General features: G+C 65.9%; 99 protein-coding genes (2 of these 99 only partly in view). 31 read left to right on the top strand and 68 right to left on the bottom strand.

What is annotated here, in order from left to right; genetic code table 11:
* The 5 genes in view from hydA to AC1DWU_RS15830 are tightly spaced (at most 25 nt apart) and all read left to right on the top strand, a layout consistent with a single transcriptional unit that may run on beyond the window.
* Positions 1–573: the end of a dihydropyrimidinase gene (gene hydA, locus AC1DWU_RS15850; RefSeq protein ID WP_477150968.1), read on the top strand. 882 nt of this gene lie to the left of the window's left edge; the window shows 573 of its 1,455 coding nt (coding positions 883–1,455); its start codon lies beyond the left edge, outside the window; the stop codon is at positions 571–573.
* A gap of 4 nt (positions 574–577) precedes the next feature.
* On the top strand, positions 578–1,378 hold the full coding sequence (locus AC1DWU_RS15845; protein ID WP_477150967.1) for an ABC transporter ATP-binding protein: 801 nt from the start codon (positions 578–580) through the stop codon (positions 1,376–1,378).
* A 3-nt stretch (positions 1,379–1,381) separates the two neighbouring features.
* Positions 1,382–2,266, top strand: coding sequence for an ABC transporter permease (locus AC1DWU_RS15840; RefSeq protein WP_477150966.1), 885 nt, complete (start codon positions 1,382–1,384; stop codon positions 2,264–2,266).
* Entirely contained in the window at positions 2,263–3,378 is a 1,116-nt protein-coding gene (locus AC1DWU_RS15835) for an ABC transporter permease (RefSeq protein ID WP_477150965.1), read from the top strand. Before AC1DWU_RS15840 ends, AC1DWU_RS15835 begins: the two co-directional genes overlap by 4 nt.
* A 25-nt stretch (positions 3,379–3,403) precedes the next feature.
* Complete coding sequence (locus AC1DWU_RS15830) at positions 3,404–4,378, top strand: ABC transporter substrate-binding protein (protein WP_477150964.1); 975 nt, start codon at positions 3,404–3,406, stop codon at positions 4,376–4,378.
* 189 nt (positions 4,379–4,567) lie between these two features.
* Here AC1DWU_RS15830 and AC1DWU_RS15825 read toward each other — a convergent pair whose 3' ends face one another.
* From AC1DWU_RS15825 to fliK, 6 genes are all read right to left on the bottom strand, one after another.
* Positions 4,568–6,547: a PhoX family protein gene (locus tag AC1DWU_RS15825; RefSeq protein ID WP_477150963.1), complete on the bottom strand. Its 1,980-nt coding sequence runs from the start codon at positions 6,545–6,547 to the stop codon at positions 4,568–4,570.
* Between the two features lie 79 nt (positions 6,548–6,626).
* Positions 6,627–8,435, bottom strand: a complete 1,809-nt coding sequence (locus tag AC1DWU_RS15820; RefSeq protein ID WP_477150962.1) for a putative bifunctional diguanylate cyclase/phosphodiesterase — start codon at positions 8,433–8,435, stop codon at positions 6,627–6,629.
* 87 nt (positions 8,436–8,522) lie between these two features.
* A complete protein-coding gene (locus AC1DWU_RS15815; protein WP_477150961.1) occupies positions 8,523–9,005 on the bottom strand; it encodes a GNAT family N-acetyltransferase in 483 nt (160 codons plus the stop codon).
* Positions 9,006–9,041: 36 nt separating this feature from the next.
* Positions 9,042–10,094 carry a D-TA family PLP-dependent enzyme gene (locus tag AC1DWU_RS15810; protein ID WP_477150960.1) on the bottom strand — a complete coding sequence of 351 codons (1,053 nt, stop codon included), beginning with the start codon at positions 10,092–10,094 and terminating at the stop codon, positions 9,042–9,044.
* 58 nt (positions 10,095–10,152) lie between these two features.
* Entirely contained in the window at positions 10,153–10,428 is a 276-nt protein-coding gene (locus AC1DWU_RS15805; protein WP_477150959.1) for an EscU/YscU/HrcU family type III secretion system export apparatus switch protein, read from the bottom strand.
* Positions 10,425–11,615, bottom strand: a complete 1,191-nt coding sequence (fliK, locus tag AC1DWU_RS15800; RefSeq protein WP_477150958.1) for a flagellar hook-length control protein FliK — start codon at positions 11,613–11,615, stop codon at positions 10,425–10,427. The genes AC1DWU_RS15805 and fliK overlap by 4 nt, the downstream gene beginning before the upstream one ends.
* A gap of 367 nt (positions 11,616–11,982) precedes the next feature.
* Between fliK and AC1DWU_RS15795 the strand changes: the two genes are divergently transcribed.
* Positions 11,983–12,471: a hypothetical protein gene (locus tag AC1DWU_RS15795; RefSeq protein WP_477150957.1), complete on the top strand. Its 489-nt coding sequence runs from the start codon at positions 11,983–11,985 to the stop codon at positions 12,469–12,471.
* Between the two features lie 110 nt (positions 12,472–12,581).
* Here the strand turns inward: AC1DWU_RS15795 and melA are convergent, their stop codons facing one another.
* Entirely contained in the window at positions 12,582–14,036 is a 1,455-nt protein-coding gene (gene melA, locus AC1DWU_RS15790; RefSeq protein ID WP_477150956.1) for an alpha-galactosidase, read from the bottom strand.
* Between the two features lie 87 nt (positions 14,037–14,123).
* On the opposite strand from melA, the gene AC1DWU_RS15785 reads away from it, so the two are divergent.
* Both AC1DWU_RS15785 and AC1DWU_RS15780 read left to right on the top strand, forming a co-directional pair.
* On the top strand, positions 14,124–14,990 hold the full coding sequence (locus tag AC1DWU_RS15785) for a helix-turn-helix domain-containing protein (protein ID WP_477150955.1): 867 nt from the start codon (positions 14,124–14,126) through the stop codon (positions 14,988–14,990).
* 117 nt (positions 14,991–15,107) lie between these two features.
* Positions 15,108–16,895, top strand: coding sequence for a putative bifunctional diguanylate cyclase/phosphodiesterase (locus tag AC1DWU_RS15780; protein WP_477150954.1), 1,788 nt, complete (start codon positions 15,108–15,110; stop codon positions 16,893–16,895).
* Here AC1DWU_RS15780 and AC1DWU_RS15775 read toward each other — a convergent pair.
* The 22 genes from AC1DWU_RS15775 to AC1DWU_RS15670 form a co-directional block, all read right to left on the bottom strand.
* The gene (locus AC1DWU_RS15775; protein WP_477150953.1) at positions 16,892–17,713 is read right to left on the bottom strand and encodes an HpcH/HpaI aldolase/citrate lyase family protein; all 822 of its coding nucleotides are present in this window, start codon (positions 17,711–17,713) and stop codon (positions 16,892–16,894) included. The two genes, AC1DWU_RS15780 and AC1DWU_RS15775, sit on opposite strands and share 4 nt — an antisense overlap.
* 2 nt (positions 17,714–17,715) lie before the next feature.
* On the bottom strand, positions 17,716–18,906 hold the full coding sequence (locus AC1DWU_RS15770; protein WP_477150952.1) for a CaiB/BaiF CoA transferase family protein: 1,191 nt from the start codon (positions 18,904–18,906) through the stop codon (positions 17,716–17,718).
* Positions 18,907–19,051: 145 nt separating this feature from the next.
* Positions 19,052–21,148, bottom strand: a complete 2,097-nt coding sequence (locus AC1DWU_RS15765; RefSeq protein ID WP_477150951.1) for an ADP-ribosylglycohydrolase family protein — start codon at positions 21,146–21,148, stop codon at positions 19,052–19,054.
* A gap of 14 nt (positions 21,149–21,162) precedes the next feature.
* Positions 21,163–22,353, bottom strand: a complete 1,191-nt coding sequence (locus AC1DWU_RS15760; RefSeq protein ID WP_477150950.1) for an ADP-ribosylglycohydrolase family protein — start codon at positions 22,351–22,353, stop codon at positions 21,163–21,165.
* A gap of 86 nt (positions 22,354–22,439) precedes the next feature.
* Complete coding sequence (locus AC1DWU_RS15755) at positions 22,440–23,864, bottom strand: extracellular solute-binding protein (RefSeq protein ID WP_477150949.1); 1,425 nt, start codon at positions 23,862–23,864, stop codon at positions 22,440–22,442.
* Between the two features lie 228 nt (positions 23,865–24,092).
* Positions 24,093–25,004 carry a carbohydrate ABC transporter permease gene (locus tag AC1DWU_RS15750; RefSeq protein ID WP_477150948.1) on the bottom strand — a complete coding sequence of 304 codons (912 nt, stop codon included), beginning with the start codon at positions 25,002–25,004 and terminating at the stop codon, positions 24,093–24,095.
* Positions 25,004–25,954 (bottom strand): ABC transporter permease, encoded by a 951-nt coding sequence (locus tag AC1DWU_RS15745; RefSeq protein ID WP_477150947.1) that lies wholly within the window; start codon positions 25,952–25,954, stop codon positions 25,004–25,006. Before AC1DWU_RS15745 ends, AC1DWU_RS15750 begins: the two co-directional genes overlap by 1 nt.
* A 3-nt stretch (positions 25,955–25,957) precedes the next feature.
* Positions 25,958–27,001: a LacI family DNA-binding transcriptional regulator gene (locus AC1DWU_RS15740; RefSeq protein WP_477150946.1), complete on the bottom strand. Its 1,044-nt coding sequence runs from the start codon at positions 26,999–27,001 to the stop codon at positions 25,958–25,960.
* 159 nt (positions 27,002–27,160) lie between these two features.
* Positions 27,161–27,379 (bottom strand): hypothetical protein, encoded by a 219-nt coding sequence (locus tag AC1DWU_RS15735; protein ID WP_477150945.1) that lies wholly within the window; start codon positions 27,377–27,379, stop codon positions 27,161–27,163.
* A 218-nt stretch (positions 27,380–27,597) separates the two neighbouring features.
* Positions 27,598–27,951 carry a hypothetical protein gene (locus tag AC1DWU_RS15730; protein ID WP_477150944.1) on the bottom strand — a complete coding sequence of 118 codons (354 nt, stop codon included), beginning with the start codon at positions 27,949–27,951 and terminating at the stop codon, positions 27,598–27,600.
* A 312-nt stretch (positions 27,952–28,263) separates the two neighbouring features.
* On the bottom strand, positions 28,264–30,141 hold the full coding sequence (locus AC1DWU_RS15725; RefSeq protein ID WP_477150943.1) for a hypothetical protein: 1,878 nt from the start codon (positions 30,139–30,141) through the stop codon (positions 28,264–28,266).
* Complete coding sequence (locus tag AC1DWU_RS15720) at positions 30,138–31,274, bottom strand: protein-glutamate methylesterase/protein-glutamine glutaminase (RefSeq protein WP_477150942.1); 1,137 nt, start codon at positions 31,272–31,274, stop codon at positions 30,138–30,140. Before AC1DWU_RS15720 ends, AC1DWU_RS15725 begins: the two co-directional genes overlap by 4 nt.
* Before the next feature lie 5 nt (positions 31,275–31,279).
* Positions 31,280–32,152: a CheR family methyltransferase gene (locus tag AC1DWU_RS15715; RefSeq protein WP_477150941.1), complete on the bottom strand. Its 873-nt coding sequence runs from the start codon at positions 32,150–32,152 to the stop codon at positions 31,280–31,282.
* Positions 32,153–32,335: 183 nt separating this feature from the next.
* On the bottom strand, positions 32,336–32,788 hold the full coding sequence (locus tag AC1DWU_RS15710) for a chemotaxis protein CheW (protein ID WP_477150940.1): 453 nt from the start codon (positions 32,786–32,788) through the stop codon (positions 32,336–32,338).
* 11 nt (positions 32,789–32,799) lie between these two features.
* Positions 32,800–34,614 (bottom strand): methyl-accepting chemotaxis protein, encoded by a 1,815-nt coding sequence (locus AC1DWU_RS15705; protein ID WP_477150939.1) that lies wholly within the window; start codon positions 34,612–34,614, stop codon positions 32,800–32,802.
* A 127-nt stretch (positions 34,615–34,741) separates the two neighbouring features.
* Positions 34,742–36,850 carry a HAMP domain-containing methyl-accepting chemotaxis protein gene (locus tag AC1DWU_RS15700; protein ID WP_477150938.1) on the bottom strand — a complete coding sequence of 703 codons (2,109 nt, stop codon included), beginning with the start codon at positions 36,848–36,850 and terminating at the stop codon, positions 34,742–34,744.
* Positions 36,847–37,344: a chemotaxis protein CheW gene (locus AC1DWU_RS15695; RefSeq protein ID WP_477150937.1), complete on the bottom strand. Its 498-nt coding sequence runs from the start codon at positions 37,342–37,344 to the stop codon at positions 36,847–36,849. The genes AC1DWU_RS15700 and AC1DWU_RS15695 overlap by 4 nt, the downstream gene beginning before the upstream one ends.
* Positions 37,341–39,377: a chemotaxis protein CheA gene (locus tag AC1DWU_RS15690; protein ID WP_477150936.1), complete on the bottom strand. Its 2,037-nt coding sequence runs from the start codon at positions 39,375–39,377 to the stop codon at positions 37,341–37,343. Before AC1DWU_RS15690 ends, AC1DWU_RS15695 begins: the two co-directional genes overlap by 4 nt.
* Positions 39,374–39,742, bottom strand: a complete 369-nt coding sequence (locus AC1DWU_RS15685; RefSeq protein ID WP_477150935.1) for a response regulator — start codon at positions 39,740–39,742, stop codon at positions 39,374–39,376. The genes AC1DWU_RS15690 and AC1DWU_RS15685 overlap by 4 nt, the downstream gene beginning before the upstream one ends.
* Complete coding sequence (locus AC1DWU_RS15680; RefSeq protein WP_477150934.1) at positions 39,739–40,071, bottom strand: STAS domain-containing protein; 333 nt, start codon at positions 40,069–40,071, stop codon at positions 39,739–39,741. Before AC1DWU_RS15680 ends, AC1DWU_RS15685 begins: the two co-directional genes overlap by 4 nt.
* Positions 40,072–40,550: 479 nt before the next feature.
* Positions 40,551–41,600: an HD domain-containing phosphohydrolase gene (locus tag AC1DWU_RS15675; protein ID WP_477150933.1), complete on the bottom strand. Its 1,050-nt coding sequence runs from the start codon at positions 41,598–41,600 to the stop codon at positions 40,551–40,553.
* A gap of 180 nt (positions 41,601–41,780) precedes the next feature.
* Positions 41,781–42,554, bottom strand: a complete 774-nt coding sequence (locus AC1DWU_RS15670; protein ID WP_477150932.1) for an SDR family NAD(P)-dependent oxidoreductase — start codon at positions 42,552–42,554, stop codon at positions 41,781–41,783.
* A gap of 187 nt (positions 42,555–42,741) precedes the next feature.
* Here AC1DWU_RS15670 and AC1DWU_RS15665 point away from each other — a divergent pair, with 187 nt between their 5' ends.
* The 4 genes from AC1DWU_RS15665 to AC1DWU_RS15650 all read left to right on the top strand — a co-directional run bounded on the left by AC1DWU_RS15665 (position 42,742) and on the right by AC1DWU_RS15650 (position 48,528).
* Positions 42,742–43,980, top strand: coding sequence for an AGE family epimerase/isomerase (locus AC1DWU_RS15665; protein WP_477150931.1), 1,239 nt, complete (start codon positions 42,742–42,744; stop codon positions 43,978–43,980).
* A gap of 175 nt (positions 43,981–44,155) precedes the next feature.
* Positions 44,156–45,121, top strand: a complete 966-nt coding sequence (locus tag AC1DWU_RS15660) for a potassium channel family protein (RefSeq protein ID WP_477151015.1) — start codon at positions 44,156–44,158, stop codon at positions 45,119–45,121.
* A 121-nt stretch (positions 45,122–45,242) separates the two neighbouring features.
* Positions 45,243–46,334, top strand: a complete 1,092-nt coding sequence (locus tag AC1DWU_RS15655; RefSeq protein ID WP_477150930.1) for a glycosyltransferase family 4 protein — start codon at positions 45,243–45,245, stop codon at positions 46,332–46,334.
* Between the two features lie 10 nt (positions 46,335–46,344).
* Positions 46,345–48,528 (top strand): amylo-alpha-1,6-glucosidase, encoded by a 2,184-nt coding sequence (locus AC1DWU_RS15650; protein ID WP_477150929.1) that lies wholly within the window; start codon positions 46,345–46,347, stop codon positions 48,526–48,528.
* Positions 48,529–48,573: 45 nt separating this feature from the next.
* Here the strand turns inward: AC1DWU_RS15650 and AC1DWU_RS15645 are convergent, their stop codons facing one another.
* Genes AC1DWU_RS15645 through AC1DWU_RS15635 form a run of 3 tightly spaced genes read right to left on the bottom strand, consistent with a single transcriptional unit; the run spans position 48,574 to position 50,535 of the window.
* Positions 48,574–49,533, bottom strand: a complete 960-nt coding sequence (locus AC1DWU_RS15645; protein WP_477150928.1) for a DUF3618 domain-containing protein — start codon at positions 49,531–49,533, stop codon at positions 48,574–48,576.
* Positions 49,533–49,949, bottom strand: a complete 417-nt coding sequence (locus AC1DWU_RS15640; RefSeq protein WP_477150927.1) for a phage holin family protein — start codon at positions 49,947–49,949, stop codon at positions 49,533–49,535. The genes AC1DWU_RS15645 and AC1DWU_RS15640 overlap by 1 nt, the downstream gene beginning before the upstream one ends.
* On the bottom strand, positions 49,936–50,535 hold the full coding sequence (locus AC1DWU_RS15635; protein ID WP_477150926.1) for a hypothetical protein: 600 nt from the start codon (positions 50,533–50,535) through the stop codon (positions 49,936–49,938). Before AC1DWU_RS15635 ends, AC1DWU_RS15640 begins: the two co-directional genes overlap by 14 nt.
* 212 nt (positions 50,536–50,747) lie before the next feature.
* Here AC1DWU_RS15635 and AC1DWU_RS15630 point away from each other — a divergent pair, with 212 nt between their 5' ends.
* Positions 50,748–51,062, top strand: a complete 315-nt coding sequence (locus AC1DWU_RS15630; RefSeq protein ID WP_477150925.1) for a hypothetical protein — start codon at positions 50,748–50,750, stop codon at positions 51,060–51,062.
* 66 nt (positions 51,063–51,128) lie between these two features.
* The gene (locus AC1DWU_RS15625; protein WP_477150924.1) at positions 51,129–51,668 is read left to right on the top strand and encodes an ATP-dependent Clp protease proteolytic subunit; all 540 of its coding nucleotides are present in this window, start codon (positions 51,129–51,131) and stop codon (positions 51,666–51,668) included.
* A gap of 64 nt (positions 51,669–51,732) precedes the next feature.
* On the opposite strand, the gene AC1DWU_RS15620 is transcribed toward AC1DWU_RS15625, so the two are convergent.
* The 7 genes from AC1DWU_RS15620 to AC1DWU_RS15590 all read right to left on the bottom strand — a co-directional run bounded on the left by AC1DWU_RS15620 (position 51,733) and on the right by AC1DWU_RS15590 (position 55,380).
* Positions 51,733–51,930, bottom strand: coding sequence for a hypothetical protein (locus AC1DWU_RS15620; protein WP_477150923.1), 198 nt, complete (start codon positions 51,928–51,930; stop codon positions 51,733–51,735).
* A gap of 128 nt (positions 51,931–52,058) precedes the next feature.
* Positions 52,059–52,298, bottom strand: coding sequence for a PilZ domain-containing protein (locus tag AC1DWU_RS15615; RefSeq protein WP_477150922.1), 240 nt, complete (start codon positions 52,296–52,298; stop codon positions 52,059–52,061).
* Between the two features lie 317 nt (positions 52,299–52,615).
* On the bottom strand, positions 52,616–52,798 hold the full coding sequence (locus AC1DWU_RS15610) for a hypothetical protein (protein WP_477150921.1): 183 nt from the start codon (positions 52,796–52,798) through the stop codon (positions 52,616–52,618).
* Positions 52,799–52,978: 180 nt separating this feature from the next.
* The gene (locus AC1DWU_RS15605; protein ID WP_477150920.1) at positions 52,979–53,302 is read right to left on the bottom strand and encodes an SH3 domain-containing protein; all 324 of its coding nucleotides are present in this window, start codon (positions 53,300–53,302) and stop codon (positions 52,979–52,981) included.
* A gap of 673 nt (positions 53,303–53,975) precedes the next feature.
* Positions 53,976–54,467, bottom strand: coding sequence for an SH3 domain-containing protein (locus AC1DWU_RS15600; RefSeq protein ID WP_477150919.1), 492 nt, complete (start codon positions 54,465–54,467; stop codon positions 53,976–53,978).
* 163 nt (positions 54,468–54,630) lie between these two features.
* Positions 54,631–55,116, bottom strand: a complete 486-nt coding sequence (locus AC1DWU_RS15595; protein WP_477150918.1) for a YidB family protein — start codon at positions 55,114–55,116, stop codon at positions 54,631–54,633.
* Positions 55,117–55,125: 9 nt separating this feature from the next.
* On the bottom strand, positions 55,126–55,380 hold the full coding sequence (locus tag AC1DWU_RS15590) for a GlsB/YeaQ/YmgE family stress response membrane protein (RefSeq protein ID WP_477150917.1): 255 nt from the start codon (positions 55,378–55,380) through the stop codon (positions 55,126–55,128).
* 129 nt (positions 55,381–55,509) lie between these two features.
* Between AC1DWU_RS15590 and AC1DWU_RS15585 the strand changes: the two genes are divergently transcribed.
* The 6 genes from AC1DWU_RS15585 (at position 55,510) to katE (ending at position 61,514) form a co-directional block, all read left to right on the top strand.
* Positions 55,510–57,051: a PAS domain S-box protein gene (locus AC1DWU_RS15585; RefSeq protein ID WP_477150916.1), complete on the top strand. Its 1,542-nt coding sequence runs from the start codon at positions 55,510–55,512 to the stop codon at positions 57,049–57,051.
* A 178-nt stretch (positions 57,052–57,229) separates the two neighbouring features.
* On the top strand, positions 57,230–57,478 hold the full coding sequence (locus tag AC1DWU_RS15580; RefSeq protein ID WP_477150915.1) for a DUF6894 family protein: 249 nt from the start codon (positions 57,230–57,232) through the stop codon (positions 57,476–57,478).
* Position 57,479: 1 nt separating this feature from the next.
* Positions 57,480–58,220: a Crp/Fnr family transcriptional regulator gene (locus tag AC1DWU_RS15575; protein WP_477150914.1), complete on the top strand. Its 741-nt coding sequence runs from the start codon at positions 57,480–57,482 to the stop codon at positions 58,218–58,220.
* Between the two features lie 52 nt (positions 58,221–58,272).
* A complete protein-coding gene (locus AC1DWU_RS15570) occupies positions 58,273–58,590 on the top strand; it encodes a hypothetical protein (protein WP_477150913.1) in 318 nt (105 codons plus the stop codon).
* A gap of 127 nt (positions 58,591–58,717) precedes the next feature.
* On the top strand, positions 58,718–59,284 hold the full coding sequence (locus AC1DWU_RS15565; RefSeq protein WP_477150912.1) for a DUF2934 domain-containing protein: 567 nt from the start codon (positions 58,718–58,720) through the stop codon (positions 59,282–59,284).
* A 118-nt stretch (positions 59,285–59,402) separates the two neighbouring features.
* On the top strand, positions 59,403–61,514 hold the full coding sequence (katE, locus tag AC1DWU_RS15560) for a catalase (protein ID WP_477150911.1): 2,112 nt from the start codon (positions 59,403–59,405) through the stop codon (positions 61,512–61,514).
* Between the two features lie 72 nt (positions 61,515–61,586).
* Here katE and AC1DWU_RS15555 read toward each other — a convergent pair whose 3' ends face one another.
* From AC1DWU_RS15555 to AC1DWU_RS15505, 11 genes are all read right to left on the bottom strand, one after another.
* Entirely contained in the window at positions 61,587–62,468 is an 882-nt protein-coding gene (locus AC1DWU_RS15555) for a DUF72 domain-containing protein (RefSeq protein ID WP_477150910.1), read from the bottom strand.
* A 30-nt stretch (positions 62,469–62,498) separates the two neighbouring features.
* Complete coding sequence (locus tag AC1DWU_RS15550) at positions 62,499–63,362, bottom strand: metallophosphoesterase family protein (RefSeq protein ID WP_477150909.1); 864 nt, start codon at positions 63,360–63,362, stop codon at positions 62,499–62,501.
* A gap of 3 nt (positions 63,363–63,365) precedes the next feature.
* Entirely contained in the window at positions 63,366–64,298 is a 933-nt protein-coding gene (locus tag AC1DWU_RS15545) for a diacylglycerol/lipid kinase family protein (protein ID WP_477150908.1), read from the bottom strand.
* Positions 64,299–64,322: 24 nt separating this feature from the next.
* Positions 64,323–64,700, bottom strand: coding sequence for a hypothetical protein (locus AC1DWU_RS15540; RefSeq protein WP_477150907.1), 378 nt, complete (start codon positions 64,698–64,700; stop codon positions 64,323–64,325).
* Positions 64,701–65,202: 502 nt separating this feature from the next.
* Positions 65,203–65,805, bottom strand: a complete 603-nt coding sequence (locus AC1DWU_RS15535; protein WP_477150906.1) for an alkylhydroperoxidase domain protein — start codon at positions 65,803–65,805, stop codon at positions 65,203–65,205.
* A gap of 5 nt (positions 65,806–65,810) precedes the next feature.
* Positions 65,811–66,428, bottom strand: a complete 618-nt coding sequence (locus AC1DWU_RS15530; RefSeq protein ID WP_477150905.1) for a CMD domain protein — start codon at positions 66,426–66,428, stop codon at positions 65,811–65,813.
* 19 nt (positions 66,429–66,447) lie between these two features.
* Complete coding sequence (locus AC1DWU_RS15525; protein WP_477150904.1) at positions 66,448–67,488, bottom strand: putative FMN-dependent luciferase-like monooxygenase; 1,041 nt, start codon at positions 67,486–67,488, stop codon at positions 66,448–66,450.
* Entirely contained in the window at positions 67,481–69,085 is a 1,605-nt protein-coding gene (locus AC1DWU_RS15520) for a dipeptide ABC transporter ATP-binding protein (RefSeq protein WP_477150903.1), read from the bottom strand. Before AC1DWU_RS15520 ends, AC1DWU_RS15525 begins: the two co-directional genes overlap by 8 nt.
* A gap of 1 nt (position 69,086) precedes the next feature.
* Complete coding sequence (locus AC1DWU_RS15515; RefSeq protein ID WP_477150902.1) at positions 69,087–69,956, bottom strand: ABC transporter permease; 870 nt, start codon at positions 69,954–69,956, stop codon at positions 69,087–69,089.
* Positions 69,953–70,897, bottom strand: a complete 945-nt coding sequence (locus AC1DWU_RS15510) for an ABC transporter permease (RefSeq protein ID WP_477150901.1) — start codon at positions 70,895–70,897, stop codon at positions 69,953–69,955. The genes AC1DWU_RS15515 and AC1DWU_RS15510 overlap by 4 nt, the downstream gene beginning before the upstream one ends.
* A 60-nt stretch (positions 70,898–70,957) precedes the next feature.
* Complete coding sequence (locus AC1DWU_RS15505; RefSeq protein ID WP_477151014.1) at positions 70,958–72,559, bottom strand: TIGR04028 family ABC transporter substrate-binding protein; 1,602 nt, start codon at positions 72,557–72,559, stop codon at positions 70,958–70,960.
* Between the two features lie 403 nt (positions 72,560–72,962).
* Between AC1DWU_RS15505 and AC1DWU_RS15500 the strand changes: the two genes are divergently transcribed.
* Positions 72,963–73,712 carry a GGDEF domain-containing protein gene (locus tag AC1DWU_RS15500; protein ID WP_477150900.1) on the top strand — a complete coding sequence of 250 codons (750 nt, stop codon included), beginning with the start codon at positions 72,963–72,965 and terminating at the stop codon, positions 73,710–73,712.
* Positions 73,713–73,826: 114 nt separating this feature from the next.
* Here AC1DWU_RS15500 and AC1DWU_RS15495 read toward each other — a convergent pair whose 3' ends face one another.
* Positions 73,827–75,491, bottom strand: coding sequence for a winged helix-turn-helix domain-containing protein (locus AC1DWU_RS15495; protein ID WP_477150899.1), 1,665 nt, complete (start codon positions 75,489–75,491; stop codon positions 73,827–73,829).
* A 182-nt stretch (positions 75,492–75,673) separates the two neighbouring features.
* Between AC1DWU_RS15495 and AC1DWU_RS15490 the strand changes: the two genes are divergently transcribed.
* Positions 75,674–78,805: an autotransporter domain-containing protein gene (locus tag AC1DWU_RS15490; RefSeq protein ID WP_477150898.1), complete on the top strand. Its 3,132-nt coding sequence runs from the start codon at positions 75,674–75,676 to the stop codon at positions 78,803–78,805.
* A gap of 90 nt (positions 78,806–78,895) precedes the next feature.
* On the opposite strand, the gene mepA is transcribed toward AC1DWU_RS15490, so the two are convergent.
* Positions 78,896–79,735, bottom strand: a complete 840-nt coding sequence (gene mepA, locus AC1DWU_RS15485; RefSeq protein WP_477150897.1) for a penicillin-insensitive murein endopeptidase — start codon at positions 79,733–79,735, stop codon at positions 78,896–78,898.
* Positions 79,736–79,950: 215 nt separating this feature from the next.
* Here mepA and AC1DWU_RS15480 point away from each other — a divergent pair, with 215 nt between their 5' ends.
* Positions 79,951–80,937 (top strand): phosphoribosylaminoimidazolesuccinocarboxamide synthase, encoded by a 987-nt coding sequence (locus AC1DWU_RS15480; protein ID WP_477150896.1) that lies wholly within the window; start codon positions 79,951–79,953, stop codon positions 80,935–80,937.
* Between the two features lie 56 nt (positions 80,938–80,993).
* Here AC1DWU_RS15480 and AC1DWU_RS15475 read toward each other — a convergent pair whose 3' ends face one another.
* On the bottom strand, positions 80,994–82,265 hold the full coding sequence (locus tag AC1DWU_RS15475; RefSeq protein ID WP_477150895.1) for an MFS transporter: 1,272 nt from the start codon (positions 82,263–82,265) through the stop codon (positions 80,994–80,996).
* Between the two features lie 233 nt (positions 82,266–82,498).
* Between AC1DWU_RS15475 and AC1DWU_RS15470 the strand changes: the two genes are divergently transcribed.
* The gene (locus tag AC1DWU_RS15470) at positions 82,499–83,479 is read left to right on the top strand and encodes a tagatose kinase (RefSeq protein ID WP_477150894.1); all 981 of its coding nucleotides are present in this window, start codon (positions 82,499–82,501) and stop codon (positions 83,477–83,479) included.
* A 51-nt stretch (positions 83,480–83,530) separates the two neighbouring features.
* Here the strand turns inward: AC1DWU_RS15470 and pglB are convergent, their stop codons facing one another.
* The 3 genes from pglB to AC1DWU_RS15455 all read right to left on the bottom strand — a co-directional run bounded on the left by pglB (position 83,531) and on the right by AC1DWU_RS15455 (position 87,525).
* The gene (gene pglB, locus AC1DWU_RS15465; RefSeq protein WP_477150893.1) at positions 83,531–84,796 is read right to left on the bottom strand and encodes a polygalacturonase PglB; all 1,266 of its coding nucleotides are present in this window, start codon (positions 84,794–84,796) and stop codon (positions 83,531–83,533) included.
* Between the two features lie 240 nt (positions 84,797–85,036).
* The gene (locus AC1DWU_RS15460) at positions 85,037–86,131 is read right to left on the bottom strand and encodes an ABC transporter ATP-binding protein (protein WP_477150892.1); all 1,095 of its coding nucleotides are present in this window, start codon (positions 86,129–86,131) and stop codon (positions 85,037–85,039) included.
* 191 nt (positions 86,132–86,322) lie between these two features.
* The gene (locus AC1DWU_RS15455; protein ID WP_477150891.1) at positions 86,323–87,525 is read right to left on the bottom strand and encodes an ROK family transcriptional regulator; all 1,203 of its coding nucleotides are present in this window, start codon (positions 87,523–87,525) and stop codon (positions 86,323–86,325) included.
* Positions 87,526–87,815: 290 nt separating this feature from the next.
* Here AC1DWU_RS15455 and AC1DWU_RS15450 point away from each other — a divergent pair, with 290 nt between their 5' ends.
* Genes AC1DWU_RS15450 through AC1DWU_RS15425 form a run of 6 tightly spaced genes read left to right on the top strand, consistent with a single transcriptional unit; the run spans position 87,816 to position 96,860 of the window.
* Complete coding sequence (locus AC1DWU_RS15450) at positions 87,816–88,943, top strand: ROK family protein (RefSeq protein ID WP_477150890.1); 1,128 nt, start codon at positions 87,816–87,818, stop codon at positions 88,941–88,943.
* Positions 88,940–90,751 carry an amylo-alpha-1,6-glucosidase gene (locus AC1DWU_RS15445; protein WP_477150889.1) on the top strand — a complete coding sequence of 604 codons (1,812 nt, stop codon included), beginning with the start codon at positions 88,940–88,942 and terminating at the stop codon, positions 90,749–90,751. Before AC1DWU_RS15450 ends, AC1DWU_RS15445 begins: the two co-directional genes overlap by 4 nt.
* On the top strand, positions 90,748–91,986 hold the full coding sequence (locus tag AC1DWU_RS15440; RefSeq protein WP_477150888.1) for an ABC transporter substrate-binding protein: 1,239 nt from the start codon (positions 90,748–90,750) through the stop codon (positions 91,984–91,986). Before AC1DWU_RS15445 ends, AC1DWU_RS15440 begins: the two co-directional genes overlap by 4 nt.
* Positions 91,987–91,990: 4 nt before the next feature.
* Positions 91,991–92,935 carry a carbohydrate ABC transporter permease gene (locus tag AC1DWU_RS15435; RefSeq protein WP_477150887.1) on the top strand — a complete coding sequence of 315 codons (945 nt, stop codon included), beginning with the start codon at positions 91,991–91,993 and terminating at the stop codon, positions 92,933–92,935.
* On the top strand, positions 92,935–93,753 hold the full coding sequence (locus tag AC1DWU_RS15430; RefSeq protein ID WP_477150886.1) for a carbohydrate ABC transporter permease: 819 nt from the start codon (positions 92,935–92,937) through the stop codon (positions 93,751–93,753). Before AC1DWU_RS15435 ends, AC1DWU_RS15430 begins: the two co-directional genes overlap by 1 nt.
* 11 nt (positions 93,754–93,764) lie before the next feature.
* The gene (locus AC1DWU_RS15425; protein ID WP_477150885.1) at positions 93,765–96,860 is read left to right on the top strand and encodes an alpha-mannosidase; all 3,096 of its coding nucleotides are present in this window, start codon (positions 93,765–93,767) and stop codon (positions 96,858–96,860) included.
* Between the two features lie 27 nt (positions 96,861–96,887).
* Here AC1DWU_RS15425 and AC1DWU_RS15420 read toward each other — a convergent pair whose 3' ends face one another.
* From AC1DWU_RS15420 to AC1DWU_RS15390, 7 genes are all read right to left on the bottom strand, one after another.
* Positions 96,888–98,381, bottom strand: a complete 1,494-nt coding sequence (locus AC1DWU_RS15420) for an HlyD family type I secretion periplasmic adaptor subunit (protein ID WP_477150884.1) — start codon at positions 98,379–98,381, stop codon at positions 96,888–96,890.
* 11 nt (positions 98,382–98,392) lie between these two features.
* Positions 98,393–100,120, bottom strand: coding sequence for a type I secretion system permease/ATPase (locus tag AC1DWU_RS15415; RefSeq protein ID WP_477150883.1), 1,728 nt, complete (start codon positions 100,118–100,120; stop codon positions 98,393–98,395).
* 79 nt (positions 100,121–100,199) lie between these two features.
* Entirely contained in the window at positions 100,200–103,214 is a 3,015-nt protein-coding gene (locus tag AC1DWU_RS15410) for a DUF5801 repeats-in-toxin domain-containing protein (RefSeq protein WP_477150882.1), read from the bottom strand.
* A gap of 471 nt (positions 103,215–103,685) precedes the next feature.
* Positions 103,686–104,513 carry a carbohydrate ABC transporter permease gene (locus AC1DWU_RS15405; protein WP_477150881.1) on the bottom strand — a complete coding sequence of 276 codons (828 nt, stop codon included), beginning with the start codon at positions 104,511–104,513 and terminating at the stop codon, positions 103,686–103,688.
* Positions 104,510–105,412, bottom strand: a complete 903-nt coding sequence (locus AC1DWU_RS15400) for a carbohydrate ABC transporter permease (RefSeq protein ID WP_477150880.1) — start codon at positions 105,410–105,412, stop codon at positions 104,510–104,512. The genes AC1DWU_RS15405 and AC1DWU_RS15400 overlap by 4 nt, the downstream gene beginning before the upstream one ends.
* Positions 105,413–105,492: 80 nt before the next feature.
* Positions 105,493–106,782: an ABC transporter substrate-binding protein gene (locus tag AC1DWU_RS15395; RefSeq protein WP_477150879.1), complete on the bottom strand. Its 1,290-nt coding sequence runs from the start codon at positions 106,780–106,782 to the stop codon at positions 105,493–105,495.
* A gap of 189 nt (positions 106,783–106,971) precedes the next feature.
* Entirely contained in the window at positions 106,972–109,287 is a 2,316-nt protein-coding gene (locus AC1DWU_RS15390; RefSeq protein WP_477150878.1) for a family 78 glycoside hydrolase catalytic domain, read from the bottom strand.
* A 227-nt stretch (positions 109,288–109,514) separates the two neighbouring features.
* Here AC1DWU_RS15390 and AC1DWU_RS15385 point away from each other — a divergent pair, with 227 nt between their 5' ends.
* Positions 109,515–110,543: a LacI family DNA-binding transcriptional regulator gene (locus tag AC1DWU_RS15385; RefSeq protein WP_477150877.1), complete on the top strand. Its 1,029-nt coding sequence runs from the start codon at positions 109,515–109,517 to the stop codon at positions 110,541–110,543.
* Positions 110,544–110,655: 112 nt separating this feature from the next.
* Here the strand turns inward: AC1DWU_RS15385 and AC1DWU_RS15380 are convergent, their stop codons facing one another.
* The 5 genes from AC1DWU_RS15380 to AC1DWU_RS15360 form a co-directional block, all read right to left on the bottom strand.
* Positions 110,656–110,862 carry a LacI family DNA-binding transcriptional regulator gene (locus AC1DWU_RS15380; protein WP_477150876.1) on the bottom strand — a complete coding sequence of 69 codons (207 nt, stop codon included), beginning with the start codon at positions 110,860–110,862 and terminating at the stop codon, positions 110,656–110,658.
* Positions 110,863–110,874: 12 nt separating this feature from the next.
* Entirely contained in the window at positions 110,875–111,897 is a 1,023-nt protein-coding gene (locus AC1DWU_RS15375; protein ID WP_477150875.1) for an ABC transporter permease, read from the bottom strand.
* Positions 111,898–111,924: 27 nt separating this feature from the next.
* Positions 111,925–113,463, bottom strand: a complete 1,539-nt coding sequence (locus tag AC1DWU_RS15370; RefSeq protein WP_477150874.1) for a sugar ABC transporter ATP-binding protein — start codon at positions 113,461–113,463, stop codon at positions 111,925–111,927.
* An 81-nt stretch (positions 113,464–113,544) separates the two neighbouring features.
* Positions 113,545–114,474 (bottom strand): sugar ABC transporter substrate-binding protein, encoded by a 930-nt coding sequence (locus tag AC1DWU_RS15365; RefSeq protein ID WP_477150873.1) that lies wholly within the window; start codon positions 114,472–114,474, stop codon positions 113,545–113,547.
* An 82-nt stretch (positions 114,475–114,556) separates the two neighbouring features.
* A protein-coding gene (locus tag AC1DWU_RS15360) for a TIM barrel protein (RefSeq protein ID WP_477150872.1) crosses the window boundary here: on the bottom strand, positions 114,557–115,343 show its 3' portion. The gene runs 44 nt beyond the window's last position; 787 of the gene's 831 nt are visible here — the last part of the coding sequence; its start codon lies beyond the right edge, outside the window; the stop codon is at positions 114,557–114,559.

The following is a 115,343-nucleotide window of genomic DNA, read 5'->3' as shown; positions in this document are numbered from 1 at the left end:
CAGGACTCGCTGTGGGCCGGGCTGCAGTCAGGTTCGCTGCAGGTGGTGGCGACCGATCACTGCGCCTTCACCACGGCGCAGAAGCGCAACGGGATCGGCAACTTCGCCAAGATCCCGAACGGCACGGGCGGGCTCGAGGACCGGATGCCGGTACTGTGGACCAAGGGCGTCAAGACCGGGCGGCTGACGATGAACGAGTTCGTCGCGGTGACCTCGACCAACATCGCCAAGATCCTCAACATGTACCCCAAAAAGGGCGCCATCCTGGTCGGGGCGGATGCCGACCTCGTGGTGTGGGACCCCAAACGCAAGAAGACGATCACGGCGGCCAAGCAGCAGTCGGCGATTGACTACAACGTGTTCGAGGGCATCGAAGTCGAGGGGCTGCCGCGGTTCACGCTGACGCGTGGGCAGGTCGCGGTGACCGAGGACACGATCAGCGCCGAGCAGGGCCACGGCCAGTTCGTGGCGCGCGAGGCGAAGAACCCGGTGAACCGGGCTCTTTCGACCTGGAAGGACATCACCGCGCCGCGCAAGGTCGAGCGCACCGGCATTCCGGCGACGGGGGTTTGAGGGTTTGACGACGGACGGGGGCAAATCGCAGAGCGTGGTCGAGGCCAAGGGTCTCGGCCTGACTTTCAAGACAGCGGACGGCGACGTGGTGGCGCTGTCGGACGTCAATCTCGACATCAAGCGGGGCGAGTTCGTCTCGTTTATCGGCCCATCGGGCTGCGGCAAGACGACGTTCCTGCGCGTCATCGCCGATCTGGAGCAGCCGACGTCGGGGACGATCACGGTAAATGGTACTTCGCCCGCCGATGCGCGGGTCAACCGCTCCTATGGCTATGTGTTCCAGGCGCCGGCACTGTTTCCGTGGCGGACCATCGAGAAGAACGTGGCGCTCCCGCTCGAAATCATGGGCTATGGCGAGGCCGACCGAAAGGCGCGCATCAGCAAGACCATGGAACTGGTGAACCTCGAGGGTTTCGAGAAGAAGTTTCCGTGGCAGCTCTCCGGCGGCATGCAGCAGCGCGCCTCGATCGCGCGGGCGCTGGCGTTCGATGCCGACCTACTGCTGATGGACGAGCCGTTCGGGGCGCTGGACGAGATCGTCCGCGACCACCTCAACTCGGAGCTCTTGAAACTCTGGGCGGCGACGCAGAAGACTATCGCGTTCGTCACTCACTCGATTCCCGAGGCGGTGTATCTCTCGACCAAGATCGTGGTGATGAGCCCGCGGCCGGGCCGGGTCACCGACATCATCGAGAGCACCCTGCCTGCGGAACGGCCGCTGGAAATCCGCGAAACGCCGGAGTTCCTCGCCATCGCCCACCGCGTCCGTGACGGCCTGAGGGCCGGCCACTCGTACGAGGTCTAGGCGATGAAGACCTCGTGGCGCGACGGCAGCCTGTTCCCGATCCTGATTGTCGTCGCCGCGCTGATCGTCGTCTGGTACATCGCCGCGGTGCTGATGAACTGGCAAGGGATGTCGGATTTCTATCAGCGCACCGATGTGACCAATGTTGGCTTCGGGCAGCAGCTCAATGACGTGCTGAACGCCGAGAAGCCGTTGCTGCCGGCGCCGCATCAGATCGTTGGGGAGTTCTGGAAGACTACGGTCGAGCAGGCCATCACGTCGAAGCGCAGCCTCGTCTACCATGGCTGGATCACGCTCTCGGCGACGCTCCTGGGCTTTGCCATGGGGACGGTGTTCGGCATCGGGCTTGCGGCGTTCATCGTCCACAACCAGGCGATGGACCGCTCGCTGATGCCGTGGATCATCGCCAGCCAGACCATCCCCATCCTCGCGATCGCGCCGATGGTGATCGTCGTGCTGAATGCGGTCGGCATTTCCGGGCTGATCCCCAAGGCGCTGATCTCGACCTATCTCAGTTTCTTCCCGGTGGTGGTGGGGATGGTGAAGGGCTTCCGCAGCCCCGAGCAGATCCAGCTCGACCTGATGCGCACCTACAATGCGTCGCGCTTCCATGTGTTCACCAAGCTGCGCTGGCCGATTGCCCTGCCCTATCTGTTCACCTCGATGAAGGTGGGGGTGGCGGCGAGCCTCGTCGGCGCCATCGTCGGCGAGTTGCCGGCCGGTACCAGCAACGGGATTGGTGCGCGGCTGCTGGCGGGCTCGTACTACGGGCAGACGATCCAGATCTGGTCGGCGCTGCTAGCTGCGGCGTTGCTGGCCGGGGCGCTGATTGCGCTGGTGGGGCTGGCCGAGCGGGTCACCAACAAGCAACTCGGAGCGCGGGCATGACGGCGCTGCAACGGGTTTTGGCCGCCTTTGCGTCTGGTTTCGCGCTGCTGGCGCTGATCTTCGATTTCGCGTCGACTGAAGGGGCGCCGCTGCCGGTGTGGGAGTTTCCCGCGGTCGTGGTGTTCCTGGTGCTCGGCATCTTCAGCCTCATCCGTTTCCGTATTCCGTTGAGCTACTGGGTCGACGGCGTCCTCGCGGCGCTCGGCGCGGTGGGGCTGATGCTGGCGCTCGAAACGCTGCAGCAGGCCGAGCCGGGCTACTGGTTCGCGCTGGTTGCTGCCTGGCTATTTGCCTGGCTGTTTGCGGAGCGATTGTCGCGGGCCATCGTGCGGGGCGAGGCGGCCGAACTGGTTGGGGTGTTGATCCCGGCGATCTTCGGTGTGGCGATCCTCGTCGCGTGGGAAGCGATCACCCGGGGCGGCAATGTGCCCAAGGTGCTGCTGCCGTCGCCATCGGGGATCTGGGAGACGCTGATCGGCAATATCCCGAGGATCGCAGCGGACTTCCAGCAGACCTTCCTCAAGGCGGTGCTGGCCGGTTACGTGCTGGGCTGTAGCGCAGGGTTCCTGGTTGCCATCGCCGTCGACCGCTCGCCGTTCCTGAAGCGCGGGTTATTGCCGCTGGGCAATTTCATCTCGGCGCTGCCGCTGATCGGCATCGCGCCGATCATGGTGATGTGGTTTGGCTTCGACTGGCCGAGCAAGGCCGCCGTCGTCGTTATCATGACGTTCTTCCCGATGCTGGTGAACACCGTGGCCGGGCTGAACGCTGCCGGGCACATGGAGCGCGACCTGATGCGCACCTATGCCTCTGGCTACTGGTCGACGCTGTTCAAGCTCAGGCTGCCGGCAGCGGCGCCCTTCATTTTCAACGCATTGAAGATCAACTCGACTCTGGCGCTGATCGGCGCAATCGTGGCTGAATTCTTCGGAACACCCATCGTCGGCATGGGCTTTCGCATCTCGTCGGAGATCGGCAAGCTCAATGTCGAGATGGTCTGGGCAGAGATCGCCGTGGCGGCGCTAGCGGGCTCTGTCTTCTACTGGTTGGTGGCGCTCATCGAGAGGGCAGTCACCTTCTGGCATCCGTCCGTCCGCGGTGGTCGGGCGTAATCAGGGGAAAAGGGAAACGTCAAAAATGAAAAAGCTTCTCGTTGGTCTGGTAGCGGGCGCGCTGGCGCTCGGTGCTACCGCGAGCTGGGCGGCCGATCCGGTCACCTTGCAGCTCAAGTGGGTTACGCAGGCGCAGTTCGCAGGCTATTTCGTCGCCAAGGACAAGGGCTTCTACACTGACGAAGGCATCGACATCACGATCAAGCCGGGTGGCCCGGATATCGCCCCTGAGCAGGTGATCGCCGGTGGCGGCGCCGACGTCATCGTCGACTGGATGGGCGGCGCACTGGCGGCCCGCGAGCAGGGCGTCGGCCTCGTCAACATCGCGCAGCCGTTCAAGAAATCCGGCCTGTTGATGATCTGCCCGAAGGATGGCCCGGTGCAGACCGAAGCCGACTTCAAGGGTCACACGCTTGGCGTCTGGTTCTTCGGCAACGAGTATCCGTTCTACGCCTGGATGAACAAGCTGGGCATTCCGACCGAAGGCGGCGCCGATGGCGTGAACGTCCTGAAGCAGTCGTTCGACGTGCAGCCGCTGGTGCAGAAGCAGGCGGACTGTATTTCGGTGATGACCTACAACGAACTGGGCCAGGCGATCGACGCCGGTTTCACCAAGGATAAGCTGGTGATCTTCAACTACACCGACCTCGGCAACGACCTGCTCGAGGACGGCCTGTATGCGATGGAAGACAAGCTCGCCGACCCGGCTTTCGCCGACAAGATGGTCCGCTTCGTCCGTGCTTCGCAGAAGGGCTGGGAGTATGCGATCGCCAACCCTGATGAAGCCGCGCAGATCGTGCTCGACAACGACGAGTCCGGTGCCCAGACCCTCGACCATCAGAAGTACATGATGGGCGAAGTGGCCAAGCTCGTCGACGCCAAGGACTTCAAGCTCGACGCGGCCGCCTATGACCGCACCGAGAAGGCCCTGCTCGACCAGAAGATCATCAAGAACAAGCCGTCGGGCGCCTTCACCACGGCGATCACCGACAAGCTCTGAAACTTGGGGTTTCAGGAGTGAATGAGGCGGGGAGTGATCCCCGCCTTTTTTGTTTGAGCTACACATCGGCGTTATTCCGCGCAGGCGGGAACCTAGTGGGATGCTGCAACACTGGGTCCCCGCCTTCGCGGGGGTGACGTTGGTGGGGAGGAGATGGGCTCCGATGAGAAAGCTGCTCTCCCGGACTCCTCAGCTGCCGACTACGCCGCCGTCGTCCTTGGTGATTACCACCAGTGACGGCCGGGGGCCCTGACCTTCGATGAAGTCGGGCCAGTTGGTGCCGGCGTCGGCGATGGAGGTGGAGTCCTCGCCGTCTTCGAGGCGGAGTTCGCCGGGGTGCTGGATGGAGAGGAACATAGTCTTGCCGTCGGGGGTGAAGGCGGGCGAGCAGACTTCGGAGCCGACGGGGGGCGAGTAGAACAATTTCGGCAGTGCCTTGCCCGAGCCTTCGGTGTCGGCGACATAGAGCGCATCGTTGAAGCCGGCATCGGGCGGGCCGTCGGTGGTGACCCAGAGGCGGCCGGCGGGATCGACCGAGAGGTTGTCCGGATCGGTGAACCAGCCGTCGTCCGAGGTCTCGGGGTGGCAGAGGGCGTGCGAGGCCGGATCCTTGGGATCGCCGCAGAGGATGAAGGCATCCCAGGTGTAATCGGTCGCGGCGTGGTCGGGGGCATCGGGAGCGCCTGGCGGGGTGAGCTCGAGGATGTGGCCGTCCGGGTTCGGGGCGCGGGTGTTGGCGACGTTGACCTGTTCGCCCTCGTCTCCTTCGCCGGCCGGCAGGCGATCCTCGTTCTCGGTCATGGCGATGTAAACGCGGCCGGTCTTCGGATGCGGCACGAAGCCTTCGGGCGCGTCCATCGGGGTGGCGCCGAGCAGGTCGGCGGCCATGCGGGTGCGCAGCACCACGTCAGACTGGGTGTGGAAACCGTTCTCGGGGGTGAGCGGCCCCTGCCCCTGTACCAACGGCAGCCAGGTCATCTTGCCATCGGCATCGAAGCGGGCGGTGTAGAGGGTGCCCTCGTCGAGCAGGTCCTTGTTGGCGGCCCGGTCGGTGGGGTTCCAGGGCTTGGAGGTGACGAACTTGTAGAGGTACTCGAAGTCGTCATCGTCACCCATGTAGAGGACGACGCGGCCATCGGGGGCCACAGCAACCTGCGCGCCTTCGTGGGTGAAGCGGCCGAGGGCGGTGCGCTTAACCGGCTTGGCCGTCGGATCGAACGGATCGATCTCGACCACCCAGTCGAACTTCAGCCACTCGTTCGGCTCGTTCTCGAACTTCAGGCGGGCGTCGACACGGCTCAGGGCGTAGCCGTCATTCTCATCCTCGTCCCAGCCCTGGCGCTCGACCAGTTCCTGGTCGGGGAGCGTGTTGTAGTCGCCGGCGAAGACGTCCATGCCGCCTTCCTCGCCCGAGAGCATCGTGCCCCACGGGGTGATGCCGCCCGAGCAGTTGGAGATGGAGCCGAAGACGATGGTGCCGGTGGGGTCGATCTTGGTCTTCAGCCTGTCGTCGCCGGCAGCGGGGCCGGAGAGGCGCATCTCGGTGCCCATGTGGACGCGGCGATTGTACTGGCCGTCAGTGACGACCTGCCACTCAGTGCCGGCCCTCTTGACCTCGACCACGGAGATGCCGGTGGACGCGGCGACCGCACGGATCTGGTCGTCGGTCAGCTTTTGCTTGTAGTCCTCATCGGTCGTACCGGGGAACATCAGGTAGGGTGCGGCGTACTCGTGGTTGACGACGAGCAGGCCGTGATCGTTCGACTGGCTGCCCTGCGGCAGCGGCAGGAAGGCGGTGAAATCGTTGTTGTAGCCGAACTGCTTTTCGGCGGCGGCGCCGTCGAGCGTCGCGAGGTCGAACTCGGGGCTGTCAGCGAACAGCTTATCGCCCCAGCGCAGCAGGATCTGGCGCGAGTAGCCCTCCGGCCAGTGGTCGTTCTTGTCGGTGACGCGGGTCAGTTCGGGGAAGGTGAGGCTGGAGACGGAGTTGGCCTGGGCGAAGGCGGCGCCGACGCCGAAGCTGGCGCCGGATGCGGCCACGGCGGTGCCGGCGAGCAGGCCCTTCAGCACAGAGCGGCGCGAATAACCTTCGGCCATCAGGTCGGAATATTTGGTAGTGAATGACTGGCGGCGCGTCGGGCGCGCGCGCGTCTTCAAACGATCGGTCATTGTGACGCTCCTGAAAGTATTCAGGATGGGTGCACCCGGCAAAAGACGCTGCTGTGACGAAGCGATGACGCTGGAATGACTAGCCGGCAGCCTTCTGCGCCAGGGGCGCTTCGGGCATGGCGTCGGAGGTGCCGAGGACCAGCCGCCGCACCGCTTCGCGCGTCATCGGGTGCGAGATCAGGTAGCCCTGGGCCTCGGTGTAGCCGGCGGCGTGAACGCCGCGCAGCTGCTCGGGAGTCTCGATACCCTCGGCGGTGGTCTCCATCTCGAGGCGCGCGCCGATATCGGCAACCGCGCTGACGATGGTCTTGGCGCCCTCGGTGCTTTCGAGCGCGCGGACGAAGGTGCCGTCGATCTTGATCTTGTCGAAGGGGAAGGCCAGCAGGTAGCCGAGCGCCGAGAAGCCGGTGCCGAAATCGTCGAGCGCGATGCGGACGCCGAGGGCGCGGAGCTGGCGGAGGGTGTCGAGGCTCTGCTCGGAATTCTCGAGGAAAACGGACTCGGTGATCTCGATCTCGACCCGCTCATGGGCGATGCCGGAGGCGGCAAGGGCTTGAACGAGCGTGGTGATCAGGCTGCCGCGCACCAGTTGGACGGACGAGACGTTGACGGCGATCTTGAGGCCGTCGGGCCAGCGCGCCGCCTCGGCCAGGGCCTCGCGGATGACCCAATCGCCGATCGGGACGATCAGGCCCGTGTCTTCGGCGACGGGGATGAAATCGCAAGGCGGGACGAGGCCGCGGTCGGAATGCTGCCAGCGCAGCAGGGCCTCGAAGCCCGAGAATTTGTGCGTCCGGAGGTTGAGAATTGGCTGAAAGTGCAGCTCGAACTCGCCAAATTCCAGTGCCCGCTTGAGGTCCACCTCAAGGCGGCGGCGATCGACGGTGACGCGATTGAGTTCAGGCTCGAAGAAGCGGACGCTGCCCCGGCCGTCGCGCTTGGCGGCGTAAAGCGCCACGTCGGCATTGTGCAGCAACTGATCGGTGTCGATCCCGTCCTCGCCGGCGATGGCGATGCCGATACCGACCGCGATCGTGAGCACCTGACCGTCGAGGTCGTAGGGCGCGAGCGTCGCTTCGCAGAGGCGCTGCGCGAGGTCCTGGGCGCTCTCGGCGGTGCCGCCGCGGTGCAGCACGGCGAACTCGTCGCCGCCCATGCGGGCCGCGGAGTCCATGGGGCCGAGGCAACTGCCCAGGCGGGCGGCGAACTGGCGCAGCAGGGCATCGCCGGCGGCGTGGCCGAGCGTGTCATTGATCGGCTTGAAGCCATCGAGATCGAGGCAGAGCACGGCGAAGCCGGTGCCGGCGAGGTTTTCGAAGGAATTGCCGATGCGGCGGTAGAACAGCGTGCGGTTGGGCAGGCCCGTCAGAGCATCGTGGTAGGCGAGATGGGTGAGCTCGGCCTGCATGTTGTGCAGTTCGGTCACGTCCTTATGGGTCGAGATCCAGCCGCCATCGTCCATTGGCTGGTGGGTCATCGAGATGACCTGGCCGGAGTTCAGCCGGTGGATGCCGCCGAGGGTGCGTTGCTCGTGCACGGCGCTCAGGCGATCGGCGACATAGTCGTCGGCGTCGTCGCCGACATGGGTGTTGCCGGCGACACGGGCTTCGAGGATCTGGCGGAAGCTGGTGCCGCGTTTCCCCAGGGCGGGCGGCAGGCGATAGATGTCGAGGAACTGGCGGTTGCAGAGCACCAGCCGGCCGTGGCGATCGTAGAGGGAGATGCCGTGAGCCAGGTTTTCGAGGATGGCGCGGAGGCGCAGGTCCTGGGCATGGAGCTTGCCACGGGCCAGCGACAACTGGCGCCCGAGCTTCAGCAGCGCGGCTGCATCACCTTGTGGTGGTGCGGCGTCCGGCGGTGGCGCGGGAGTGTTCCCGGTCTTGGACAAGGCGCTGGAGACCCAGAGATTCCAGGGAAATCGAGGCTGTGAGCCTAGCGCGGCCGAGTAAAGACTAGGTTAGTTCGCCTGCTGCATTCAGCTCGACTGAGCCGGACGCAGCATCCCCTTGTAAAGGCCAGGTTTCGAGTCGGGGATCAGCAGCGCGTCGAGCCGCTTCTGGTAGAACTCGACCGGGCCGGGGGCGCCGATGACGGCGTAGGCATAGCCCGCTTCGCGCATGCCGCGCAGGGTGACGATCAGCAGGGCTTCGCCGATCCCCTGCCCACGCGCCGCCTCGTCGACGCCGGTGGGGCCGAAGAAGCCCTTGGCGGTCGCGTCGTGGCAGGCGAAGCCGAGCAACTGGTTGTCGCGGACAGCGAGCCAGCAGGTGACGGGGTGCTGGCTCATCGCCATTTCCACCTCGGACACCCAATAGGGGCTGAAATGCCGGCCCACCCACTCGGTGACCAAGTGCCGCTCAGGGGGAAGCGCCCGGCGCAGGGTAACACCGGCGGCGATCACCTTTGCTTCGGATGCGATTTCCGGCAGGTCATACAGCCGGACCAACAGGTCGCCCATCTATGCTATCGCCCACTGCCTGTGCCGGAAGGATACCTAGTCGACTCGCCCGCGCGCCGCAACGGGCACCACTTCCTTGACCTCGTCGCCGGAGATCAGGGTGACGGTGTCGAACAGGTTGGAGATGACGCAGGCGTGGTTGGGGACGATGCGCAGGCGCTCGCCGACGCGCGGCCAATCGGAGGCGATGGGCAGCTCGATGACGCCGTGCTCCTCGGAGAGGCCTTTCACCGTCAGGTCGGTGCCCATGACGAGGCCGTAGCCCTCCATGTTGAGGAGGTCCGAGGTCAGCGACTTGGAGCCGGCATCGATGACAATGCGGGTGGCGGTGGGGCGGCTGACGACGGTGGCGAGGACGGTGAGCGCGCAGTCGTCGAGGCTGGCGACCTTCTCCCGCACCTGGAAGCGATCGTAATAGATGTAGGTGCCGGGGCGGCACTCGGTGACCGGAGCCGCGGCCGGCGCCCACATGTCGGGGCTGTTGCCGGAAGAGACGCGCGGCACGGCGATGCCGGCCTGCTGGAACAGCGCGACGGCTTCGCTGAGCCAGGCATTGGATTTGTCGACACCATGTAGCGGCGGATAGGTCATCAGGCCGCCGAAGCGCAAGCCGGGAGCGAGGGCGATCTGGCGGGCGAGCGCCAGCGCCTGGGCCGGCGTCTGGACGCCGCAGCGACCGCCGCCGGAGTCGCACTCGATCAGCACGGTGAGCGGCTTGCCGTCGGTGAAGGTCGCGGCATAGCCGGCGAGCGTATCGGGGCTGTCGGCAGTGACCGAGAGGGTGATGCGCTCGTTCAGCGCCTTCAGCCGGGCCAGCTTTTTGGGACCGAGGATATTGTAGGGGAGGAAGATGTCGATAAGGCCGGCATCGGCCATCACCTCGGCCTCGCCGAGCTTCTGCACGGTGATGCCAACAGCGCCGAGCTCGACCTGGCGCTTGGCGAAACGGGGCAGCTTGTGCGTCTTGATGTGGGGACGGAGCGCGTAGCCCTGCTTGTCGGCATGCGCCTGGGCCCGCTGCAGATTGGCCTCGACGCGATCGATATCGATCAGGACGGTGGGCGTATCGAGGTCGGCAATGTTGGGCATGACGCGGGCTCCGGAAAGTTGGCGCGTCACTTCGCCCGGACGGGGGGCGGAATGCAAGCTAGAGGCGCGCGTGGCTGGCGCGGAGGATGAAGCCGATGATTTCGGCCACTGCCTCGTAGAGCTCGATGGGGATCTGCTCGTCGAGCTCGACGCCGGCCAGGGCTTCGGCCAGGGGGCCGTTGGAGTCGATGACGACGCCGTGCTCCTCGGCCGTTTCGACGATGCGCCGGGCGAGTTCGCCGCGGCCCTTGGCGATGACGCGGGGCGCATCGCGGGTGCCGCGTTCGTATTCGAGGGCAACGGCGAGGCTGATGGGCTTTTCGGCTTCGCTCATCGGGCGCTATCCAGCAATTGGCCCGGGGCGCGGGCGGCGGGTTGCGGGACGCCGCGGCGGACGCGGACGGCGCCGACATCGAGGCCGTGACGGGCCAGCGCCGGAGCGAGCTCGGGAAGCATGGCCTCGAGGGCGTCGGCGGTGGCCGGTTCGGCGGCCCAGAGCGCGATGCTGGCAGTACGGCCGAGCAGCGCGAGCTCGGCCCCGACTTCGCCGGTGACGGTGAAGTTGAGGGCGAAGCGCATGCGCCAGCCACGTTCGGCCGGGGTGCGCTTGTGCTTGCCGTCACGCTCGACCAGCAGCTGAAGGATGCCGGTCTCGGCGCCGAGCTGCATGGGGACTTCGACGCGGAACTCGGCGGCGGGGGCCGGCGTGTTGAGGCGGGCGGCGTCGGGCGGGTTGGAGGCGAGCTGCAGGAGCTTCAGGCGGGAGAGCGACGCGTCAGTGTGGCCAAGCAGTTGGCGGGCGGTTTCGAGAGGTTCCTCCGAGGCTGGAACCGCCGGCTGGGGCGACGGCGCTCGGACGGGCTCGCCTTTCAGCGGAGGCGGCGGGCGGCGGGTGACCGGGGCGACGGCTTCGGTCTCGCTGCCGAGAAAGGCGGCCAGCGCCGAACGCAGCTGGAGCAGCGCGGACTTGGCGTCGGTCGGGATGCGGGCACCCGGCTCGGTGATAACGCCGGCGCGGAGGACGGCATCGCGGATGTATCTACCGTCGGGCGGAGCGCGGTTGAGATCGAGGCGACCGGCGAGGATGCGGGCGATGGCCTCGAGGGCCGGGCGCGGCAGCGTAGAGGCGGCGGGAGCGGAGAGAGACGCGAGGCGGGCGAGGAGCGGCAGGACTGTGTCCTGGCGGGCGGCGGCTTGAACCGGATCGGCGAGAATCTGGGTGAGCGAAGGTGAGGTGGCGGGCGGGGTTGGGCGTGGGACCGGTTGGGTTGCGACGGACGGTGCGGGCGACTGCGGCAGGGACTGTGGGGCGGCGGGTGGCACGGGTGCCGGGGCGGTTTGCGCCGCGGGAGCTGGAGCGGGAGCCGATGCCGGCGGAGGGACGGATGGCGGCGCAGCGAGATTGGTCCCGATCGGCTGCGACGGCAGGGCGGCGAGCGTGTGACTGGTGAGAAGTGGTGCGGGTGCTGCGGGGGTGGTCGGCGCGGTCTGGGCGGTCAGGAGGGATGGCGCTGGTTGCACGGTTGCCCCAGGAGTTACCGGCGGAGGCGTTGGGATCGCGGACGTCGCGACTGGAGCAGGCGTGGGGCTTACGCTGCCTGTCGGCGGAGATGGCGCTGGTGCGGCGAGCATTGGGGGCGGTGGCGGTGTCGCTGTGGTGGTGGCCGGGGTCGCTGTGGGAGGTGATGGCAGGGCGAGAGGGGCCGGTTGAGCGGCGACCGGTTGGGCCGATGGAAGCGTGCCGACTTGCGACACTGCCTGCGTGACTTGAGGCGCTGGCGCCGAGGGTAGTGCGACCTGAGACGTCGACGCTTGCGGTGTTGTCGCCTGCGGCGGGGTGGTCGGGGGTGACGGCGGGGTTGCGGCCGGCTGCGGCGGAGGGGTCGCCGTGGGACTGGGTGCAATCGGCGTCTGGCCGGGCACTGGCAGCGGGATGGTCGCTGACGGAGATACGGGACTCGATGTGCTCGGCGGGAGCGGCGTCGGTGCGGTGGGTAGCGACTGGGTTGGCGGTGGCGCGGGTGGCGCCGGTTGGGCGGCGGGTGGCTGGGGCTGGACCGCAACGGTCACAGCGGGCTGGCCGTTCGGGGTGGCGGCGATCCTGAGTGCCACGGCCGTGTTGACCGGCAGCGGCGTCTCGAGCTTCAGCACGAAGGTTTCGGTGCCGGCGGTGAGCTGGGTGAGGCCGCCGGCGAGCTGGGCGGTGACTTTGGCGTCAATCGTCTGGCCGAGGCGGAGGACCAGGGCGTCGATCGTGGCGCGGGCCAGCTTCACCGCCGCCAGCGCCGGATCGGCGGTGGGTTCGGTACGGCCGGTCAGCTGGAGGAGCGCGGTGGCGACATCGGACATGCCGCCACCATGCAGGGAGTCGGGTTAACGGGAGTTAACTTGTGGGACCGCAAAGGCTGGTGGCTGGGGACCCCCACCCCTGTCCCCTCCCCGCAAGGGGGAGGGAGACGTTCACACCGGCTTCAGCGCTGGCAGCCCTCAGTGATGGGCGCCCTTCATTTCGCGCAGTTCTTCGACCGAGCGGACCACCTTGCGGGCGGCGCCGGCCCAGTCCTTGGTCTTCACGGTGCCCTTGGCGAGGCGTTCCTTGGCGGCCGGCACTGCGTCGGCATATTGCGGTAGCCACTGGGCCTGGGCGACTACCATTTCGTCGACCATCTGCCAGACTTCGTCCGGGGTGCAGATGGCGCCGACCAGCGGGTCGTGCAGCACTGCGAGCTTGAGCATGTCGATATTGCCGGTCATCGCTGCCTCAACGCTCATGCGCTGCACGGAGATCGACACCGAGCAGGTGGCGGCGCAGGCGATCGGCAGTTCGATGCCCTCGACCATGTTGATGCCGAAGCGATCGACGAAGCCGGGGCTTTCGATGATGGCGTCAGCCGGCAGGTTCTTGATGATGCCGTTGTTGCGGACGTTGAAGTGACCACGATAGGTGCGGCCGGTCTCGCGCGCCTCGATGATGTAGCTGGCGTGCTCGCTGGTACGCTTGTGCTCCGACAGCGGCTTGGTGGCCTCGGCCTTGAACTTCGGGAAATCGGTTTCGAACCAGTTCCGGCGCTCGGTGGAGTGGCGGAGATAGCCGCCGGTTTCGCCGTGGATCCAGTCGCTCATGTCGATCCAGCGCGAGATTTCCTCGGGCCGCTTGCGGTACCAGGGCAGGTACTCCGAGAGATGGCCGTTGGACTCGGTCGAATAAACGCCGAAACGCTTCAGGACGTCGATGCGGACCTTTTCCTGCTTGGAATAGACCGGGTGCTTTTCGAAGCCGGCGATCAGCTCGTCGGCCTCGATCTTCCGGCCCTTGGCGCGGATGTCGATGTACCAGGTCTGGTGGTTGATGCCCGAGCAGACATAGTCGAGCTCCTCATCCTTGACGCCCAGCACCTGGGCGATCTGGTGGGCGCCGTGCTGCACGCCGTGGCAGAGGCCGACCACGTCGACGCCGCCATAGAGATCGGCGGCCCAGGTGTTCATGGCCATCGGATTGGCATAGTTGAGGAACAGCGCACCGGGCTCGGCGACCTCGCGGATGTCCTTGCAGAAATCGAGGATCACCGGGATGTTGCGCTGGCCGTAGAGGATGCCGCCGGCGCAGATGGTGTCGCCGACGCACTGGTCGACGCCGTATTTCAGCGGGATGTTGACATCGGTGGCGAAGGCCTCGAGCCCGCCGACGCGGACGCAGCTCATGATGTAGCGGGCGCCGGTGATGGCCTCGCGGCGGTTGGTGGTGGCGGTGACCTTGGCCGGCAGGTTGTTGACCGCAACGATCGACGAAATGATCTGGTGGATCATGTCGAGGTTGTGGGCGTTTAGATCGGTCAGCGCGAACTCGACATCGGCGAATTCGGGCACTTTCAACAGGTCAGAAATGAGGGTCTTGGTGAACCCGACCGACCCCGCGCCGATGACCGCGACTTTGAACGACATGCCGTTCCTCCCTTTTCTGTTGGGCTCCATCTAGCGGCAGAGGGGTCGGCAGGTGTAGAGGAAAGTCATGCGCTAGCGGGTAATTTCATGCTGTCCGATCTCATTGCCTACGGGCACAAGGTGCAGGCGATCGCGCCGCCGCGCGGCCCGCTGGGCTTTCATGTGATGGCTACGGGCGCCGGGTTCGAAAAGCGCGCCAACGAGGTCTACAACTGGGAGGGACTGAAGCGCGGGGATGCGCCGTTCGTGATCATCCAGCACACCATCGCGGGGCGCGGCGAGCTTGATTATGCAGGAGCGCGGCACGTACTACTGCCGGGCTCGACGATGGTCCTGAGCTTTCCACATGCCAACCGCTACTGGCTCGATCGGGGGCAGACCTGGGAGTATTTCTGGATCGGCGCCAACGGACGCGAGGCGCTGCGGCTGATGCGGACCATCATCGACCTCAAGGGCCCGGTGGTGACGCCGTCGGCGGCTACGGTGGACCGGATGGCGGATGCGTGCCTGAGGCTGATGGGAGCGCCGGAGCTGCTCAGCGGCGACATTTCGGCCGCCGCCTATGCGGCGATGATGGCGCTGCATGACGGGCTGTTCGGCGCGACGCCCGCGACAACAACGACGGTGGCACCGCCGATCGCGCGGGCACAGAGCTTCATCGCAGCGCATCTGGGCGAGCCACTGGGGGTGGACCGGCTGGCGCGGGTGGCTGGGCTTAGCCGGGCGCATTTCGTGCGGCGCTTTGGCAACGAAGCGGGGAAAAGCCCGGCGGATTTCGTGTTCTCGGCGCGGATGGAGCGGGCGACGCGGCTGCTGATCGCCACCGACCAGCCAGTCGGCGCAATTGCCGCGGCAACCGGATTTGCCAATGGCAACTACTTTGCCAAGGCGTTTCGGCGGCTCAATGGCATCTCGCCCAGCGAGTACCGCGCTGCTGCTGCGGCGGGGCGCTGACGACATTGACAATCAACCAAATCAGCCGTTCCTACTTACTGGTCATTTAGGAGTTGCTTATCCAATGACTGCCTAGCATGGCAGCCGCCCGAACTGCCCCACGTTCCGAGGGCCCCAATGGTCGTGAAGCGGTCTCCCGTCCACCACTTCGCTCGCGCCGAGCCGCCGGAGTCGCTTGCCGCATTGGTGGCGGCCAACGAGCGGCTGCAGGAGTTTGCGGCGGAACTGGCCGGCGAGCAGGCGCGGGCCCGAGTGGAGCGCACGTGGTTGCGCACCATGATCGACCAGGTGCCGGACTATCTCTACATCAAGGACAAGGACTGCCGGTTCGTCATCGCCAACCGCGCGGTAGCGGCTGACCTCGGGCATGGCGACCCGAACATGCTGATCGGCAAATCCGACCTCGAGCTGCATCCGATGCCGCTGGCGCGGCGCTATTACGAGGATGACCTGAGCGTCATACGCGACGGCAGGTCGCTGATCGACCACGAGGAATATGTGGTGCGGCCGGATGGCTCGCAGATCTGGCTCTCCACCTCGAAGCTGCCGCTGCGCGGGCCTGACGGCTCGATCATCGGGCTGGTATGCAGCGCGCGCGACATCACCGAGCGTCGCCGCACCGAGGCGCATATCCATTTCCTCGCCTATCACGACTCGCTCACGGGGCTCGCCAACCGGGCGCAATTCGAGCGCGACCTGGAATCGTTGACCGCTCGCGCGGCGCTGGGCACGCCGGCGACGCTGGTGCTGATCGATATCGACCGCTTCAAGCACATCAACGACACGCTCGGGCATGTGGCCGGCGACGACCTGCTGCGGCAGCTGGCGAACCGGCTGTTCCAGCTGGTGGGGCCGGCGGGCGTGTTGGCCCGGCTCGGCGGCGACGAGTTCGCCATCCTATTGTCCGGTCCGGCGGCGGGGGCGGCGGAATCGATCTGCGCAGCGATCCTGCTGCAGTTCGGCCAGCCCTTCGTGCTGTTCGACGATCCGGCATTCATCACCGCCAGCTTCGGTATCGCGCAGTGGCGGAAAGGGTCGGATGCACTGGGCATGCTGCGCGAGGCCGACATTGCGCTCTATGAGGCCAAGTCGCGTGGGCGAGCCCGCTGGCAAGTGTTTGCCGAGCAGATGGCGGAGAGCGTCGAAGAGAAGCGGCGGATCGAACAGGACCTGCGGCGAGCCCTGACCGAGGGGGGCGAACTGCAGCTCGAGTATCAGCCGATCATGGCTGCCGACAGCCGGACGATCGTCGGTGCCGAGGCGCTGGTGCGCTGGCAGCACCCGGAACGCGGCCGGCTGGGTCCGGATACGTTCATCGGCGTGGCCGAGGAACGCGGGCTGATCGAGAAGCTGGGCGAATGGGTGTTCGAGGAAGCCTGCCGGATGCTGGCTCAGACGCCGATCCCGTGGGTGGCGGTCAATGTGTCGCCGCTGGAGCTCAGAAGCCGGCGCTTTGTCGACCGGGTGATCGAGTCGCTGGCGGCCCGGCGCATCGATCCGCGGCGGCTGCAGCTGGAGATCACCGAAGGGGTGCTGCTGGACAACTCCGAGGCGACCGTGGCGGGGCTGACGCGGCTGCGAGAGGCCGGGATCCGGCTGGCGCTCGATGATTTCGGCACCGGCTATTCGTCGCTGAACTACCTCCGCCGCTATAATGTCGACAAGCTGAAGATCGACCGCTCGTTCGTGGGGCAGCTGGGGAAATCGGGCGATGCCGAGGTGATCGTGCGCACCATCATCGACCTGGCGCGGTCGCTGAACATGAAGGTGACCGCCGAGGGCGTCGCCACCGAGCAGCAGCGCGACTATCTGGTGGCGCGGGGCTGCCATGAGTTGCAGGGCTTCCTGCTGTCGCAGCCGCTGCCGCTCGAGGAGTTCCTCGAGTTTACGGGGATCGCCGCCTAACTCTCCAGGATTTTCCGGGCACGGGCAACGATCGGAGCGTCGACCATCTTGCCGTCGAGCTGGAAGGCGCCGGGTTGCTCGGCCGCGGCGGCAACGACACGGTGGGCCCAGTCGCGCTCGGCCTCGCTGGGGGAGAAGCCGGCGTTCAGCACGGCGACGGCGGAGGGGTGGACGCAGGTGGCGCCATCGAAGCCGTGGGCCTTGGCTTCCGCCGCGGCCACTGCGAGGGCGGCGAGATCGGTGTAGTCGGCACTCGACTGCAGCAGGCCGAAGCTGAGCTTGCCCTCGGCCTTGGCGGCGTAGTGCAGCAGTAGCTTGGGGTGGCGCAGCACATCGGGGGTCGGAGTGGCGCCGAGTTCGGTGGCGAGGTCCTCGCTGCCGAGCAACAGGCCGATGACACGGTGATTGGCGGCGATGGAGCGGGCGTCGAGCAGTGGGGCGGCGCCTTCGATCAGCGCAAGGAACGACATCGCAGTGCGGCTCAGCTTCGCCTCTTCGGCGCGGAGCGTGCCCGCGAGGGCATCGAGCGCGGCGGACGAACCGGCCTTGGCCACCATCACGCCGGCAGCACCGGCGCGGCAGGCGGCGAGGGCGTCCTCGCGCTGGCGGAGGCCGGAGTTGATGCGGACGAAGACGGCGGCGCCGTTGCGTCCGACCGAGGGGACCGTCGTCGCCAGGTTGACGCGTGCGGCCTCCTTATCGACTTCGGGCACCGCGTCCTCGAGATCGAGCACGATGGCGTCGGCGCCGCGTTCATGCGCCTTGGCGATGAAGCGTTCGGAGTGGGCGGGGACGTAGAGCAGAGAGCGGAGGGGCATGGTCAGGCGCCGACGGTGGTTGGATCGATACCAGCTTCGCGGAGGACTTCGGCGGTGTGTTGACCGAGATCAGGTGCGGGACGGCGGAACGTGCCGGGAGTTTCGGAAAGACGCGGCAGAATGTTGTGCATCGGCAGCGAGCCGAAATCCTTGTCTTCGACGTCGATAATGATGCCGCGGTCACGGAAATGGGCGTCGGCGGCGATGTCGGCGATGGAGTAGATCGGGCCGACGGTGGCGCCGGCCTCGCGCATGATGCTGAGGGCTTCGTCGTGGGTGCGGTGGCTGAACCATTCGCCGACGGCGGCGTCGACGAGGTCGCGGTGCTTCACGCGATCGGAATTGGTGGCGAAGCGCGGGTCGGTGTTCATCTCGGGTTTGCCGATGACCTCGAAGATGCGGCGGGCGACCTGGGGGGTGGAGCCGGAGAGCGCGACGTACTGGCCATCGGCGCACTTATAGACGTTGCGCGGCGAGGCGGTGTTGGAGGCGGAGCCGGAGCGCTCCTTGACCTTGCCTGTGACCTGATAGATCGCGGCCTCGGGGCCGAGGACGGAGTACATCGGCTCGAGCAGGCTGAGGTCGATGACCTGGCCCTTGGCACGCCCACGGAATCGAGCGAAGAGCGCGGTGACGGTGGCGTTGGCGCCGTAGACGCCGGCGATCATGTCGGCGAGGGCGAGCGGGGGGAGGATCGGTTCGCGATCGGGGAAGCCGGTGCGGTAAGCGAAGCCGGACATGCCTTCGACGATGGTGCCGAAGCCGGGGAACTGGGCATAGGGGCCGGTCTGACCGAAGCCGGAGATGCGGACGATGATGAGGTTGGGGTTCGCGGCGAGGAGGGTTTCGGGGCTCAGGTCCATCTCCTCGAGCGTGCCGGGGCGGAAGTTCTCGATGAAGACGTCGGCGGTGAGGAGGAGCGCCTTGAGCGCCGCCATATGCGGCGCTTCGCGCAGGTTGAGGGCGACCGAGCGTTTGTTGCGGCCGTAGGTCTTCCAGTAAAGCGAGTGCCCGTCGTCGCGCCACTCGCGGAGCGGGTCCCCCTGCGGCGGCTCGATCTTGATGACGTCGGCGCCGAAGTCGGCGAGTTGCAGGGACAGCATGTTGCCGGCGACGAGGCGCGAGAGATCGATGACGCGGATGCCGTCGAGAGGGCCGGTGGCGGTGGGGTTGAAGGGGATGGGGTCGGTCATGGCTGGGTCCGGTGCGTGGGGCACCCCCACCCTTGATCCCTCCCCACAAGGGGGAGGGAGACGACTGAGGGTGCGGCGGACTCGATGGACCTCCCTCCCCCTTGTGGGGAGGGAATGAGGGTGGGGGGCCACACGCTCTGGGTCATCAGATTTCGACCACTTCGAGCCGGCTGACAGTCATGCGACCAGCCGATGCCATGCGGAGACCGGCCTGGCCGTAGCGGAATGCGCTGTCCTTGGCAGTCACGAGCTCCTTGCCGTCTACGCTGAGGCTGAGGGCATCGCCCTTCACGGTCAGCGCCAGCTTGTGGGCCTCACCCGGCTTCACCGCGAAGGGCGCATGAGCCAGGACGGTGGTGCCGTGGTCCTGCTTCACGATCACGGCCTCGCCGTTCTCGAAGCCGGCCGCATAGAACCGGGACGTGCCCTGGACGCGGGCGGCGACGAGGTGGGACTTACCGGCGAGCGGGGTGAGGTCGGCGGTGACGGTCACGTCGCGGAGGTAGCCGTTGCCGGTCCAGGCGTCGGCGTCCTCGGCGGTGTGGGCGTGGATGGTGCCGTCCTGCAGGCTCCAGTGGCCGCGGTTCCAGGTGAAGCGGGTGATGCCGCCCCATTCCTGCTTTTCGGTCCTGGGGTCGATGGCGAGCTTGCCCTTGCCCGAGACCGAGAACTCCGAGAGGAACAGCCGGCCGAGGAACTTGAGACGGCCGAAATATTCGACCAGTACGCCGATCTCGTCGATGGCTTCGTCGCCCTCGGGGATGGTGAACTCGTAGTCCTGCCAGCCCTCGGAGCTGGGGACGTGCCAGGCGCCGGTTTCGACGATCTCGCCGGAGATGGCGCGGCGAACATAGGGCGCGACGCGCAGGTTGCCGTCGCCGTTCCACGTGTCGAGCTGCAGCTTGAACTTTACCGTCTGGCCGGCGTCGGCAAGGGGCGTAAACATCGGGCGATAGCGCTCGTCGTCGAAATCGGCGCGGCGGTAGAAGGGCTTCCAGAACACACGACCGCCCTGCCCGCGTTCGAGACGGTCGAGTAGCACTTCGAGGCTGCCGCGGGAGTTCGGGCCGGCCTTGGTGGTCGAGGCTTTGACCTCGATCTGGTTGAAGGGCTCGGTGCGGAAGGCGTGGGTGGCGCCGGGGGCGTCGAAATCGAAGCGGACGCCGCGGCGCTCGAAATCCTCGACCCACTGTGCCGGCGGTTCCTTGCCGTCGAGGCGGAGGGCGAGGACGGTGAGTTCGCGGGCGAAGCTCGGGATATCGACGACGTTGAGCGTGCCGATGACGCCCGACGCGATGACGAAGTCGTTGATCGGCTTGCGGTATTTGTCCCAGCTCGGCTGCACGCCCTGGAAGGTGCCGACGATGGCGCAGGCGTTGCCGGCGTTGCAATCGGTGTCCCAGCCGGCCATGGTCGCGATCTCGGCGGTGCGGGTCAGCTCGCCCTCGCCGTAGAGGATGGCCATCACCGTGACGCCGGCGTTGGGGATGATGTGGCAGACGCCGGGGTAGCGGTCATAGCCCCAATCGGCGGTGAGCATGTCGCGGCAGAGGCGCCAATCGGACGGGTTGGCCTTGTGAAAGTCGATCACGGCGCGGGCGACGCGGGCGTAGGTCGAGTTGGCGTCGATGGTCGAGAGGCCGGTTTCAACGATCTCGTCGATGGATTTGGCGACAAAGGCCTGGGCGATGGCGGCGGCGCAGAAGCGGGCGCCGTTGAGGCCATCGCCGTCATGGGCGACCGAGGCGGCCATGGCTGACATTTCGGCGGCGCGTCTGGGATTGCCGGGGTTCACCCAGCCCCAGCTGTCGATGAAGATCTGGCCGCCAATCTGCTCGGCGACAGTGGTGCCGTTGGTGGCGATGGAACCGGACTCCGGTGCTTCCATCCCGGACTTGAGGTTCTTGTAGGCGGTGTGCTCGGTGGAGTTGCCGAAGCCGCCCCACCAGTACATGCCGTGCTCCTCGGCGGCGTAGTTGAGCCAGGTGCGACCGACATCGGCGGCGGTGGCCTTGAGCCCGTAATCGCGCAGGGCGCGGATGAAATAGACCGGGCCGTTGGTGTCGTCGTCGGCGGCAAAATTCTTGAAATCGCGGAGGTACTGGGTGACCTCGCCATAGGTGTTCCGGATGCGCTCATAGCTCCAGATGGTCGGCTCTACCGGCGCGCCGAGGCGGACGCCGATGGCCTTGCCGATGAAGCCGGCATAGATGCGGTCGAAGATTTGGGTGGTCGAGAGCATTGGGATTCCGATGGTCAGATGAAAACGACGTCGCCGGCAGTCACTTCGGCAAACAGGCTATCGCGGCCGCGTTCGGCAGCCTCGCGGGCCCGCCGGTCGGCGAGGAGGATATCGGTGGTGGTGGCGGCGAAGCGATCGGCCGCGGCGGTGAGGTCGAAGCGGTTGGCGCTATCGAGCGTGGCACGGTCGGCGGCGTCGATGATGCTCTCGCCGTGCAACGCGCCGAGGATGGCGCCGGCCATGACGCCGATGGAGTCGGTGTCGCGGCCGGAATTGATGCCGTCCTCGATGCTGGTGCGAAAGGCGCCGTTGTTAACGAGGGCGAAGCCCAGCGCCAGCGGCAGCTCTTCGATGGCGCCGAGGCGGGAGGGCTGGTAGGCAGTGGAGAGACGGCCGACTTTGGCAACGGAATGGTTGACGTCGTCACCCATCGGCGAGAACGGGGCGATCGCAGAATGGAATGCGGCGACGACCTCGGCGTGGTCACTGCCCTTCAGCTTCGTCGCGATGTCGGCGATCTCGGCGATGGCGTTGCGGGTGCCGTCCTTGGCGAGGCCGAGGACGGTTTCGACGATCGTGTCGATATTGGTGCCGGGGACGAATGCGGCGGCAACCGCCGCGGCGAAGACGCCAGCGGCTTCGAGGCCGTAGCTTTCCTGGTGGCCGGCGGCGAAGGCGATGGCCTCGTCATAGGCGGCGCGCGGATCGCAGGCGTTCACCACGCCGATCGGCGCCACGTACATCGCCGCGCCGCAATTGACCATGTTGCCGATGCCGCCCTGGCGGGGGTCACAATTGGCCAACTGGTGGCGCTGGAATATCCACTTCTCGGGGTAGAACAGGCGGTCGATCAGGTTGGCCTCACGTTGCATCTCGGGGATCCAGCGAGGGGTCCAGGCGATCTGGCGCACCATGCCGTCGGCCATGTCCCAGGCGTCGAGGTGGCGCTTTTCTGCGGCGTAGATGTCCATCAGCGCCAGCGTCATCAGCGTGTCGTCGGTGACGATGCCGTTGCCGCGGATGCGGTGGTTCCGCTGCTCGGGCGGCAGGTCCATCTTGTGCCAGCGCGCCTCGAGCGAGGTGACGCGGCCATAGCGGGCGCGGATATCGGCGGCCGACAGCTTTTCGACCGGGGCGCCGAGCGCGTCGCCGAGGGCGATGCCGTGGAGCATGGCGCGGACGCGGCCGCGGAGGGAACTGGGCATGGTGGTCTACTTCCGCTTGTCTACTTGGTTCACCGCTCCGCCCGCGGTCGTGGGAGGACGCCGCGGGCGGTAGCGATGGCCGGGCCTTAGCCGTTCAGCTTGGTCCGGGCATACTCGTTGAGACGGTCGCCGCCGGCGGCCTTCCATTCGGCGACGAAGGCGTCCCACTGGTCCATCGAGGCTTCGCCGGAGATGAACTTGTAGACCCAGGCGCGATAGACGTTCTCGGTCGCATCGAGGTCAGCGGCGTAGTCGGCGGGCCAGACGAAAGCGTTGTCCGGCTTGAACCAGGTCGTGATGTTCTTCAGCGACTCCTGGGCAGCGGCAGACTTCCACTCCACCGGCGGCACGAAGTTGGCGGCCGCGAAGAAGCGGGCGTACCAGGTGCTCATCTTGTCGGTGATCGCGTAGGTGTCGCCGGACTTGGTGTATTCCTCGCCCTCGAAGCCCATCCGGTCCATCATCTGGCCTTCGGTCGACGCCATGAAGTCGAGGAGTTTTGCGACTTCTTCCTTGTGCTGCGACGTGGTGGAGATGGCGAAGCCGCGGCTTTCCTTCGACACATCGGTCGCCGAAAGACCTTGGCCGCCGGGGCCCTTCGGGATCGGCAGCAGTGCCAGTTCGATCGGGGCTTCCGGATGCGCCTGGCGCATCTTGCCGCCGTAGATGTCGATGACTTCCGCCGAGGAGCCGAAGATCACGCCGGCCTTGCCGGTGTAGAACTTGTCTTCCTTCACGTCGAACTTCGAGGTGACGTATTCCTTGTCGTAGAGGCCCTCGGCGCCGAGCTTGGCGTACCAGGTGAGCTTGGCCTTTTCCTGGTCGGTAATGCGGGAGCTCACCCATTCGCCCGCCGCGTCCTTCATCCAGGTGCCGGTAATGCCGAAGGCCTGGTTGAAGATCGAGTCGAGCTCGTTGGTGTTGTCGGCGGTGGTGACACCGTAGGTGTTGCCCGGGGTGCCGTCGCCATCGAGATCGGCGTCGTGGATGGCCTTGAAGAAGACCTCGTACTCATCGACCGTGGTCGGTGCGGCGATGCCGAGCTTTTCCAGCCAGTCCTTGCGGATCACCGGCTGCGGGGCGCGGGGCGGGTAAACGTACAGCAGATACGGGTAATTCTTCAGGCGCTCGACATTGTGCGGCCAGAGCGCGGCCTTGAGGTTGGGCGACTTTTCGATCCAGGGGGTGAGGTCTTCAAGGATGCCCTGGTCGGCCATCTTGGCGTCGCCGCCCTGGAAATAGATCAGATCGGGGATATCGCCCGAGAGCAGCATGACGCCGAGGGCGTCGGCATAGCCGGACGACGGCAGGTCGACGATCTGGATATCGAGATCGGTGCCCTGGGCCTTCAGCGCCGCTTCGATGCGCTCGATATGCGCAACGTCGGGCGGGTTGGTCGAGAGCAGGTCCTTCGACACCAGGCGGATCACTGTCGGGTCGGCTAGGGCCGGCACCGCCAGCGACAGGCTCAGCGCCAGCGCAGTCGTGGTCAAAAGCAGGGTCTTAAGCATGGATTCTCCTCCGTTTATGCTTGTTGTTTGCGTCGGGTGTCGGCCCAACCACCGCCGTTATCCCCGCGAAGGCGGGGATCCATCTCGCGGCCGGCGGGGGGGCAAACTGGGTCCCCGCCTTCGCGGGGATGACATCGAGTGGAACTCTCCAACCGGCGGTCATCCGACCGCGCGAGCCATCTGGCTTGAGAGAGGACGCCCTGCGGCGGATTGGTGCGAACGGGTTCCTCATCCCTTGAGCGCTCCACTCATGGTGCCCTTGGTGAAGAACTTGAGGATAAGCGGGTAGATGGCGAGGATGGGGAGGATCGTGATGATGATCATCCCGGCCTTCAGCGCCTTCAGGTTGATCTGCGCCACGCCGATATTGTTGGCGGCGTTGTCGGCACCGACGATGGCCAGCTTGTCGCCCTCGACCACGAACTGACGCAGCACCACCTGCAGCGGGTACTTGGTCTGGTCGTTCAGGTAGATCATCGCCCGGAAGAACTCGTTCCAGTGGAAGACGAGGTAGAACAGGGCGATGGTCGCCAGCGCGGGCTTGGCCAGCGGCAGCAACACCTGGAAGAAGATCTGGAAGGCGTTGGCGCCGTCGAGCTCGGCGGCCTCAAGCAGCTCTTCGGGGATCTCCTCGAAGAAGCGGACGAGGATGATCAGGTACCAGGCGTTCACCGCCTTGTAGAGGATGACGCTCCAGTAGCTGTCGAGCAGACCCATCCGCTTCATTAGGAAGTAGTCTGGGATGATGCCCGGCTCGAAGACGATGGTGACGAGGACGAGCAGGAAGATGATCCGGCGGCCCGGCAGGTTCGGCCGCGACAGGCCCCAGGCCATGAGCGCGGTGCCGACCACGCCGATGAACGTCGCGGTGCCGGTGATGAAGATCGAGTTGAGGATGCCGCGCTGCACGTTCGGGTGCTGAAGCAGCAGCACCCACACATCGAGCGAGAAGCCCGAGGGCCAGATGTCGAGACCGCTCTTGCCCGCGACCTGGCTCGGATCGGAGAAGGAGACGGCGAGCAGGTTGAGGATCGGCTGCAGCATCAGCACGACCATCGCGAGGAGCGTCGTGACGATGATGGCGTACTCGATGCGCTCGAGCGGCGTGCGGCGGATCGTGGTACCACGGGGCGCTGCCATCACCAGACTCCCTTGCCGGTGAGGCGCTTCGAAACGAAGTGCGCGCTGAGGATCAGGATCATGCCGAACACGGCCTTGAACAGGCCCGCAGCGGTGGCCAGCGAGTACTCCCCGGTGCGGAGGCCGATGCGGTAGACGTAGGTATCGAGGATATCGATCTGGCCGCGGTTCACGTCGTTGAGGAAGTTGATGACCTGGTTGAGGTCGGCGCTGAGGAACATGCCCATGTTGAGGATGAAGAGCGTCGCGATGGTGGGCACTATGCCGGGGATGGTGACGTGCCAGACCTTCTGCCAGCGGTTGGCGCCATCGAGTTCGGCTGCCTCGTAGAGCGACTGGTCGATGCCGATGATGGCGGCGAGGTAGAGCAGGCTGTCCCAGCCGGCCGAGCGCCAGATCTCGGAGAAGACCAGCACCCACCGGCTCGAGTTGCCATCCGTCATGAAGGCCACCGGCTTGGCCCCGAAGAAGCCGGTGATCTGGTTCACGGCGCCGTCCGACGGCGACAGGATGGCGATAAACACGCCGGCGATCACCACCCAGCTCAGGAAGTGCGGCAGATAGATCGCCGACTGCACGAACTTGCGCAGTTTGCCGCTGCGTACCTCGTTGAGCAGCAGCGCGACGACGATCGGCACGGGGAAGACGAAGATGATCTTCAGCGTCGAGATGATCAGCGTGTTGGCCAGCACCTGGTAGAACACCGGCGAGGCGAACAGCGTCTGGAAGTGCTTCAGTCCCACCCAGACATTGGGAGGGATGATACGGACCTGCTCGAACGCCATCTTGGCTTCCCAGATGGGGAAATAGTGCCAGACGAGAAAGAAGATCAGGCCGGGGGCGAGCATGACGTAGTAGGGCCACCAGCGGCGGAAGCCGGTGGCGAAATTTCTGGGAACGTTCCCAATCCTCGGCGCAATGGACGTCGCGTTTTGCTCTACGCTCGACATGGACTAGTTCCTCCCCGCTCCTGCGACGCGCAGGGGCGTGTGGGCCGACAGGTCGGCGAGCGAGCCTCGCTCTATCAGGCGGCACGGCAGATAGGTGCGGCCATCCTGCGGACGGCCGGCGATTTCATCGAACAGGGCCTGGGCGGCGCGGCGACCCATCTCGCGCGCCGGCTTCTCGATGGTGGTGAGGCCGGGCCAGGTGAAGGCGCCGGCGGGCACACCGTCGAAGCCGAGAATGGAGACGTCGCGCGGGCACTCGCGGCCGGCTTCGCGGGCGGCAAGCATGGCGCCGAGTGCGATCAGGTCGTTGGCGCAGAACACCGCGAGATGGCCGATCGGCCGGCGCGCCATCAGGCGCTGCATGGCGGCATAGCCGCCCTCGAAGGTGTAGTCGCTGTCCTCGGTGAGGAGGACAGCCGGATCCACGTCGCGCTCGAGGCAGTGCTCGTGCACGGAACGGAGGAATCGGGCGCGAGCCAGGCGGGACTTTGGGCCAAGGATCAGCGCAGGGGCGCTGTGGCCAAGGGCATTGAGGTGATCGAGACCGAGGCGCACCGCCTGGGCGATGTCGGAGCCGATCGAGGGGGTATCGGGGAAGCGCTCGGCGCTCGAGCCGATCAACACGAAGGGCAGGCCGAACCGGCCAAAATCGTCGACATTGTCGGAGACCGGGTTGACGATGGCGCCTTCGACCCGGGCCTGGCGCAGGGCGCGCAGGTGGTTGGCTTCGCGAGCGTGATCCCAGTCGGAGGAGAACACCAGCAGCGAGGCGCCGTTCTGCTCGACAACATCCTGCGCACCGCGCGCCACTTCGGCCCAGAATGGGTTGGTGATATCGGGGATGACGAGGCCGAAGAGGCCGGAGCGGCCGGAGCGCATGCCGACCGCCAGGTGGTTGCGCTCGTACCCGGCAGCGACAGCGGCCTTGCGGACCTTGTCGCGCGTCGCCTCGTTGACGTCCTGGGAATCGGTGAGGGCGCGGGCGGCGGTGCTTTTGGACACCCCGGCGAGCTTGGCCACATCGATGATGGTGGGCCGTCTGCCCATGCAACCTCCCGTGCCGTTTCCGGCATCTGCTGGGAACGTTACCGGAAGTTAGCGCGCGAGTCTAGGTCAGGAGAGCTGCCGTGAGTTTGGCGGCAGATACGCCCCAGATGACAGCATCCTGAACAGCATTTTCGGTGTGATGCGGCGGGAGCGCGGGAGCTAGTGCTCTTTGGGCAGAAGGCCGCGGCGACGCAGTTCCTCGCGCACGGCGACGAAGCTTGGAACGTTGGTGATCAGTTGCGCATCGCCCAGCGGCACGAGCAGCCGCAACAGGGTGGCGTCGGAGAAGGTGCTGAGACGATGACTGTCGAGCTGCTCGTCGCTGTCGCGCAGCATGGCAAGCAATTCCGCAAGTTCGCGGTCTTCCTGGTCGCTCATCGGATGCCCCGTAGCCTGACCTATAGAGGAAGCGGATTCTGCTCTCGTATATACGCATTAACACCTAACCCGGACGCGCTGCGTCGGCAAGGGACCGGCGACGGTCTCTTGCAAGCGCAAGCTGTTTGGGATCGTGGCTGGCGGGGCTCGGAGCCTGGCGCGAAGCCAGCCCCCGCCCGGCGGAAAGCCGTTTGCCGAAGGCCGGGCTTCGGTGCGCGTCAGTCGCGGGCCGCGCCGGTGCGGTAGGTCAAGGCGTTGTCGGTGGAGGCATCGGCCTGGGCCTCAAGCTGACGCAGCTCGGCGACGATCCGCGCGATGCGCTCGCGCCACTCGGTGTTGCGGCGGATGGTTTCGGCTATGTCGGGACGCCGCGGGTCGAACAGGCCCAGCGTCGCCAACTCGTTGTCGATGAGATCGAGCGAACATTCCGCCTCGGCCAGGGCCCATGGATCGGGCATGCCGTCGGCTTCGGCGGCGGCGACGTGACGCTCCAGACGCTCCACGTCGGACTGCCAGTCAAACAGAGTGATCAATTCCGTGTCCGCGCGGGCGCGGCTGTATTCCTGGTGCATGGGCATCTCCCCGTTGTGTCGTTCGTGTTGCACATCGATCGGATGCCGATGGATTTAGTCGGGCGGAACGACAGTTCAAGAGGATCGGGGGGCAGCGGACGCGAGCTACGTACCACCGTTAAACGGCCCGCTGCCTTAGTCCCGAAACGAAGACAGACTAGCGGGCCGTTGGGGCCGCCGCATTTCAGTTTGACATAGAGGGGCGCGGAAGGGGGACGGGGGTCGCGCCTGGCGTCGCTGGCTCCGCAGCTCACCCTTCATCCCGTCCCCGCGACGGGGAGGGAGACGCAAGAGCTGCCACTTGGGGAGCGGTTAGAAGAAGAGGTCGTCCAGGGCGTCGCCGGTGCCCTCTGCTGGTGCGTCTTCCACCTCGATGCCGGTGAAGGCGTCGTGGAGGCGGCGCTCGGCATCCATGGTGTAGCGCTTGCGGAGGGTGGACAGGAAGGTATCGAGGGTGTGGTCGCCCCCTCCACCATGCTCCGCATGGTTTCCCTCCCCCGCCGCGCGGGGGAGGATCACAGCCGCGATGTTCAGTTCGACGTCGCTTAGGGCTTCGGAGATGGCGCTGTGGTTGGCGAGGCTGTCGACGGCGCCGCCGAGGCGTTCGGCGACGCGGGGACCGTCGGCGTAGAGCTCGACCAGGGCCTTTTTCATCCGCATGCCGACGGTTTCGAGCTGGGTGAGGGCGGCGGTGGCTTCGCGTTCGAGATCGCCGACGCGGCCGGCGCCGGCGCCCGTGGCATTGGTGAAGGCGGCAGAGAACTGAGCCGCTTCGTTGAGGCGCTCGACCGCTTCGTGGGCGGAGACGACGGTTTCGCCGGTGAGCGTCCGGAGCTGCTGTGCGATGACATCGAGGGCACGGCCGCGGGGGCCGAGCTGGGCACATTTGACCGCAGCATTGAGGGAGACGAGCCGCATCTTGTACTCGATGTCCTGCACGGCCTCGACGTGATCGAGCAGCACCTTGACCGTTTCGGAGACGGCGCCGGCGACGCGATCGAGCTTCTCGCGCTCACCTTCGCAATCGCGCAGCACGGTGACGGCGCGGCGGACAGCGCCATGGAGCTCGGAGAGGGCGGAGCGGTTCTCCGCCGAGCCGTAGACCTGGCGGGCGTGCTCGAGCACAGCTTCGACATCGGCGGCGAGCTGGGTGAGGGCGTCGGCGCCGGAGGCCATTTCGACGGTGAGGGTTTCGCGGGCGGCGGCGAGCTGCTGGCGCTGGAGTTCGGTGATAGGGGCGGCGAGGGACGTATCGAGCGTGGGGTCGCCCCCTCCACCAAGCTGCGCTTGGTCCCCCTCCCCCGCCGCGCGGGGGAGGATCAAGGCGGAGAGATCGCGCAAGGCGGCTTCTACGTGTTCGACGCGTTGGCGGGTGGCGTCGCCGACTTGCAGGGCCATGACGGTGGTGGCGACCTTGTCCGCGATGGCGCGGGACATCTGGCCGGTGATGGCGCTGGAGCGGACCGAGGTGAGCCGCTGTTCGGTGACTTCGGCGAGATCGGCCTCAAGTTCGGTCGCGAGGGCCGAAAGGGTGTCGCGATGGCCCTGCTCGAAGGTGGCGCGGGCGGCCGCGGCTTCGCCGACGACGATGGTGAGCGCCTCGTAGGTGCGCGAGAAGCGCTGGATGGTGGTGGCGGCGGACTCGGAGAGCTGCGCGATATCGGTGGTGAAGACGCCGAAGTCTTCGAGCTCGTTGACGACGCTGGCGGCGACGACACGGGCGTTGATGGCGACGATGCCCATCATCTTCACGGTGCGGCGCAACTCGGCGATTGGGTGCGCGGCACCGCGGAGAGCCTCGACCAGCCGGTTGAGGTCGGCCTGTTCGGCGCCGAGCGTGATGGAGATTTCGCCGGCGCGGCGGCCGACGATGCCGAGGCGATCGGTGGCCTGGCTGAGGTCGGGGCCTTCGAGGTCGATGGGGAGCGCCTCGAAGGTCTCGGTGAGGCGGGAGAGGATCTCGGCACACTCGGAGAGGCGGCTGCCGACGGAGAGGAAGGCGCCGTCGATGGCATCGCGCGGGGCGGCGAGGTCTGAAGCGATGGCGAGAATGCGGTGCGGGAGGTCGCCCGTGTCGTGGAGGTTATGTCCGAGGGACTGGTCGCCCCCTCCGCCACCCTCCGGGTGGTCGCCCTCCCCCGCCGCGCGGGAGAGGATCATGGAGAGATCGGTGGCTGAGGACGAGGTCATGCGGTGTCCTTTTGCGGGGCACGGGCGGCGTAGGTGGTGATTTCGGTGGCGACGCGCTTGAGGGCGACGATTTTGCCGGCGGCGCCGAGCGCGATGGCTTCCTTGGGCATGCCGAAGACGACGGAGCTTTCCTCGTCCTGGGCGAGGGTGGCGGCGCCGGCATCCTTCATTTCGAGCAGGCCCCTGGCGCCGTCATCACCCATGCCGGTGAGGAGGATGCCCAGCGCGTTGCGGCCGGCGGCGTAGGCGGCGGAGCGGAACAGCACGTCGACCGAGGGGCGGTGGCGCGACACATGCGGGCCATCGATGATGTTGACGGTGTAGCGCGAGCCGGCCCGATGCAGCGCCATGTGGCGGTTGCCCGGCGCGATCAGCACGCGGCCGGCCTCGACCACATCGCCATCCGCGGCTTCCTTTACTTCCATCTGGCAGAGGCCATCGAGGCGGCGGGCAAAGGCGGCGGTGAAGCGCTCGGGCATGTGCTGGACGATAACGATGCCGGGGGTGCCGGCAGGAAGCGCGACGAGCACGTCGCGCAGCGCTTCGGTGCCGCCGGTGGAGGCGCCGATGCAGATCACCGGATCGGTGGTGGGCATCGAGGCGGCGGCAGAGGCGGCGCGGGCGGCCGAGCGCTGCGGGATCACCACGTCGGCGGTGAGCTTGGCCTCGACCTGGAGTTTCGGCGCCGGGGGGCGGACGCGCCCCTTCAGCCGGGCATGGGCAGCGGATTTCGCGGCCTCGCAGATGCGTGTGCGGGACTCGTGGAGGAACTGCGCGGTATCGATGCGCGGCTTCTGCACCACATCGACGGCGCCGGCTTCAAGCGCCTCGATCAGGGTGTCGCTGCCCTCGCCGGCGTGGGAGGAGCAGATCACCACCGGGATGGGGCGCTGCGACATGAGCTTCCTGAGGAACGTGATGCCATCCATGCGCGGCAGCTCGATATCGAGGAAGATCACGTCGGGCACTTCGGCGCGGATGCGCTCGACGGCGATATAGGGATCGGCGGCGGTGGCCATGACCTCGAGATCGGGGTCGGAGGCGATGATGTCCGAGAGCGTGGTGCGCACGGCGGCGGAATCGTCGACGATGAGCACGCGGATCTTGCGGTCGGGTTCGGCGGACAGCGGCATTTGACTCAGAGCTTCTGGAACACGGCGGGAGCGACCTGGCGGACGGCGAGCGAGGTGCCGATCATCGACTCGGAATGGCCGAGGACGATGTAGCCACCCGGCCGCAGATGGCCGACGAGGCGGGCAACGACGGCATCCTGATCGGCCTTCTCGAAGTAGATCAGCACGTTGCGGAGGAAGATGACGTCGACGTCGCGATCGAACGGATAGGTCTGGTCCATCAGGTTGAGATGGGCGAAGCGGACCAGGCGCCGCAGCTCGGGGACTATGCGGACCTCGCGGCGGGCGCCGGGGCGGCGGGCATGCATGACGTAGCGCGCCTGCAGCTCGGGTGGCACCGGGGCGATCATTTCGGCGGAATAGACGGCGCGGCGGCCCTGGGCCAGCACGGCAGTGGAGATGTCGGTGCCGAGTATGGCGAAGCGGAAATCGCTGCGCTCCGCCGCGAGTTCGTCGAGCACCATGGCGAGGGTGTAGGCCTCGGCGCCGGTGGAGCTGGCGGCGCTCCAGACCTTGAGCAGCGGGTTGCGCTCGCGCGCCTTGAGCAGCGAGGGCACCATCTCAGCGACGAGGAAATCGAAATGCTCGGCCTCGCGGAAGAAGTCGGTCTTGTTGGTGGTGACGGCGTTGATCAGGTGGGTGAGTTCGCGCTCGAGCCCGCCCTGCTTGAACAGCATGTCGCAATAGGCGGCGAAATCGGCCTGGCCGAGGGCGCGCATGCGCTTGCGCAGCCGACCTTCGACCATCAGCCGCTTGCCGGGCGGCAGCTTGATGCCGGCCTCGCCCTCTATGAGCTTGGCGATGCGGGAGAAATCGAGGGCGGAGAGGTGGTCGTCGCCGTCGTCGATGGGCTGGGGCTTGAGGGCGAGGCTAGGCATGGGGGGCCTCCGTGGCGAGGGAGGGGCCGGTGTCGGCTGACCCCCACCCCTGTCCCCTCCCCCTAAGAATGGGGAGGGAGACCCTCACACGGAGGCCGGTGGCGAACGTCTCCCTCCCCCTGTTCGGGGGGAGGGGACAGGGGTGGGGGTCAGCGCGCGCCGGCGTCGCAGTCACGTTGCACATCACGCCGCTTCCGCCACGCTGCCGAGCAGGCGATCGAGGTCCAATACCGTAACGAAGCTGCCGTTGCGGCGGCCGATGCCGGCCACCGAGTGGTCGCGCCAGTTGCCGGAGATGGAGGGTGGCGGATCGAGCTGGTCGGCGTCGAGCACGGTGACCTCGAAGACCCGGTCGGTGCGGAGGCCGACAGTCATGGTGCCGGCGCCCGCATCGACGTTGAGCACGACGATGCGGGTGTTCTCGGTGTCGTCGGCTTCGGGCAGGCCGAGGGTGAGGCGCAGGTCGAGCACCGGGATGCCCTGGCCGCGCACATCGGTCATGCCGAGCAGGTTCGGCGGGGCCTGCGGCAGGCGCGCCACCGGCCGCATCTCGAGGATCTCCTGCACCTTTTCGACCGGGGCGGCGAACAGCTCGCCGTTGACGCCGAGGGTCACGTATTGCGCACGTTCGGCCATCTCCGCTCTCCTCAGGCCGCGCCGCGACGAGTGAACTCGCCGTCGAGTTCGTCGCCGGCGTCATCGATATCGAGATCGAAGCCACCATTGCCGCCAGCACGGGCGGCCGGGCGCAAGCGCGGGGCCATGTGCGGAGACTTGGCCATGATCTCGCTGCGGAGCGCGGTGGTGCGCTTGGCCGCCGGCTTCTTCGGCGCCTCGACGGCGGCGTCGCGGCCGGTCTCGATGCGGAAGTAGCTGATGGCATTCTGCAGCTGCTCGGCCTGGCTCGCGAGTTCCTCGGAGGTGGCCGACATTTCTTCGGCCGCCGAGGTGTTCTGCTGGGTGACCTTGTCGAGCTGCTGGATGGCGGTGTTGATCTGGGCGGCGCCGGCGTTCTGCTCGCGGGCGCCGGCTGTGATCTCTTCCACCAGTTCGGCGGTGCGCTGGATGTCGGGCACCAGGCGGGTCAGCATTTCGCCGGCCGACTGGGCGGTCTTCACCGTGGTGTCGGACAGGGTGGAGATCTCGGCGGCGGCAGCCTGGCTGCGTTCGGCGAGCTTTCTGACCTCGGACGCGACCACGGCGAAGCCGCGGCCGTGTTCGCCGGCCCGGGCGGCTTCGACGGCGGCGTTGAGCGCCAGCAGGTCTGTCTGGCGGGCGATCTCCTGCACCACCATGATCTTCTGGGCGATGGTCTGCATGGCGGTGACGGCATCGTTGACCGCCTCGCCGGAGGCGATGGCATCGGCGGCCGACTGGCGGGCGATCTTTTCGGTCTGGAGCGCGTTGTCTGCGGACTGCTTGATGGTGGCGGCCATTTCTTCCATCGAGGCGGATGCCTCCTCGGTGGACGAGGCCTGCTCGGTGGCGCCCTGGCTCAGCTGCTCGGCGGTGGCCGAGAGCTGCTGCGAACCGGCCGAGACGTTGTTGGCCGAGGTGATGGCTTCGGCGATGACGTCGCGGAGCTTTTCGACCATGCGCTCCAGGGCGAGGCCAAGCGTGTCACGGTCGGAGAGCGGCTTTGGCTCGACGGTGAGATCGCCATCGGCGATGCGGTCGGCGATGGCAGCGGTGACCCGGAGGTTGCCGGTCATCACGTTGACGGTATCAACCAGATCCTTGATTTCGTCATTGGACCTGATCTCGATGTCCTGGTTGAGATCGCCGATGGCGACGGCGCTCACCACTTGCTTGATCTTGCCGAGGCCGCGGCTGATGCCGAGGATGATCACGGCGGCAGCGGTGATGGCGATGAGGGTGGAGCCGACGAGCAGCGCGGTCAGCAGCAGCGAGGAGGAGCCGTAGAGGTTCTCGGCGCCGCTGATGGCCTCGTCGAGCTGGGAGTTGTTGAGGGCGACGATCGAGTCGAGCGCGTCGACCGACTGGGCGCGCACTTCGGCGGCCTTGCCGGCGGCGAGCGCAAATGCCTCGGCGTCCTGGTTCAGCAGGGCGAGGCGGCGGACCTCGGCGTGTTGCACGAGATAGGCGTCGTAGGCGGCGGTGAAGGTCTCGACCAGCGGCTTGCCCTTTTCGCTCGACAGCTCATGCAGCGCGGCGGCGCCGGTCTTCACCGCGGCGATGCGGGTGTCCATCGAGGCGATCAGCTCGTTGAGGCGGGCAAGGTCCTGGGCGAGGATCAGGTTCTTCTCGTCGCGGGCCACGGTGAGGGTCGAGACCTCGAGCCCCGAGGCGAGCTGGATGCGCTTGACGTTGCCTTCCATGGCGGCGCTGAACGAGGCGTTGAGCTGGCCCAGGTTCATCAGCGCGATGCCCATGCTGACGGCGCTGAGGACGATAACGGCGGCGAAAGCTGCGATCAGCTTGGCCTTGATGGTAATTCTCATGGCGTGGCCCCCTTAGCCCACGGACGCGCGTTCTGCGGTCCCTGCCCAAAATAGTGCAGTCAGTACTCGGCGTTCTGCGGATAGAACCGGGGCGGCGGAGGCTGCCCCGGTTGTGGAGTCGTGGACGTCAGGCGGCGCCGCGGCGGGTGAACTCGCTATCGAGGTCGTCGCCCATGTCGTCGAGTTCGAGATCGAAGCCGCCACCGGATGCGGCGCGGGACGGCGCTTTCTTCCGCGCCAGGTGCGGAGCCTTCTGCAGGATCTCATCCTGCAGCTGGGCGGCGCGCCGGGTGCGCTGCGGGGCGCGATCGTTGGCGGGCGCCGCGACGCGGGCCGGCTGCTGGCCCTGATCGATGCGGAAGTAGCTGATGGCGCTCTGCAGCTGTTCGGCCTGGCTCGCCAGCTCCTCGGAGGTGGCCGACATTTCTTCGGCTGCCGAAGTGTTCTGCTGGGTCACCTTGTCGAGCTGCTGGATGGCGGTGTTGATCTGCGCGGCGCCGGCATTCTGCTCGCGCGAGCCGGCGGAGATTTCTTCCACCAGTTCGGCGGTGCGGCGGATGTCGGGGACGAGCTTCGACAGCATGTCCCCGGCGGAGCGGGCGGCCTTGACCGTATCGGTCGAGAGGGTGGAGATCTCGGCGGCGGCAGCCTGGCTGCGTTCGGCGAGCTTTCGCACCTCGGAGGCGACCACGGCGAAGCCACGGCCATGTTCACCGGCGCGGGCGGCTTCGACAGCGGCATTCAGGGCGAGAAGGTCGGTCTGGCGGGCGATCTCCTGCACGACCATGATCTTTTCGGCGATGGTCTGCATGGCGGTGACCGCGTTGCCTACGGCTTCGCCGGAGGCATTGGCATCGGCGGCCGACTGGCGGGCGATCTTTTCGGTCTGCGACGCGTTGTCGGCCGATTGCTTGATGGTCGAAGCCATCTCTTCCATCGAGGCGGATGCCTCTTCGGTGGAGGAGGCCTGCTCGGTGGCGCCCTGGCTCAACTGCTCGGCGGTGGCCGAGAGTTCCTGCGAGCCGGAGGCGACGTTGCGGGCGGCGGCGGTGACTTCGGAGACGACCTCGCGGAGCTTCTGCGTCATCAGGTTGAGCGCGTCGATGACGTCCTTGATCTCGTCGTTCGACTTGACCTTGGCCACGGCGCTGAGATCGCCGGAGGCGACGGCGTTGGCGAGACCAAGGGCGGCGCCGAGCGACTTCGAGATCGAGACGATGATCCACAGTGCGGCGAGGACGGCGACGACGATCGAGCCGATGAGCAGGCCGACGAGCAGCGTCATCGAACTCTCGTAGAGCTGCCTCGCCTCATCATCGGCGGCGTTGAGCAGCTGCTTGTTGTGGTCGATCATGGCGGTGAGGACGCTGTTGACGTCGCGACGCAGTACGGCCGCGGCGTCGGCGGCCTGCACCGCGTTGTAGTCGCCGCGCTGGATCGAGATATCGACGGCCTTGTCCATTGCCACGACGAGCGCGGCATAAGCGTCGCTGGCGGCGGCCAGCAGCGGCGCCTCGGTGGCCGGGACGATGCGCTGCAGGGTGGGGAACAGTTCGGCGAGGCTTGCCTTGCCGGCCGTGAAATCGGCGTACCACTCGTCCTGCTTGGCGGGGAGCGAGGAGGCGAGCAGCACGTTGCGCTGCTGGCGGAAGGAATCGGTGATGGTCATGAAGGCTTCGGACGCCGCCTTGAAGGCGGGGAAGGCCGAGAGGTCGCCGGCCGAGACCCGCTGCGAGAGCGCGTTGACCAGGGCGCCCATGGTCTCCTCGACCTTGCCGAGGGCGCCGCTGCCGTCGGTAGTTGTGATGGTGAGGGCCTGGGTGTCGGTGTTGAGCCTCGCCAGATCGAGGGCCTTGGTCATTTCGGCGCGGTAGGCAGCGAGCTTGGCCGCGTAGTCGGGGAAGAGGCTGCGGACCTCCTCATCGCTGACATTGCCATCGAGGGTCGTGAAGAGGCCGTCGATGTCGGTGAACTCGGCATCGATTTTGTTGACGTAGTCATCGATCGCTGCCGGATCATCGGTGATGATGGCGGCGCGGACTCGAGAGCCGAGGCTTTCAAGGTGGGTCTGCATGTCCTGCATGGTGAGGACATTGGCCGCGCGGACGTTGACGATGGTGTTCAGCGACTGGTTGAGCTTGTCGAGGTTCTGTAGCGCGATGCCCATGCTGACGCCGGACATGACCACGACGGCGCCGAAGACGGCGGCCAGTTTTGCCTTGATGGTAAGCCTCATGATGCGGCCCTTTCTTCTGACGCTGCGGGCGGGCCGCTTCTGCGACCCTCAAGTTCGAAAATGCGGTGGATGTCGGGGATGATGATGAACTCCCCCCGGCGCTTGCCGATGCCGCGCACATAGTCGGGCCGCCAGCGCATGCCGACGCGCGGGGCCTCCTCGATGGCGGCGGGCTCGATGTCGGTGACGTCATAGACCTTGTCGGCAAGGATGCCGACGACGCTCGGCTCGCCGTCGATCTCAGTTTCGATGACGACGATGCGGGTGTCCTGGTCCGCCGCGGCACTGCGCATGCCGAAGGCAACCTTGAGGTTGGTGAGCGGCACGACGCGGCCGCGCACATTGATGAGTCCGGCGGCGAAGGGCGAGGCGTTGGGCACCTCGGTGACCGGCACCAGATCGAGGATCTCGCGCACGCTCTGGGCTTCGATGGCGAAGAGCTCGTCATCAAGCCGAAGGGTAAGCGCACGCATCGGTTGGGTGAACGCGGTCATGCGGCGGCCCTCCCCTCGGCGCTTCTGAAGCGCTCCTCATGGGCCTGGCCGTAGGAGACCAGCCGCGAGGTATCGAGGATCAGCGCCACGGTGCCGTCGCCCAGGATGGTGGCGCCCGAGAAGGTCTCGAGGTCGGTGTGGAGCTTACTGAGCTGCTTGATGACGGTCTGGTTGTTGCCGATGATCTGATCGACCACGAGACCTGCCCTGCCCTCTCCCGAGGAGATTATCACCACCTTCTGGTGGGTTTCCGGCTCGCCCGGGGTGTTGAACATGTCGCGAAGGCGGAGGAACGGCACCAGGCTGCCGCGGATATCGAGGAAGTTGCGGCCGCGCGACTGGGTGCCGGCGGTGACCGGCAGCTCGACGCACTCCTCGACCGCCGAGAGCGGGATCGAGTAGCGGCCATTGCCGACGCGGACCAGCATGCCCTCGATGATGGCGAGGGTAAGCGGCAGACGGAGTGTGGCGGTAGTGCCCTCGCCCGGCTTGGTGGAAAGCTCGATCTTGCCGCGGAGGCCATCGATGGTGCGCTTGACCACATCCATGCCAACGCCGCGTCCCGAGAGCGAGGTGACTTCCTTGGCGGTCGAGAAGCCCGGCGCGAAGATCAGCTGGAACAGGTCGTGGTCGGCGATGCGGGATTCCGGCGTCAGCAGCCCCTGCTCTTCCGCCTTGGCGCGGATGCGGGCGGCGTTGAGGCCAGCGCCGTCGTCGGTGACCGAGATCGCGACCTCGGCGCCGGCATAGACGGCGGAGAGACGAACGGTGCCCTTGATCGGCTTGCCGGCCTTGATGCGCTGCTCGGCCGTTTCGAGCCCGTGGTCGACGGAGTTGCGGATGAGGTGGACCAGCGGATCAGCGAGCCGCTCGATCATGGTCTTGTCGAGCTCGGTGTCCTCACCGGTGGTGATGAACTCGATCTCCTTGTCGAGATCGCGGGAGAGGTCGTGAACGAGGCGGCGGAAGCGCGAGAACAGCGAGCCGATCGGCACCATGCGGATGCCCATGGTGGTGTCGCGCAGGCCGGAGCTGAGGCGCTCCAGTTCCTCGGCGATGGTCTTCAAGTTGCCGTCGGAACTCTGGGCGGCCATCTGGGACAGGCGGGCCTGGGCGATCACCAGTTCGCCGACGCGATCCATCAGTTCATCGAGCCGTTCGGCCGGGACGCGGAGCGAGGTGGAGCCGCGTTCGACGGTTTCGGATTTCTGTTCCTTTGGCTCGCGGGCGGCGCGAACCGGGAGCGCCTCGGCAACCGGCTCGTCGGGTTCCGCGACGGGCTCGTCCTCGGCGAGGATGGCCAGCACCGGCGAAGGCACCACTTCGGCGGCGGCGAGCGGCTCGATCGACAGCTCCATCCCGTCCTTCAGGAACAGGAAGACGTCGTCAAGCGCTTCGGTGGGGTCGGGGTGGGTGAGATCGACCTGCCAGGCGAGGTGGCAGGCTTCGGGGTCGAGGGCGTCGAGGGTCGGCACGCTGTCGATCAGCGCCGTCACTTCGCAGGGGCCGAGGTCGGCGATCTCACCGAGCAGCAGCAACGGGTTGGTGCCGTGGAGCAGTGCGTCCTCGGGCAGCTTGAAGCAGATGCGCCATCGGCCGGTCGGTTCGGGGGCGACATTGGCGGCGACGGTCGCGCTTTTCGCCATGGGCGCCGCGGGGAAGCGGTCGGGCTCGACGATGTCGCGCAACGCGGCGAGGATGGCCTCTCCGGCGTCGGTCGCGGCGTCCGGTGTCTCGATCAGGTGGTGGACATGGTCCTTGGCGTCGAGCGCCACACCGACCAGATCCGGGGTGATCGGCGACAGACCCTTGCGGACCCGGTCGAAGGCGGTTTCGAACTCGTGGACGAATGCCGCGACGTCGGTGAAGCCGAACATCGCGCCACTGCCCTTGATGGTGTGGAGCGCCCGGAAGACGGAGTTGACCAGGTCGGCGTCGGCGGGGTTCTGCTCGAGATCGAGCAGGCCCTGCTCCAGCTGCTCGAGCAGCTCACGAGCTTCCTGGCGGAAGGTTTCGGTCGGATCGGAACTCATGCGCCGGTCACCTTCTTGATCACGGCCAGCAGTTGGTCCTGCTTGAAGGGCTTCACGATCCAGCCGGTGGCGCCGGACTCGCGGGCCTGGCGCTTCAGTTCCTCGTCGGACTCTGTGGTGAGGAGGATCACCGGGATGCCCTTGCCGGCGGGGTGCTGGCGGAACTTCTTGAGGAACTCCAGCCCGTTCATGACCGGCATGTTGAGATCGGTGATGACGGCGTGGACGGTTTCGGTGGTGGCCTTGTTGTAGCCCTCGAGCCCGTTGCCGGCCTCGAGCACGGTGAGGCCGGCGCTTTTCAGCGTCATGGCGACCATCTGCCGGATGGAGGCGGAATCGTCGATGGTGAGGATGGTCTTGCTCATGCCGCCTCGCGGGTGGTGATGGTCCAGGACAGGGTGGGCACCAGCGGCCGGCCGGCCTCGGTGAAGAAGCCAGCGCGGACCAGGGCCCTCGCCATCGGCGTCGCGGCAGCGGCAGCGAGGCTGAGGCTGCGGCCGGAGGCGGCGGCGGTCTTGGCGGCGGCAACCAGCAGCTGCAGCGTGCCGGCGTCGACGCTCTCGACGTCACTGGTGTCGATGACGATCGACTCGTGCTCAGCCAGCGCCTTGGCGAGGCGCTGGTGCAGCTCGGAAATGTTGCGCAAGGAAAGGTCACCGCTCAAATGGAGCGGGTGCGGAGGTGGTCGCGACATGGGTTCTTCTGGCCCCGGATGAGTATGCTTCTGCGATACGAAACGTCTTGCGGTAGGCGCAAAGCGACAGCCTGCGGCGAAGCGACGTGTTCTGTCGCACCGGCCGAAAACAGTCCCCGCGTCCACGGAATTGCTGTTTGCCCCTGATGACAACGATGATCGACGGTATGTGTTAAGTCTCAATTACCGCTAAGCAGTATTTGGTAGAATTATGCAGATGAAGTAATCGCAAGTATTATTGCAGCTGATATGAATCCTACACATCACGCCGCATCGGCTGCGGGAATCGTTGCGTGACTCCGGGCGAGTCGTCGAATGCTTGCCGGGAGTCACCGCGAGCACCATTCGGGCGACCAATACTGCGGATACTGCCGTCGCGAGATCACGGCGCAGACGAGCGCGCGGCATAGTGCCGGGCCTCGTCCAGCGAGTGTCGTGGCGGCGTGATGACGAGGACTTTGCGGAACAGGAAACCGGTTTCACCCGGCGAGGCGGACGTTCTCTGGGACGGCCGACATCAGCGCGACGATTTCGGGCCAGCGGAGTTCGAAGGCGGCCACACAGGCCGGGTCGAAATGGGTGCCGGAGAGCGAGACGATCTCGCGGCGGGCCTCCTCGATGGGCCAGGCGCGCTTGTAGGGACGCTCGGAACAGAGGGCGTCGAAAACGTCGGCGATGGCGACGACGCGGGCTTCGACCGGGATATCGGTGCCGGAAAGGCGATCCGGGTAGCCGGCACCGTCCCAGCGCTCGTGGTGGCTCTGGGCGATCAGTTCGGCGGTGCGGATGACTTCGGAGGAGCCATGCTCGAGGATGCGCGCGCCGATCGAGACATGGGTGCGCATGATCTTGAGCTCGTCCGGCGTGAGCTTGCCGGGCTTCGAAAGGATGGCGTCGGCGATGCCGATCTTGCCGATGTCGTGCAGCGGCGCCGCGAGATAGATGACCCGGCAGCGCTCGGGGCTGAGCCCGATGGCGGCGGCGATCAGCGAAGAGACCTGGGCGACGCGCGAGACATGCTCGCCGGTGTCGCCGTCGCGGTATTCGATAGCGCGCGCGAGGCGCCAGATGATCTCTTCCTCGCGCTCGACCAGGTGGCGGGTGGCGCTCTCGACCTCGCGGGCGAGCCAGGCGGCGCGGTCGGCGAGCTCGATCTGCGACTGGCGCAGCGCGAGGAGATTGCGCACGCGGGCCTGCAACTCGGTGGAATCGAACGGCTTGTTGACGAAATCGGTGGCGCCGGCGGCGATGGCGCGGACCCGCAGGGCCGGGGCGTTGTCGGAGGTGACCATGACGATGGGCACCAGCCGATAGGCTTCCTGGGCGCGGAGGCGGCGGGTGAGCTCGACGCCATCCATTTCGGGCATGACGTGGTCGACGAGCACAAGATCGAACTGGGTGGTGGTGGCGAGCGCCAAGGCCTTGGAGGGCAGCAGGCAGGAGGCGATCTCGATGCCTTCGAGCGCACCGATCACATGGCCGAGGAAGGCCAGGCTCGATCGCGAGTCATCGATAATTAGCACACGCACCGGCTGAGCCCCTACAAGCCGCTGTTGACCGCTGCAGCTAAGCAGGGGCGAGTTAACAATATCAAAAGCTGCGTAGTTGCCTGAGGACGACGTTACGGGTGGTTACTGATTTGTATTTGTATAATTTAAGGTCAGCCGCAATCAGGTCTGCGGAACGGCAGTTGACCAGGTGGTCAAAAGCTAGCGGGCAGTCCAGCCGCCATCGATCAACAGGGTCTGGCCAGTAATCAGGCTGGCGGCGGGGGACGCGAGGAAGGCGACGGCGCCGGAGACCTCTTTGGGCTGGCCGACGCGGTGCAGCGCGGCGATGCGCTCGACCACGTCGTCGCGGAAGCCGGGGCGGCCGAGGGCTTCGGCGGTGCCGTCGGTTTCGATGAAGGTGGGGGCGACGGCGTTGACGGTGATCCGATGCTTGCCCCACTCAACGGCCATGCACTTGGTCATGTGGGCGACCGCGGCCTTCGACAGGCAGTAGATGCCCTCGCCGGGGAGCGCGATGAAGCCGGCCTGCGAGCTCATGTTGACGATGGCGCCGCCCTTGCCGCGGGCGATCATGTGGCGGGCAACGCGCTGGGCGATGAAGAAGCTCGCCTTAACGTTGAGATTGATAGTGAGGTCGAACTCGTCCTCGGTGAAATCCTCGATCGGCCCCTCGGTGCCGCCGCCGACATTGTTGACGAGGATATCGAGGTGGCCGAGCGCGGCGATGGCGGCATCGACTGCGGTGTAGGCCTGGGGCAGGTCCATCACATCCATCTGCAGCGGCACGGCGCGGCGGCCCAGCGCTTCGATCTCGGCTTGCACCCCGGCGCCGGAGGCGATGTCGCGGAGGCCCAGCGCGATGTCGGCGCCGGCATTGGCGAGGGCCAATGCGATGGCGCGGCCGAGGCCGCGGGCGGCGCCGGTGACGAGCGCGGTCTTGCCGGTGAGGTCGTAGCTGGGCAGGTCGGTCATGTGGTTCCCCCTCGTTCGTGCGATGACACAGATAGTGGCATGCACCGCGCCGGTGCGGCAGGTAAAACCGCCTCGACGCATCCAGCGACGCTCGCTAGAAAGCTCGCACCGCTGCAACGTTGCAGCGCAACGAGGATCGCATTCGCCCGGGCCAGTTCCCCGGGGGCGACCAAGAGGGAGCTGAAGCATGCCGGCCACGACCACCCAACCCTGGCGCAACCGTCCGTATCACCGGCGGTGGCTGCTGGAGCAGGCGGATGCGCTGTTCGGGTTCTTCCAGAACCGCGCCTTCAACCCCAAGGGCGGCTTCTTCGATCTCGATCCGACCGGCAAGCCGGCCAACCCGGACAATCCGGTGCGCGGCATCCACTCGACGGCGCGCATGGTGCACTGCTTCGCCATCGGCAGCCTGCTGGGCCGGCCGGGCTCGGACCTGATCGTCGACCACGGCATGAAGTTCCTGTGGGAACGGCACCGCGACAGCAAGGCGGGCGGCTATTTCTGGACCGTAGACGACAACGGGCCGCGCGATGGGCGGAAGCAGGGCTACGGCCACGCCTTCGTGCTGCTCGCCTCATCGAGCGCCAAGCTGGTGGGACATCCGCTGGCCGACAAGATGCTGGCGGATGTGACCGAGATCCTCGAGACCAAGTTCTGGGAAGAGCAGCACGGCGCTATTGCCGAGGAGTTCAACGCCGACTGGTCGGTGATAGCGCCGTATCACGGGCAGAACTCCAATATGCACCTCACCGAGGCGCTGATGGCGGCGTTCGAGGCGACGGGGGAGCGCAGCTATCTCGACAAGGCGGAGCGCATCGCCGACCTGATCATCCGGCGTAAGGCGGGCGAGAACGGGTTCCGCGTGGCCGAGCATTTCGACGGCAACTGGGTGGTGGACAAGAGCTATCTCGGCGACCAGATGTTCCGGCCGCCCGGCACCACGCCGGGGCACTGGCTCGAGTGGTCGCGCCTCGTGCTGCAGCTCTGGGCGCTGGGCGGCAAGCAGCACGCCTGGATGCCGGACGCGGCCGAAGCGCTGTTCGCGCAGTCGATCGCGCTGGGCTGGGACAAGGCGAGGGGCGGGTTCTTCTACAACCTCGACTGGAACGACAAGCCCGACATGCGCGACAAGCTGTGGTGGCCGGCCTCCGAAGCGATCGGCGCCGCGGCGTTCCTCTGCGAACACCGGCCGAGCGCCTTCCACGAGGAGTGGTACCGCCACATCTGGGACGTCATCGCCAGCTCGTTCATCGACGAGACCAATGGCGGCTGGCACGAGCAGCTAACGGAGGACCTGAAGCCGAGCTACACGCTGTTCGGCGGCAAGGGCGACATCTACCACGCGCTGCAGGCCTGTTTGATCCCGCTCTATCCGGCGACGGGGAGTTTGACGAAGGGCTTGCTGGCGGAGATTTCATCGCAGTAGCCGCCGTCGCGGAGCCGGGTGGACAAGCGGCCTGCCGAAGATAGTGTTCCCCCGGTAGCAAGGGGGGAGCGGCTATGAGTGGGGAGGAGACTGGACCGGCGAGCGAAGCAGCGGGCGGCGGCTTGCGGTCTCGCGCCTATCGTGCGCTGACCGGGGGGCTGTCGGAGAAGGTCGGCTGTCGCGGACGAACATCGTCCTGATCGTCTTGATCATCGCTTCGATCCTGTTTGCCATCGCCGACAGCGAAGAGACGATCGCCGGACCCTACACGCAGGTGTTCCGGGTTATCGAAGCCGGCTTCGGCATTATCTTTCTCGGCGAGTATCTGCTGCGGGTGTGGGCTAGCGCCGAGGATCCGCGCTATGGCGGCGGCATCAGGGGCATGCTGCGGTTTGCGCTCACGCCGGCGGCGATCATCGACCTGCTGGCGCTGTCGCCCCTGTTCTTCGCAGCCATCGGCAGCGAAGCCTATGTCCTGCGACTGCTGCGGCTGTTGCGGATACTTCGGTTGACCAAGATCGGCCGCTATTCCAGCGCCGCCGCCGACATCTGGCAGGCGGTGCGGCTGCGGCGGTACGAGCTCGGCATCAGCCTCGCCGCCGGGCTGTTCCTGATGCTGGTGTCGTCGGCCTGCCTCTATGCACTGGAGGGAGCCGACCAGCCCGAGAAATTCGGCAGCATTCTGCGCGCCATGTGGTGGTCGATTTCGACGCTGACTGTCGGCTACGGCGACGTCTATCCCATCACGGTGGCCGGCAAGGTGTTCGCCAGCATCACCGCGCTGATCGGTATCGGACTGGTCGCGGTGCCTACGGGCATCATCGCAGCAGCCTTCGGCGAGGTGCTGAGCTCACGGGCGAAAGACGATGATGCGGGTGCTCCCGCCACCGTCGATCGCGCTGCGTTCGACCAGGCGATCGAAGCGCAGGTGGCCCGCGCGGAGGAGCAGGGGCGGCCGCATGTCGAGATCAATGCCGGAGAGCTGCATCGCCAGCTCGGTGGGTATCCGGGGACGTTGCACCGAATGCCGGTCGCCTGCGCCGCACTGCGGGCGGCCATGAAGGAAGGCGACATGGTGACCTTCGAGCCACCGAAGGGAAACGGCGCCGCCTTCACAGTGCGCTATGAATTGAGGCGCTGAGCTCACGCGGGTGCCCTCCCGCGGGGTGAGGCCGCTGCCGGTTTAGGGGCGGCCGGCGAAACCATGTGCAGGTCGGTGCGTTCTCTCAGCGAACCCCGCATCACCGATCTGAGGTCAGGCCATGAAAATCGCCCAGGTTGCCCCGCTATTCGAGAGCGTTCCGCCGAAGCTCTACGGGGGCACCGAGCGCGTCGCGTCCTATCTCACCGAGGAACTGGTGCAGCGCGGGCACGAGGTGACGCTGTTCGCGAGCGGCGACTCGGTGACCTCGGCGGAGCTGGTGGCGTGTTCGCGGTCCGCCTTGCGGCTCGATCCCAGTATCGAGAACCCCCTGCCCTATCACATTGCCATGCTCGACCGGGTGATGCAGCGGGCGGACGAGTTCGACATCGTGCACTTTCATACCGAGCTGATGCACTACCCGATGATCCGGGCGTTCCAGGGGCGCACCCTGACCACCCAGCATGGGCGGATGGATCACCGGGATCTCGAGCCGTTCTACAAGCACTTTTCCGATGCGCCGCTGGCCGCCATCTCGCGCGACCAGCGCGAGGCGCTGCCCCAGAGCAACTGGGCGGGCACGGTCTATAACGGCCTGCCGCGCGACATGCTGCAGTTCGGGGACGGCGAAGAGGGGTACCTGGCCTTCCTTGGGCGCATCTCTCCGGAAAAAGGGCCGGATACCGCGATCGAGATCGCGACCCGGGCCGGCCTGCCGTTGAAGATTGCAGCCAAGATCGACGCCGTCGACAAGCCCTATTGGGACCAGGTGATCGAGCCGCTGGTTCGGAGCCATCCCAATGTCGAATATGTCGGCGAAGTCACCGAGCGGCAAAAGTCCGAGTTCCTGAGGAAGGCGCTGGGCGTGCTGTTCCCGATCACCTGGCGCGAGCCGTTTGGCCTCGTGATGATTGAAGCCATGGCCTGCGGCACACCGGTGATCGCGTTCCGCAAGGGCGCCGTTCCCGAGGTGATCGACGAGGGTGTGTCGGGTTTCGTCGTGCACACCGCCGCCGAGGCGCTCGCCGCCATACCGCGACTGGCGGAGCTGGACCGCAAGGCCGTCCGCGCGGCGTTCGACCGGCGGTTCACCGCCGGGCACATGGCGGATGGCTACCTGGAGATCTACGAGGAACTGCTGGCCGCCGAGGAGCATGGCGCGCCGGCACCGCGTCGTAGCGACCCGGACCTCAGGATCGTCACCTCGCACTAGGAGGCACGGCATGGAGCAGGCAGCTCCCGAGAGCGCGCCGGAAGGCGGCGCGGGCATCATCCCCGCTTCGGTATCGCTGCCGGAACGCCGCACCCGCACGCTCAAGCACGACGACAGCTTTGCCGTGTTCGACCACAATGGCGACGCGCTGGCGGGGCCGGGGCGGCCGGAGGGCATCTTCCATCACGATACGCGATACCTGTCGCAGCTCTACCTGACCATCGGCGGACAGCGCCCGTTGCTGCTGAGCTCGAGCATGCGGGCCGACAACGCCATGCTCACCTGCGACCTGACCAATCCCGACTTCTTCGACGCGCCGGGCAAGGTAGGGTTACAGCACGATCTCATCCATATCCGGCGTTCGCGCTTCCTGTGGCAGGGGAGTTGCTTTGAGCGGCTGGCGGTTCGCAACTTCGACCAGACGCCGCATCGGGTATCGCTGTCGGTGTGGTTTGCCGCCGACTTCGCCGACCTGTTCGAGGTGCGCGGCAGCCACCGCCCGCAGCGCGGCACGCTGAACCCGCCGACCGTCACGGACGCAGCGGTTCATCTCTCCTACACCGGGCTCGATGCCGAACGGCGCGAGACGGTGCTGCGGTTCGATCCGCAGCCGACGCGGCTCATGGCCAACCAGGCGGTGTTCGAGATCGACCTGGAGGCTGCCGAAACGTTCGCCGTGTTCATCGAGGTGCACTGCGGCTCCGAGGACGATCGGCCGACCGGCCGCATGGGGTTCCTGCGGGCGCTGCGCGACTCGCGCCGGGCGCTGCGGCTGGGCACCTCGCGCGCCGTCGAGATCGAGAGTTCGAACGACGTGTTCGACGAGACGACAAGCCGTGCCGTCGCCGATCTCTACATGCTCGTTACCTCGACGAGCGACGGGCCCTATCCCTATGCCGGCATTCCCTGGTTCAGCACGGTGTTCGGTCGCGATGCGCTAATCACCGCGATGGAGATGCTGTGGATCGATCCGGCGATCGCGCTCGGCGTGCTGCGGCACCTGGCGGCGCTGCAGGCCCGCGAAACGGACCCGCTCAGCGAGGCGCAGCCGGGCAAGATCCTGCATGAAGCGCGCGGCGGCGAGATGGCCATATTGGGCGAGGTGCCGTTCCGCCGGTATTACGGCAGCGTCGACTCGACGCCGCTGTTCGTGGTGCTGGCCGGCGCCTATCTCGAGCGCACCGGCGATCTGGAAGCCATCCGTTCCCTGTGGCCCCATATCGAGGCGGCGCTCGGCTGGATCGATCAGTACGGCGATCTCGATGGCGATGGTTTCGTCGAGTATGGCGGCGGGCGACCGGGCGGGCTCGCCAACCAGGGCTGGAAGGATAGCCACGACTCGGTGTTCCACGCCGACGGCAAGCTGGCCGGTGGGCCGATCGCGCTTGTAGAGGTGCAGGCCTATGTCTATGGCGCGCAGCTCGCGGCGGGCCAGATGGCGCGGTGGCTGGGCCGGGACGAACTGTCCGTGGACCTGCGGCATCGGGCGGAAGAGCTGCGCGAGCGGTTCGATGCGGCCTTCTTCGATGCCGAGCTCGGCACCTATGTGCTGGCGCTCGATGGCGAGAAGCGCCCGTGCCGGGTGAAGAGCTCCAATGCCGGGCACGCGCTCTATACCGGCATCGCCTATCCCGAACGGGCGGCCCCGGTGGTTGCGACGCTGATGGCGCCTACGTCCTACAGCGGGTGGGGTATCCGGACGCTGGCCTCGACCGAGGCGCGCTACAATCCGATGAGCTACCATAACGGCTCGGTGTGGCCGCACGACAATGCGATGATCGCTGCCGGCTTCGCGCGGTATGGCTTCCGGCGCCATGCCGCTCGCATCTTCGAGGGGCTGTTCGCCGCGTCGTCGCAGACCGACCTGCGCCGGCTGCCGGAGCTGTTCTGCGGCTTTCCGCGGAAGAGCGGGCAGAGCCCCACTTCGTACCCCGTCGCCTGCTCGCCGCAAGCCTGGGCCGCCGCGACGCCGTTCTCGCTGCTGCGGTCCTGCCTTGGCCTGGTGTTCGACCCGGCCAATGCCGAGATCACCTTCGATCACGCGGTGCTGCCGGGCTTTCTCGACGAACTGGTGCTGCGCAAGCTCAGGGTCGGCGCGGGGCAGCTTGACGTGGCCATCCGCCGCGCCGGGGCAGAGACCGCGATCAATGTGATGGAGCGGCGCGGGCCTGCGCGCGTCCTGATCCGAGGCTAGCAGCGGGGAAGGCTTTGCCACCGGTGGCGGCAAAGCCTGTTGGCGTCAGTGCAGCTCGGTGCTGCGGGGCGCCGGCTCCTCGAGCAGGTCGTCGTAGACCTGGGCGGCGCTTTCCTTACCCTTCTCGTAGAGCTCGGCGGCGCGCGCCTTGCCTTCCTCGTAGATGCCGGAGGCAGCTTCGGCTGCGGCCCGGCGGGCGTCATCGGCGGCCTTGCCGACGAGGCGATCCTCTTCGGCGGTGTGCGGCAACGCTGCGCCGACCGCCGCACCGGCGGCGAAGGCGAGTGCGCCGGCGATCAGCGGCTGGTTCTGGAACGTGTCGACCACCATCCGACTGGCCCGATCCATCTGATGCTGAGCCGCGCCACCGAGCACCTGGGCCTGATGGCCAACCTCGCCCATGGCGGCGCCGACGCCGTGCCGCATGTCGTGCCAGCGGTGCGATGCCCAGCCGGCGGCCTCGTCGAAGCGATTGCCGGCCTCATCCTGGAAGTCTCGCACGCGATGGCCAGCGTCGTCGATGAAGCCGCCGAACTTGCGTCCGGCACCATCGACGAAGGCGCCTAGGCGATGGCCGAGTTCATTGGACTCCGCCTTGTAGCGCCTGCCGCTCATGTCCTCGAACTCGCTGTACCACTTGCCGGCCTGATCTTCCTGGTGGCTGATCCGCCGCATGCCACCCGATACGGTGGCGTAGGGGTACTCGGGCTCATCCTGTGGCCGGACCTTCGGCGTGTCGCGGTTGCCTAGGCTGGGTCCCTGCCCCGACATCAGCCAGATCAGGCTGATGCCCAGCAGCGCTGCCGGCAGCGGGTTGTTGGTGATCGTGGCGCCAAGATTGGAGGCAAGTTGCTGGCCGCCGCCCTTGGTGTAGGCCAATGCCTCGTCCACCAGCTGCCCAGGGGTCAGGCGCTGCCGGATCTCGCCGATGCGGTCTTCGACCCGGCGGCGCTGCTCTTCGACCTCGCGTTCCAGCTGGGCCGAGTCTTTGTCAAAGCTGCTCATCAGAAACTCTCCTTTACGACCTCAGCGTCGCGCGCCAGCGAGTGGGTCGTGCGCTTGAGGTTGAGCCGCGAAGCCTTCCAGGCGTCGAGGCTGCGGGAAATGAAGGACCACGCGATGCCGCCCACGACGAGCGCCACCACCAGTGAGGCAACGAAGCCGGCGGCGTCATCGGACATGCCGAAGGCGACCAGCACCCATGAGAGCCCGGTGACCAGCGCGGCGAGAAACACACCCACCGCACCGATGGCCAGGACTGCTCCGATGGCAAAGCCCCTGGACGCGTCCAGGGCGACGTCGAGCTTCTCGCCGGCCTCGCTTTTCGCGAGCTCGATCTCCTTGCGGAACAGACCCGAGACGTCGTTGGCCAGCGAACCGAAGAGATCCGTCAGGGACCGGTGTTGCTCATATTCCGTCATCTGGACCTCCCATCACCTGCCCGTCACCGGCGTTCGGCGTAGCGGCCGGCGCGTAGGAGGGCCGCGGAACGGGGGACAGGCGATTGTCCGATGCGTCGCGCCGCGAGGCGCTGGCGCGGACAAAGCGGCTCGCCGCAAAGCCTAGCAACGCGGCTGCGCCGATGAAGGCGGCCGGTTGCTTCCGGCCGAAATCCTGCACCATGGCGAGGATGTCGTCGACATCGTGGTCGCGCACCGTGGAGGTGAGCCGCTGGGCGCCATCGGCGATCATGCGGACGTAGTGCGCGCTGCTGTCGTCCTGGCTCTCCAGTTCGCCGGCGACCTTGTCGAAGGCCCGGGAAACGCCATCGAGCTGGCCGGCCAGCAGCTGCTTTTGCTCGCTCGCCATGCCCTTGGTCTTTGCGGCGACTTCATCGAACTGGGCCTTTGCCTCCTCGCCGAGCAAGGCGGCCTGCTCCTTCACCTCCTCGCCGAGGTCGGCAAGGTCCTTCTGCGCGGTCTGCGCCAGATCCGCGGTATCGTCGCGCACGCGTTCGGGCATCGAGCCCGGTAGTCCTGAACTCGAGGGATAGTCTGGGGTGCTCATCGCACTGCTCCTGTTTGGGATCAGATGCGGCTCGCTGACGGACGCTTCGCCTAAGCCGATGCAAGACCAATGAGCAGGAAGCGCCGAAGTTCCGGAGGTTTGCGCGAAAACGCGCAGAGAGTGGTCGGGAGCCCAGGTTGCGCGGCAAAGCTGCGGAACCGGCGTTTCCTCCCGGGAGTTAACCTGCAACTGCCCGATCCCAGGAGAGTGCGATGACCATCTATCGTCTGGTGCCCGCGGCCGCCCCCGACGATCCGGGCTGGGACCGCGCCCTGAACCAGGGCGAGGTCGTGGTTCTCGCCCATTCCTCGGGCGAGGCCCGCGCGATTGCTGCGCTCGAGGAGGCCAGCCAACTGGTCGGCCGCGTACCGCTGTCGATCACGCAGGTCATCGCCAGCGCCTTCCGCGACGAGAAGCTCTATTCCGTGCACGAGACGTCCGGCACGGGTTTCGAGGACACCGGGCCGGCTCGGGTGCTGCGCGGTGAATTCAGCTTTCCCGACAACTTCGTCGTCCACGTCGATTGAGCAGAACATCACGAAACAGGCTGGCCTGAGGCGCGGAACTCGAACGGTCACTTCGCTGGAGGGGAAATGTCGGATTCCGTCGCCTATTTTGGCTTCACCGGGTTGATCGAGCCGAGCGGGGTCGGGCGCATCGCGGCCGCCTTGAACTCGGCCGCCAATGCCGAGGTGGGGACCGTTCACCTCGCCTTCTCGTCCAACGGCGGCTATGTCGCGGATGGCATCTACCTGTTCAACCACATCCGGGCGCTGCCGCTGCACCTGGTGGTCTACAATACCGGGAGCGTCAGTTCGATCGCGGTGTCGGTGTTCCTCGCGGCAGGCGAGCGATACTGCTCGAGCCACGCGATGTTCATGATCCACCCGACGACGATGGGGGGTGCCGAGATGACCGCGCGCCGGCTGCAATCAACGCTGGATGCGGCACTGGCGGACGATGATCGCACGGACAATATCCTGCGTCAGCGCTCCACCATCCCCGAGGAGGTGCTCGCCGCGCGACGCCACAGCGAGATCCACATCTCGCCCGCGCAGGCTCTCGAGTTCGGGCTGGTCCAGGCGGTGCGCGAGTTTACGCTGCCAGGCGGGCAGCAGATCGTTCAGATCTAAGGGGGTCGCACTCATTGTCTGCACTCGTGCGGCCGGTGGTTTCCCACCGGCCGAGCCGGTCGTTTCAGTGCTTGTCGGGGTTGGGGCGGTTGCTGGAATCGCGCTTCATGTCGTCATCCATCTGCCGCTGGCCCTGGCGGTTCTGGTCGCCCTGCTGGCGGCCCTGATCGGCACCGCCGGACTGCTGACCACCCTTGCCGCCCTGCCGTCCGGCCTGGCCGGACTGCTTGTTGCGGTTCGCATCCTTGTTCTGATTGGGCATGGTACTCCTCCAATTGATGCCGGACGCTGCGGCAGACATAGAACTTCGGCTGACAGCGATTGTTCCGCGAAAATGCGAAATTCCGAACCCGACGCGTCGGGTCTGCTGGAGGCACGGCTGAAGGGCGGTCAACCGTGATGAAAGCGAACGGTGATCGCGCCCCGGGAGCGGCGAACCACGGAGCACCGGACATTGCCGCCGTTGGGCACGACTAGGTCGAAGCTCGAGGGTGGCTGCGAGTTGGGCGAGATGTGCAGAAGAGCCCCAGTCCGCGAGGCATTGTGGATGGCGCAGGTCGCCACCCCATCGCCCATCTGGATCAAGCCCTGCAGTATCCGCTGTCGCGGCGAGTTCCAGATGTCCGGCATGCAATCTCCGTGAGAAGCGTCAAGGCGATCTAACTTGGGCCGCTGGCGAGTGGTTCCGGCAGGGCTGGTATGCTGGATGCGCGTGGCCGGCCGATGGACCATCCTGGGTCCAATCGGGGCCTGGTCGGTTCAGCACTTAGCCACCGAGCTCAGGGCCCAAGCCGACACTATAGGCAACCACCAGCATCGAGATCGAGAAGGCATAGAGGGTGATCAGCGCGAGGGATCTCAGCATGGTTCGGGCTCCGGGTTGGTGGGGAATGGCCGGCGGCAGTGGACTGCCAGCCGACCATCTGCATCGGGTTATTCAGATGGCGTCACTGGCCATCAGGTTTGACGTCGACGGTCACGGCCGGAACATCGATATCTACCGTCTTCGAGCCGAAGCTGCCGTTGAAGTAGAGAAACAGTCCGATAGCGATGACGATGACGAGCAGGATGCCAGCGACGACACCCACCGCTCCGCCACCCGAAGTAACAATGGTTTCACGATCGGCCATTTGATTTCTCCATACATGTGGACCTGTCCAGACAACGTCCAGGGGTCGTGCTCGTTCCGAAAACTGCTGTGATTTCAGTGTGATAGTCGACTTGTACGCGCGCATGCCGAACGACGCCGAGAGGTATCGACGTCGGCGGCCGGCTACCCCGGGCCCCGAGGGGTTCGACTTGCGAGCCCACTAGTGGACTTGCGCCATCTGACCCAGGGGACTGAGAAACTTGCCGTAGACCCAGCCCGCGCGGCCATCCTCGGCAGTGATCATCACCCAGCCGCGTTCGGTCCTGCCGACCGTCACCCTGGTGCCGCCGCCGAGCAGAAAGACTTGCCGGCTGGTCTTGACCGGCGCTTCACGGACGCGGAGCGACTCCACGGCGACGGAATGGGAAAAGGTCGATGCCGGCGACGAAGCCATTGAACCTGGCGGGTTGGGGGCTTTGATCGTCACCGGCACCGATTTCGCGATGTTCAAGTCGTCGGCCTTCGCCGTCGGCAGATAGGCCACGTAGCTGGGCTTCAGGTTGGAGGTCTTGACCGGAGCTATCGAGGCAACCCTGGCAACCGTATCCGCGGTAAAGCTGAGGCCGGATACAGTAAGCGCTCCCGCAAGGAGCGCCGCGCCACAGAACAGAGCGATAGAAACAATTGGTCGACGCATTCTTTGTGTCAGATCCTTGTGTCCAGATCCTTGGGAGAGCGGCGACCGCCGTGTGGGGCACCGAGAGGGAACTCGCGGCCGCCGCTCCTGGAGAAACAAGCTCGCTGAGGGCGCCTGGTTCCTGACCCCAGACTTCAGGCCCACTTGGCATGGCGACCTAAGTCGCTATGACATCTCAAAGAAAATGCGGAACCGGTCACAAGTATTCGAGTTAGTTTACTGTCCGATACATGCCGCCGCTTGTGTCGAACACCCCGCACAGCGGGGTCCACACTGATGGTCAAACCCCCATTGCTCAACCAACGGGGGTTTGATCGTCTTTGGGGACAAGAATAACGAGGCTACGGAGAGGCGATCTACAGGCGTCAGAGGGCGTTCGTCTGGGAAGGGTGCCTGCCGGCCCTGCTCGCGGCATCCGCGGGATACAAATAACGGCGGGCGCCCTGGTTGAGGGCGCCCGCAGCCTGATGCCCTAAGTTGCGGCGGAGCTGGGCATCATGCGGACCTCTCAACAGGCCCGTTACTGAAGCTGCGCTTGCAGCTGTCCGGGGTCAGCAAGGTGCTGACCGGAAGCAGCAGGGCGCAGGAACTTTCCGTAGACCCAGCCGGTTCGGCCGTCTTCGGCGGTGATCAGCATCCAGCCGCGTTCGGTGCCGGAGACGGTCACCGTGGCGCCGCTTTGCAGACCAAACACCTGCGGGCTGTCCTTGGCTGGGCCCGACCGAACGCGGAGCGAGTCGACGGCGACGATGAATGCGGGCGCGCTGCCCGGAGGCGGTTCGGTGGTCATGGATACCGGCACGGCCGGGACGGACTTGGCGACGTTAAGATCGTCCGCCGAGGTGACGACGGTCGAAGCCACGTAGCTGGGTCGGATGTTGGCCCTGACGGGCGTGAGGCTCGCCATCTGCGCTACCGTGCCGGCCGTGAACGTCAGGGAACTCACGGTTAGCGCGGCGGACATGAGGAAGGCGGCACACAGCACAAAGAATGCGGCGATCGTTCGGGCCATTTTCAGCTCCGTTGTCGCTCAGGCCACCGCATTGTGGAGAACTAAAATCCCGATCGGAACAAAAGGTTCCGGAACCCTGTGAGGTCGGAGGAATAAGAGGACTGTGATGGGAACGCCGCGCCGCCAGTAGGAGCGGACCGCCTTGCGGTCCGCCCGTTTCGTGTCAGATCTGGAAGTAGCCGCGGGCCTGGTCTTCGGTGGGCATCTGACCGTCCGGGGTCATCTTGTCGACAGTTTCCGGTATCGCCGTCGCCAGCCGCTGAAGCAGCTCGTCACGGGAGAGGCCGGTGCGCTTCGTGAGTTCGGACAGGTTCTCGTCGCCGATGGCCTGTGCCACCTCGTCGGGGCCAAGGCCGCGGGTGGGGACATTGGGGTTCACCCAGGAGTCGGCCGTTTCGGACTGGCCGGAGGACTTGAAGCGGTCAAGAAGATCACCGAGGCCACCTGTCAGCACGTTGCCCGATCCATTGCCGCCGCCGAGCAGGTCGCCAAGACCGCCGAGCATGCCGCCCAGGCTGCCTTGCGCATTCGGATCGGTGCCGGGCTTCTGCAGCCCCTTGAGTGCTTCGCCTATCTTGTCGCGATTCTGGTAGCCAGCGACGGCCAGCAGGCCGAGCAGCGCCAGCATTGAAGGCATGCGGTTTGCCATGAGGTCCTCCTATGCCCGGCGGCGCGCGACCGCGCCCCAGACGAAAAGTACGATGACGGCGCCGACAACAGCGCCGATGAGGCCAGCGCCTTCGCCTGCCGAGTACCAGCCCAGCGCCTGGCCAAGAAAGGTCGCGACGAAGGCTCCAACGATCCCGAGGATCGTCGTCAAGACGAAGCCTGACGGGCCTCCAGATCCGGGCACGACGAACTTGGCGATAACGCCTGCGACGAACCCGATGAGGATTGTCCAAAGGATACCCATGCTTCACTCCCTGTGGTTGATCGCAAACCAACCAGCAGGGGGTCAAAGGGTTCCGTTGCTCCGCCGCTCTCGCCTGCCGGAACCTCCTGCCCCCAGCGGCGTTGGATGAGGCTGTCAGATAGGACCGAAGTGACGAAATCCGAGAACTATGCCGATTCACTTTCGATCGATGGGCGCTACCGCCTACTGGTAGAGGCCATTACCGACTACGCCATCTACATGCTCGATCCGACCGGCCGGGTCGCCAACTGGAATGCCGGCGCCCAACGATTCAAAGGGTACACCGCGGACGAAATCATCGGCACAAACTTCGAGGTGTTTTACGTCGATGAGGACAGGCAGAACGGCCTGCCGGCGCAGAACCTCAGACGCGCGCGTGAAGAAGGCCGTATCGAGCAGGAGGGATGGCGGCTCCGAAAGGACGGAACGCGCTTCTGGGCCCACGTCGTTATTGACCGGATCATGGATCCGAGCGGCCAGATTGTCGGCTTCGCCAAGATAACGCGCGACCTCACTGAGCGGCGCAACACGCAAGCGGAGCTGGAAGCGGCCCGTGAAGCGCTCTTCCAGGCGCAAAAGATGGAGGCGATCGGGCAGCTGACGGGCGGGATCGCCCACGATTTCAATAACCTGCTGATGGCGGTGCAAGGCAGCCTCGAAACCGTGATGAGACGGCTGCCGGCCGACAACCCTCATCTGCCATTTATCGAGAACGCCTTGAAGGGCGCGAGGCGCGGAACGGCGCTCACGCAGCGGATGCTGGCATTTGCGCGGCGCCAGGAGCTGACGATGGTTGCGATCGACATCGGCGCGCTGGTGCTGGGCATGCGCGACATGCTGGAGCGCTCGCTGGGCCCGTCCATACTCGTCGGCCTGCGGCTGCCGGCCAACGCCCCCAAGGCACGCTCGGATCCTGCCCAGCTGGAAAACGCCATCCTCAACCTGGCGCTCAACGCGCGGGACGCGATGCCCAATGGGGGATCCATTACCCTCTCCACCGCAGTGCGAAAAGCATCTCCGGGGTCGGAACCGCGTCCCGGCCACTATCTGGTGCTGGCCGTCGAGGATGATGGCGAAGGCATGGATGAGGTCACCCTTTCACGTGCTACCGAACCGTTCTTCACGACGAAGGAAGTGGGACAGGGGACCGGCCTGGGCCTGGCGATGGTCCACGGCCTCGCCATGCAGTCGGGCGGTCGCCTGCACCTGGAGAGCAAAAAGGGACAGGGAACCCGGGCGGAGATCTGGCTGCCCCTGGCCGAGGGTCAAAGCGAGGTGATGGTGGAAGCAGAAGCAAAGGCGCCACATGGCGGGCGCGCGCTCAGCATATTGGCGGTGGATGATGACCCGCTAGTGCTGATCAACACCGTGGCCATGCTCGAAGATCTTGGTCACCAGGTCACCAGCGCCGGATCCGCACGAGAGGCTCTGGAACTCATCGAGGGTAACCGGTTCGACCTGGTCGTCTCCGACCAGGGCATGCCGCACATGACCGGGCTGCAGATGATGGACGCCATGCGTCTAAAGGGGCACTTGATGCCGACGATCGTCACGACGGGCTATGCCAGTTTGCCGAAGACGGATGTGGCGGTGACCACGGTGTCCAAGCCGTTCGGACTCGATGAGCTGGAAACGGCCATCGCGGAGACGATGGTTGAGCCGGTGCACTAACCGTCCGGCCTCGAGATCGGGCAGAAGGATCGGCGGCTCAACGGGATAGAGCCTGACCGGGTCAATGCCGGCGCGATGGAACACATGTTCGGGAGACTCGTTGCAAGCCAGGGTGTGCGTTCGACGCGCACGCAATGATCTGCCCTCCGGTAGATCTCCAGCAGCGGCAGGGCGGGACATGAAGTTCTATTTCGACATCCGAGACGGCGCCGAGTTGACGCGCGATGACATCGGCGTGGAGTTGCCGGATGCAAACGCCGCCCGGCTGCAGGCCACCATCGCACTGACCGAGATGGCGCGTGACTATCTGCCTCGGGACGGCGACGAGCGGCGGCTCTCGATCCATGTGCGCGACGCCGATAGCCCACAGTTCGACGTCACGCTCGACTATGAACTCGAGGACCTTCGCGAGAAGGACGGCAGCTAGCATGGCCAAGCCGGCACTCGAGGAGTTCGATCCGTTCTTTGCCATGGTTTCTGTGCGGGACGACCTGTCGGATGAAGAGCGGGCGATCGTCCTGGCATCGGCAGGCGACGCCCAATCGTTCGCCGCTGGCGAGGATATCGTTAGCCAGGGGGATCGGCCTTTCAACAGCACCCTGGTGGTGAAGGGGATGACCGGCCGGTATTCCACCGTCGAGGATGGCGGGCGGCAGATCACGGGGCTCCACGTTGCCGGAGATTTTGTCGACCTCCACTCTTTCCCGTTGCAGCTGATGGACCACTCGGTCACGGCGATCACCCCGTGCCGCGTCGTGAGCTTTCCGCATGCGGGCCTCCTCAAGATCACCGAGCGATTTCCTCACCTGACCCGAGTGCTGTGGCTGCTGACGCTGCTCGATGGCTCGATCCATCGACAGTGGATGGTCACGAAGGGCCGGCTGACCGCGGACGAGCAGATGGCGCATCTGTTTTGCGAGCAGTTCGTCCGGGCGCAGACGGCAGGGCTCGCCACGGGCAACCGGTACCCATTTCCGCTGACCCAGACGCAGTTCGGCGACGCCCTCGGTCTCTCGATCGTTCACACCAATCGGACGCTCCAGCGCCTCAGGCGTACGGGAACGATCGAGTGGCAGGACGGCGTGGTGAAGATCAACGACTGGCCGTTGCTGCAGGAACTGGGGCAGTTCGATCCAACCTACCTCCACCTGGAAAAGCACCGTCGCTAGCTCATTAACTTAGTGAAATGCGCGACGACCGCCCGCTGTCTAGCTTGGGCGGATGACCGACAGCAGCCGTGAACGAAGTCCAAATCCAGACGTTGTCGCCCACCGACGGGCAAGCGCGCTGGTGGCGCCATTTCTTCCCAAACTGCAGCAATGGAACCTGTACGCGGCCAGTTCGGCGGCCAGGGAAGCCTCCCGCCTTACCACCGACAAAGAGCGGGATACGCTGCGCGGTCGGCGGATAGAGGTGATCGCCGAGGTGCAGACCGAGTTCGTTCGGTTTAGCGAGGCCATCGCTGCGGAGCCTGCCCATGCCCGCATCGCGGACGTGGACGCGGCGTTTCGGCGGCTGTTGAGGACGCTCGATTTCTAGTCTCGATGCCTCGGCCGGTCCCACCTCGACTGGGATTCGCTGTGGCCGAGCGGCAGTTTCGCCTATGGCGGCAACTTTTCGGGGCGCCGCAGATTGTCTTGGGAGCCCCATGAAGGAGCCACGAGAAATGACCTTTCCCATCGACCCCGCCCAGCGCCAGCCCAAGGGTGATCACAACCGGCGCCTCTCGCTCGGACTCGATCCGGAGCAGTTCGCCTTGGCAGCCGGGATTACCGTTGACGAGCTGCGCGACTACGAGAACACGTGGCCGGACCACGAATTCAGCCCGATGATCGCGCAGCGCGTCGGCGAGGCCCTCGAACGTCTCGAGCTGGAACTGCCGAACTCCGAAGCCGCTGGCATCCAGCAGCTGCAGGACAGAGCGGCGCACGACCATGAGCCGATTTCCCTGATCGTTGATCCGTCGATCGAGCAGTCGATCCGCGATACCGCGTATTATCTCTGGGAGTATGATGGCCGTCCCGAGGGACGCGACGAGGAATACTGGCATCGCGCCCGGGAGGCCTGGATGGGGCAACAAGCCCTGGACCAGGGCTTCGACTCCTCGATTGCGGAACCCGACCCCGAGATCGTCGACCGGGCGGTCGAGACAAGCCGGCAGATCGGGCTGCAGCGCCCGTTCAACAAGGACCCGGAAGAGAACACCAGCGGCGGGTTCAACCAGAAGCGCTAGCCCGCGCAAGGGAGCCGGAGCAGCCGGCATCGGACCGTGCCGCTCCTGCTCGGCGACGTTTGGAACGTTCCTTCCGTAGCGAGCTTCCTCCTTGGCGATCTCACCAAGGGAGCTACAAATGACACGGAAAGCGGCCGGCAAATCTGAGCAAGCGAAATACGGAGATCAGCGGGTCGCGCGCGGCTCCGGGGGAGAGACCCATCAGACCGCCGAAGAAGGCTACGAGACGCTCACCACCCAGCAGGGTACGCCCGTCTCCGATGACCAGAACACGTTGCGCCAGGGCGCACGTGGGCCGGCCCTGCTCGAGGACTTCCACTTCCGCGAGAAGATCTTCCACTTCGATCACGAGCGCATTCCCGAGCGCGTCGTGCATGCCCGCGGCTATGGCGCCCACGGATATTTCGAGACGCTCAAGCCGATCCCCGAGCTGACCAAGGCCGACCTGTTCCAGCGCAAAGGCGAGAAGACGCCCGTCTTCGTCCGCTTCTCGACCGTCGCCGGCAATAAGGGATCGTTCGACTTGGCGCGCGACGTTCGCGGTTTCGCGGTCAAGCTCTACACGCAAGAGGGCAACTGGGATCTCGTGGGCAACAACATCCCGGTGTTCTTCATCCAGGATGCGATGAAATTTCCCGACGTGGTCCACTCGGTGAAGCAGGAACCGGACAAGGATTTCCCCCAGGCGCAAAGCGCCCACGACAACTTCTGGGACTTCATCTCGCTGACCCCCGAAGCGATGCACATGATCATGTGGGTCATGTCGGATCGCGCCATCCCTCGATCCTTCCGCTTCATGGAGGGTTTCGGCGTCCACACCTTCCGGCTGGTGAACGCGGCGGGGAAATCCACGTTTGTGAAGTTCCACTGGAAGCCAAAGCTGGGATTGCAGTCGGTGGTGTGGAACGAAGCAGTCAAGATCAACGGCGCCGACCCGGACTTTCACCGCCGCGACCTGTGGAACGCCATCCAGGCGGGCGATTTCCCGGAGTGGGAGCTCTGTCTCCAGACGTTCGACGAGGCGTTTGCCGAGGCCTTCGACTTCGACGTGCTCGACCCCACCAAGATCATCCCGGAAGAGCAGGTGCCAGCCGTGCCAGTCGGGCGCCTGGTGCTCGACCGGATGCCCGAGAACTTCTTTGCCGAGACCGAACAGGTCGCGTTCATGACGCAGAACATCGTCCCGGGCATCGAGTTCTCGAACGACCCGCTGCTGCAGGGGCGCAACTTCTCCTACCTCGATACGCAGCTGAAGCGGCTGGGCGGTCCGAACTTCACCCACCTGCCGATTAACGCGCCAAAATGCCCGTTCCACCATTTCCAGCAGGACGGCCACATGGCTTTCCACAACCCGCGGGGCCGGGCGAACTATGAGCCCAACTCGTGGGGGCCGGAAATCGGCGGGCCGCGGGAATCGCAAGAGCGCGGGTTCGCCACCCTGGTGCAGGAGCCTGAAGGGCCGAAGCTCCGGCAACGTCCGGAGAGCTTTGCCGACCACTACAGCCAAGCCCGGCAGTTCTTCGACAGCCAAACCCTGATCGAACAGCGCCACATCGCCGACGCACTGGTGTTCGAACTATCGAAATGCGAAGTCCCGAGGATCCGGGAGCGTATGCTCGGCCACCTGCAGAACATCCACGACGAGCTGGCGGATGCGGTGGCGGAGGGACTTGGGGTGGCCCAGTTGCCGGCCCCGGCCGATGCCGCGGTCACCCCTCGTACCGACCTGGCGCCGTCTGACGCGCTGAGCATTCTCAAGCGCGGACCGGCCTCGTTCAAGGGACGCAAGCTGGGCGTGCTGATGACGGACGGCGTCGACGCGGTGCTGCTCGGCGAGTTGCGCAACGCTGCGGCGGCGCAGGGCGTGACCGTCGAGCTGATTGCGCCCAGCGTCGGCGGCGTGGTGGCGAATGATGGCACGACGATCCGCGCCAACCACAAGATCGACGGCGCGCCGTCGGTGGTGTTCGACGCGGTTGCCCTGCTGATCGCGGACGAAGGTGCGCTTGGCCTCCTCAAACTTCCGCCCGCCCGGGATTTCGTTTCCGACGCCTACGCCCACTACAAGTTCGTGGGCTTCACCGTCGCGGCCACCAAGCTGTTCGCCAAGGTTGGGCTGCCGGAGGATCTCGACGACGGCTTCATCATCCTCGAATCCGCCGCCGACGCCAAGGCCTTCCTGAAGCGCTGCGCCGACCTCCGCTTCTGGGACCGCCCGGACGGAGCCTGAACGCGGGAATGGCGGAGCTGGGGACAATAATGTCGCTCGGCTCCGCCATAAACCGACTGATGGCGTCCGCGGCTAAGTCGCCGACAGGATTTCGGCCAGCATCATCGCGTTCTTGATCGCATAGCCGTCGAAGTCATTGTTGAAGTAGATCCACACGCGCTTGGCTGCGACCGCGCGAATCCGATGAGCCCAGTCGGTCAGTTCCTCGTGGCTGTAGTCGTGCCGGTACCATCGCTCTACGCCGTGAAAGCGGACGTAGATATCGTCCGCCGTCTTGATCACGGGATCCGGCAGACGGGGCCCGCTGCAGGAACAGAAGATGGCGCCGGCGTCGCGGAACGCCACATAGACCTCGTCACTCCACCAGCTCGGATGGCGAAACTCGACAACGTTACGGCGGGCGGGATCCAGCTGCGCCAGGATGTTCTGCAGCCGAGCAGGCGAGTAGTGGTAACTGGGCGGCAGCTGAAACAGGAAACAGCCCATTAGCGGCCCTAAGAGATCAGCGATATGACCGAAGTCGCGTACCAGCGTCGCCGTGCCCTCGAACTTCTTGATGTGGGTTATGAGTTCCGACGCCTTGACGGTGTAGGTCATTTCCCGGCCTTCGGCCTGTCTACGCCATGACTGCACAGTCGCCAGCGTCGGCCATGAATAAAACGGCGCGTTCAGCTCAACGGTGCTGAAATGGTCGGCATAGTGCGAGAACCAGTTGCTGGTCGGCAGCTGGGTTGGATAAAAGTGACCCCGCAGGTGCCAGTAAAACCAGCCTGAACATCCGATATTCAGTGCGGGCGGTGTTGACGGCTGCCGAACGATGCCGGCGGTTTCGGCGAGCAAGCGAGCGTTGTGCATCTTGCTAGCCCGCAGGAGTGTGATCTCGCGTTGCTTGACGCGCCGTTCGGCCTTTTTCGCTCGGCGCTCCTCAACGGTCAGGGTTTGCGTTTCGGCCATATCGTCAGAACCAGCCTGGACGCGGATGGTTCAAGAAGGGCCGACCTGACCTTCAGACGGCATTGCTTCTGACGAGGCAGAGGCGGTTTCTCTCGTCACCCAGCCGGAGGTGCTCCAGTCGCGCACTGTCACGGTTATGCGGCCCTGCTCGATGTCGATGAGGTTGTAGCCGTTGGGCTCGCCGCGAAGGCGGGTTGAAATCGTGGATGACGCCTGAGCCACGAGAATCGGGGCCAGCGCGGCGCGCCGGAGTCCCGAGGGTGCGCCTTGGGCGATCGATCCCGGGTGCTCGTGCTTGCGCACGTAAGACAGATGAAAGTGCCCCGACAGCACCAGGCGGATGCCGAGCCGGGTGAAGGTTTCGAGGGCTAGGTCGGCGCGCTTGACCAACCTCATGGGCTTTTCGGCGACCGTTTCCGGCTGCATCAGCGGGTGATGCGCGACGACGATCCGAAGCGCGCCGGGTGATGCACCTTCGAACTGCCGCTCCAGCTCGTCCAGCTGGTCGCGGTTTATCGATCCGTGCGCCCAGTTCAACCCGGCCCTGAGGCGCCTCGAGGTCTTGATCCCGGCGATCGCCACGCCTCCTATCTCGGTGAAGGGTTCGAGGTCATTCGCGATGTACTTTCGATAGAGACCATATGGATCGAGGAAGCGGCGGACGAGGTTGCGCGCCGGGACATCGTGGTTGCCGGGGACGGCAAATACGGGTGTGCTCAGGGTATCGAGAAACGCTCTGGCGACCCGAAACTCCTCTTCGGAACCCACCTGGGTAAAGTCCCCGCTGACGACGACAAGGTCGGGGTGCTGGCTGGTCAGGTCGTCGGCCAACCCTTCGGCGAGCCGCGTATCGTGGTGGCCGAAATGCAAGTCGGAGAGATGACAGATCCGCATGGCTCAGGATGCCTCGAGGGGAGGTGCCGCTTCGGCAGGTTCCGGGGGCGCCAGGATCGTTAGCGCCAGCGGCAGGACGCGGAACCTCAGCGGGCCGGAGAGGGCGACGATCTCACCGTCCACCATGGCGCGTATGCGCAGCCACCGCGTCCGCACGACGACGGCGCGCACGTTTTCGATCGTCAGGACATCGTCGTTCCGCCAGGTCCCCAGAGCCATCTCCACGGCGAGCCGCAGCGCATCCCGAACGGTGAGGTGCCGCAGCAGGTAGATGCTGAGGGTGCCGCCATCCAGCCGTTGGCGCTGAAACAGCTGGCCCAGCCCCTCGGCGTAGTCGTTGTTGGCAACCGCGATGGACTGGACGCGCTCGATACGCGGCTCGCCGTCCCTTGTGGCTATTTCAGCGGCGAAGCGGCGTACGCGCGACAGCCGACGGATCAGGTGACCAAGGAAGCCGAGCCTTGCGGCGAAGTCCTCTCGGCCACGCAGTTTTTCTCGCGCGGCGGCTATGCCGGGCACGGCGCCGATGACAACCTTGTGGAGGAAGATGCGGCCGTTGATTTCGCCGACGTCCATGCGGCGCGGCACCATCGCATCAAGGGCGCCGAACCAACCCTCGAGGGTTGAGGGAATCGACAAATCCCGGGCCAGCAGATTGGCCGTTCCCAACGGCAGCACTGCCAGGGGCCGCCCCGTCTCGATGGCAACGCCTGCCATGCCCGTCGCGGTTCCGTCGCCACCTGCCGCCAGGAGAATGTCCGCGGTGCTGTTTCGAGCGAGGCGCAGCCTATCCTCGAATGATCGGTTCGGGTCAGCGTCGAGGCTGATCGGGTCCCCGCGCTCTGCGAACAGCGCGAGCAGCCGGTCGGCAGTAATGCCCTGCCGCATCGCGCCGCCAGAGTTTGGATTCAGGAGCACGTGGTATTTGGTGCGCATCCGTTACCTTTGGTTCGCCCGGGATCACCGCACGTGACGGCCCTCAGCCAAACTGTGGCTCGGCATCTTCCGACGCAGGTCCTTCAGCAGCTCGGCGACCTGGTCCATTGACCTTCGCGTATCCTCAACTCGGCTCAGCGGCGGCAGGTTGCCGGTTCGCGCAGAAAAGTCGCGGCGCGTGCCCTCGATTTCCTCGACCAACTCGTCAATGACCCTGCCGAGCGCACGTGAGGCATTGCCGTCGAGCCGTCCGGATGTCACCTGGCGCGTGATGAAGGCGGCCTTGCGGTGGTATGTCGCGAGCAGCGGGCTGAATGGAGCGATGACTTGTTCTTCATGCTCGCGCTCGACAGCACGCGATGAACGTGCCCTGCGCTTAATGGCAAGATTGCTGTCGCCCATGGCGAGCTCCCTGAGGCGGCGAGCCGCCCCCGTTGATGCGATTGAAACTATGCCAGCAGCCACACCAGCGTTATCGGCAGAGCCATCGCGCCGGTGAGCACGACCAAGGCGCCGAGCCACCAGGCCCAATTCAAGGCCAATGGTCGCTTTAGTGAAGGGTTGCCCATCCGGGCCTCTTTCCGAGCTCCAGCAACAGGATGTGACGCAGCATCTCCAGACGCGTCACCCCTGCGAGGCGAGCCAGATAATCAAGGCGTTCGACCTGCCCTGGGACCAAGGCTACGGCGACGCGCTTGCGTGAGGTGCGGTTGGCTCGATTGCTCATGCAAGCACAAGACGCCCCGGGGGTATGGGAGTCAAAGTATTACCGAGTGAGGCCGTTACTCACTGTCGTAATTCAGCGGTAGCCGCCGAGGCGCATGCTGTTGATCCTCCAGCACTCGGAGGCACGAGCGCTGGAGGCATTCTTCGAGGACTTCCGTCTCTCCATGCAGATATCGTCTTAGCCGACAGCCGGGGTGGGTTCGCCGATCGACAACATCAGCCGGTTGGCCCAGTTGAAGAAGGCGGCCGCCTGGATCAGGTCGGCAATGGCGAAATCGTCGAGGCCCTGCTCGCGAAGCGACGCGATCTCGGTGGGGCCGAACTCGGAGGGAGTGGCGGTGAGCTTGACCGAGGCATCGACCAGTTCGTTCCAGCGCGGGCCGAGGTCGACGTTCACGCCGTCGGCGAGGAGCTTGTCCACGTCCTCGCTGCGCTTCGAATAGGTCGAAGCGAAGCGGGCGTGGACCGAGGCGCAGAAGATGCAACCATTGTAGCGGGAGGTCGCGGCGGCCGCGAGTTCGCGCTCGGCGCGAGGCAGGCCGGCATCGGGGTTGTAGAAGATGTCCTTGTCGGTGCGGGTGCGCGCGCCGAGGATGTCGGGGTCGCGGGCCAGCAGCATGAAATAGGGCGACTTGGCGCGGCTCGCCTCGGTGAGCCCGTCCCAGTGGCGCTGGGTCAGCTCCCCTTCCTTCAGCGGCTCGAGCCAAGGGGCCCAGCCGATATTGGCCTGGGTGAAGGCGACGGGGCGGTTGGGGTCGTTGTAGGTGATGGCCTGGGTCATGTTGCTCACTCGGCGGCGATGGACTGGGTGTCGGCGGCGGCTAGCGCCCGCAACCCGGTGACGACACGGATCTGGAAGGAGAGGAAGGCGACGAGCTGGCTGAGCGTGACGATATCGTCGGTCGACCAGCCGGCATTGAGCAGCGCCTGGAGAGCGGCAGAGCTGGCGTCGCGGGGGCGGAAGACCAGCAGGTGGGCATGGACGAGCGCCGCTTCGAGGCGGCCGAGCACGGCGCGGTTGGCCGGATCGGGGGCGTAGAGCAGGCCGGGCGTGTCCTCGGCCGTCAGCGGGCCGGCGGGATAGGTGCCGTAGGGACCGGTGGTCTCGCCGCGGCGGATTTCGGCGCTGATGGCGCCGAGCAGGCCGGCGCGGTCATGGTGGCCGAGGGCCTCGCGGTAGAAGGCGGCGACCCCCTCATTGCGATGGAGGCCGGCAACGAAATAGGCGACGGCGAAGCGCTCCTCGATCAGCACGGTGCCGGGCGTCGCAGGCGAAAACAGCGCGTCATAGCTCGCTTGCGCGTTGTCGCGGGCCTGCACGCGGTTGCGGCGGACGGTGTCCAGCCTCGAACCGGGGACGATGCCGACCAGCCGGTCGATAATGTCGATCTGGGTGTGGCTCATGGGATTCCTCCTTCTGAAATTAGCGGACGACGCTGAGGCGCGGGGCCGGCTTGTCGGCCTTCTGCCAGCCGAGCTGGGGCGCGACATGGGCGGCGATCAGCTCGATAGAGCGCAGCACCAGTTCGTGCGGCGGATCGACCGAGTGCACCTGGAAGACGATGTCGGTGACGCGCGACAGCGTCGTGTCGCGATGGAGGCTCGCCAGAACATCCTCGATGGTGCCGACATGGGTGTCGGTGGCGGCGATCAGGTGGTCGAGATCGTCGCTCTCGAAGCGATGGCCGCTCTTGGCGAGTCCTGCAGCGGCCTTCCTGAGCCCGATCTCGGCATAGTGCCGGGCTTCGTCGCGGTTGTCGGCGACGAACAGGGTGCGCGAGGCGACGACGCGCGGCGCAATCTCGCGCGGCAGGTGCTCGTAGTAGGCGTCGACGATCGGACGCTGCAGATCGGCGAGGCTGGCCCTGGGGTTGTCGGCCGGCCGTGGCTGGGTCCGCGACAGCATCAGCCCGTCGCCGGCCTTGCCGGCACGGGTACCACCGGCGACCGAAAACGTCGCCTGCCAGAAGCGTTCGAGCAGATGCGGCGCGGCGGGATAGAGCTTGGTGTCGCCGGTGATTGGCGAGCCGGAAAGCGCGGTGCGGAAGGTGGCGAGGTGCTTGTCGTAGATGGCGTTCTTGTCAGCCACGTCGAAGCCGAAGGCCGTGAACGAGGACGGCGTGCCGCCTGAGCCGAGGCCCAGCTCCAGACGGCCGCCCGAGAGCAGGTCGAGCACGGCGGCGTCCTCGGCGGCGCGGATCGGCTGTTCGAGTGGCAGGGTGATGATGCCGGTGCCGAGGCGGATACGCGAGGTGCGTGCCGCGACATAGGACAGGAACACCAGCGGCGACGGCAGGCCGCCCTCGTCGCGATGGAAATGGTGCTGCGCCACCCAGGCGGTGTCGAAGCCGTGCTGCTCGGCGTGGATGATCTGGTCGGCGGCGTTGTGGTAGCGCTCGCCGGGGCCGGTGTCATCGAGCAGCCGGGTGAAGAAGCCGAGGCGCTTCGGCATGGTGTCAGGCATTGGCGTGGCTCCGCTTTCCGGGAATGGCGTCGATGAGTTCGCGGGTGTAGGCGCTTTGCGGGCGAAGGAAGACCTCCTCCACCCGGCCGGCTTCGACCTGTCGGCCGTTGTGGAGGACCGACACGGTGTCCGAGATTTGCCGCACCACGGCGAGATCGTGCGAGACGAAGAGGTAGGTGAGGCCGCGCTCGCGCTGCAGCTCGTCGAGGAGCTTCAGGATCTGGGCCTGCACGGTGACGTCGAGGGCGGAGACCGCCTCGTCGAGCACCAGCACTTTGGGGTCGAGGATCAGCGCGCGGGCGATGGCGACACGCTGACGCTGGCCGCCGGAGAGGGCGCGCGGGCGGCGGCCGCGGAGCGGTTCGGGGAGGCCAACGCGCTCGAGCAGGGCGTTGACCTTCCTAGCCCGGGCGGCGGCGTCTCGCTCGCCGAAATTGATCAGCGGCTCCTCGACGATCGAGAAGACGGTCTGGCGCGGATCGAGCGAGGAGAAGGGGTTCTGGTAGACCAGCTGGATGGTCTGCCGGAACTTGCGCAGCGCCTCGCCCTTCAGCGAGGCAATATCGGTGCCCTCGATACGGATGGCGCCGGCGGTGGGCCGGCCGAAGCCGACGACGTCGCGGACGGTGGTGGTCTTGCCCGAGCCGCTCTCGCCGACGATGGCGTGGGTGGTGCCGCGGCGGACGGTGAAGGAGACGCCGTCGACAGCGCGAAAACCCTTCCGGCCATCGGCGTGATACTCGTGGACGAGGCTATCGACGATGATGGCGTCGTCGCCGTCGAGCGGTGGGGTACGGAAACTGCCGGTGGCGAGCGAAGGGGCGTCGGCGAGGAGCCGCTGCGCGTAGGGGCTGCGTGGGTTGGCCAGCAGCGCCTGGGTCTCGCCGGTCTCCTGGATGCGGCCGCCCTGCAGCACCACGATGCGGTCGGCACGGTCGGCAGCGACGCCCAGGTCGTGGGTCACGAGCAGCATGGCCGTGCCGTTCTCGCGGCGCAGTTCGTCGATCAGATCGAGGATGCGGCGCTGCACGGTGACGTCGAGCGCCGAGGTTGGCTCGTCGGCGATGATCAGCTGCGGCTTCAGCGCGATGGCAATGGAGATCAGCACGCGCTGCTTCATGCCGCCCGAGAGCTCATGCGGGTATTGCTTAGCCCGAAGCGCGGGCTCGGAAAGGCCGACGCGGGCGAGGAGCTCGATGACACGGGCCGCGATGATCTTGCTGTCGCGCTCGCCGTGGATGCGGAGGATTTCGCCGACCTGCGCGCCGACGGTCTTCACCGGGTTGAGCGAGCTGGTGGGGTCCTGCGGGATGAGGCTGATCTGCTTGCCGCGGATGGCATCGAAGCGCTTGCCGGACCAGCGCGAGATGTCCTCGCCGTTGAGCCGGATGCTGCCGGTTTCGATGCGGCCGTTCTCGGGCAGGAGCCCGATCACCGCCTGGGCGGTGGTGGTCTTGCCCGAGCCGGATTCGCCGACGAGCGCCACCACTTCGCCGGGAGAGATGGTGAAGCTCACATCGTGGGTGACGCGGGTGGCGTGGTCGCGCTCGTCGTAGGCGACGGAGAGGTTTTCGACGGCGAGAAGGGGCGTCGTCATCTTAGCGGCCCCTCGCCAGCGACTGGCTGATGCGATTGGCCGAGAGCACCACCAGCACGACGACGATGCCGGGCGCGGTGGTCAGCCACCAGGCCGTCGAGATGTAGTTGCGGCCCTCCGCGATCAGCAGCCCCCATTCGGGCGTCGGCGGGGGCGCGCCATAGCCGAGAAAGCCGAGGGTCGAGATGGCGAGGATGGCGCTGCCGAACTGCAGCGCGGCAAAGGCCAGCACCGAGACCAGCGAGTTGGGCAGCACGTGGCGCCAGAGCACGGCAAAGAAGGTGCCGCCCGAGCCGAAGGCGGCCTCGACATAATCGGAGCGACGGACGCGCACCACTTCGGAGCGCGACAGGCGGGCAAAGCTCGCGACCGAGGTGATGCCGACGGCGATCGCGGCGTTCACCGTGCCGAAGCCCAGAAGGATGATGATTGAGAGCATCAGCAGCAGGCCAGGGATCGACAGCAGCACGTCGACGAGCCGCATGATCGCCTCTTCCACGAGGCCGCCGGTCGAGCCGGCGACGACGCCGAGCGCGGTGCCAAGAACCAGCCCCACCGCCACGGCGACGAACGCGCCGGTGAGCGAGTGCACTGCGCCGTAGACGATGCGGGCAAAGAGGTCGCGGCCGAGCGCATCGGTGCCCAGGATGTGCAGCGCACTCGGGGCCTTCAGTTTTTCGGCCGGCAGGCCCTGCACCGGGTTGAAGCTGGTGAAGAGCTGCGGGAACAGTGCGAAGAGCACGACGACGGCAACGACGATCCAGGCAATGACGAGGGCCGGCTGGACCTGCCTGAGGCGGGCGACGAGGCTCGAACGTTCGCGGTTCCGGCTCGTAGCAACGAAGCCGTCCACGGTACCGATGCTGCTCATGCTGTTGCTCCCCTGGCCTTCCTGAGGCGTGGATCGAAGACGGGATAGAGAAGGTCGACGGCGAGATTGACGATCACGAAGGCAGCGGCCGAGAACACGACGACTGCCTGGATCACCGAGGAATCCTGGAAGCGCACCGAGCGTTCGGAGAGCCCGCCGATGCCGTTGAGGCCGAAGACGGTTTCGGTGATCACCGCGCCGGCGAGCAGCTCGCCAAAGAGGATGCCGGCGATGGTCAGCGTGGGCAGCAGGGCGTTCTTGGCCACGTGCCTCCACAGCACCCAGCTGGGCGAAGCACCCTTGGCACGGGCGACGGCAACGAAGGGCTGCGTCGAGGCCTCGTCGATATTGCGCATCAGGATCTGCGCCAGCGGCGCCGAGATCGGGATGGCGAGAGTGATCACCGGCAGGATCAACCCTTCGATCTCGCCGGGGTTGATCACCGAGATCCACTTCAAGCGGAACGAGAAGATCTGGATCAGCATGATGCCGAGCCAGAACACCGGAACGGAGATGAACAGCGCCGGAATCGCCTGGATGGCGCCGCGCAGCCACTTGAAGGGCGCGAGCGTCGCGAGGAAAGCAAGGGTGAAGGCGAGCAGCACGGCGAGAGTGAAACCAAGGCTCGCGAGGCGGGCGGTGGCCGGGAGGTTAGCCAGCAGTTCCTGCGCCACCGGGATCGAGCCGACCACCGAGTAGCCGAACTGGCCGGTGAGGAAATTGCCGAGCGTCTGCAGGTACTGCGCCCAGAGCGGGCTATCGACGCCGTAGGCCTCGCGCAGAGCGGCGATCTGGTCGGGACCGAGGCCCAGGTCGGGGCTCTGGAACTTGATCAGGATGGCGTCGCCGGGCAGCGCCTGCAGCAGCAGGAAGGCGGCGGTAAAGGCGACCCAGAGGACGAAGAGGGCCTGTCCGATCCGGCTCAGGATGTAGCGCGACATTGGCGGCGCTCCGAAAGCAAGGGGAGCCCCGGGCGTTGCCGCCCGGGACTTGGGGGGAGATCAGTGGGCAGCGAGCCACACGTTGTAGAAGCTCGGCCGGCCGACGGCCTCGAAGGCCAGCCCGTTCACGTACGGGGCCGTGGCGAAGGCCTGCGGCTCCTCGAAGAACGGGATGATGTAGGCCTGGTCGAGCACGTAGCCCTGGATTTCGCCGGCGATGGCGAGGCGCTTGGCACGGTCGGTCTCGGAGGCGAGGCCCTCGAGCAGGCCGTTCAACTTGTCGTCGACGAAGCTCTGGACCTTGTCGCTCGAGCCACCCTTCTGCAGCAGCCAGTCACGGTTCTTGGGATAGAAACCGGACTTGATCACGTCGGGATCGGCACGACCGACCATCGCCACGGTGACCGGGGTCTTCAGCGGATCGAGCTGGTCGAGCGTACGGCTGCCGGCATCACCGGCCAGCACGTTGAGCTTCACGCCGATCTGCGCCCACTGCTGGGCCACCAGCTGCAGCACGCCCTCGTTCTGCGGCTGCGGCAGCGACACGTAGATGGTCAGCTCGAACTTCTTGCCGTCCTTCTCGAGAATGCCATCAGCGCCCGGCGTCCAGCCGGCTTCGGCGAACAGCGCCTTGGCCTTCTCCTGGTCGAAGACGAGCTTACTGGACTCATCGACATAGCCGGCGGCGTGCTGCGAGATCACCGAGGTGGCTAGCGGATAGTTGGCCGAAAACAGCGTATCGACGATCTCCTGGCGGTTGGTGGCGAGCGTCAGCGCCTGCCGCACCTTCAGGTCGGCGACCAGCGGGTTGTCCGGACGGAAGGCGATCGAGTTGTTCACGCCGCGGGTGTTGGGCGCAAAGATCTCGAAGCCGGCGTCGTTCACCTGCGGCTCGTCATAGGCCTGGATCTGGCGGATGACGTCGGCCTGGCCGGCCAGCAGGGCGCCGATGCGGACGCTGTCCTCGGGGGTGATGATGTACTTGATGGCATCGAGATAGGCGCGGCCCTGGTGCTCGAACTTGGCCGGGCCCCAGTTGTAGTCGGCGCGTGCCCTAAGGTTCAGCTCCTTGCCCAGGGTCTCGCTCTCGACCACGAACGGGCCGGAGCCGACGATCTTGGTGGCGTCGCCAAGCGCATCATAGGGCTGAGCCAGCGTCGCGACCGAGACGATGCCCGAGCCGATCACCGCGGTGCCCTGGAGGAAGCCCGGCGAGGGCTTCTTGAAATGAAACTTGATCGTCAGGTCGTCGACCACCTCGGAGTGGTCGTAGTTGTTGATGACCTCGGAGACCGGGTATTTCAGCTCTTTGTTGCCCAGCCCGAAGATGTCGAAATTGGCGGCCACCGCCTTGGCGTCGAGCGGGGTGCCATCGGAGAAGGTGATGCCGGGGCGGAGCTTGAAAGTGTACTCCGTGGCCGTGTCATTCACCTGCCAGCTTTCGGCCAGCCACGGCTCGATCTCGAGCGTCTGCGGGTTCTGATAGGTCAGCTTGTCGGTGATCTGGTTGAGCACGCCGCCGTTCGGATAGAAGCCGCCAGCGGGGGGATAGAGGTTCGTGTGGGCCTGCTGCTCCAGGTAGATCAACGTGCCGCCGGTGACTGGCGCCGCCTCCTGTGCGAGGGCCGGAAAAGCCACCATGCCGGCCAGCAGCGTCCCCATGACGCCTTTCAGAGCCGAGCGGCGGGTGAGGTTGAGAACGGTGCGCGACAATGTTGCCTCCTTGTGAGCGTGCTCACCCGGCGGACCGGATGACACGCAGAAGGGTAGCGCCAATTCCTAGTTTCGCAATAAACTCTATCGAAAAAGTAGTCTATGTCAGGTGCCGGGTCCGGAAGAAGTATCCCTGGATCCCAGCCCGGGGAGCACGCGCACGCAAACCGGCGCCGCGGCGCGTCCGCGCTTGGTGCGAAATGGACGCGCCTCCGGTGACTGCTTGTGGCCCGAAGCGGACATTGAGCGACGCCAGTCGGGGGCCGCTCCCGCGTCGAGTCAGCGCGGTGGGATCTTATTAACAAATGATTGAGACACTGGCCTCTGCGCTGTGGCTACTGGAGATCAGGCTGTGAAGCTCGACCTTTCCGCAACGGGTTGGACCAAGGTCATCCTTGGCACCGCGGCCGGCACGATCCTGTGCATTGCAGCTGCGCTCATCGTGGATGCGCCCAACTTTCCGACGCTGTCCCACGATGCTCTCACACGGTCGGTTCTTGTCGACTTGCTGCTGCCAGCGTTCCTCGCGGGGCCATTGCTGTTCTTGCTCCTCTCCAAGATGCGGCAGCTCGCAATTGCACATAAGAACCTGACCGTCATTGCCTCCACCGATAGCCTCACCCGGGTGCTGAACCGCGGCGCCTTCACGATGATGGTGGACGCCTACCTGACGGAAGCCAAGAAAGAGGCGAGCCTAAGGTCCGGCTCGCTGCTGGTGGTCGACGCTGACCACTTTAAGCGCATCAACGACACGCTGGGACACCAGCAGGGCGATGCGGCGTTGCAGATCATAGCCGACACCATACAGGGCGCGGTGCGCTCAACAGACCTGGTCGGTCGGATCGGTGGCGAAGAGTTCGGGATCTTTCTTCCAGGCGCAAATCCGCAGCAGGCGGCGGCAGTGGCGGAGAAGATACGGGCCTCAATTGAGCAGATCGATTTCCCAGTCGGCGGCGCGAGCAGAAGCCTCTCGGTCAGCGTTGGAGGCGCAATATTCGTTCACGAGACAAGTTTCGACGAGTTGTTCTTGGCTGCGGACAAATGCCTCTACGCGGCGAAAACCAGTGGTCGAAACCGGATCGATATTCGACAGGTCGCCTGAGCGCCGGTGGGTTCACTGCTAATGTCCGCCTCTGGCCCAAAGCTGGCCTAGGGGAATAGGCGCACGTCTCCCCCGGGGCGCGCGCTAGTGGTCGCGTCAAAAGCCCGGCTAGCATCAGCGATCGGGCAGGCCGAGCAGGACCATCGTGCGCCAGATCTCGGTACTTGCGGCGATAAAGGCCGGGCTCGCATTATCCATCGGAATCCGGACGTTGGCAGCAGTCGAGCCGCGTCTGAGGCGCAGGCCCTCCGCCATGCTGGCCTTCGCTTCCTCCAGCCGACCGAGACGCTGATAGGCCACGGCCAGCGTCATCTGTGTCCGCCCGGAACCGGGAGTGACGGCGATCGAGCGCTCCAGCCACGGCACCGCCTCAGCGTTGCGTCCGAGCAGCAGGTTTGCCCAGCCGACCCCGAGCAGCCAGGTCCAGCGCGAGACCGAGGGCGTGTCGTAACGGTCGGCGGCTTCGAACGTCGCCAGCGCGTCCTCGAACCGTCCGAGATACAACTGGCCAAGCCCGATGAGGTAGAGGGCCGAGCCGTCCCAGGGATCGAAGCGCGCAACCTGTCCGCAGGCGACGAGGCTCTCGATGAAGGCGTTGGTCGCGCTCAGGAGCCGGCATTGCGCCTCGAGTACGGCGATCGAGCGGGGCCGGGCGATCATCGCCTGCTGCAGCAGCGCCCGCGCGCTGCTCTCTGCCGCGGCGCGCTCGGCCGGGCCGTACCAGGCCATCTGAATGCCGCGCAGCTGCAGCCCGGCGAGCGCGACCTGCAGGTCGGTGCTGCGGGGTTCTGTCGCGAGGGCCTTCTCGAGCATCGCCTCGGCCGCCACGAAGCGCTCGGGTGTAGTCTGGGTGATCGAGGCCGCGGCCTGCTCGATGGCAACCTTTCCACTGGTCGTGGCCGGGGCCCCGTCGCGGCGCGACTCGTCCTCGAGCAGCGCGTTGAGGCGCCGGGCGAAGATATCGCCGACGCCGGCGACGAGCCGGGATTGCTGAAGCAGCGGGCTAAGCGCGGAGCTATCGACGGACACGGTGGCGACGGACCGGACCTCGCCCGTGGCCCGCTCGATCAGCCGGGCTTTGAGGGTCCATAGCTGCTGCTGTTTGCTGAGCTCGCCGTCGATGGCGTAGGTCGACTCCCCTCCGGAGGCAGCCGACTCTGGGTCGATGACTCGAAGATTGTCGATCGCCCCCAGTCCGTCGACCAACTGGCTGCTTACTGCGGCCGCCATGGTGCTGCCGCGTGAATCCCCGCTCACATCGAGCATCGCGGTCACGGCTATGCTGGCCGGGCCCGGCGGGGACAGCAATGCGAGCACCGCGACGGTCAATCCGATGACGGCCGCGAGCCCGGCGACGATCCCGATCATCCAACGCCGTCGCAATCCGAACGCGAGCTGCGCCCCACCGACCTGGTTTTCGCCGTTGTCGGGCTCAGCCGATGCCGCCAACGCCCGGGGCGCGCCGACCGGGTCGCTCGAAACCTCGGCTTCGAACAGGTAGCCGCGCCCTGGGACGCCCCTGATCAATTGCCGCTCGTCGTCGCTCAATGCGGCCCTGAGCTGACGGATGCACTGGAACAGGCTGTCGTCGCTCACGTGGACATTGGGCCAGACGGCTTCCATCAGCTCCTGCTTGCTGACGACTCGTCCCGCATTGGCGGCCAGCAACCGCAGCAGGTCGAAGGCCTTCGGCCTGAGCTTGATCGGCGCGCCGCCGGGCCCGCGAAGCTCGGCACGCGGCTCATCGAGCTCGAATCCAGCAAAGCGGAACACGCGCATCCCCAAGATCCCCCGATCGGTCCCACGCGACAGCATCTAGCGAGTTTCAATCCTATAGGGCGAAGCGAAAAGCAGATTTCAGAAAAAAATCAGGCGGCGGTCGCCGCCGCTTCAGGACGGCAGGCGCACCCGGGTGTGAGGAGGACATAGCCCGGACTTCGGGCACGGGGGCATGAACGTTGTTGAACCATCTGTCACATAGGCCGGAAACGGCGAGTGCGCCGCGCCGCGCACCGGTCGCTCCGCGTCTGCGGGCGCTGCTGCTGATCACGACGGCGTTGAGCGCCGCGGCCACGGCACCGGCCTGGGCCGCCGAATGGATCAATTCTGGCGTCGGCGACTGGTTCGACCCGGCGAACTGGGACGGCCACTTCGTTCCTGGACCCTTCACGCAGTTCGCGATCGACAATGGCGGCACCGCGCAGGTGACGAATGGCGGCCATGCCAGACCCGACCCTGGCGTCCTAGGCACGTCTCCCGGTGACAGTGGCGCCATCGAGGTCACCGGTCCTGGCTCAACCTGGGAGGGCGGCCTCACGGTAGGATACGGTGGCCGCGGTACGCTCACTGTCAGCAACGGCGGCACCGCCGTGGATAGCAGCAGCGGCTACTCCATTGGCTCCCTACCCGGCGGTGCCGGCCTGGTGATCGTCACCGGGGCCGGGTCGAGCCTGTCGACGACCAGTGGGCTCGAGGTAGGGTTTGTCGGCAGCGGGACGCTGGACATCAGCAACGGCGGCAGCGTGAGTGCGGGCTACGCTTTCATCGGCGCCCTACCCGGCAGCAAAGGCGTCGTCACCGTGGATGGCGCGGGGTCGAGCCTGTCGACCGCCGGCCTCTTTGGCTATCTTATCGTGGGAAACAGTGGCACCGGCACACTGACAGTCAGCAACGGCGGCACGGTCACTACGGGGGGTACCGCGTTCATCGGCGAGAACGCCGGAGGTGTCGGCATCGCCACGGTGGACGGCGCGGGCTCGAGCTGGACGGCCGGTGAACTCCGCGTCGGCGACAGCGGCAACGGCACGCTCACGATCAGCAACGGTGGCGCCGTTACCAGCGACGACAGCGCCATCGGCTACTATGCGGGGAGCACCGGCGTCGTCACCGTGACCGGCGCGGGCTCGACCTGGACGAATGGCAACGACCTTGCCGTGGGCCTAGAAGGCCACGGCACGCTCACGATCGCGGACGGTGGCGCTGTGCACACGACCGTGGATGGGTATATCGGCGGCGAGCCAGGCAGTACTGGTGTTGTCACCGTGGACGGGGCGGGGTCGAGCTGGACCGTCGGCCGTAACCTTTTGGTAGGATCGTATGGCAGCGGCGCGCTGACGATCACCAATGGTGGCCACGTCACGAGCCTCGAGGCCCGCATCGGTGACGTTGACAGCGGTGGAACCGGTACAGTCGTCGTGGACGGCGTCGGCTCGATCTGGACGAATTACGACCACATGCATCTCGGTACGCTCGCGACCGGCACGCTCACGATCAGGAACGGCGCGCATGTCGACAATGACGACGACCTCGATATCGGCGCCTATGGCAGGCTGAACATTGGCGCCGCGTTGGGCCAGACGGCGGTGGCGGCGGGCACGCTCGACGCCGACAAGATCAACTTCCAAAGCGGCAGCGCGCTGGTCTTCAACCACACCGACGCCGAGTATGACTTCTCGCTCCCGATGAGCGGCCGGGGCACGATCCTGCAGATGGGACCCGGCACGACGGTGCTGACCGGCGATGCCAGTGGCTTTAGCGGCCTTACTTACGTTGCCGCCGGCACTCTGCTCGTCGACGGCACGCTAGCCGGCACCACCTATGTCGCCGGCACTTTGGGCGGCACCGGCACCGTCGGCGAAACGCACTTGGGTGGCATCATCGCGCCCGGACATGATTCGGCCGGCACGCTGACGGTCGACGGTGGCCTGTTTGTCGATGCGCCTTCGACCTACGTGGCCGACATCGGCGACGGCGTCAACGATCTCATTCACGTCACTGGAGACGCCTACCTCGGCAATGCTCACCTCGCCGTAGTGCGGCACGGGAGCGCGCTTGGCACCTACACCATCCTCGAGACGGACGGCACGCTCTACGACAGTTTCGACACCAGCAGCCTTGACTACGCGTTCATCACGCCGACGCTCGACTACACCAACTCCCGCGTCAATCTCGAGCTCGCCCGCAATGCCGTGGCGTTTGCCGACGTCGCCGCCACGCCGAACGAGGCGAGTGTCGCCAGCGCGGTGGAGGCGATGGGGGCCGGCAACACCATCTACGACGCGATCCTCGGGCTCAACCAGACGGAGGCCCAGGCCGCCTATGAGGCGCTCTCGGGCGAGGGCCACGCGACCATCAGAGGCATGCTGGTGGAGAACTCGAACCTCGTGCGCGACGCGCTGCTCGGCCGGTTGCAGACGTTGCGCTCGTCCCCTCAAACCACCGGCGCGGCGAGCGGCTATGCCGGCGAGCCCATGCTCTCGGGTGAGACCGCCTATGCGGGAAAACTCTGGGGGCAGCTTTACGGCGGACTGGGCGACCGCGCCGGCGACGGCAACGCGGCGGCATCCTCGTTCGGCGGTGGCGGGCTGGTGCTGGGCACCGAGACCGAGATCGGCGACTGGCAGCTCGGCTTCTCGGCGCAGGCGGGCAGTTCGGACTTCTCGATCCCGGATCGCGCCACGACGGGCTCGAGCACCGATGTGGGCCTCGGCGTCTATGGTGGCACGCAATGGGGCGATACCGGGTTCGGCTTGGGCGCCTCGTTCACGCGGCACGCGGTCGCCACCACGCGGCAGGTGCAGTTCCCGGGCTTCGCCGAAACCCTCACCGCCAGCTATGGCGCGACGACTGGGCAAGTGTTCGCCGAGATCGACCGCGAGTTCGACCTGGGTGATGTGAGCCTCACGCCGTTCGCCCAACTGGCCTATAGCGGCACAGCGACGGACGCCTTCACCGAACAGGGCGGCGCGTCGGCTCTGTCGAGCAGTGCAAACTTCATCAGCTCCACCTTCGCGACGCTCGGGCTGCGCGCCGAGCACCAGTTCCTCGTGGGAGAGGACGGACTGGCAGGCGTGAGCGGTGGTCTCGCCTGGCGGCATGGCTTTGCCAGCTCCCCGGTGGCCAGCAACGCCTTTGCCGGCGGCGGAGCCTTTGCCGTCTCCGGGGCGCCGGCCGGGTCGGATGCGCTGGTGCTCGAGACGGGGTTCAACCTCGACCTCGCCAATGGCCTCGATGTATCGCTGGACTATGCGGGCCAGATCTCAACGCAGGGGCAGTCGCACGGCATCAGCGCTCGTCTCGGCGGCCAGTTCTGAGATCGCCGACACCGCGACCGTGTCCACTTGCGGTCGCCGTTGCGGCGATACCCGACGTCCGCTTTTGGCACGAAGCGGACGTTCAGGCGGCTACTTCGCGTCGAGAACCATCTGACAGGCCTTTGGCAAGTCGGCCAGCGTGAGCGGTGGGGACGGTGTGGTGGCCTTGTAGGGCTCTTCGGTGAACCAGTAGTCGAGCTCCTCGCCGCAGCCATCGCCTGAGGGTACCGGGTCCTGATTGAGACAGTTCGCAGCGCCTGCCGGGCAGGCGAGGCGGACGTGGAAATGGTCGTCATGACCGTACCAGGGACGCACCTTGTTGAGGAAGCTCGGGTCGCGCCACTTGGTCGCGCACAGCGACTTCTTGATGCCGGGGGCGACGAAGATGCGCGCGACGCCCGGCAACTGCGCAGCGCGATAGATAAGCAGCCGCTCCGCTTCGCCGAACAGCTTGGGGTCGACGTTGCGCGTGCCCTTCCGCAGCACCGATACGGCGGAGAGGTCCTCGCGCTCCGCGGCGCTGAGCGTGTGATCGGGCATCGGTTGCAGCCAGATATCGACGTCGAGGCCGATCTGGTGCGAGGCGTGTCCGCTTTTCATCGGCCCTCCCCGCGCCTGCCCCATATCGCCCACAAGGATACCCGGCCAGCCATCCTGCGCGGAGGATCGGGCGAGCGCCGCGATGTAGTCGACGAGGTCCGGCGTCCCCCATCGGCGATCGCGCGACAGCCGCATCGCCTGCCAGCCCGGGCCATCCGTGGGCAGTTGCACCGCCCCTGCGATGCAGCCCTTGGCATAGCCGCCGACCGGGATGGAGGGGCCTGCAGTAGGGCCGGTTACGGCGCCGAAGAGGTCACGGGCAGGCTGCTGGGCGAGTGCTGGTGAGCCCAGCAGGAGGATGCCGAGTAGGCAGCAAAGGAGGCGGAGCATGATCGGGCCATCGCCGTTGTGAATCACCGTGATCATAGCAGCGTATGTGGCCTGCGGCTGCCGCCTGCACACCGTCTCCGGCTATTGCCACCCCGGGTGGCGCCGCCGGTGATGGCGGCTCGGCAAAAGGTGTGGCCGATCAACCCGGCAGATGCGATACGCTGGAAAGTGGGCTTGGGTCGGTGCCGAGGCCCATACTCCGTCAGGAAACCACCATGTCCACGATCGACGAAACGAGGCTCGCCGCCAGCAGACACCAGGTCCTGAGGGAGGCGATCGACCCGCGCCTGCCCGGCCTCTACCGCGGCAAGGTGCGCGACAATTACGACCTGCCGGACGGGCGGCGTATCCTTGTCACCTCCGACCGCCTGTCGGCCTTCGACCGGGTGCTGTGCTGCGTTCCGTTCAAGGGCCAGGTGCTGAATGGCATAGCCCGCTGGGCCTTCGAGAATACCGCCGATATCTGCCCCAACCACGTGCTGGACACCCCCGACCCGAACATCGTCGTCGGCCGGCGCCTCGAGATTCTGCCGGTGGAGATCGTCGTGCGCGGGTACCTGGCGGGCACCACCAGCACCTCGATCCTCACCATGTATCGGGCTGGCCGCCGGCAGATGTATGGGCAGTCGCTGCCCGACGGCCTCGTCGCCAATCAGGCGCTCGAGACGCCGATCATCACACCCACCAGCAAGGCCGCCGACGGTGCTCATGACGAGCCGCTGACTGAAGGCGAGATCCTCATGCGCGGTCTGCTTAGCGAAGCCCAGTGGCGGCAGGTGAGCGAAGCCGCCCTCGCGCTGTTCACCCGGGGCCAGGCGCTGGCCGCCGAACGCGGCCTGATCCTCGCCGACACCAAGTACGAGTTCGGGCTCGATGCCGAGGGAACCCTCCGCCTCGCCGACGAGATCCACACGCCCGATTCCAGCCGCTACTGGCGGGCCGACACCTATCCCCAGCGCCTCGCCGCCGGGGAGCGCCCGGACAGCTTCGACAAGGACGTGATCCGCGAGTGGGTCGCCGCGCGATGCGATCCGTACAAGGATGATGTCCCGGAAATCCCCCCGGAACTGATCTGGAAGACCGCGCTGACCTACGTCGAGGCCTACGAGCGGATCACCGGACGCACATTCGAGCCGCCTCCGCCAACCCCGTCGGTGCACGAGCGCGTGCTGGCGGCCCTGGGGGCTTTTCACCAGCGCTGAGATCCATCTGAATAGGTGGCGCGTAGCGGACGTGCGAGTACTTCAGCTGATGTCCGCTAGACCTCTCGGACGTTCTGGAAGCCGACCAGCGCGAGTGCGCCCACGGCAGCGGCAAAGGCCGCGATGCCGACCCAGAATGCGACGCCAAAGCCAGTCATATCGGCGAGGAGGCCACCAGCGGGAGCGCCAAAGACGATCATGGCGCGGTTCACGGAGCGCCTGGTAGCGACCACGCGCGCCTGCAGGAGGTCGGGCATGGCGCGTTGCCAGATGCTCGCCTCGCTGGCGTTCTCCACCCCTATGCTCAGGCCGAACAGCGCCTGTCCAAGCGCCAGCACCGCAACCGACAACCACAACGTCGACTGATCCGGCAGGAGCGCCACAGGTGTCCATGCGAGGCAGGCCAGTGCGCGACAGGCGATGACCGTCAAACCTTCACCGAGCCATCGGCCCACCCTCACTGCCACGAGGCTGCCTATCAAGCCTGCCACCCCGGCAGCAGCATAGATGAATCCGAGCCAGAAGGGGCCGAGGTGCAGCGCCTGCAGCGTGTAGGCGACCAATGCCGTGCCCACCAGTCCGTTGGCGAAGAACCAGACATGGGTCGATAGCGCCAGCGGCCCCAGCACCTTGTGTCCGTACATCCAGCGGACGGCCTCGCTGACCTCGGTGTGCAGGGTGCGCAAGGTGCCGTTCGGCCTCTGCGGCGGCTCGTCGAGGCGAATGGTTGCGATCGCGGCGGCGGACACGAAGTAGGACGCGGCGTCGACGAGGACGGCCAGTGGAGCGCCAAGGAGCGCAATCAGCCCGCCGGCGACAAAACTGCCCGACGTCTGCGCAACGGTGGCCCCCTGGTCGATCCGGGCGTTCGCCACGAGCAGGTAGCGCCTGGGGACCAGCCTTGGCAGCACCGACTGGCTCGCGGCCCGATTCAATATGGTCAGGACGTTGGAGACGAACATGATCGCCATCAGCGCGGGCGTGCTGAGGCTGCCGATGATCCACAGCAGCGGCAGGAGGCACAGGACCAGGCCGCTTGCGATATCGGTGACGATGAGGACCTGAAGCCGCCGAAAGCGGTCGACGATAGCCCCCGCCATCGGACCGAGGAACAGGTTCGGCAACAGCCCGGCCGTCGTTACGAGGCCAACATCCGTCGCCGTGCCGCCGAGCAGCAACACAATTGTTGTCTGGATCGCGAGAGTGGTCACGTAGCTACCGAAGCCCGAGACCGTTTCCGCTGACCAGAATGCGAGAAAATGGGGAAGCTGGAATACATCGGCGACGTTGGCCGATCCGGCGTCAGGCGATGTATTGTCGCTGCCCATCGATAGTCCTCAGGGGCCTGTCACGGGACAGCTGCTCTTGCCTGCCGATTAACGCATATCCTTTGGTTTGCACAAAGGGCGAAGGAGCCGACCCCTTCTGGCGCAAAGCGGACGACCGCTGCGGTCTTGCCGTCGCGATCTGCCCCAGCGACGCCGACGCGTGGTATTGATCGCTTCCCCTAAATCACCTGGCGTCCTCTTCGCCGAACGCACCAACTGCGGGTAGATACCGAATGCAGAACGCCGTCTTGTCACCGGACGAACTGGGTCCGACCGTCTGCGCCGGCGAGATCCTGGTCGAGATCGTTGCGACGACCGTCGGCGAGGGGTTCCTGGCAGCACAACCGCTGGTGGGTCCCTATCCAAGCGGAGCGCCGGCGATCTTCATTGATCAGTGCGGGCGCCTCGGCGGCCGCGCCGCCATGATTGGCGCTGTCGGCGACGACGACTTCGGTCGAGTTAACCTGGATCGGCTGCGGATGGACGGAGTCGATGTGTCCGCGGTAGCCATCGATCACGAGTACCCGACGGGCAGTGCGTTTGTTCGCTACCGTGCGAGCGGCGAGCGGGATTTTGTCTACAACATCGCCAACTCGGCTGCGTCCAGGTTCGGCTGGGATGACGCGGTCGATGCCCTTGTCCGCCGCGCTGGCCACATTCACGTCATGGGCACAGCCCTCCCGATGCCGAGCGCCTGCAGCGTCATTGACCGAGCTGTCGAGATCATCAAGGCGAGGGGTGGAACGCTCTCGGTCGACCCCAATCTTCGCAAGGAACTGCGGCCAGACGCGCGGATTGAACGCCAGTTCGCCGAACTCGTGGCAAAAGCGGACCTCCTCCTGCCGAGCGGTGATGAACTCGAGCGCGCGGCCGGTGTCGTTGGCGAAACGGCGGCACTGCAGCGACTGTTCGACCTCGGCGTCGGAGAGGTTGTGCTGAAGCGTGGGGTGGACGGGGCCACCTGCTTCAGCCGGGACGGATCCCGCCTAGACGCTGCGGCATTCGTGGTGACCGAGGTTGATCCCACCGGTGCCGGCGACTGCTTCGGCGGTGCCTATGTGGCCTGCCGCCGCCTGGGCATGGGTCCTGAGGCGGCCCTGACCTATGCCTGCGCGGCCGGGGCTCGCAATGTGACCGTTCGGGGGCCGATGGAAGGCGCCGGCACGCGGGCCGAACTCGACGCGTTTATCGCTGCCACCCCAAGGGGATCGTGACGCCGACTGAGCTTACCAGCGTCAAGTCATGCGGGTCGCTCCACGGCTCCCTCAGATAACCCGCTCAACCACCACATCGTCCAGCGACAACCCGTCCACCCCCGAAGCGAACACCCCAGGCAAACCGCCGGGGTAGTCGACGAGGCCGATCACCACGCCGTCCGCGCCCTTGGTCCAGGCATTGGCGCGGCCCGAGGCGGTGGCTGATGGGGCGAGGTCGGCCGGGGTGGGCCTCAGGTCGTAGCGGCGGGCGGTGCCGAGCGTGCCGAGGCGTTGGGCAATGGCGATGCGGCTGAGCCGCACGTCGTTGATCCCGCCGGCAACCGTCGAGACGAGGTTGATCGCCCCTTCCATCGTGCCCGAAATGTCCTCGACGACGAGACCGGAAACCGCGCCCGCTGGCAGTTCCGGCCGGCGGGTGACCACCGTAACGGTCAGCGCCTCGCCCGAGCCCCAGAAGCCGTCCGGTGTCTCGTGGCACTCGAGCGCGATGCGCGAGAAGCGCACGTCGCTGATCCGGCCGCCGTCGCGCGAGAAGATCCCAAGCGCCCGGTTGGAATCGACCACCGCGCAATCCTCGAACACGATGCCGGTGACATCGCCGAAACTCTCGGTACCAATCTTGAGGGCGCAGCTCTGGCTCGAAACCCGGCAGTTGCGCACGGTGACGTTGCTGCAAGTGCCGATGCCTGCCGCGCGGCGGGTGGTCTTCAGGCACACGCCGTCATCGGCGGTGGAGATCTCTACCCCCTCGACCAGCACGTCATGGCAGCTGTCGATGACCAGCCCGTCGGTGTTGGGCAGCCGCCGGTCGTTTTGGACCCGCACACCCGTCACCCGTACATCGCGACAGGCGACGAGATGCATCGTCCACATCGGCGAGTCCGTGATCGTGACGCCGGAGATCTCGACGTCATTGCAGTCCTCCAGCACCAGCACGCGCGGCCGGAGTTTTGCTGGCACCCAGGTGCCCACCTCCGGGTCGTCACCCGCGATATAGGCCCGCCCGGGCGCCGCGATTTCTCCCTCGCCGGTGATCGCGATGCCGGTGGCGCCCTGAGCGACGATCAGCCCGCGATCCGAACCCTCGGCGATGACGCTCACCACATTGCCTGCCAGCGCGTCGTAGTCCGGCGCCAACCGCAATACCGATCCTGCTTCGAGGTGCAGGCCGATCCGGTCATGCAGCCGCAGTGCCCCGCACGGGTGCTCCCCCGCCTCGAGCACCACCCTGCCCCCGCCCACCGCGGCGAGTGCGTCGATGGCGGACTGGATGAGCACGGTCTGGTCGGAGGTGGAGGCGGGGATGAGGGTCATACGACTGTCCAGAGATAAGTATGTATTTTCAGCTACTTATAAGATTTCCTCACCCACTGGCCTACCTTCTCCCCTTGTGGGAGAAGGTGCCCGAAGGGCGGATGAGGGGCATCTCTCCGCGAACTCTGTCGCTCGTCGCTTCGCTCCGATCGCGCAACGCAAGCGCTGCGGGACCCCTCATCCGGCGCTTCGCGCCACCTTCTCCCACAAGGGGAGAAGGCAAGCCGCGGCATCGCGCCCTCACTCCAGCGGCTTAAGCACCAGCCCAGTCGCCCCATCGAACACATGCACGAACTCGGCCGGCGCCTTGAGCGGTACCCGCTGTCCCGGCTCGAACGCCTTGTGCTCGGGCACGTGGAAGATCGTCTCCGTCTCGGTGCCTTCGAGCTTGCCGTACACATAGGTCTCGGTGCCGATGCTCTCGGCGTAGTCGACGACGAAGGTCACATCCGCGCCCTCGCCCACGAACCGCAGATGCTGGGGGCGAATCCCAAGCTCGATCGCCGCCCCCGGCGCCAGCGTGCCGGCATCGACCGGCAGTTCCACCGCCCCGAAACCGGGCACCGTCACCACGGCGCCGCGTTCGTTCCGGCTGGTCAGCACGCCCGGATAGACGTTCATCCGCGGCGAGCCGATAAAGGTGGCGACGAACTTGTTCGCCGGCCGGCGAAACAGCTCGACCGGGTTGCCGAACTGTTCGAGCTTGCCGCCGTTCAGCACCGCGATGCGGTCCGCCATGGTCATCGCTTCGATCTGGTCGTGCGTCACGTAGATCATGGTGGCGCCGAGCCGCTTGTGCAGGCGGCTGATCTCCGCGCGGGTCTGGACGCGCAGCGCTGCGTCGAGATTGCTCAGCGGCTCATCGAACAGGAACACGTCGGGGTCGCGCACGATGGCGCGGCCGATGGCGACGCGCTGTCGCTGGCCGCCCGACAGCTCCTTCGGCCGCCGATCGAGGTAAGGCTCCATCGCGAGAATGCGCGCCGCCTCGAGCACCTTGGCGTCGATCTCGGCCTTGGGCAGCCTTTCGTTCTCGAGCCCGAAGCTCAGGTTCTTGGCCACCGTCATGTGCGGGTACAGCGCATAGGACTGGAACACCATGGCGATGCCACGCTCGGCCGGCGACAGCGCGGCGACATCGCGCCCGCCGATGACAATCTGCCCGCCGGTGGTCTTTTCGAGACCCGAAATCATCCGCAGCAGCGTTGATTTCCCGCAACCCGACGGCCCCACGAAAACGACAAACTCGCCGTCCGCCACATCGAGGTCGACGCCCTTGATGACCTTGGCGTCGCCGAAATCCTTGGTCACGCCCACCAGTTGCAGTGATGCCATCTACCCGCTCCGTCTCTCCCGTGAAGCTTCACGGCTGCTGGGAACCCATACTGCGGACGATTGCTTCATTCGTCAATATGACGAACAAACTCCGTCGATCGTGTGCCGCGCATCGACCACATTGGCAGAAGTTCATGGCCTAGCGCTGTACTTTTGCGCTGTTCCGACCGGTCGAAGGCATGGATTTCCAGTCAGCGGCGGCCGGCGGGGACGTCGCGCTTGTTGGGGAGCTCGCGGGGGCTGAAGAGGGAGTTGTGGAGTTCGCCGAGCGCGATTGCGGCAGCGCCGACTACCGTGGCGCGGGGACCGAGGCGGCCGCATTCGATGGGGACCGGGTGGCGCGTGCAGGTGGGGAGGATCTTGCGGATCAGCTCGACCAGCTCGGGCCGGCCGCCGATATTGCCGCCCATGACGATCTTGGCCGGGTCGATCACAGCCGTCACCGTGGCGACCAGTAACGCCGCGAGGCGGGCCGACTCCTCGACGGTGACGATCGCGGCGCGCTGGCCCTCGTTGTAGCGGTCGAAGATGTCGCGAACCGGGGTGCCGGCCGGGCCGCCGGCGAGGTGGTAGCGCCCGGAAATACCGGCGGCGCCGAGCGCATTCTCGAGCGCCCCGCGCTCGACGCTGAGCGGCGCGAAGGGGTCGGAGCCGAGCGGCAGGTAGCCTACTTCGCCCGCCGCCTGGGCGGCGCCGCGCAGCAGCTTGCCGTCCACCAGGATGCCCAGGCCGACGCCGGTGCCGATCGAGATGAAGCCGAAATAGCCCTCGCTCGGCTGGTGCGTTTCCCAGTACTCGCCGATCGCGCCAGCATTCACGTCGTTCTCGAATGTGACCTTGCAATCAAGCACTTGGCGGATCGACGAGGCGACGTCGATGGTGCCCATGTCATCGAGATTGGGCGCGAGACTCAGCCGCCCCGAGGCCGGGTCCATGACGCCGGGAATGGCGACCGTGGCGTGTAGCAGCTTGCTCGCCGGCAGCCCGGCCTGCGCAAGAATCGAGGTCTTGAGCGCGCCGATCTGTTCGATCAGCCGCATGCCGCCGGCCGGGTCGGCCGGCACTTCGCTGTCGAGGACGATGGCGCCCGCGATGTTGGCGACCGTGGCGCGGATGGTGCTCGAGCCGAGGTCTATCCCGAGGACACACCCGGCCGCCGCATCGACCTCGTAGCGCACCGCCGAGCGGCCGACGCCGCCCGAGATCATGCCGCTCTCGCGGACCCAGCCACGCTCGGTGAGCACGCGGATCACTTCCGACATGGTCTGCTTGGAGAGGCCGGTGGTGCGCGACAGTCCGGCCCGCGAGGCGGAGCCCTCGCGCAACAGCACGTCCATCACCGCCTGTACCGATAACTGCCGAAGCACCCGGGTTGGTGCGACCAGATCGTCCACCGGAAAGCCCGTCCAAATTCGTTAAGTCACCGACCTAACTGCGGACATTCGCCCAACCTGTCAAGTCAGCACCGCACCACCCCCACGCTCTCCAGCGCAAGCCGCGCGCACCCATGGAAATCCGCGTCTTCGACGCGCCCAAGTCCGGCAAAAGTCCAGCGTTAGATCATGAACTTCTGCCAGTCTTTCGCATGAACGCGCAATTCCGACCGTAGAATGAACGTTCCACCCGCTTGACAAACAGAACGTATCGTCATTCATTCGTCATGTTAACGAACAATTGGCCCTGTATGTCCGACCAGCAGCTCATGGACGCTATCGATGCGGTGGCCGCCCGGCTCAGGGCCGGCGCGCCCCAGGCGTCGGTGCTGGATGGGATCGCCACTGGAGCCGACGCGCTGCGCCTGATGCGCGCCGCGGGCTGGATCGAAGCGCGGGGCAGCGAGCTTGCCCTCTCCGGCCGGCGGGGTGCGGTGATCGGCCTGGACCTCGGCGGCACCAAGCTCAGAGGCGCGATCGGCAACGCCGCAGGCGAAATCCTCGCCGAATTCGACGAGCCTACCGCCAACCACGCCAAGGACAGCACGCTCGCCCAGATGGCGGACATGGTCCGCGGCCTTGCAGCGCGCGCAGGTATCGCGCTCGAGACAATCGAGCACGTCGCCGTCGGCGTACCGGGGATCGTCGCGCCTGATGGCGGCGTCGCGCTGTCCCCCAATGTCAGTTTCGACCGCAACACGCCGCTTGCCGAGACACTCGGCAAGATGCTGAGCCTGCCGGTCAGCGTCGACAATGACGGCAACCTGTCGGCCTTCGGCGAGTACACGGCAGGCCGTGGCCGCGATCGGGGAACGCACTCCCTGGCGTTCCTCGCTCTCGGCACCGGTGTCGGCATGGGCCTCATCGTCGATGGCCACTTGCTGCACGGCAACTCGGGCGGCGCCGGAGAAATCGCTCTCCTCCCCTTCGGCGCCGACCCATTTTCAGCAGCCCGCCTGCATCCTGGCGGCGCCTATGAGGCCGCGGTTGACACGGACGGTATCCGCAATGCCTACGCCAATGCCACGGGTAGCGACCTCGAGGTACGCGACATCTTCGATCGTGCCGAGCAGGGCGACGAAGCCGCATCGGCAGTCGTCGCCGACACTATCCGCAACATCGCGCTGGGTGTCGCGACGGTGATCGCTTTGCTCGACCCCGGTATTGTGGTCGTCGGCGGCGGCATCGGCGCCCGTCCGGGGCTCGCCGAGGCAATCGGTAAACTCACTGCGCAACTGGTGCCGACGGCGTGCGCGGTCGTCGCAAGTGCATTGGGCGACCGGGCCGGCGTTGTCGGAGCCCTCCAGTTCGCCAGCCGCCAGGCGCGGCTCAGCCTCATCGAAGGCACTACCAGTACGACCCGGGGAGCGGCGGCATGACCATCTCGGCCCGCTATCAGCACGGCAACAACGTGATGACGGCGCGGCCGGATGGCCTGATCGATTCCGCCGAGCCGGTGCTGCTGCCGATCATGGCGCCGCGGCTGCAGGGCGATTGCGAACCGGACGGGAAGATCACCCTAGCGTTGTGGGGCGCGGGCACGCTGGGCACCGTGAGCTTCACAGCCATTTCCGGGCCCTTCGTCTACGGACCGAACCGCGTCACCGGTAGATCGGGCGGCGTGTATGTTGCGCAATCCGCCCCGGTGATGGTGATCCGGGGCGTGACAGTTGTCCGGGCGGCCCCGTCCAGACGGGCGGCCTGGTGGCATACGGTCGACCCCAAGGACGTCGCCACCCGGACAAGCCGCAAAGGCTCCCTGCGGATCACCGAGCTTGCCTGGGGCGCGTTCATCCTCGATCAGCGCGGCAACGATCTGGTGCTGAGCGTCGGCGCTTCCCGCGACGAAGCCGAGGCTGCCCTGCGGCTGACAATCGAAACCGTCGTTGCCGAAGCCGAAGCCTATGTGCGGCGTTGCGATCGCTTGCCCGAGGCCGATCCCGTACTGCGCTCGATGGTCAGCCAAGGCACGCACGCGGCCCTCTCCAGCATCCGGCAGGACGAGCGCGGGCGCTTCGCCGGCCTCGCCGCCGGACAGGCTTACAGCGCCCCTGCCCGCACATACTATCGCGACGGCTATTGGACGCTGCAGCCGCTGTTGACGCTGGCGCCGGAAGCGGTGCGCGACCAGCTCCGCCTGCTGGCGGTCGGCGTCCAGCCCGATGGCGAGGCGCCGAGCGGCGTCATTCTCTCGGGGCAGGCACAAGCCGCCGCGTGGGACAAATTCCGTCGCGGCGACAAGGTCTATGCGGGCGAGCACCTCCGCCAGGGCGACTGGTGGAGCGACCACTTCGACAGCCCACTGTTCTTCATCCTGACCCTAGGCGACTACGTCGCAGCGACCGGCGATATTGAGGAGGCGCGGCGCCACTGGACCACCGTTCGATCCATCGTCGACCGCTATATCCGCGCCGCGGGAGCGGACGGGCTCCCCAAGAAGCCCAACCACGACCGCGACTGGGCCGACAACGTCTATCGCGAAGGGTACGTCTCCTACGATATCGGCCTGTGGGTCGGAGCGCTCGACGCCGTGGTTCGGCTGGGCAAGACGGTCGATCCAGTGCTCGCCGAAACGGCGCGGTTCCAGGCCGAGCTGGCACGGCTCAACATCGATAGTGCCCTCTGGGTGAAGTCGGCTGGCAACTACGCCGATTTCGTCAATTCCGACGGCTTCGCCGAGGACCACCTGACCCTCGATTCACTGACCCTGCTGCGCTACCGCGCGGTGTCAGATGCGCAGGCGAGGACGGTGGTTGCCGATGTCGCCAAGCGCCTCGAGAGCCGCCACAACACCGAGCAGCCCTATGGCGACTGGGGCATGCTCTGCGCCTATCCCCCGTTCAAGCGGGCAAAGGACGTGCGCGCCAAATCCGCTTTCGCCTTCCGCTATCACAACGGTTCGGACTGGCCCTACCTCGACGGTCTCTACGCCGAGCAGCGCCTACGCCTCGGTCTGAAGGGCGCGCGATACGCCCTCACCCGCTGGTGGGAGGCCTGCCTCGCGAGCGGCTGGGCGGGGGCCATCGAATACTATTCGCCGCCTTTCGGGCGGGGATCGCTGCTCCAGGGCTGGAGCGGACTGCCAGCGCACATCGCTGTACAATACCGCGATGAGCTCCTGGCAGAAGGGGACGAGCCCGCGTCAATCGCTCCCGTCATGGACGGAGTAATAGGAGGACCATCATGAGCTTCATCAGGAATGCCGCATTTGCCCTAGTGGCGGCGACGGCCATCGCAACGCCGGTCGTCGCTTCCGAACTGCAGTTGGGCTGGTATGTCGACGGCGACGAGCAGGAGCAGGCGCTCCGCGGACTGCTGGACGAATACACCAAGCTGCACCCCGAAACGACTTTCGACCTGCAGATCACGCCCTATGACGGCATGTCGGAAAAGTTCCGGCAGTATGCCGCTTCAGGCATCATGCCGGACGTGTCGCTGACCTCGTCGATGGAGCCGGTTGTTCGCCCGTTCCTCGTCGACTGGGCCGAGGTGAACGGCAAGGAATGGATCGACCAGTTCGTCAAGGGCTGGGCCGACGGCGCCAAGCTGGGCGACAAGGTGATCGCCGCGCCGCTCGACGTTACGGCGGTCGGCATCTTCTACAACGCCGATGCCTTCGCCAAGGCCGGCATCCCGCTGCCGGCGCAGGGCGCCACCTGGGATGAAGTGCTTCCGGTGCTGAAGCAGGTCTCCGAGAAGGCCGGCGTTCGCTTCCCGCTGGTCTGGGACGTGTCGGCGCACCGCTACCTCACGTACCAGTTCCAGTACGGCAACCACATCTATTCGGAAGACGCCCCGGTCAAGGTGGCGATGGATGATGCGAGCTGGGTCACCGTGCTCAAGCAGTTCGTCAAGATCACCGAAGACTACATGCCGCCGGGGCTCTGGTCGGGTTCGAGCTCGGACAAGCCCTACGACATGTTCGTGAACCAGCAGGCCGTCGCCTATATGTCGGGTAGCTGGCAGATCGGCAGCTTCAATGACAACGCCAGCTTCAAGTGGCAGGCTGGCCCGACGCCCAAGGGCACCGTGTCGTCGTCCAACGTGGGCGGCAACTACCTCGTCGCCTTCAACACCTCCAAGCACCTCGACGAAGCCACGGCTTTCGTGACCTGGATCACCTCTCCGGACGTCCAGGCAGAATACGCCAAGATCTTCGGCCTGCTCCCGGCCAACAAGCTGGCGCCGGCAGTTGCCTACTCGAGCGAAGATGCCGCCGCGGCGGTGAAGAACTTCCAGGTGGAGCTCGACAGCTCGCCGCGCTATGCCGCGACGGACCAGGCCTGGCCGGAAATGCAGGCGGGTGTCTGGGACGCCGTCAAGAACAGCGTCACCCAGGTGGTTGCTGGCCAGGTGACCCCAGAGGAAGCCGTTGCCAGCCTCCACGCAGCAGCTGAAGCTGCCATCACGGCGGGGAAGTAACGACATGAGCACGGGCGACCTGACGCAGCTCAACAGACCGGCAATGTCGATGTCGACGAGGCTGCTTCGCCTCGCTGGCCGCACGAGCTGGCCCTACCTGCTGCTGCTGCCTACGGTCGCCCTGCTTTTCGCCTTTACGCTCTATCCACTGGTGCAGGGCCTGTGGATGAGCCTGTTCCGTCGCGGCCTGGTGGTCGTGGAACAAGTGCCGGAATCGATCCCCGTGTTCGTGGGGTTCGACAACTACCTGCAACTGATGACCGACAAGGACTTCGTCCTGTCGCTGGTGCGCACCGTGGTCTTCGTCGTCGTCGCCGTGCCGCTGCAACTGGCAGCGGCGCTTGCACTGGCGATGCTGCTCGCACCGCAGTCGCGGTTCAATTCGGTGGTTCGCACCATCGTGTTCTTCCCCTCGATGATCTCGGGCCTGATCATCGGCGTCATCTGGGCCTGGCTGTTCGCGCGCAATAGCGGCCTCGTCAATTATGGGCTCTCGCTCGTCGGCGTCCCGGCCGTGCCGTGGCTGGAACAGGACCAACTGGCCCAGGCAGCGGTCGTCGTGGCCTGGATCTGGGGCGGCGCCGGCTTCAACATGATGATCCTGATCGCTGGCCTGACCTCGATCCCCCGGGATCTCTACGAGGCCGCCGCGATCGACGGCACCAGCCGCTGGCGGATCTTCACCCACATCACGCTGCCGCTGCTCCAGCCCTCCGTCGTCGTTGTGGTGGTGCTGGGCGTCATCGGAGCCTTCCAAGTCTACGAGATCGTGGTCTCGCTGACGACTGGGGGACCGGGTCGCGCCACGGTGTTCCTGGTCCAGAACATCTACGAGACGGCTTTCAAGAAGCCCAATCAGGCCGGCATCGCGGCGGCCCAGTCGGGCGTGCTGTTCCTCATCCTGATGGTGCTGACCATCATCCAACTGCGCGTGGCGCGGAGACGCTGATGACCCTGCTTCGCTCACCCGGACGGATCGCCGCCTTCGCCGTCGTGCTGGTCCTGTTCATCCTGCCGCCGCTCTGGCTGCTGTTGTCGGCGCTGAAGCCGCAGGCCGAGATCTTCCAGTGGCCGCCTTCGCTGTGGCCCGAGAACTTCACGCTCGAGAACTTCCAGAAGACGGTCAGCCGGGCCAATTTCGGCACCTATTTCCTCAACTCGGCGATCGTCTCGATCAGCTCGGCTTTACTCTCGGTGACGATGAGCGTGATGGCCGGCTATGCGCTCGCCAAATTCCGCTTCAAGGGTGACACGGTCATCTTCCTCGTGATCATGTCGGCCGTGATGGTGCCACTGCAGATCGTGCTGATCCCGGTGTTCCTGGTGCTGCGCGACCTGGGGCTGCTCAACACCCTGTGGGGCCTGATCATTGCGCCGGCCGCGACGCCGACCGGCGTGTTCCTGATGCGGCAGTACATCACCGGCATTCCGGACAACCTGCTCGAGGCGGCGCGCATCGAGGGCACGCCGGAATGGCGCATCCTCTTACGCATCGTCGTGCCGCTGTGCCTCCCCGCGATCGGTACCTTGCTCGCCTTCAACCTGGTGTGGCGCTGGAACGATTATCTCTGGCCGTTCCTGATCGTCGCCAAGCAGGAGCAATGGACGGTGCAGCTCGCGATCGCCAATTCCATCGGGCGGTTCTCGATCAACTGGCCGCGCCTCTTGTCGATGACCGTGCTATCGATCCTGCCGATGCTGGTGATTTTCATCGCGCTGCAGAAGACACTGATGAACGGGCTGATGTCCGGCGCCACCAAGGAATAGCTCGTCTCCATATGCGCTCGATCGCGACCTACGACCGCCTGCTCGCCGTGCTGCGCGAGCGCATCTTCACGCTGCTTGATGCCGAGGTGCCGCTGCGGTTTCGCCGCGCCGAGAACGGTGACCGGGCCCGCGCTCTGACGGAGCCTCGTGACGGCTGGACGCCGGTCGACCGCGATCTCGTTTGGGGGGAGCCCGACGGCTACTACTGGTTTGCGGGGACGGCCACGATCCCCGCCGAGGCGGCGGGGCAACGCGTGTTCTGCCGCATCGAGGCGCAGTTCGGCTCGGTGATGGGGCGATCCGACCCGCAGTGCCTGGTGCGGGTGAATGGGCAGATCGCGCAGGGGGCCGATGGAAACCACCGCGAGTTCCGGCTGGCCGATGTGGCGGTGCCGGGCGAGAGGTTCGAGATCGTCATCGAGGCGGGGACGATCGAGGACCGGCGGCAACTGGGGTTCGCGTGCCGGCTGCTGACGCATGATCCGCTGGCCGAGAAGCTCTACTTCGACCTCAAGGTACCGCTCGATGTGGCGCGGCTGCTGAAGCATGACGATGCGCGGCGGACGCGGATACTGAACCACATCGACGAAGCGCTGAAGGCGATCGACCTGCGGCCGGGGGATGCGCCGCGCTTTGCCGCGAGCCTGGGGGCCGCGGAGGTCATTGCCGATCGCATCTATGCCGACGCGGACGCGGACGCGATGCCGACCATCGTCGCGACCGGGCACACGCATATCGACGTCGCCTGGCTGTGGCGGGTGCGCGAGACGCGGCAGAAGATGGCGCGGAGCTTTGCCACGGCGCTGAGCCTGATGGACGAGTATCCGGACTACCGGTTCATGTACAACCAGGGGCTGCTGCTCGACTACCTTGAACAGGACTATCCTGAGCTGTTCGAGCGCATGCGCGGCAAGATCGACGGTGGCCAGTTCGAGATCGAGGGCGCGCTGTGGCTCGAGCCGGACGTCAATATCACCGGCGGCGAGGCGCTGGTGCGGCACATCCTGCATGGCGTGCGGTACCATCAGCAGAAGTTCGGGGTGACGCCGCGCATTGTGTGGCTGCCGGACACCTTTGGCTACAGCGCGGCCCTGCCGCAGCTGATGGCGCTCAGCGGGCTCGACATGTTCGTGACCCACAAGCTCAGCTGGAACGACACCAACCGCATGCCCTATGAGGCGTTCCACTGGCAGGGCATCGACGGCACCAGGGTGCCGGCCTATTTCCTCACGACGCAGAAATACGAATACGACGGCATCAACACGACGTACTGCCCGGACCTCGTGCCGAGCCATGTGCTGGGGACGTGGAAGCGGTTCAGCCAGAAGGAGACGCTGGACGAGCTGTTCCTGGTCTACGGGCACGGCGATGGCGGCGGCGGGCCGACACGGGCGATGCTGGAGAATGTGCGGCGCATGGAGCGCGGCATCCCCGGTTGCCCGCGGCTCAAGCACGACAAAATGGGGCCGTTTTTCGCCCGGCTGAGCGACAAGTTCAGCGCCGATCCGGCGGCCTTCCCGACCTGGGTGGGTGAGCTCTATCTCGAGTATCACCGCGGGACGCTCACCTCGGTGGCCAAGAACAAGCGCAACAACCGGCTGGCGGAGACAGCGCTGCGCGAGCTCGAGCTGCTGGCGGTGCTGGCGATGGAGCGGGGCGTCGCCTATCCCACGGACAAGCTGTGGGAGCTGTGGCAGATCGTGCTGCTGAACCAGTTCCACGACATCCTGCCCGGCTCCTCGATCGGCGCCGTGTATGAGGACAGCGACCGGGACTATGCGCGGTTCTTCGCCGAGGCGGAGACACTGAAGCGCGAGTTGGCGGCGCCGCTCGCGGGTGATGGTGAGCATCTGCTGCTCAATCTTCTGGCGCGGCGGCGTGCGGGCTATGTGACGCTTCCTGAGGGGATGCACAGCGTCCTCGAAGACGGAACGGCGATCCCGGCGCAGCGGATCGTGCTGGCCGACGGCTCGGCCGCCCACATAGCACCCGTCGACGCTGTGCCCCCGCTCGGCGGGCGAGCCGTCGCGCTGAGCCCCGCTACCGTCGAGCTGCCCGAGACCACCGGCCTCTCAGTGTCGCCGACCTCGCTCGAGAACTCGCGCCTCAGGGTCGAACTCGACGCGCGGGGCCGCATCGTTTCGCTGTTCGACAAGCAGAGCAGCCGGGAGACCGTCGAGGCCGGAAAAGCCGCGAACGCGCTTTTCGCCCACCAGGACATCCCGGTGGATTTCGACGCCTGGGATATCGATGCCTCGTTTGAGGACAAGGTCTGGCCGGTCGACCGGCTCGTCTCCTCCGAAGTGGTCGAGACCGGCCCCTATCGCGCCGCCATTCGCCTCGAGTGGCGCTATGAAAGCTCGAGCATCGTCCAGATCGTGGCGCTCGAGCGCGATTCCGCGCGGCTCGACATCGACTGCATGGTCGATTGGCACGAGCACCAGACCCTGCTGAAGGCCGCCTTCCCGCTCGCCGTCCGCACCGACAGCGTCGCTGCCGAAATCCAGTTCGGCCACGTGACGCGCCCGACGCATCGCAACACCAGCTGGGATGTCGCCCGCTTCGAAACCAGCATGCAGCGTTGGGTGGATATGTCCGAGCCGGGCTTCGGCGTCGCGCTCATCAACGACTGCAAGTATGGCTACGATGCCAAGGGCAACATCCTGCGGCTGACGCTGGTGAAGTCCCCGGTTTTCCCGTGGCCCGACGCTGACCAGGGCCTCCATCGTTTCCGCTACGCCCTGTTCGTCCACGACGGCGACCGCGGCGCCGTCCACGACGAGGCGGAGGCCTTCAACCTGCCGCTGCAACTGATCGCAGGCGCCGCCGCTGGACCATCGCTCGAAGCGGTCAGCCTCTTCGAAGTCCTCGGCGACGGGGTCTCTGTCGAAGCGGTGAAGAAAGCCGAGGATGGGAACGCGTTCGTGGTCCGGCTGTGCGAAACGCGCGGCCGCAGGCAAGCCGTGACCCTCGACTTCGGCGCCACCGGTCGAAAGGTCCGCGAGGCGAACCTGCTTGAAGCGCCCAGCGCGCAGCTGGCGGACAACGTCCACACGCTGGCGCTTACCTTCGCACCTTTCGAGATTCGCACGCTGCTGCTCGGCTAGCGGTGGAACTGGAGCACGTCGCGCCGCCTACTGCCTGAAGCTGTGGTCCAGAGATGCCGTGATCGGGGCAACGAGGTAGTCGAACAAGGTCTGCTCGTCGCCCATCAGCATGATCTCAGCCGGCATGCCGGGGAGCATCTTGATGCCCGCGCCCAAGGCCTCGAGGCTGGCGCGATCGACTTCGACCTTGGCGAGGAAGTACGAGCCGCCGGACCGTTCATCGATCAGGCTATCGGCGGAGATCGAACGCAGCACGCCGTGAATCTGGGGCAGGTTGCGCTGCCGGTAGGCAGTCAGGACCACGCGCGCCGACATGCCGGGATGGACCGCGTCGATATCGATGGGCCGAAGCCGCGCGTCGATCACGAGCTTGGAGCCTTCGGGCACGATCTCGAGGATCGGCTCGCCCGATTTGACGACGCCGGACACCGTGGTGACCCGCACATGCATCACAGTGCCCGATATCGGAGCGACGATGACGGTTCGCGCCAGGATGTCCTCGCGGGAGGCAAGCTGGCTCGAAAGCTCCGCCAGTTCGCCGCGGACCGTGCTGAGGTCTTCGCTGGCCTTTTCGACAATGTCGTCACGCAGCGCCAGGAGCTGCATCTGGGTTTCGCCGATGAGCTGCCGGTTCTGGGCGATCGCCGCACGGTTGGCGGCGCGCTGAGCTTCAACATTGGCCGCTTCGCGCTGCAACTCGAGCAGGCGGGGCAAGCGCTCGAGGCCCTTGTCGTAGAGCTTCTTTACGCTCTGGGCCTCCTGCTCCAGCAAGCTGATCTGCTCTTCTTCGGCGGTAATCATTTCGGTGAGCCCGGCGATCTGCTCTTCGACCTGCTTGGTACGCTGGCCGAGGATCTGCTCGCGGCCGGTCTGGGAGGTGCGACGGCTCAGGAACAGGGCTTTCTGGTCGTCGATGGCCCGCGCGTAGTCGATCTCGGGCATGGCGAGGAGTTCGGGCGGAACGACGACCGCGTCGCGCCCCAGCGTCTCGGCGAGAAGGCGCGCCTCCAGGGCGCGCAGGTCGATATATCGGGCCCGTAGTTCCTGTCGGCGTGCCAGGGCCTGCGTGTCGTCGAGGGTCACCAGCGGATCGCCAGCGTTGACGATGTCGCCTTCCCTGACGTGGATGGTGCGGACGATCCCGCCTTCGAGGTGCTGGATGGTCTTTCGGTAGCCGTCGGGGCTGACAACGCCGGGGGCGATGGCGGCGCTGGCGAGCCGGGCGCCATAGGCCCAGGTGCCGAAGCCGCCGATCAGCGCCAGGGCCGCGATGTAGCCGAGGAGCCGGGGACCACGCGTCACGCGGGCCAGCTCGACCCGAGGCTTGGGTCGGCGGCGGCGGGTGCCGAGCATCAGGAGCAGCAAGCCAAGGACGCCGAGCGTCACTCCTGCGGTGGCGACGCCCTCGGGGGAGAGGCCCAGGTCCCGCACGGCTGCCCAGCTCTGGTCGATGAAGGGCACGGCTTGGCGCTGCCACCATTCGAGGGTCAGCTGCCAGATCCTGGTCGGACTTTCAAACATTGCAGCACCTCCTACGGAGAGGCTTGAGGCAGCTTCCGTGTCGGCTCCGTGAGCCGCCGCGCACCTTCAGCCTCGGCGGGAACGGCGGCGGGCCGCAGCACCTCATCGCGATCGGCGAAGCGGACGACGCTGCCGTTGCGCATGATGAGGATCCGGTCGACGGCCTGCAGGTCGACCGGCCGGTGGGTGACAATCACCACCGTGCGACGTCGGCGCTTCAGCTCGGCCAGCGCCTTGGTCAGCGCGAGGTCGCCGTCGCTGTCGAGGTTGGAATTGGGCTCGTCGAGCACCAGCACAGCGGGATCGCCGTAGACGGCGCGGGCAAGTGCGATGCGCTGGCGCTGGCCCTGCGAAATCCGGCTGCCCTGGGTCCCGATATCGGTCTCGTAGCCGCCCGGCAGCCCCAGGATCAACTGGTGCACGCCGGCCAACTGTGCCGCCTCAACCAGCTTGTCGCTATCGAGCGGATGGAAGCGGGCGATGTTCTGGCCGATGGTGCCCGGGAACAGCTCGACCTGCTGCGGCAGGTAGCCGATGTGGCGGCCCAGGTCGTCCGAATTCCAGCCGAACACGTCGGCGCCGTCGATGCGTACATGGCCGTAGCTCGGCCGTGCCGCGCCGACCAGCAGGCGGCAGAGCGTCGATTTGCCGGCGCCGGACGGGCCGACAATGGCGCAACTGGTGCCCGGCTCGAGGCTGAAGTTGATGTTGTTGAGGATCGGCTCGTGCCGCAACTGCGCTGCCGCATAGCTCACCGTCTCGACGGCGAGGCGGCCGAGCGGCCGGGGCAGTTGAACCGCCTCGAGGTCTCCGGCCGATCCTTCGAACAACGCCTTGAGGTTGCGATGCGCGGTCAAGGCGGCGAGCAACCGGCGCCAGGCGCTGATCGAGCGCTCGATCGGCGAGAGGGCTCGGGCGAGGACGATCGAGGCGGCGATCATGGCGCCACCGGTCAGCTGTCCCTGGATCACATAGTAGGCGCCGGTGCCGAGGATCAGCACCTGCAGCGACATGCGAATGGCGCGCGAGATGCTGACCACTGTCGCGGTGCCCTCAGCCAGATGCTGCTGGCGATCGCCGGCGGCGGCCTCGCGCTCCTGCCACCGTTCGATGATCGGCTGGGCCATGCCGAGCGGCCCGAGCGTCTCGCCGCCGTCGATATAGCGGAGCGCGGCGTCGTGGTTGGCGCGCAGCTCGGCGGTCGTACGCTTCTGCGCCGGCCGCGTCGCGATGTCGTTGCCGACGGCGAGGCCGAAAAGCACCAGCGCGCCGCCGATGGCGATGAGGCCCAGTGCCGGATGGAGCTGCCAGATGAAGGCGATGAAGATGAGCGCCCAAGGCGTGTCGAGCAGCGCCAGCGGTCCATCGCCCTCGAAGAAGGAGCGGAGGTCCGTGACGTCGCGTGGTCCCGCTTCGAGCCCGGCGCCGGCGAGGCGCGCGTCCATCGCCCGGCGGATCACCGGGCCGGACAGCTCGAGATTGATCCAAGCCCCGGTGCGGGTCAGCATCAGCCGCCGCGCGTGTTCTATGAGGCCGTAGACGATGATGGCCCCGAGAGTGCCGAGCGTCAGCCAGATGAGGGTATCGAGCGAGTCCGTCGACAGCACCCGGTCATAGACCTGGAGCATGTAGAAGACGGTGACGAGAAGCAGGAGGTTGGCGAGGCAACTGAAGAGGATGAGCGTGGGAAGCTGGCGCCTCACCCGCTCGATGATGGTCTGGTAGAGGGTCTTGTGCATTGCACAACCGCCTTGGCAGGACTCTTGCCGCAAAAGGCGCCGGCCAGGGTATCTCCCAGCCGGCGAGGCTTGGTTGTCGTCAGACGATGACGTTGCCGTCGTGGTCGCCGTCGATGCCGACGGTGAAATTATCCACCGCGGTATCGCCGTTGGTGTCGAAGTCCTCGATCGTGACTTCGAAGTTGAGTTCCGCATCAGGAACGGTCGTCGACTCGGCGATGGCGAACTTGCCAACGTCGAACTTGCCCGCCGTTGCCTCGATCAAGGCCCGGTTGTGGAAGTCGTCGGTCGTCCACTCGACCGTGTAGCCATTCTTGAGGCCAGTCACGGTTGCGGTCGCGGTACCCAGGCCCGAAACATCGATGCCCATCACGGCCGGATCGGCATCCGCGTCGAACACGATGGGGTTGGCCTGGCCCGGCACGAAGACGCGGACCAGGATGATGTCAGGCGAAGGACCACCGCTGGTGGGATCGTTCAGCAGGTCACGGCCCTGGTCGGGATCACCCAGCCATGTCGTGATCTTCATCCCGGCCAGGACCTTGGGGCCGGCCTGGGTCTGCGAGACGGTGATCGATGCGGTATGCACGTCCACGGTGCCACCCGTGTACTGGACGTTGTCCGCATCGTCCGCCTCGGTCGAGGTCAGGCCTCCCGGTGCGCCGGAGAGGTAGTTGGCCACCGGATCGTCCACGTAGACGAAGTACGCGGCTTCCTTGGCGTCGAACATCTGGTTGTTCACACCGATGGTCGCTCCGGTACCGCCCTGCGAAGTGTGGATCACATCGCTCTTGTTGGTGTAGTTGCCGGCGGAGTTGAAGACCGGAGTCTTGCCGAACACGATGATCGCCGGATCGGTCGCGGATTCGCCTACGACACCAAAGAGGTTGGCGCCGGACGGCAGGTTGTCGAAGTCGAAGTCGATGTTGACCACGTTCGGGTCGTGCAACACGTCGAAGACGTAGTTCCAGTTGGCGGGGTCGGTATCGCTGTCATCCAGAGCCAGCTGGAAGTATGCGGTGTCCCCGGCGTCACCGATGGTCCCGTTGCCGTTCGTGTTCTCGTAGTAGACGATTGTCTGGTCGTCCTCCTGCACGCCGACCACCGTGGTGAAACCGAAATCGAAGCTCGGAGTGAAATCGGTGATCTTGACGCTCGCGCCGTCGTTACCCGGCACGGCGCCGAGCACGTTGCTGACGGAGCTGCCGATGGAGAAATCGACGGTGTCGCTGCTGATATCGCCGATGGCCGGACCGTCGTCCTCGAAGCTGAAGGTGTCGCCGATACCGACTGTGTGGTCGCCGGTGTCGCCGTCATCATCGGTGGCCGTGGCGGTCAGCGTGATGAGGTCGGCGGAAGCCAGCTTGGAGGGCTCGCCGGCTCCGTCCTCCTCAGGGTCGGCCGCGTCGTCGTGGGCGACTGCGCGGCTCTGGTCGAGCGTGACCTCGCCGGTGTTGAGGTCGACAGAGATGCGGAACACCTCGAAGCCGTCGGTTGCGGTGGTGCCGACTACGTCGCCGTTGTCCGCGTGGAGGAGGACCGCGTCGCCGGTCAACGAGTCGACGAGACCACTGTCATCGCCGTCCCCGCTGATGCCCAGCGCGTAGGTGACAGCATCGTCGTCGACAGTGCCGTCGTTGTCGCTGTCCTTGCCGCCGTCAGTGCCGAAATCGACATCGAAGAGGTTGGCATAGCTCAGGGAGTCGTCAGCGGTGAAGTCGCTGTCGTCGACTGTGAGGGCAGGAGTGCCCTGGCCATCACCAACGGTGGGGCCGTCATCCTCGAACACGATCCGGTCGCCGACCGGCATGTGGCTGCTGGTGCCTTCGGTGATGGTAAAGCCGCCGATGTCGAACTTGCCGGCGGTACCTTCGATCTTGACGCGGTTGTGATCCGTGTCGGTTATGAACTCGATGGCGTAGCCATCATCGACCCCGGTGAGCGTGACCGTGGCCGTGCCCAGGCCCGAAACGTCGAAGCCGCTCACGGCGGGATCGGAGTCGCTGTCGAATGAGGTGGTCACGCCGGCGATGGTGACGTTGACCATGATGATGTTCGGCGACGTGGCGCCATCCGTCGGACCGGTCAGCAGATCACGCGCCGTGTCGGCGGCGCCGAGATAGGTGGTGAGCTTCATGCTGCCGGTGCTGTTGCCCTGGATCTGGGCAATCGTGAACTTGGCTGACTTCACGTCCAGGGTGCCGCCGGTATAGAGGGCGTTGTCGGCATCATCGGCCTCGGTTCCGGTGAGCCCGTTGGGCTCCCAGCCCGACAGGAAGTCCGCGTTCACGTCGTTGACGTAAGCGAAGAACGCCGCGTCGCCGGGATTGAACATCTGGTTGTTCATGCCGATCGTGGCATGGGGGCCAGCCTGCGACATGAACATCATGTCGCTGGTGTTGGTCGGCGCTCCGGTGCCCTTCAGATGAATATCGGCGCCGAAAATGACGATTGCCGGACCGTCGGGGGATGGCCCCAGGGTCGCAAACAGGTTGTTGCTGGACGGCAGGTCGTCGAAATCGAAGTCGATCGTGCCGCTGCCGGCTACGTCGAGCAACCCAGACAGGTCGACCGGATCATCGTGGTTGCCGCTGTCGGGGTTGGTGATGGCCTCGAACTGGACCGTGGAGATCGTTCCGTCCGACTCGAGGTAGCCGGCGAGCACGATGTCGCCGTTCTCGTCGACGCCGAGGAACATGAAGGCGCCGAGGCCGGAGGCAACGTCGGCGAAGAGGTAGATCGCCTCGCCATCGACGGTGGTAAAGTCTGCAAGGACGCCGGTGGTCGGGTCGGTCGGTACGCCGGCATCATAGGCCAGCAACGGGTCGCCATTGCTCATGACGAACCCGGTCAGGGTTGAACCGTCGGTGAGTGAAATGAAGTCGTTCTGTGCCGCGCCGTTGGCCTGGGCAAATGCATTGCTCAGGCTGAGCTGGCCGGCATCGAAGAGGCGCGTGGAAAAGGCTGCCGGCAGGTCGGTGTATACAATGTCGCTGTCGTTGTTGTCCTCATTGGCCCCCGGTGTTCCACTGTTTTGTAGCCCTGACGACTCGTCGAGAGTGACGTATTGGTCGTCTGTCAGAACGATTGCCATGATGACTGCTCCCTAAAGCGTTAGTGTGATTGCTCCTCGTTCCTATCTTTGACGCTTGGTAGTCGATGCGAGACACTTTGCATTCAACAGTCACCACCAAATAAAACATCGCCCCGGCGCCGATATCATCGGCACCGGAACTACACTTACGATGTGGCCTCTGGATTGTTTCAGAATACATCCGGCGTAGATCGGATGGTGCGGCCGAGAGATGTAGTCGTGCGTCTTGTGCTCGTTCCGCGATGCGGGCGCAGGCGCTCTCTCGGTATTCTTGGTTCACGCCGAACTACACGTATCTGCGCGAGATATACAAAAAATTAACCACGATTGCAATAGTGGCCGCATTTAGGCGGCCGCCTGGGTCGCGCGGCGGCTGGGAGCCGGGCCAATTCGGCGGCTGGTGAGACCCGGGCCCGGGGCTGCGGATCGGTAAGGCGCCGGGGCCGCTATTTCAAACTCGCTCGCACACTCCTACCCTTTGACCGCGCCTGCGGTCATGCCCGCGATGATCTGCCGGTTGAAGAACAGGAAGACGAGGAGCGGCGGAATGGTGATCAAGAGGATGTTGGTGAAGAGCAGGTTGTAGGACGTCTCGAACTGGCTCTGGAAGTTGTAGAGGGTCAACTGCACGGTCGCGAACTGGTTACCCGGCAGGTAGTAGAGCGGATTGGTGAAGTCGTTGAAGATGGTGACGGTCTGCACCACGATGATCGTCACAGTCACCGGCCAGAGCAGCGGCAGGATCACCCGGAAGAAGACATCGAGCGGCCGCGCGCCGTCGATGATGGCAGCCTCATCGAGTTCGCGCGGGATCGTGGCGATGAAGGCTTTGTAGAGCAGCACACAGAACGAAAGGTGGTAGGCGACCTCGATCAGAATGAGCCCGTGCAGCTTGCCGAACAGGCCCAGCCCCTGAAGCACCCAGATGGTGGGGACGACCGCCGGCGGGATCATCAGGCCGGCAAGGATGAGGAACTCCACCAGCTTGTTGAAGCGGCTCCTCCTGCGGGAAAGCACAAAGCCGACCATGGCCGAGAAGATCACCAGCAGCGTCACGCCGGCGACCGTCAGGATCGTCGAGTTGAGGAAGGCGGTGATGAGCATCCAGTTACGCGTCGACGCGACCTCGACAATGTTCGCCCACAGGTTGTTCACCTGAGGCCAGGAGAAATCGAGAAGCGACGATTGCTTCTGGTCCTTGAAGGCCATCAGCACGATGAAGGCGAAGGGCACCAGGAACACCGCCGTCGTCACGATGATGGCGAGGACGCCGAGCCAATATTCCTTGATCAGCTTCATTCGTGGCCCTCCCGCCGGTTGAAGTATGCCGTCAGCGGGACGACCAGCAGTACGATGAACAGGAACAGGACCACGTTGCCCGCGGTGGAGAGCCCGTAGAAGCCCGACTGGTACTGTTTGTAGATGACCGAGGCGATGACGTCGGACGAAAAGCCCGGACCGCCTCGTGTCATCGTCCACACCAGCTCGAAGGTTCTGAGCCCGCCGATGAGGCTGAGCGTGACGATCGTCACTGTGGCCGGGCGGCAGAGCGGCAGCGTCACGTAGAGGAAGTTCTGGAGCTTCGACGCCCCGTCGATCCGGGCGGCCTCGAAGTAGTCCTTGGGGATCGAGACGATCCCCGCGATGTAGATCACGGTCGCCATGCCGACGCCCTTCCACACATCGACCAACGCGACGGAGATGAGCGCCAGGCGGGGATTGGTCAGCCAGTCGGGGCCCACGATGCCGATCGCCGCCAGGGCTTGGTTGATGGCGCCCTCAGTGGGGTGCATGAGCACGGTGAAGGTGATGCCGACGCCCACCGTCGACACGACCACCGGAAAGAAGATCACTGCCCGCAGATAGCCCCTGGCGATGATCTGCGAGGTCAGCAGCACCGCACAGCCGAGGCCGAGTACGACCTTCAGGCTGGCGCTGACCGCCGCGAAGACCAGCGTGTTGACCAGGCCCTGCAGCAGGAAGGGCTCGCGCAGGAACTGCGCGAAGTTGTCGAGACCGATGAAGGTGGCGTCGAACAGCGACCACCGCATCAGGCTGAAATAGAAGGACGAGGCGGTCGGCAGCAGGAACAGGATCACGTAGATCGCCGCCGCGGGCGCATAGAACCAATAGGGGTACAGCCCACCGGACTTGAATCGCCGCCTGGGCGTCGAACGTTGCGCCGCAAGGCCTGTCATCGACAAATCACTCATCGTCCACCAACTGCTTCACAAGGAGCAGCTCCGGACGGGTCCGGAGCTGCTGTCAGGCGGGATGATCACCAGCCGGCGAGACCGAGCTGCTGAGCCTGCTTACGGACGTCTTCGTCGTAGAGCTTGGCCCCCTCTTCGGCCGTCATGATGCCGGAGCCGACCGAGACAGTGATCTGCTCGAGCGCCGGCCCCTTGATGGGCGAGAGGAACTCGAGGGCCGGGGAGTTGTTGCCGCTGTCCCAGAACGGAAGCATGTCGGAGACGGCCGGCGCCGCGCCCTCGAGCACGCAGCCCTTGACCAGGAAGGGACCAGTGCCGCCGCCGGTGCTCTTGAGAATCTCGCAGCCTTCGGGGCTGACAACGAAGGCCAGGAATTTCTTGGCAGCATCGAGATTGGGCGTGTTCTTCGACACATAGAGCGCCTGCGGCATCCACGCTGTAAGGCCGTTGTGCGAGGCATCATCGCTCGGCACAGGGAAGTAGCCGACGTCCTTCAACTGATCCGGATAGGTCGCTCCCATGGCACGCAGCGCACCGCTGATGATCGGGTAGTGCGCTCCCTCTCCAGTCGCCAGCATGCGGATGCCATCCTGGTAGCCGGCCGAGGCGAAGTCCTTGTTGAACAGGCCGGCCTTGAAGACCTGCTGCAGCTTCTGGAAGCTGCGCAGCGCTGCCGGGTCCGTCGCGAACTTTGCCTTGCCCTCAGTGTAGAGTGTGGCGAAATCCGGCTCGGCAGCCTGGACGTTGTAGAAGTCGGCGAGGATCAGGATCTGGCTGGTCCAGCTGTCCTTGTAGGTCTGGATGATCGGGGCGACCTTGCCGTCCTTGAGGATCGCCTCATTGTTCGCGATGAACTCGTCCCAGGTCTTGGGAACCGAGAGGCCAAGACGTTCATAGATCGGCTTGTTGTAGAGGATGCCGCCAGCCGAGGCCGTGCTGAACGGCGCTCCCACGATGGCGCCCTCCGGCGTCGAGACAACACGCTTGAACGTCTCCTGCACATCGGCCTGCCAGGGCTCGTTGCTGAGATCGGCCATGAACTGCCCGGGATTGAGCGCCCTCAGCAGCGAGCCCGAGTTGTAGGTGAACAGGTCGGTGATCGTGCCGGTCGCGAGGCGGGTCTTCACCAAGTTGCCCCCTTCCTCGCCGCCTGGCCTGGTTTCGATCTCGACATTGACGTCGGGGTTCGCGGCTTCAAAGCCGGCCACCAAGGCCTCGAACCTCGTCAGCACCTCGGGTGAGTTGTCGACGAGCAGCGATACGGTCACCTGCTGCGCGTGCGCACCTCCCGCGATCAGCGTCATCGCCAACAAACTGGCGCCTGCCAGCATGTTGCGGATCAGTGGTCTAGCCATTCAATTCCTCCGTTGTCTCCTCGCGCCCCCGTTCGGCCCAGGGTCGGTCGCAGTTGCGGTTGCCGCGGGCGCACCGAGGCGCCCATCCCTGCTCCACCCCACGCTTCTTATCGAGCGCATACCTGCTTGGCTTAGCCTACAAACTCAAAGTGTGCAAGGTTGCACATTCAACGTTGCACGTGATTTGCGTCAGGGCATGTTGGCGGCAAGCAGGGACTCACCGATCAGTTGCCTGCCAGGTATGGCGTATTTGAACACGGCAACATGCTTGCCCGGTCCGACGATGGCGTCGACGCCCGCCATGATCGGCGTGCCATCGAGTTCGGCATCGCGGTATTCGAGCGATAGCCGCAGCGTGCCGCGCGCCCCTTCGGGCACGACGAACTCGTAACGGACCTCGTCGCCAACCAGCGTCCAGGACGCCGAAATCCGGCCCCGCACCGAGTCGTAATGGGCAGTAACGGGGGACAATCCATCCACGATGGTCGGAGAAAAGACGATGCTCTCAAAGCCCGGCGCAGTCTCGTCCGGGCGGAACCCGGCGACACCCTCGAGAAGCCACTCGCACACCGCCCCGAAGGCGTAGTGGTTGAACGAGTTCATCTGCGGATCGTAGATCGTGCCGTCGGCGCGGATGGCATCCCAGCGCTCCCAGACGGTCGTTGCCCCCATGCGCACCTGATAGAGCCAGCCGGGCACGTCCTCCTGCAGGAACACCTCACCAGCAAGGGCGCCCTCCCCTACCTTCACCAAGGCCGGAAGGAGGGCCGGCGTGCCGATGAACCCGGTTCCGAGCCGGCCGCCGGTCCGCATGATGGCGCTCCGGAAATATCCCGTCGCCGCGGCGATCTTGTCGCTTGGGACCAAGCCATGGAGCAGCGCCAGCGCGTAGGACGTCTGGTCGTCGTAGGCGAGTCGGCCGGATGGCGTGACGAACTCGTCGCGGAAGGCGGTTTCGACCTCCGAACGCAGCGTCGTCAACCGCGAGGCGATACTGGGTTCGCCGACGAGCTCGGCCGCGCGAACGGCGATGCCGAGGCTGATGTAGAGATAGAGCGTTGCAGCCGCATCATCGCCGATGGTCGGCAGTGGCTTGGAACTGGGTCCCTTGGGCTGCAGCCAATCGCCGAGGCAGAAGCCCCGTGCTCCCGGAGTCGCAGGCGGCCGCACGATCCCGTCCCGGGTCAGCGACCAGACGAAATCGATCCACTTGACCATGGCAGGCAGCGTTTCGGCGAGGATGTCCCTGTCGCCATATTGGAGGTAGAGCCGCCACGGGATGACGGTGATGGCGTCGCCCCAGCCGGTCGAGCCGTACTGCATGCGCTTGCCCGGCTTCACGCGCACAATGTGTGGGGACGTGTGCGAGATGGCGCCATCCGGCGCTTGGTCGATCATCAACTCGCGCACATACTTGACGAGGAAGTCGTGGCTGTCCGCGAGATAGCAGGCGGTGCCCGCGAACACCTGCGCGTCGCCGCTAAAGCCCAGCCGCTCGTCGCGTTGCGGGCAGTCGGTCGGCACGTCGATGAAGTTGGAGCGGTGCGACCAGATGGCGTTCTGGAAGAAGCGGTTCACCAATGGGTTGCCGCTCGAAAAAGAGGCGGTTGCCTGGGGGACCGAAGATATCGGCACGGACTGGATGCGTGTGATGCGCGCGGAGCCTTTGATCGTGACGCGGGCGTAGCGAAAGCCCTGATAGGTGAAGTGCGGGCTATAGCCAGCGAGCCCGCGCTCATCGACCTGCAGCCTGATGATGGCCTCGGCGCTCCGGTAGTTGCCATTGTAGAACTGCCCGTGCTTGTCGAGCACTTCGGCGTGCTCAATCAGGACCTCGGACGGCCCATCGGCCGCGAGCGTAAGGCGGACATATCCGGCCGTGTTCTGCCCGAAGTCGTAGAGGGTGCGGCCCTCGCGATCCTGCCATTCCTTAACCGGATCGAGCGGCTCAAGCTCTCGCACCGGCTCGCATTCATGCGCGATGAGCTTGCCGGGATCGAAATCGACAACTTCGACGCCTTGCTTCACCTTCGGCGTCATCGTCGCATCGAAGATCTCGCCGAAATAGATCTGGGACTTGCGGATGGGCGTCTCTCCGCTCGTCCACTGCCCGTCCGTGCACACCACTACGTCGGCGAGACCTGTCCCGCCCCTGATCTCGGCGATCGCCGAAACCCTGGTGCCCCAGATGTTCTTGCGTCGCTCCTCGATCCACATCAGCGGGGATCGATACCAACCGTCGCCGATCCAGATCGTGATGGTATTGGCGCCCTCCTTGAGCAGGTGGGCGACATCGTAGACCTGGTAGGAGAGCCTCGCGTCGTAGTTCGTCCAGCCGGGCGTCAGCGCATCCTCGCCCACCCGTTGGCCATTGATGAATGCCCGGTAGAGTCCCAGCGCCGAGATGCGGAGCACCTCGTTTCCGTTGAGCCTAGAGATGCTGAATTCGCGCGCGACCTGGCTCGCCGGGGTGCCCTCTCCGCCATCGGCCAGGGGGCGGATCATCCTGGCTGCCCAACCTATGGCCTCAATGCCCTTCGCCCCTCTGATCAACTCGACCTCCCAACCACTCAAAATGAGAAAACGTGCAAGGTTGCACATTTGGGTCGTGTAACGTCGTTCGGGTGGGATTACAACGGGTCCAGTCCCTGGGACGGCAACGGACGCCGTCAGGGACTCGCCATTTGCTGAGAATCCACCGGGTCTGCTATCGACAGCGGAGGGGACCCGAGATGAACAAGATCGAGCAGAAGCGAGGCGGCCCGGCAAAGAGCAAGCCGAAGCGTGTCACCATTCTTCAGGTGGCCGCCGATGCCGGCGTGTCGTTTGCCGCCGTATCCAAGGTTCTGCGCAATGCCTATGGCGTGAGCGACTCGCTTCGCGAGCGGGTGAACGCTTCGATCAAGAAGCTGGGCTACACCCCCAACACCGCTGCCCGCGGGCTGCGCGGACGATCCTTCGTCGTCGGTGTTGTCTTTCCCGACATGCGCAACCCCTTCCTCGCCGATATTTTTGCCGGCATCAGCGCGGGCTTCGAACGTACGCCCTACCAGACGGTGCAAGGCATCGCCTCGCAGTCGAGCGAAAGCGACCTCACGCAGGCAATGATCGACATGCAGATGGACGGGCTCATACTCGTTTCGAGCAGCCTGTCGTCCGAGCAACTCACCGAGCTTGGGAGCCGTATCCCCATGGTGGCCATCGGCAATCGTCCGCTCGCCGCGACGACGTTCGACACGGTGAACAATAACGACGAGCAAAGCGGACGATTGGTGGTCCAACATCTCGTAAAGCAGGGTGCTGAGCGCATCGCCATGCTGAGCCTTGAACACCCCACGGCCATGCGGATGCGAGAAAGCGGCTACCGGCACGAGATGGAGGCCCAGGGGCTCGCCGCCCGCATCAACACTGTCCGCACCGAGCAGACCCCCAGGGGGATCTATGGCGGCATGGAAAAACTGCTGGAGAGCGCACCGCAGGCGATCTTCTGCTGGTGCGACGCAGTGGCCTTCGAAGCGATCAGCCATGCGCGCTCAAGTGGACTCCGTGTTCCAGAGGACCTGGCCATCGTCGGCCACGACAACACCGTGTACTGCGCACTCGATCAGAACAGCCTGACGAGCGTCGACCAGTCGGGCGAACAGATCGGCACACACGCTGCGAGGTTGCTCGTCGAGAGATTCGAGGGGCGCACCGAAACCGAACAGATCCTGCTGCAGCCGAGGTTGGTGGTGCGCCGGAGCAGCACCCTGGGCGGATGAACAGGGACTGCAGGCCGGCCACAACAGTGCAGTCTCGTCGCGGCGTCCCGAATGGGCTGGCGATTTTGGGGCCCACGATCCTGACACCTGGCGCGCCGGAGGAGCGAGCCGACTAGAGGTCAGATCCCCTTCTTTCATCGACCAGCCTGATCTTGCGCTGGTTGATCTCCCGCACGGCAGAGATGACCCGCGTGCGGGTTTCATCGCTCACGCTGGTGCCCTTGAGGGCGCGATGCACCGTGCTCTCGGCGACGCCGACGAGTTGAGCGATTTCCTTGATCGTCCCAAGGCGCTCGATGCCCAGCGCGGGTTCGAACATGGCCCCCTCCGCCTACTTCTTCCGGCGCTGCCGGTACTGGTCGACGATGACCGCACCCACGATGATCACGCCCTTGATCATCTCCTGGTAGAACGCGTCGACCCTCAGGAATGTGAAGCCGGAGATCATGGTGCCGAGGATGATCATGCCGATCACCGTGCCGAGGATGGAACCGCGCCCGCCGGCCAGCGAGGTGCCGCCGATCACCGCCATGGTGATGGCGTCGAGCTCGTTCATCACGCCCATACCGGCCTGGCCGCTTTGGGCGCGAGCTGCGGTCATCACGCCGGCGAGCCCCGCCAGCAGCCCGGCGATGGCGTAGACCTTGACCAGGTGCCGCTCGATGTTGATGCCCGAGACGCGCGCCGCCTGCGGGTTGGCGCCGATGGCATAAGTGAACTTGCCGTAGCGGGTATAGCGCAGCGCGACGTGGAAGATGGCCGCGACGACAAGCAGCACGACGACCGGCCAGATCCAGGTACCGATAAAGGTGAACTGCTCGGTGAGACCCGAAACCGGCTTGCCGGTGGTGTACCACTTGGCGACGCCGCGGGCTGACACCATCATGCCCAGCGTCGCAATGAACGGCGGTATCCTGGTGTAGGCGATGAGGGCGCCGTTGATGACGCCGGCGAGGAGCCCGAACAGCAGCCCTGCCCCGATCGGGATGACGAACGGCAGGTCCACCAGCCCGGGGTAGACCGGTGTCGGCCACGTCGACGACTGCGCAAGGCTGGCTGCGACCATGGCGGTGGCGCCGACCACCGACCCGGAACTGAGGTCGATGCCGCCGGCAATGATCACCTGCGTCACACCGACGGCGATGATGCCGAGCACCGAGACCTGCAGGATCATGATCTGCAGCCGGGCGGGGTTACCGAGGAAGCTCTGGTGGACGAAGATCCAGCCCAGCGCCTCGAAGATCAGCGCGATGCCGACCAGCACCAGAAAGATGCTCAGTTCGGTGGGCAGCCGCCGCCTGCGCTGCGCCGTTGGCCTTGTGGCGGCCGTCGCACTCGCGTTCTCAATGCTCATCGTTTTCCTCCCTCTCGAGCGCCCGCCTCAGCGCGACGCGAGATCCATGACCTTGACCTGGTCGGCGTCGGCGCGATCGACGAAGCCGGTGACCCGCCCCTCGTGCATCACCATGATGCGGTCGCTCATCCCCAGCACCTCCGGCATTTCGGACGAGATCATCAGCACCGCGACGCCCTGCCGGACGAGGCCGGAGACCAGCCGATGGATTTCCGCCTTGGCTCCGACATCGATGCCGCGCGTCGGCTCGTCGAGGATCAGGATCTTGGGATTGGTGAGCAGCCAGCGACCGATCAGCACCTTCTGCTGGTTGCCGCCCGACAGGTTCTCGACCGTCTCGTTGAGGCTCGGGGTCTTGACCCTGAGCGTCTCGGCCATCTTCTCGCAGGCGTCGATCACGCCCCGCTCGTCGACAAAGCCGAGCCTGACAAAACGATCCTGCAGCACGGCGACCTGCATGTTCTCGAGCACGTCGAGAATGAGCAGGCACCCGGTCTCCTTGCGGTCCTCGGTGAGGAAGGCCATGCCGTGCCGGATCGCTTCATTGGGCGAGGCGACCGACACCTCAGTGCCGTTGATCGCAATCGTGCCAACGCTGGCGGGCGTGACGCCGAACAGCGTTTCGGCAACGTTCGAGCGGCCCGACCCGACGAGGCCGGCGAGGCCGAGAATTTCGCCCGAGCGGATGTCGAAGCTCACGTCGGAGAAGACGCCGTTGAGGGTCAGCCCCTTGACCGAGAGCACGACGTCCCCGATCGGCACCTCTTCCTTGGGGAACATCTGGGTGATCTCGCGCCCCACCATCATGCGGATGATGTCGTCGCGGGTGATCTCGCCCGAGGCGTGCGTGCCGATGTAGCGGCCGTCGCGGAACACCGATACCTCGTCGGCGATCTCGAACAGCTCGTTCATCTTGTGCGTGATGTAGACGATGCCCTTCCCCTCGGACCGCAGCGCGCGGATGATCTCGAACAGGTGCTCCACCTCGCGCTCAGTGAGCGCCGAAGTCGGCTCGTCCATGATCAGCACATCGGATTGGTAGGAGACGGCCTTGGCGATCTCGACCATCTGGCGGCTCGCGACCGAGAGCTCCTGCACCTTGATCTCGGGATCGATCGGGATGCGGAGCCGCTCCAGCAGCTCGCGCGTCATGTCGCGCATCTTCTTGTGGTCGACCATGCCGAAGGCGCCGAGCGGCTCGCGGCGGATCCAGATGTTCTCCGCCACCGTCATGTAGGCCATCAGGTTGAGCTCCTGATGGATCATCGCGATGCCGTTCTCGAGCGCATCGAGCGGGGATACGAGCCGGATGTCCTGGCCCTTGAGCCGCACCTCGCCCGTATCGGGCTGATAGATGCCGGCGAGTATCTTCATCAGCGTCGACTTGCCCGCGCCGTTCTCGCCCATCAGTGCATGCACACTGCCGCGCTTCAGTTTGAACTGGACGTCGTCGAGGGCCAGCACACCCGGGAATTCCTTGCGGATCCCGCTCACCTCCAGCAGGAACTCGGATTGCGGAACCGCGCCGCTCTCGCGGACCGCGCGCATGGTCGTCGGACTGAGCATGGAATTTCCTTTCCATCCAGGCGGGGAAAGAAGGGACGCATGCGGCTCGCACGCGTCCCCAGTGCGGGAGGAGAGATCCCGTTAGTTCTTGGCCTGGTAGTCCGCGAGATTGGCGGGGGTCACGAGCTCGAACGGGATCCAGACTTTCTGGTCCACGGCTTCGCCACGCGCCAGCTTGAGGGCGGCATCGACCGAGCCCTGGCCCTGGCCGGCAGCGTTCTGGAACACCGTGACATCGAGGTCGCCCGCCGCCATGGCCGCCAGCGCGTCCTGCGTGGCATCGACGCCGCCGATCACCACCGAGTCCATGGCCCGGCCGGAGGCCTTGAGGGCCTGGATGGCGCCGATCGCCATCTCGTCATTGTTGGCGACGACAGCATCGAACTGCAGGCCGGCGGAGAGCCAGTTGGTCATCAGGTCGGAGCCCTGCGTACGCGACCAGTTGGCGGTCTGCTCCTCCACGATCTTGAGACCGGAGCACTCCGGCGTTGCCAGCACGTCGTGCACGTCGGCGGTCCGCTGCACGGCTGCCTGGTTGGAGAGCTCGCCCATCATCACGACGATGTTGCCCTTGCCGCCCAAGAGCTTGCAGACCTCCTTGGTCTCGAGCGTGCCGCTATCGACTTCGTTCGACGCGACGAACGCGGCGTTGTCGGGCAGCGCGTCGACGTCGATCGGTTGGCGGTTCACATAGACCAGCGGGATCTTGGCGTCGGCGGCAAGCTTGGTCATCGCCGCGGTGGCCGAAGTATCCACCGGGTTGACGATGATGGCGTCGACGCCGGAGGCGATGAAGTTCTGGATCTGGCTCAACTGCTTGGCCACATCGTTCTGCGCGTCCTCGACCTGCAGGTTCACCCCGTCGAGCGTTTTCGCATAGTCGATCATGCCGTTGCGCAGCACGGTGAGGAAGTTGTCGTCGAACAGAGCCATGCTGACGCCGACATTCTCGGCCATCGCGGTTCCGGTCATCAGTGCCAGCGCGAGGCCGGCCAGAATGGTCTTCTTCAATTCGATATCCTCCACTTTGCGGCGTCCGGCGGCGCCTGAACATGCCGGAGGCCCCCTCCCTGAGGGCCCGGTCGTGAGGCAGCTAGGCCGCCTGGGCGGCGAGTTGCCCCCTGACGAACTCGATGCTCTTGCTGATGGCAGCGGCCGGATCGGTCAGCGTTCTCAGCTCGTCGGCGAACGGCTCGAACGAGAAGGGACCGCGATAGCCGGCGGCGGTGAGGGCAGCGATCTGCTCGACGTTGCCAATGCGATCGCGTGCATCGACGAGGACGCGGTGAGCATCGCGCATGTCGCGGATCGCGACGTTCGGATCATCGACGCCGGAGATGTGGACGAGGCCGGTGAACTCCGGGAACAGGTCCGGCTCCCCCGCCAGATGGTGGTGGAACGTGTCGTGAGTGACGCGGAATACGTTCTCGCCCAGCACTGTCCGGATGGCTTGCACCGCCTCGCGCTTCGAACGCAGGCTGCAAATCTCGAAGCCCAGCGGCTCGACGAGCCCGATGATCCCGGCATCTTCCAGCATCGGCTTCAGCGCGGTCAGTGCGGTGCGGACATTGGCCTGACGCTCGCCGTCACCGCGGCCAGAGCCATCGTTCACGGGCACAAGGATCAGCGCCGCCGCGTCGCAATCCCGAGCGTATTGGATGAGAGCCCGCGCCTCGCGCTCACGCTCCGAGGTCCAGTCGTTGAAACGCTGCAGCGCGTTGATGGTGAGGATCGAGACGCCAGCCGCTTCAGCCTTTGCCCGCACGGTCGCAGCCGAGGCGCCGTCGAGGATCGCCTGGCCGGCGATGTCGTTGCGGATTTCGACGCCAGTCAGGCCCAGCGATCGCGCCAGCCTGAAGAAAGAGACCAGGTCGAGCTGC

The organism is Devosia sp. P2_G7, assembly GCF_056403495.1.
Note: the sequence above shows the minus strand (reverse complement) of the source record. Positions and strands in the feature narration are given on the sequence as shown.

Coding starts and splice junctions, on each gene's coding strand:
- AC1DWU_RS15840 (WP_477150966.1), top strand. CDS start 1,382: ATGAAGACCTCGTGGCGCGACGGCAGCCTGTTCCCGATCCTGATTGTC.
- AC1DWU_RS15835 (WP_477150965.1), top strand. CDS start 2,263: ATGACGGCGCTGCAACGGGTTTTGGCCGCCTTTGCGTCTGGTTTCGCG.
- AC1DWU_RS15830 (WP_477150964.1), top strand. CDS start 3,404: ATGAAAAAGCTTCTCGTTGGTCTGGTAGCGGGCGCGCTGGCGCTCGGT.
- AC1DWU_RS15825 (WP_477150963.1), bottom strand. CDS start 6,547: ATGACCGATCGTTTGAAGACGCGCGCGCGCCCGACGCGCCGCCAGTCA.
- AC1DWU_RS15815 (WP_477150961.1), bottom strand. CDS start 9,005: ATGGGCGACCTGTTGGTCCGGCTGTATGACCTGCCGGAAATCGCATCC.
- AC1DWU_RS15810 (WP_477150960.1), bottom strand. CDS start 10,094: ATGCCCAACATTGCCGACCTCGATACGCCCACCGTCCTGATCGATATC.
- AC1DWU_RS15805 (WP_477150959.1), bottom strand. CDS start 10,428: ATGAGCGAAGCCGAAAAGCCCATCAGCCTCGCCGTTGCCCTCGAATAC.
- melA (WP_477150956.1), bottom strand. CDS start 14,036: ATGTCGTTCAAAGTCGCGGTCATCGGCGCGGGGTCGGTCGGGTTCACC.
- AC1DWU_RS15785 (WP_477150955.1), top strand. CDS start 14,124: ATGCTGTCCGATCTCATTGCCTACGGGCACAAGGTGCAGGCGATCGCG.
- AC1DWU_RS15780 (WP_477150954.1), top strand. CDS start 15,108: ATGGTCGTGAAGCGGTCTCCCGTCCACCACTTCGCTCGCGCCGAGCCG.
- AC1DWU_RS15775 (WP_477150953.1), bottom strand. CDS start 17,713: ATGCCCCTCCGCTCTCTGCTCTACGTCCCCGCCCACTCCGAACGCTTC.
- AC1DWU_RS15770 (WP_477150952.1), bottom strand. CDS start 18,906: ATGACCGACCCCATCCCCTTCAACCCCACCGCCACCGGCCCTCTCGAC.
- AC1DWU_RS15765 (WP_477150951.1), bottom strand. CDS start 21,148: ATGCTCTCGACCACCCAAATCTTCGACCGCATCTATGCCGGCTTCATC.
- AC1DWU_RS15760 (WP_477150950.1), bottom strand. CDS start 22,353: ATGCCCAGTTCCCTCCGCGGCCGCGTCCGCGCCATGCTCCACGGCATC.
- AC1DWU_RS15755 (WP_477150949.1), bottom strand. CDS start 23,864: ATGCTTAAGACCCTGCTTTTGACCACGACTGCGCTGGCGCTGAGCCTG.
- AC1DWU_RS15750 (WP_477150948.1), bottom strand. CDS start 25,004: ATGGCAGCGCCCCGTGGTACCACGATCCGCCGCACGCCGCTCGAGCGC.
- AC1DWU_RS15745 (WP_477150947.1), bottom strand. CDS start 25,954: ATGTCGAGCGTAGAGCAAAACGCGACGTCCATTGCGCCGAGGATTGGG.
- AC1DWU_RS15740 (WP_477150946.1), bottom strand. CDS start 27,001: ATGGGCAGACGGCCCACCATCATCGATGTGGCCAAGCTCGCCGGGGTG.
- AC1DWU_RS15735 (WP_477150945.1), bottom strand. CDS start 27,379: ATGAGCGACCAGGAAGACCGCGAACTTGCGGAATTGCTTGCCATGCTG.
- AC1DWU_RS15730 (WP_477150944.1), bottom strand. CDS start 27,951: ATGCACCAGGAATACAGCCGCGCCCGCGCGGACACGGAATTGATCACT.
- AC1DWU_RS15725 (WP_477150943.1), bottom strand. CDS start 30,141: ATGACCTCGTCCTCAGCCACCGATCTCTCCATGATCCTCTCCCGCGCG.
- AC1DWU_RS15720 (WP_477150942.1), bottom strand. CDS start 31,274: ATGCCGCTGTCCGCCGAACCCGACCGCAAGATCCGCGTGCTCATCGTC.
- AC1DWU_RS15715 (WP_477150941.1), bottom strand. CDS start 32,152: ATGCCTAGCCTCGCCCTCAAGCCCCAGCCCATCGACGACGGCGACGAC.
- AC1DWU_RS15710 (WP_477150940.1), bottom strand. CDS start 32,788: ATGGCCGAACGTGCGCAATACGTGACCCTCGGCGTCAACGGCGAGCTG.
- AC1DWU_RS15705 (WP_477150939.1), bottom strand. CDS start 34,614: ATGAGAATTACCATCAAGGCCAAGCTGATCGCAGCTTTCGCCGCCGTT.
- AC1DWU_RS15700 (WP_477150938.1), bottom strand. CDS start 36,850: ATGAGGCTTACCATCAAGGCAAAACTGGCCGCCGTCTTCGGCGCCGTC.
- AC1DWU_RS15695 (WP_477150937.1), bottom strand. CDS start 37,344: ATGACCGCGTTCACCCAACCGATGCGTGCGCTTACCCTTCGGCTTGAT.
- AC1DWU_RS15690 (WP_477150936.1), bottom strand. CDS start 39,377: ATGAGTTCCGATCCGACCGAAACCTTCCGCCAGGAAGCTCGTGAGCTG.
- AC1DWU_RS15685 (WP_477150935.1), bottom strand. CDS start 39,742: ATGAGCAAGACCATCCTCACCATCGACGATTCCGCCTCCATCCGGCAG.
- AC1DWU_RS15680 (WP_477150934.1), bottom strand. CDS start 40,071: ATGTCGCGACCACCTCCGCACCCGCTCCATTTGAGCGGTGACCTTTCC.
- AC1DWU_RS15670 (WP_477150932.1), bottom strand. CDS start 42,554: ATGACCGACCTGCCCAGCTACGACCTCACCGGCAAGACCGCGCTCGTC.
- AC1DWU_RS15665 (WP_477150931.1), top strand. CDS start 42,742: ATGCCGGCCACGACCACCCAACCCTGGCGCAACCGTCCGTATCACCGG.
- AC1DWU_RS15655 (WP_477150930.1), top strand. CDS start 45,243: ATGAAAATCGCCCAGGTTGCCCCGCTATTCGAGAGCGTTCCGCCGAAG.
- AC1DWU_RS15650 (WP_477150929.1), top strand. CDS start 46,345: ATGGAGCAGGCAGCTCCCGAGAGCGCGCCGGAAGGCGGCGCGGGCATC.
- AC1DWU_RS15645 (WP_477150928.1), bottom strand. CDS start 49,533: ATGAGCAGCTTTGACAAAGACTCGGCCCAGCTGGAACGCGAGGTCGAA.
- AC1DWU_RS15640 (WP_477150927.1), bottom strand. CDS start 49,949: ATGACGGAATATGAGCAACACCGGTCCCTGACGGATCTCTTCGGTTCG.
- AC1DWU_RS15635 (WP_477150926.1), bottom strand. CDS start 50,535: ATGAGCACCCCAGACTATCCCTCGAGTTCAGGACTACCGGGCTCGATG.
- AC1DWU_RS15630 (WP_477150925.1), top strand. CDS start 50,748: ATGACCATCTATCGTCTGGTGCCCGCGGCCGCCCCCGACGATCCGGGC.
- AC1DWU_RS15625 (WP_477150924.1), top strand. CDS start 51,129: ATGTCGGATTCCGTCGCCTATTTTGGCTTCACCGGGTTGATCGAGCCG.
- AC1DWU_RS15620 (WP_477150923.1), bottom strand. CDS start 51,930: ATGCCCAATCAGAACAAGGATGCGAACCGCAACAAGCAGTCCGGCCAG.
- AC1DWU_RS15615 (WP_477150922.1), bottom strand. CDS start 52,298: ATGCCGGACATCTGGAACTCGCCGCGACAGCGGATACTGCAGGGCTTG.
- AC1DWU_RS15610 (WP_477150921.1), bottom strand. CDS start 52,798: ATGGCCGATCGTGAAACCATTGTTACTTCGGGTGGCGGAGCGGTGGGT.
- AC1DWU_RS15600 (WP_477150919.1), bottom strand. CDS start 54,467: ATGGCCCGAACGATCGCCGCATTCTTTGTGCTGTGTGCCGCCTTCCTC.
- AC1DWU_RS15595 (WP_477150918.1), bottom strand. CDS start 55,116: ATGGCAAACCGCATGCCTTCAATGCTGGCGCTGCTCGGCCTGCTGGCC.
- AC1DWU_RS15590 (WP_477150917.1), bottom strand. CDS start 55,380: ATGGGTATCCTTTGGACAATCCTCATCGGGTTCGTCGCAGGCGTTATC.
- AC1DWU_RS15580 (WP_477150915.1), top strand. CDS start 57,230: ATGAAGTTCTATTTCGACATCCGAGACGGCGCCGAGTTGACGCGCGAT.
- AC1DWU_RS15575 (WP_477150914.1), top strand. CDS start 57,480: ATGGCCAAGCCGGCACTCGAGGAGTTCGATCCGTTCTTTGCCATGGTT.
- AC1DWU_RS15570 (WP_477150913.1), top strand. CDS start 58,273: ATGACCGACAGCAGCCGTGAACGAAGTCCAAATCCAGACGTTGTCGCC.
- AC1DWU_RS15565 (WP_477150912.1), top strand. CDS start 58,718: ATGACCTTTCCCATCGACCCCGCCCAGCGCCAGCCCAAGGGTGATCAC.
- katE (WP_477150911.1), top strand. CDS start 59,403: ATGACACGGAAAGCGGCCGGCAAATCTGAGCAAGCGAAATACGGAGAT.
- AC1DWU_RS15555 (WP_477150910.1), bottom strand. CDS start 62,468: ATGGCCGAAACGCAAACCCTGACCGTTGAGGAGCGCCGAGCGAAAAAG.
- AC1DWU_RS15550 (WP_477150909.1), bottom strand. CDS start 63,362: ATGCGGATCTGTCATCTCTCCGACTTGCATTTCGGCCACCACGATACG.
- AC1DWU_RS15545 (WP_477150908.1), bottom strand. CDS start 64,298: ATGCGCACCAAATACCACGTGCTCCTGAATCCAAACTCTGGCGGCGCG.
- AC1DWU_RS15540 (WP_477150907.1), bottom strand. CDS start 64,700: ATGGGCGACAGCAATCTTGCCATTAAGCGCAGGGCACGTTCATCGCGT.
- AC1DWU_RS15535 (WP_477150906.1), bottom strand. CDS start 65,805: ATGACCCAGGCCATCACCTACAACGACCCCAACCGCCCCGTCGCCTTC.
- AC1DWU_RS15530 (WP_477150905.1), bottom strand. CDS start 66,428: ATGAGCCACACCCAGATCGACATTATCGACCGGCTGGTCGGCATCGTC.
- AC1DWU_RS15525 (WP_477150904.1), bottom strand. CDS start 67,488: ATGCCTGACACCATGCCGAAGCGCCTCGGCTTCTTCACCCGGCTGCTC.
- AC1DWU_RS15520 (WP_477150903.1), bottom strand. CDS start 69,085: ATGACGACGCCCCTTCTCGCCGTCGAAAACCTCTCCGTCGCCTACGAC.
- AC1DWU_RS15515 (WP_477150902.1), bottom strand. CDS start 69,956: ATGAGCAGCATCGGTACCGTGGACGGCTTCGTTGCTACGAGCCGGAAC.
- AC1DWU_RS15510 (WP_477150901.1), bottom strand. CDS start 70,897: ATGTCGCGCTACATCCTGAGCCGGATCGGACAGGCCCTCTTCGTCCTC.
- AC1DWU_RS15505 (WP_477151014.1), bottom strand. CDS start 72,559: ATGGGGACGCTGCTGGCCGGCATGGTGGCTTTTCCGGCCCTCGCACAG.
- AC1DWU_RS15495 (WP_477150899.1), bottom strand. CDS start 75,491: ATGCGCGTGTTCCGCTTTGCTGGATTCGAGCTCGATGAGCCGCGTGCC.
- mepA (WP_477150897.1), bottom strand. CDS start 79,735: ATGCTCCGCCTCCTTTGCTGCCTACTCGGCATCCTCCTGCTGGGCTCA.
- AC1DWU_RS15480 (WP_477150896.1), top strand. CDS start 79,951: ATGTCCACGATCGACGAAACGAGGCTCGCCGCCAGCAGACACCAGGTC.
- AC1DWU_RS15475 (WP_477150895.1), bottom strand. CDS start 82,265: ATGGGCAGCGACAATACATCGCCTGACGCCGGATCGGCCAACGTCGCC.
- AC1DWU_RS15470 (WP_477150894.1), top strand. CDS start 82,499: ATGCAGAACGCCGTCTTGTCACCGGACGAACTGGGTCCGACCGTCTGC.
- pglB (WP_477150893.1), bottom strand. CDS start 84,796: ATGACCCTCATCCCCGCCTCCACCTCCGACCAGACCGTGCTCATCCAG.
- AC1DWU_RS15460 (WP_477150892.1), bottom strand. CDS start 86,131: ATGGCATCACTGCAACTGGTGGGCGTGACCAAGGATTTCGGCGACGCC.
- AC1DWU_RS15450 (WP_477150890.1), top strand. CDS start 87,816: ATGTCCGACCAGCAGCTCATGGACGCTATCGATGCGGTGGCCGCCCGG.
- AC1DWU_RS15445 (WP_477150889.1), top strand. CDS start 88,940: ATGACCATCTCGGCCCGCTATCAGCACGGCAACAACGTGATGACGGCG.
- AC1DWU_RS15440 (WP_477150888.1), top strand. CDS start 90,748: ATGAGCTTCATCAGGAATGCCGCATTTGCCCTAGTGGCGGCGACGGCC.
- AC1DWU_RS15435 (WP_477150887.1), top strand. CDS start 91,991: ATGAGCACGGGCGACCTGACGCAGCTCAACAGACCGGCAATGTCGATG.
- AC1DWU_RS15430 (WP_477150886.1), top strand. CDS start 92,935: ATGACCCTGCTTCGCTCACCCGGACGGATCGCCGCCTTCGCCGTCGTG.
- AC1DWU_RS15425 (WP_477150885.1), top strand. CDS start 93,765: ATGCGCTCGATCGCGACCTACGACCGCCTGCTCGCCGTGCTGCGCGAG.
- AC1DWU_RS15420 (WP_477150884.1), bottom strand. CDS start 98,381: ATGTTTGAAAGTCCGACCAGGATCTGGCAGCTGACCCTCGAATGGTGG.
- AC1DWU_RS15415 (WP_477150883.1), bottom strand. CDS start 100,120: ATGCACAAGACCCTCTACCAGACCATCATCGAGCGGGTGAGGCGCCAG.
- AC1DWU_RS15410 (WP_477150882.1), bottom strand. CDS start 103,214: ATGGCAATCGTTCTGACAGACGACCAATACGTCACTCTCGACGAGTCG.
- AC1DWU_RS15405 (WP_477150881.1), bottom strand. CDS start 104,513: ATGAAGCTGATCAAGGAATATTGGCTCGGCGTCCTCGCCATCATCGTG.
- AC1DWU_RS15400 (WP_477150880.1), bottom strand. CDS start 105,412: ATGACAGGCCTTGCGGCGCAACGTTCGACGCCCAGGCGGCGATTCAAG.
- AC1DWU_RS15395 (WP_477150879.1), bottom strand. CDS start 106,782: ATGGCTAGACCACTGATCCGCAACATGCTGGCAGGCGCCAGTTTGTTG.
- AC1DWU_RS15390 (WP_477150878.1), bottom strand. CDS start 109,287: ATGATCCGCCCCCTGGCCGATGGCGGAGAGGGCACCCCGGCGAGCCAG.
- AC1DWU_RS15385 (WP_477150877.1), top strand. CDS start 109,515: ATGAACAAGATCGAGCAGAAGCGAGGCGGCCCGGCAAAGAGCAAGCCG.
- AC1DWU_RS15380 (WP_477150876.1), bottom strand. CDS start 110,862: ATGTTCGAACCCGCGCTGGGCATCGAGCGCCTTGGGACGATCAAGGAA.
- AC1DWU_RS15375 (WP_477150875.1), bottom strand. CDS start 111,897: ATGAGCATTGAGAACGCGAGTGCGACGGCCGCCACAAGGCCAACGGCG.
- AC1DWU_RS15370 (WP_477150874.1), bottom strand. CDS start 113,463: ATGCTCAGTCCGACGACCATGCGCGCGGTCCGCGAGAGCGGCGCGGTT.